109 protein-coding genes and 1 tRNA gene (1 of these 110 cut by a window edge) are annotated in these 113914 nt (G+C 72.8%); 84 read left to right on the forward strand and 26 right to left on the reverse strand.

Features of this window, described 5'->3' with window-relative positions:
- Positions 1-11: 11 nt before the first annotated feature.
- The 5 genes from ACH35V_RS27190 to ACH35V_RS27210 all read left to right on the forward strand — a co-directional run bounded on the left by ACH35V_RS27190 (position 12) and on the right by ACH35V_RS27210 (position 4879).
- Positions 12-617: a response regulator gene (locus ACH35V_RS27190; RefSeq protein WP_395977032.1), complete on the forward strand. Its 606-nt coding sequence runs from the start codon at positions 12-14 to the stop codon at positions 615-617.
- Positions 618-776: 159 nt separating this feature from the next.
- Positions 777-1916, forward strand: coding sequence for a pyridoxal phosphate-dependent aminotransferase (locus ACH35V_RS27195; protein ID WP_395977034.1), 1140 nt, complete (start codon positions 777-779; stop codon positions 1914-1916).
- 84 nt (positions 1917-2000) lie between these two features.
- Positions 2001-2963, forward strand: coding sequence for a carbamate kinase (locus tag ACH35V_RS27200; protein WP_395976313.1), 963 nt, complete (start codon positions 2001-2003; stop codon positions 2961-2963).
- 42 nt (positions 2964-3005) lie between these two features.
- Positions 3006-4112: a ring-opening amidohydrolase gene (locus ACH35V_RS27205; RefSeq protein ID WP_395976315.1), complete on the forward strand. Its 1107-nt coding sequence runs from the start codon at positions 3006-3008 to the stop codon at positions 4110-4112.
- A gap of 68 nt (positions 4113-4180) precedes the next feature.
- A complete protein-coding gene (locus ACH35V_RS27210) occupies positions 4181-4879 on the forward strand; it encodes an SseB family protein (RefSeq protein ID WP_395976317.1) in 699 nt (232 codons plus the stop codon).
- Here ACH35V_RS27210 and ACH35V_RS27215 read toward each other — a convergent pair.
- Positions 4863-5195, reverse strand: a complete 333-nt coding sequence (locus tag ACH35V_RS27215) for a hypothetical protein (RefSeq protein WP_395976319.1) — start codon at positions 5193-5195, stop codon at positions 4863-4865. The genes ACH35V_RS27210 and ACH35V_RS27215 overlap by 17 nt on opposite strands.
- Here ACH35V_RS27215 and ACH35V_RS27220 point away from each other — a divergent pair.
- From ACH35V_RS27220 to aroQ, 6 genes are all read left to right on the forward strand, one after another.
- Positions 5185-5391, forward strand: coding sequence for a hypothetical protein (locus tag ACH35V_RS27220; protein WP_395976321.1), 207 nt, complete (start codon positions 5185-5187; stop codon positions 5389-5391). The two genes, ACH35V_RS27215 and ACH35V_RS27220, sit on opposite strands and share 11 nt — an antisense overlap.
- 49 nt (positions 5392-5440) lie before the next feature.
- Positions 5441-8416 (forward strand): glycine--tRNA ligase, encoded by a 2976-nt coding sequence (locus ACH35V_RS27225; protein ID WP_395977036.1) that lies wholly within the window; start codon positions 5441-5443, stop codon positions 8414-8416.
- 62 nt (positions 8417-8478) lie between these two features.
- Positions 8479-9657, forward strand: a complete 1179-nt coding sequence (gene aroC / locus ACH35V_RS27230) for a chorismate synthase (protein WP_395976323.1) — start codon at positions 8479-8481, stop codon at positions 9655-9657.
- Between the two features lie 15 nt (positions 9658-9672).
- Positions 9673-10185, forward strand: coding sequence for a shikimate kinase (locus tag ACH35V_RS27235; protein ID WP_395976325.1), 513 nt, complete (start codon positions 9673-9675; stop codon positions 10183-10185).
- On the forward strand, positions 10182-11255 hold the full coding sequence (gene aroB, locus ACH35V_RS27240; protein ID WP_395976327.1) for a 3-dehydroquinate synthase: 1074 nt from the start codon (positions 10182-10184) through the stop codon (positions 11253-11255). Before ACH35V_RS27235 ends, aroB begins: the two co-directional genes overlap by 4 nt.
- Complete coding sequence (gene aroQ, locus ACH35V_RS27245; RefSeq protein ID WP_395976328.1) at positions 11252-11731, forward strand: type II 3-dehydroquinate dehydratase; 480 nt, start codon at positions 11252-11254, stop codon at positions 11729-11731. Before aroB ends, aroQ begins: the two co-directional genes overlap by 4 nt.
- On the opposite strand, the gene ACH35V_RS27250 is transcribed toward aroQ, so the two are convergent.
- The gene (locus tag ACH35V_RS27250) at positions 11728-12303 is read right to left on the reverse strand and encodes a TetR/AcrR family transcriptional regulator (protein ID WP_395976330.1); all 576 of its coding nucleotides are present in this window, start codon (positions 12301-12303) and stop codon (positions 11728-11730) included. The genes aroQ and ACH35V_RS27250 overlap by 4 nt on opposite strands.
- Positions 12304-12409: 106 nt before the next feature.
- Here ACH35V_RS27250 and ACH35V_RS27255 point away from each other — a divergent pair, with 106 nt between their 5' ends.
- The 9 genes from ACH35V_RS27255 (at position 12410) to ACH35V_RS27295 (ending at position 19758) form a co-directional block, all read left to right on the forward strand.
- Complete coding sequence (locus ACH35V_RS27255) at positions 12410-12856, forward strand: PaaI family thioesterase (RefSeq protein WP_395976332.1); 447 nt, start codon at positions 12410-12412, stop codon at positions 12854-12856.
- A 32-nt stretch (positions 12857-12888) separates the two neighbouring features.
- On the forward strand, positions 12889-13554 hold the full coding sequence (locus ACH35V_RS27260) for an enoyl-CoA hydratase-related protein (protein ID WP_395976334.1): 666 nt from the start codon (positions 12889-12891) through the stop codon (positions 13552-13554).
- 116 nt (positions 13555-13670) lie between these two features.
- Positions 13671-14720, forward strand: coding sequence for an LLM class F420-dependent oxidoreductase (locus ACH35V_RS27265; RefSeq protein WP_395977038.1), 1050 nt, complete (start codon positions 13671-13673; stop codon positions 14718-14720).
- 179 nt (positions 14721-14899) lie between these two features.
- Positions 14900-15976, forward strand: coding sequence for a M24 family metallopeptidase (locus ACH35V_RS27270; protein ID WP_395976336.1), 1077 nt, complete (start codon positions 14900-14902; stop codon positions 15974-15976).
- 30 nt (positions 15977-16006) lie between these two features.
- Positions 16007-16564: an elongation factor P gene (gene efp / locus ACH35V_RS27275; protein ID WP_395976338.1), complete on the forward strand. Its 558-nt coding sequence runs from the start codon at positions 16007-16009 to the stop codon at positions 16562-16564.
- A 62-nt stretch (positions 16565-16626) separates the two neighbouring features.
- Complete coding sequence (gene nusB, locus ACH35V_RS27280; RefSeq protein ID WP_395976340.1) at positions 16627-17043, forward strand: transcription antitermination factor NusB; 417 nt, start codon at positions 16627-16629, stop codon at positions 17041-17043.
- 89 nt (positions 17044-17132) lie between these two features.
- The gene (locus ACH35V_RS27285; RefSeq protein ID WP_395976342.1) at positions 17133-17918 is read left to right on the forward strand and encodes a methyltransferase domain-containing protein; all 786 of its coding nucleotides are present in this window, start codon (positions 17133-17135) and stop codon (positions 17916-17918) included.
- 10 nt (positions 17919-17928) lie between these two features.
- The gene (locus tag ACH35V_RS27290; RefSeq protein WP_395976344.1) at positions 17929-19191 is read left to right on the forward strand and encodes a DNA polymerase IV; all 1263 of its coding nucleotides are present in this window, start codon (positions 17929-17931) and stop codon (positions 19189-19191) included.
- Positions 19192-19338: 147 nt separating this feature from the next.
- Entirely contained in the window at positions 19339-19758 is a 420-nt protein-coding gene (locus tag ACH35V_RS27295) for a DUF3040 domain-containing protein (protein ID WP_395976346.1), read from the forward strand.
- An 86-nt stretch (positions 19759-19844) separates the two neighbouring features.
- On the opposite strand, the gene ACH35V_RS27300 is transcribed toward ACH35V_RS27295, so the two are convergent.
- From ACH35V_RS27300 to ACH35V_RS27310, 3 genes are read right to left on the reverse strand one after another with little or no spacing between them, the layout of a single operon-like run.
- Positions 19845-22337 carry a DUF3488 and transglutaminase-like domain-containing protein gene (locus tag ACH35V_RS27300; protein WP_395976348.1) on the reverse strand — a complete coding sequence of 831 codons (2493 nt, stop codon included), beginning with the start codon at positions 22335-22337 and terminating at the stop codon, positions 19845-19847.
- On the reverse strand, positions 22334-23638 hold the full coding sequence (locus tag ACH35V_RS27305) for a DUF58 domain-containing protein (RefSeq protein ID WP_395976350.1): 1305 nt from the start codon (positions 23636-23638) through the stop codon (positions 22334-22336). Before ACH35V_RS27305 ends, ACH35V_RS27300 begins: the two co-directional genes overlap by 4 nt.
- Before the next feature lie 3 nt (positions 23639-23641).
- Positions 23642-24652 (reverse strand): AAA family ATPase, encoded by a 1011-nt coding sequence (locus tag ACH35V_RS27310; protein ID WP_395977040.1) that lies wholly within the window; start codon positions 24650-24652, stop codon positions 23642-23644.
- Positions 24653-25130: 478 nt separating this feature from the next.
- Between ACH35V_RS27310 and mraZ the strand changes: the two genes are divergently transcribed.
- From mraZ to ACH35V_RS27405, 19 genes are all read left to right on the forward strand, one after another.
- Positions 25131-25562 (forward strand): division/cell wall cluster transcriptional repressor MraZ, encoded by a 432-nt coding sequence (gene mraZ, locus ACH35V_RS27315; protein WP_131963293.1) that lies wholly within the window; start codon positions 25131-25133, stop codon positions 25560-25562.
- A gap of 244 nt (positions 25563-25806) precedes the next feature.
- Positions 25807-26790 (forward strand): 16S rRNA (cytosine(1402)-N(4))-methyltransferase RsmH, encoded by a 984-nt coding sequence (rsmH, locus tag ACH35V_RS27320; protein WP_395976352.1) that lies wholly within the window; start codon positions 25807-25809, stop codon positions 26788-26790.
- The gene (locus ACH35V_RS27325) at positions 26787-27443 is read left to right on the forward strand and encodes a hypothetical protein (protein WP_395976354.1); all 657 of its coding nucleotides are present in this window, start codon (positions 26787-26789) and stop codon (positions 27441-27443) included. Before rsmH ends, ACH35V_RS27325 begins: the two co-directional genes overlap by 4 nt.
- The gene (locus ACH35V_RS27330; protein ID WP_395976356.1) at positions 27440-29650 is read left to right on the forward strand and encodes a peptidoglycan D,D-transpeptidase FtsI family protein; all 2211 of its coding nucleotides are present in this window, start codon (positions 27440-27442) and stop codon (positions 29648-29650) included. The genes ACH35V_RS27325 and ACH35V_RS27330 overlap by 4 nt, the downstream gene beginning before the upstream one ends.
- Positions 29651-29734: 84 nt before the next feature.
- Positions 29735-31270, forward strand: a complete 1536-nt coding sequence (locus ACH35V_RS27335; protein ID WP_395977042.1) for a UDP-N-acetylmuramoyl-L-alanyl-D-glutamate--2,6-diaminopimelate ligase — start codon at positions 29735-29737, stop codon at positions 31268-31270.
- Complete coding sequence (murF, locus tag ACH35V_RS27340) at positions 31267-32649, forward strand: UDP-N-acetylmuramoyl-tripeptide--D-alanyl-D-alanine ligase (protein WP_395976358.1); 1383 nt, start codon at positions 31267-31269, stop codon at positions 32647-32649. The genes ACH35V_RS27335 and murF overlap by 4 nt, the downstream gene beginning before the upstream one ends.
- A 73-nt stretch (positions 32650-32722) precedes the next feature.
- Positions 32723-33784: a phospho-N-acetylmuramoyl-pentapeptide-transferase gene (gene mraY, locus ACH35V_RS27345; protein ID WP_395976360.1), complete on the forward strand. Its 1062-nt coding sequence runs from the start codon at positions 32723-32725 to the stop codon at positions 33782-33784.
- A gap of 50 nt (positions 33785-33834) precedes the next feature.
- Complete coding sequence (gene murD, locus ACH35V_RS27350) at positions 33835-35292, forward strand: UDP-N-acetylmuramoyl-L-alanine--D-glutamate ligase (RefSeq protein ID WP_395976362.1); 1458 nt, start codon at positions 33835-33837, stop codon at positions 35290-35292.
- A gap of 2 nt (positions 35293-35294) precedes the next feature.
- Positions 35295-36548: a putative lipid II flippase FtsW gene (gene ftsW / locus ACH35V_RS27355; protein WP_395976364.1), complete on the forward strand. Its 1254-nt coding sequence runs from the start codon at positions 35295-35297 to the stop codon at positions 36546-36548.
- 39 nt (positions 36549-36587) lie between these two features.
- Complete coding sequence (gene murG, locus ACH35V_RS27360; protein WP_395976366.1) at positions 36588-37682, forward strand: undecaprenyldiphospho-muramoylpentapeptide beta-N-acetylglucosaminyltransferase; 1095 nt, start codon at positions 36588-36590, stop codon at positions 37680-37682.
- On the forward strand, positions 37679-39088 hold the full coding sequence (gene murC, locus ACH35V_RS27365) for a UDP-N-acetylmuramate--L-alanine ligase (RefSeq protein ID WP_395976368.1): 1410 nt from the start codon (positions 37679-37681) through the stop codon (positions 39086-39088). Before murG ends, murC begins: the two co-directional genes overlap by 4 nt.
- 76 nt (positions 39089-39164) lie before the next feature.
- Positions 39165-39911: a cell division protein FtsQ/DivIB gene (locus ACH35V_RS27370; RefSeq protein WP_395976370.1), complete on the forward strand. Its 747-nt coding sequence runs from the start codon at positions 39165-39167 to the stop codon at positions 39909-39911.
- 472 nt (positions 39912-40383) lie between these two features.
- Positions 40384-41892, forward strand: coding sequence for a cell division protein FtsZ (ftsZ, locus tag ACH35V_RS27375; RefSeq protein WP_395976371.1), 1509 nt, complete (start codon positions 40384-40386; stop codon positions 41890-41892).
- Positions 41889-42617 (forward strand): peptidoglycan editing factor PgeF, encoded by a 729-nt coding sequence (gene pgeF, locus ACH35V_RS27380; protein ID WP_395976373.1) that lies wholly within the window; start codon positions 41889-41891, stop codon positions 42615-42617. Before ftsZ ends, pgeF begins: the two co-directional genes overlap by 4 nt.
- Positions 42614-43360 carry a YggS family pyridoxal phosphate-dependent enzyme gene (locus ACH35V_RS27385; RefSeq protein ID WP_395976375.1) on the forward strand — a complete coding sequence of 249 codons (747 nt, stop codon included), beginning with the start codon at positions 42614-42616 and terminating at the stop codon, positions 43358-43360. The genes pgeF and ACH35V_RS27385 overlap by 4 nt, the downstream gene beginning before the upstream one ends.
- Before the next feature lie 102 nt (positions 43361-43462).
- Positions 43463-43999, forward strand: coding sequence for a cell division protein SepF (locus tag ACH35V_RS27390; protein ID WP_395976377.1), 537 nt, complete (start codon positions 43463-43465; stop codon positions 43997-43999).
- A gap of 36 nt (positions 44000-44035) precedes the next feature.
- Entirely contained in the window at positions 44036-44320 is a 285-nt protein-coding gene (locus tag ACH35V_RS27395) for a YggT family protein (protein ID WP_131963305.1), read from the forward strand.
- A gap of 49 nt (positions 44321-44369) precedes the next feature.
- Positions 44370-45287, forward strand: a complete 918-nt coding sequence (locus tag ACH35V_RS27400) for a DivIVA domain-containing protein (protein ID WP_395976379.1) — start codon at positions 44370-44372, stop codon at positions 45285-45287.
- Positions 45288-45422: 135 nt separating this feature from the next.
- Positions 45423-46688: a hypothetical protein gene (locus ACH35V_RS27405; protein WP_395976381.1), complete on the forward strand. Its 1266-nt coding sequence runs from the start codon at positions 45423-45425 to the stop codon at positions 46686-46688.
- Between the two features lie 54 nt (positions 46689-46742).
- Here ACH35V_RS27405 and ACH35V_RS27410 read toward each other — a convergent pair whose 3' ends face one another.
- Both ACH35V_RS27410 and ileS read right to left on the reverse strand, forming a co-directional pair.
- Positions 46743-47504 (reverse strand): DUF1707 domain-containing protein, encoded by a 762-nt coding sequence (locus ACH35V_RS27410; RefSeq protein WP_395976383.1) that lies wholly within the window; start codon positions 47502-47504, stop codon positions 46743-46745.
- A gap of 49 nt (positions 47505-47553) precedes the next feature.
- Positions 47554-50715: an isoleucine--tRNA ligase gene (gene ileS / locus ACH35V_RS27415; RefSeq protein WP_395977044.1), complete on the reverse strand. Its 3162-nt coding sequence runs from the start codon at positions 50713-50715 to the stop codon at positions 47554-47556.
- Positions 50716-51523: 808 nt separating this feature from the next.
- Between ileS and ACH35V_RS27420 the strand changes: the two genes are divergently transcribed.
- The 3 genes from ACH35V_RS27420 to ACH35V_RS27430 all read left to right on the forward strand — a co-directional run bounded on the left by ACH35V_RS27420 (position 51524) and on the right by ACH35V_RS27430 (position 53516).
- Positions 51524-51904: a TraR/DksA family transcriptional regulator gene (locus ACH35V_RS27420; RefSeq protein WP_230421292.1), complete on the forward strand. Its 381-nt coding sequence runs from the start codon at positions 51524-51526 to the stop codon at positions 51902-51904.
- Between the two features lie 68 nt (positions 51905-51972).
- Positions 51973-52584: a signal peptidase II gene (gene lspA, locus ACH35V_RS27425; protein ID WP_395976385.1), complete on the forward strand. Its 612-nt coding sequence runs from the start codon at positions 51973-51975 to the stop codon at positions 52582-52584.
- The gene (locus ACH35V_RS27430) at positions 52584-53516 is read left to right on the forward strand and encodes an RluA family pseudouridine synthase (RefSeq protein WP_395976387.1); all 933 of its coding nucleotides are present in this window, start codon (positions 52584-52586) and stop codon (positions 53514-53516) included. The genes lspA and ACH35V_RS27430 overlap by 1 nt, the downstream gene beginning before the upstream one ends.
- A 26-nt stretch (positions 53517-53542) precedes the next feature.
- On the opposite strand, the gene ACH35V_RS27435 is transcribed toward ACH35V_RS27430, so the two are convergent.
- From ACH35V_RS27435 to ACH35V_RS27445, 3 genes are all read right to left on the reverse strand, one after another.
- Entirely contained in the window at positions 53543-53854 is a 312-nt protein-coding gene (locus tag ACH35V_RS27435; protein WP_395976389.1) for an AzlD domain-containing protein, read from the reverse strand.
- Positions 53851-54624, reverse strand: coding sequence for an AzlC family ABC transporter permease (locus tag ACH35V_RS27440; protein WP_395976391.1), 774 nt, complete (start codon positions 54622-54624; stop codon positions 53851-53853). The genes ACH35V_RS27435 and ACH35V_RS27440 overlap by 4 nt, the downstream gene beginning before the upstream one ends.
- A gap of 74 nt (positions 54625-54698) precedes the next feature.
- On the reverse strand, positions 54699-55067 hold the full coding sequence (locus ACH35V_RS27445; RefSeq protein ID WP_395976393.1) for a chorismate mutase: 369 nt from the start codon (positions 55065-55067) through the stop codon (positions 54699-54701).
- Between the two features lie 268 nt (positions 55068-55335).
- On the opposite strand from ACH35V_RS27445, the gene ACH35V_RS27450 reads away from it, so the two are divergent.
- The gene (locus ACH35V_RS27450; protein WP_395976395.1) at positions 55336-56208 is read left to right on the forward strand and encodes an AraC family transcriptional regulator; all 873 of its coding nucleotides are present in this window, start codon (positions 55336-55338) and stop codon (positions 56206-56208) included.
- Positions 56209-56334: 126 nt separating this feature from the next.
- Complete coding sequence (gene dnaE, locus ACH35V_RS27455) at positions 56335-59865, forward strand: DNA polymerase III subunit alpha (protein WP_395976397.1); 3531 nt, start codon at positions 56335-56337, stop codon at positions 59863-59865.
- 7 nt (positions 59866-59872) lie between these two features.
- On the opposite strand, the gene ACH35V_RS27460 is transcribed toward dnaE, so the two are convergent.
- Both ACH35V_RS27460 and ACH35V_RS27465 read right to left on the reverse strand, forming a co-directional pair.
- Entirely contained in the window at positions 59873-60763 is an 891-nt protein-coding gene (locus ACH35V_RS27460) for an LLM class flavin-dependent oxidoreductase (RefSeq protein WP_395976399.1), read from the reverse strand.
- Positions 60764-60970: 207 nt separating this feature from the next.
- Positions 60971-61681 (reverse strand): DUF6882 domain-containing protein, encoded by a 711-nt coding sequence (locus ACH35V_RS27465; RefSeq protein ID WP_395976401.1) that lies wholly within the window; start codon positions 61679-61681, stop codon positions 60971-60973.
- A gap of 98 nt (positions 61682-61779) precedes the next feature.
- On the opposite strand from ACH35V_RS27465, the gene ACH35V_RS27470 reads away from it, so the two are divergent.
- Positions 61780-62397, forward strand: a complete 618-nt coding sequence (locus ACH35V_RS27470) for a hypothetical protein (RefSeq protein ID WP_395976403.1) — start codon at positions 61780-61782, stop codon at positions 62395-62397.
- Here ACH35V_RS27470 and ybaK read toward each other — a convergent pair.
- Together ybaK and ACH35V_RS27480 are read right to left on the reverse strand one after the other, a co-directional pair.
- Complete coding sequence (ybaK, locus tag ACH35V_RS27475) at positions 62281-62772, reverse strand: Cys-tRNA(Pro) deacylase (protein WP_395976405.1); 492 nt, start codon at positions 62770-62772, stop codon at positions 62281-62283. The genes ACH35V_RS27470 and ybaK overlap by 117 nt on opposite strands.
- Before the next feature lie 43 nt (positions 62773-62815).
- Entirely contained in the window at positions 62816-63478 is a 663-nt protein-coding gene (locus tag ACH35V_RS27480) for an LON peptidase substrate-binding domain-containing protein (protein WP_395976407.1), read from the reverse strand.
- Positions 63479-63608: 130 nt separating this feature from the next.
- On the opposite strand from ACH35V_RS27480, the gene ACH35V_RS27485 reads away from it, so the two are divergent.
- The 8 genes from ACH35V_RS27485 (at position 63609) to hisF (ending at position 69844) form a co-directional block, all read left to right on the forward strand.
- Positions 63609-64424 carry a PhzF family phenazine biosynthesis protein gene (locus tag ACH35V_RS27485; protein WP_395976409.1) on the forward strand — a complete coding sequence of 272 codons (816 nt, stop codon included), beginning with the start codon at positions 63609-63611 and terminating at the stop codon, positions 64422-64424.
- A gap of 66 nt (positions 64425-64490) precedes the next feature.
- Positions 64491-65798, forward strand: a complete 1308-nt coding sequence (gene hisD, locus ACH35V_RS27490; RefSeq protein ID WP_395976412.1) for a histidinol dehydrogenase — start codon at positions 64491-64493, stop codon at positions 65796-65798.
- Positions 65795-66895 (forward strand): histidinol-phosphate transaminase, encoded by a 1101-nt coding sequence (locus tag ACH35V_RS27495; RefSeq protein WP_395976415.1) that lies wholly within the window; start codon positions 65795-65797, stop codon positions 66893-66895. Before hisD ends, ACH35V_RS27495 begins: the two co-directional genes overlap by 4 nt.
- On the forward strand, positions 66892-67485 hold the full coding sequence (gene hisB, locus ACH35V_RS27500) for an imidazoleglycerol-phosphate dehydratase HisB (protein WP_395976417.1): 594 nt from the start codon (positions 66892-66894) through the stop codon (positions 67483-67485). Before ACH35V_RS27495 ends, hisB begins: the two co-directional genes overlap by 4 nt.
- Positions 67486-67487: 2 nt before the next feature.
- Positions 67488-67658 (forward strand): hypothetical protein, encoded by a 171-nt coding sequence (locus tag ACH35V_RS27505; RefSeq protein ID WP_165968861.1) that lies wholly within the window; start codon positions 67488-67490, stop codon positions 67656-67658.
- Positions 67655-68290 (forward strand): imidazole glycerol phosphate synthase subunit HisH, encoded by a 636-nt coding sequence (gene hisH / locus ACH35V_RS27510; protein WP_395976419.1) that lies wholly within the window; start codon positions 67655-67657, stop codon positions 68288-68290. Before ACH35V_RS27505 ends, hisH begins: the two co-directional genes overlap by 4 nt.
- A 35-nt stretch (positions 68291-68325) precedes the next feature.
- Positions 68326-69045, forward strand: coding sequence for a bifunctional 1-(5-phosphoribosyl)-5-((5-phosphoribosylamino)methylideneamino)imidazole-4-carboxamide isomerase/phosphoribosylanthranilate isomerase PriA (gene priA / locus ACH35V_RS27515; RefSeq protein WP_395976421.1), 720 nt, complete (start codon positions 68326-68328; stop codon positions 69043-69045).
- 37 nt (positions 69046-69082) lie between these two features.
- Positions 69083-69844, forward strand: a complete 762-nt coding sequence (hisF, locus tag ACH35V_RS27520) for an imidazole glycerol phosphate synthase subunit HisF (RefSeq protein WP_395976423.1) — start codon at positions 69083-69085, stop codon at positions 69842-69844.
- A 176-nt stretch (positions 69845-70020) separates the two neighbouring features.
- On the opposite strand, the gene ACH35V_RS27525 is transcribed toward hisF, so the two are convergent.
- Positions 70021-71721, reverse strand: coding sequence for a CocE/NonD family hydrolase (locus ACH35V_RS27525; protein WP_395976425.1), 1701 nt, complete (start codon positions 71719-71721; stop codon positions 70021-70023).
- Positions 71722-71876: 155 nt separating this feature from the next.
- On the opposite strand from ACH35V_RS27525, the gene ACH35V_RS27530 reads away from it, so the two are divergent.
- Positions 71877-72524, forward strand: a complete 648-nt coding sequence (locus ACH35V_RS27530; RefSeq protein ID WP_395976427.1) for a hypothetical protein — start codon at positions 71877-71879, stop codon at positions 72522-72524.
- Between the two features lie 33 nt (positions 72525-72557).
- Here ACH35V_RS27530 and ACH35V_RS27535 read toward each other — a convergent pair whose 3' ends face one another.
- Together ACH35V_RS27535 and ACH35V_RS27540 are read right to left on the reverse strand one after the other, a co-directional pair.
- Complete coding sequence (locus tag ACH35V_RS27535) at positions 72558-73733, reverse strand: winged helix DNA-binding domain-containing protein (RefSeq protein ID WP_395976429.1); 1176 nt, start codon at positions 73731-73733, stop codon at positions 72558-72560.
- 34 nt (positions 73734-73767) lie between these two features.
- On the reverse strand, positions 73768-74115 hold the full coding sequence (locus ACH35V_RS27540; protein ID WP_131963330.1) for a hypothetical protein: 348 nt from the start codon (positions 74113-74115) through the stop codon (positions 73768-73770).
- Between the two features lie 126 nt (positions 74116-74241).
- On the opposite strand from ACH35V_RS27540, the gene ACH35V_RS27545 reads away from it, so the two are divergent.
- Complete coding sequence (locus tag ACH35V_RS27545) at positions 74242-74883, forward strand: hypothetical protein (RefSeq protein ID WP_395976431.1); 642 nt, start codon at positions 74242-74244, stop codon at positions 74881-74883.
- Between the two features lie 14 nt (positions 74884-74897).
- On the opposite strand, the gene ACH35V_RS27550 is transcribed toward ACH35V_RS27545, so the two are convergent.
- The 4 genes from ACH35V_RS27550 to ACH35V_RS27565 form a co-directional block, all read right to left on the reverse strand.
- Entirely contained in the window at positions 74898-75368 is a 471-nt protein-coding gene (locus ACH35V_RS27550) for a hypothetical protein (protein ID WP_395976433.1), read from the reverse strand.
- Between the two features lie 95 nt (positions 75369-75463).
- Positions 75464-76720, reverse strand: a complete 1257-nt coding sequence (locus ACH35V_RS27555) for a hypothetical protein (protein WP_395976435.1) — start codon at positions 76718-76720, stop codon at positions 75464-75466.
- Between the two features lie 98 nt (positions 76721-76818).
- A complete protein-coding gene (locus ACH35V_RS27560; RefSeq protein ID WP_395976437.1) occupies positions 76819-78618 on the reverse strand; it encodes an ABC transporter ATP-binding protein in 1800 nt (599 codons plus the stop codon).
- A complete protein-coding gene (locus tag ACH35V_RS27565; protein WP_395977047.1) occupies positions 78615-80462 on the reverse strand; it encodes an ABC transporter ATP-binding protein in 1848 nt (615 codons plus the stop codon). Before ACH35V_RS27565 ends, ACH35V_RS27560 begins: the two co-directional genes overlap by 4 nt.
- Before the next feature lie 210 nt (positions 80463-80672).
- Here ACH35V_RS27565 and ACH35V_RS27570 point away from each other — a divergent pair, with 210 nt between their 5' ends.
- The 18 genes from ACH35V_RS27570 (at position 80673) to ACH35V_RS27655 (ending at position 100212) form a co-directional block, all read left to right on the forward strand.
- Positions 80673-81323 (forward strand): TIGR03085 family metal-binding protein, encoded by a 651-nt coding sequence (locus ACH35V_RS27570; RefSeq protein WP_395976439.1) that lies wholly within the window; start codon positions 80673-80675, stop codon positions 81321-81323.
- Between the two features lie 247 nt (positions 81324-81570).
- Complete coding sequence (locus tag ACH35V_RS27575) at positions 81571-81777, forward strand: cold-shock protein (protein ID WP_018657218.1); 207 nt, start codon at positions 81571-81573, stop codon at positions 81775-81777.
- 273 nt (positions 81778-82050) lie between these two features.
- Positions 82051-82434: a phosphoribosyl-AMP cyclohydrolase gene (gene hisI, locus ACH35V_RS27580; protein ID WP_395976441.1), complete on the forward strand. Its 384-nt coding sequence runs from the start codon at positions 82051-82053 to the stop codon at positions 82432-82434.
- Positions 82435-82447: 13 nt separating this feature from the next.
- A complete protein-coding gene (locus ACH35V_RS27585; protein ID WP_395976443.1) occupies positions 82448-83032 on the forward strand; it encodes a Trp biosynthesis-associated membrane protein in 585 nt (194 codons plus the stop codon).
- Entirely contained in the window at positions 83029-83691 is a 663-nt protein-coding gene (locus ACH35V_RS27590) for a response regulator transcription factor (RefSeq protein WP_395976445.1), read from the forward strand. Before ACH35V_RS27585 ends, ACH35V_RS27590 begins: the two co-directional genes overlap by 4 nt.
- Before the next feature lie 32 nt (positions 83692-83723).
- Entirely contained in the window at positions 83724-84143 is a 420-nt protein-coding gene (locus tag ACH35V_RS27595) for a DUF2752 domain-containing protein (protein ID WP_395976447.1), read from the forward strand.
- A 100-nt stretch (positions 84144-84243) separates the two neighbouring features.
- Positions 84244-85050: an indole-3-glycerol phosphate synthase TrpC gene (gene trpC / locus ACH35V_RS27600; protein WP_395976449.1), complete on the forward strand. Its 807-nt coding sequence runs from the start codon at positions 84244-84246 to the stop codon at positions 85048-85050.
- Between the two features lie 109 nt (positions 85051-85159).
- On the forward strand, positions 85160-86383 hold the full coding sequence (gene trpB / locus ACH35V_RS27605) for a tryptophan synthase subunit beta (RefSeq protein WP_395976451.1): 1224 nt from the start codon (positions 85160-85162) through the stop codon (positions 86381-86383).
- Positions 86380-87204 carry a tryptophan synthase subunit alpha gene (gene trpA / locus ACH35V_RS27610; protein ID WP_395976453.1) on the forward strand — a complete coding sequence of 275 codons (825 nt, stop codon included), beginning with the start codon at positions 86380-86382 and terminating at the stop codon, positions 87202-87204. The genes trpB and trpA overlap by 4 nt, the downstream gene beginning before the upstream one ends.
- A 160-nt stretch (positions 87205-87364) precedes the next feature.
- Positions 87365-87856: a vitamin K epoxide reductase family protein gene (locus ACH35V_RS27615; protein WP_395976455.1), complete on the forward strand. Its 492-nt coding sequence runs from the start codon at positions 87365-87367 to the stop codon at positions 87854-87856.
- 59 nt (positions 87857-87915) lie between these two features.
- A complete protein-coding gene (locus ACH35V_RS27620) occupies positions 87916-88692 on the forward strand; it encodes a DsbA family protein (protein ID WP_395976457.1) in 777 nt (258 codons plus the stop codon).
- Positions 88693-88820: 128 nt separating this feature from the next.
- Positions 88821-89666, forward strand: a complete 846-nt coding sequence (locus ACH35V_RS27625) for a DsbA family protein (RefSeq protein ID WP_395976459.1) — start codon at positions 88821-88823, stop codon at positions 89664-89666.
- Between the two features lie 114 nt (positions 89667-89780).
- On the forward strand, positions 89781-90980 hold the full coding sequence (gene lgt / locus ACH35V_RS27630) for a prolipoprotein diacylglyceryl transferase (RefSeq protein ID WP_395976461.1): 1200 nt from the start codon (positions 89781-89783) through the stop codon (positions 90978-90980).
- 27 nt (positions 90981-91007) lie between these two features.
- Entirely contained in the window at positions 91008-91721 is a 714-nt protein-coding gene (locus ACH35V_RS27635) for a VIT1/CCC1 transporter family protein (RefSeq protein WP_395976463.1), read from the forward strand.
- 63 nt (positions 91722-91784) lie between these two features.
- Positions 91785-92585 carry a hypothetical protein gene (locus ACH35V_RS27640; RefSeq protein ID WP_395976465.1) on the forward strand — a complete coding sequence of 267 codons (801 nt, stop codon included), beginning with the start codon at positions 91785-91787 and terminating at the stop codon, positions 92583-92585.
- A 243-nt stretch (positions 92586-92828) separates the two neighbouring features.
- Complete coding sequence (locus ACH35V_RS27645; RefSeq protein ID WP_395976467.1) at positions 92829-93893, forward strand: hypothetical protein; 1065 nt, start codon at positions 92829-92831, stop codon at positions 93891-93893.
- A 243-nt stretch (positions 93894-94136) separates the two neighbouring features.
- Positions 94137-98729, forward strand: coding sequence for a glutamate synthase large subunit (gene gltB, locus ACH35V_RS27650; RefSeq protein ID WP_395976469.1), 4593 nt, complete (start codon positions 94137-94139; stop codon positions 98727-98729).
- A 19-nt stretch (positions 98730-98748) separates the two neighbouring features.
- A complete protein-coding gene (locus tag ACH35V_RS27655; RefSeq protein ID WP_395976471.1) occupies positions 98749-100212 on the forward strand; it encodes a glutamate synthase subunit beta in 1464 nt (487 codons plus the stop codon).
- 79 nt (positions 100213-100291) lie between these two features.
- On the opposite strand, the gene ACH35V_RS27660 is transcribed toward ACH35V_RS27655, so the two are convergent.
- Positions 100292-100747, reverse strand: a complete 456-nt coding sequence (locus ACH35V_RS27660) for a DUF6069 family protein (RefSeq protein ID WP_395976473.1) — start codon at positions 100745-100747, stop codon at positions 100292-100294.
- A gap of 108 nt (positions 100748-100855) precedes the next feature.
- Between ACH35V_RS27660 and ACH35V_RS27665 the strand changes: the two genes are divergently transcribed.
- Together ACH35V_RS27665 and ACH35V_RS27670 are read left to right on the forward strand one after the other, a co-directional pair.
- A complete protein-coding gene (locus ACH35V_RS27665; protein ID WP_395976475.1) occupies positions 100856-101293 on the forward strand; it encodes a helix-turn-helix transcriptional regulator in 438 nt (145 codons plus the stop codon).
- A gap of 91 nt (positions 101294-101384) precedes the next feature.
- A complete protein-coding gene (locus ACH35V_RS27670) occupies positions 101385-101837 on the forward strand; it encodes a VOC family protein (RefSeq protein WP_395976477.1) in 453 nt (150 codons plus the stop codon).
- Between the two features lie 77 nt (positions 101838-101914).
- Here the strand turns inward: ACH35V_RS27670 and ACH35V_RS27675 are convergent, their stop codons facing one another.
- Entirely contained in the window at positions 101915-103366 is a 1452-nt protein-coding gene (locus tag ACH35V_RS27675; RefSeq protein ID WP_395976479.1) for a pyridoxal phosphate-dependent decarboxylase family protein, read from the reverse strand.
- A gap of 324 nt (positions 103367-103690) precedes the next feature.
- Between ACH35V_RS27675 and ACH35V_RS27680 the strand changes: the two genes are divergently transcribed.
- Positions 103691-104569: a hypothetical protein gene (locus ACH35V_RS27680; protein WP_395976481.1), complete on the forward strand. Its 879-nt coding sequence runs from the start codon at positions 103691-103693 to the stop codon at positions 104567-104569.
- A 12-nt stretch (positions 104570-104581) separates the two neighbouring features.
- Here ACH35V_RS27680 and ACH35V_RS27685 read toward each other — a convergent pair whose 3' ends face one another.
- Positions 104582-105265 (reverse strand): helix-turn-helix domain-containing protein, encoded by a 684-nt coding sequence (locus ACH35V_RS27685; RefSeq protein ID WP_395976483.1) that lies wholly within the window; start codon positions 105263-105265, stop codon positions 104582-104584.
- Between the two features lie 68 nt (positions 105266-105333).
- Between ACH35V_RS27685 and ACH35V_RS27690 the strand changes: the two genes are divergently transcribed.
- Positions 105334-105891 (forward strand): type 1 glutamine amidotransferase domain-containing protein, encoded by a 558-nt coding sequence (locus tag ACH35V_RS27690; protein WP_395976485.1) that lies wholly within the window; start codon positions 105334-105336, stop codon positions 105889-105891.
- Between the two features lie 106 nt (positions 105892-105997).
- Positions 105998-107428 carry a pyruvate kinase gene (gene pyk, locus ACH35V_RS27695; protein WP_395976487.1) on the forward strand — a complete coding sequence of 477 codons (1431 nt, stop codon included), beginning with the start codon at positions 105998-106000 and terminating at the stop codon, positions 107426-107428.
- A gap of 101 nt (positions 107429-107529) precedes the next feature.
- Here pyk and ACH35V_RS27700 read toward each other — a convergent pair whose 3' ends face one another.
- Entirely contained in the window at positions 107530-108108 is a 579-nt protein-coding gene (locus tag ACH35V_RS27700; protein ID WP_395976489.1) for a helix-turn-helix domain-containing protein, read from the reverse strand.
- Positions 108109-108451: 343 nt separating this feature from the next.
- Positions 108452-108526, reverse strand: a tRNA-Leu gene (locus ACH35V_RS27705).
- 120 nt (positions 108527-108646) lie between these two features.
- Here ACH35V_RS27705 and ACH35V_RS27710 point away from each other — a divergent pair.
- The 6 genes from ACH35V_RS27710 to ACH35V_RS27735 form a co-directional block, all read left to right on the forward strand.
- Positions 108647-109243, forward strand: coding sequence for an ANTAR domain-containing response regulator (locus ACH35V_RS27710; RefSeq protein ID WP_395977049.1), 597 nt, complete (start codon positions 108647-108649; stop codon positions 109241-109243).
- A gap of 296 nt (positions 109244-109539) precedes the next feature.
- Positions 109540-110718 (forward strand): branched-chain amino acid ABC transporter substrate-binding protein, encoded by a 1179-nt coding sequence (locus ACH35V_RS27715; RefSeq protein WP_395976491.1) that lies wholly within the window; start codon positions 109540-109542, stop codon positions 110716-110718.
- A 109-nt stretch (positions 110719-110827) separates the two neighbouring features.
- Positions 110828-111793: a branched-chain amino acid ABC transporter permease gene (locus ACH35V_RS27720; RefSeq protein WP_395976493.1), complete on the forward strand. Its 966-nt coding sequence runs from the start codon at positions 110828-110830 to the stop codon at positions 111791-111793.
- Positions 111790-112965: a branched-chain amino acid ABC transporter permease gene (locus ACH35V_RS27725; protein WP_395976495.1), complete on the forward strand. Its 1176-nt coding sequence runs from the start codon at positions 111790-111792 to the stop codon at positions 112963-112965. Before ACH35V_RS27720 ends, ACH35V_RS27725 begins: the two co-directional genes overlap by 4 nt.
- A gap of 47 nt (positions 112966-113012) precedes the next feature.
- Positions 113013-113753, forward strand: a complete 741-nt coding sequence (locus tag ACH35V_RS27730) for an ABC transporter ATP-binding protein (RefSeq protein ID WP_395977051.1) — start codon at positions 113013-113015, stop codon at positions 113751-113753.
- Positions 113743-113914, forward strand: the start of a protein-coding gene (locus ACH35V_RS27735) for an ABC transporter ATP-binding protein (RefSeq protein ID WP_395976497.1). 629 nt of this gene lie beyond the right edge of the window; the window shows 172 of its 801 coding nt (coding positions 1-172); it begins with the start codon at positions 113743-113745; its stop codon lies off the right edge, out of view. Before ACH35V_RS27730 ends, ACH35V_RS27735 begins: the two co-directional genes overlap by 11 nt.

Raw genomic sequence — 113914 nt, forward strand, 5'->3', positions numbered from 1 at the left:
GGGAGGACCGCGTGATCCGCGTCCTGCTGGCCGACGACGAGCACCTCATCCGCGGCGCCGTCGCCGCGCTGCTCGGCCTGGAACCCGACCTGGACGTCGTCGCCGAGGTCGGCCGCGGGGACGAGGTCGCCGCCGCGGTCGCCGAGCACGCCCCGGACGTCGCCGTCCTCGACATCGAGATGCCCGGCGCGGACGGCCTCACCGTCGCCGAGCGGCTCACCGCGTCCGGCGCCCGCTGCTCGATCTGCATCCTGACGAGCTTCGGCCGCCCCGGCTACCTGCGCCGCGCGATGGCCGCCGGCGTCCGCGGCTTCGTCGCCAAGGACGCCCCCACGCAGGAGCTCGCCGCCGCCATCCGCAAGATCCACGACGGCGGCCGCTACCTGGACGCCGAGCTCGCCGCCAGCGCGATGGCCGCCGGCGACAACCCCCTGACCGACCGCGAACGCGAGGTCCTCCGCCTGACCGGCACGGGCGCCGAGACCGCCCGCATCGCGTCCCAGCTGCACCTCTCCGAGGGCACCGTCCGCAACTACCTCTCCACCGCCATGACCAAGCTGGGCGAATCCAACCGCCTCGCCGCCGTCCGCGCCGCACGCGACATGGGCTGGATTTGACGACTCTCTGCGACCATTAAACTTCGTTCCGCGATGCTCCCTGCGCACGCGGGGATGGTCCACTGGGACAGGGTTTGCCCGACGACGACGGGCCGTGCTCCCCGCGCACGCGGGGAGCACGATTAGGCTTACGGCGTGACTGAGCCACTGGTGCACCGTATGCAGGAATTCGGCGAAACGATCTTTGCTGAGATGTCCGCGCTCGCCGTCCGCACCAAGTCGATCAATCTCGGCCAGGGCTTTCCCGACAGCGGTCCTTCGGAGGCCGTCTTGGACGCTGCGATTGAGGCGATCCGTTCGGAAGACAATCAATATCCTCCGGGGGCAGGACTGCCAGTGCTCCGGGAGGCGGTGTCGGCGCAGCGCCATGCGCGGTACGGGTTGTCGTACGACCCGGCGACCGAGGTGTTCGTCACCGTGGGAGCCACCGAGGGCATCGCCGCATCGGTGCTGGCACTGGCCGGGCCCGGCGACGAGGTCATCGTCTTCGAGCCCTACTACGACTCCTACGCCGCCGTGATCGCGCTCGCCGGGGCGGTGCGCAGGCCCGTCACGCTCCGTCCGGTCGAGGGGCGCTTCACGTTCGACCCCGACGAGCTTCGCGCCGCGGTCGGCCCCCGCACCAAGGCGATCCTGGTGAACTCGCCGCACAACCCCGCCGGGACCGTGTTCACGCGCGCCGAGCTGGAGGCCATCGCCGCCGTCTGCCGCGAGCACGACCTCGTCGCGATCACCGACGAGGTGTACGAGTACCTGACCTTCGACGACGCAGAGCACATCCCCATCGCCACGCTGGACGGCATGCGCGAGCGGACGGTGTCGGTGTCGTCCGCGGGCAAGTCGTTCTCCGTCACCGGCTGGAAGACCGGCTGGGTGACGGCCCCCGCGCCGTACGTCCGGGCCGTCCAGACGGTGAAGCAGTTCCTCACCTACGCGGTCAGCGCCCCCTACCAGCGGGCCGCCGCGTACGCGCTGGCCAACGAGATCCCCTGGGTCGAGGAGCTGCGCAAGTTGCTGCAGGCCAAGCGCGACCGGCTCATCACCGGCCTGGAGGCCGCCGGGTTCAGCACGTACCGGCCGCAGGGCACCTACTTCGTCCAGGCCGACATCCGGCCGCTGGGCTTCACCGACGGCATGGCGCTGGCGCGGGCGCTGCCGGTGAAGGCGGGCGTCGTCGCGATCCCGACGCAGGTGTTCTACGACGACGCCGCGGCGGGCGCGCACTTCGTCCGCTTCGCGTTCTGCAAGAAGGACGAGGTCATCGACGAGGCCGTGGAACGCCTCGCCCGCCTCCGCTGATCGGCGCGGATTGCCGAAGAAGCGGCGGCCGTTGGGCGGAATTCGCCCATGAGCGGGACGCCGGGCCGGGCTAGCGTTCGGCCTGTGAGCTGGAACGGCGGGGGCGCGCTCGACGGTGAGCGGGTCCTGATCGCGCTCGGCGGCAATGCCATGACCGCACCGGACGGCAGCGCCGCGCCGGACGCCCAGGCGGCGGCGATCGAGGCGGCGATGGGCCCGGTGGCGGACCTGGTCGCGGCGGGCGCGCGGGTCGCGCTCACGCACGGGAACGGCCCGCAGGTCGGCAACCTGCTGATCAAGAACCAGCTCGCGGCGGGCGTGGTGCCGCCCGTCCCGCTGGACTGGTGCGGCGCGCAGACCCAGGCCACCGTCGGCGTGATGATCATGAACGCGCTGGAGCGGGCGCTGGCCGGGCGGGGCGCGGCGCGTCCGGTGTCCACGGTCGTGACGCGGACGCTGGTGGACGCGTCCGACCCCGGCTTCGCCGCCCCCGCCAAGCCGATCGGCCGCTACTTCCCGGAGGCGGACGCGCGGCGGGCGATGGCGCGCGGTGAGGTGTGGCGGCCGTTCGGCGAGCGGGGCTGGCGGCGGGTCGTCGCGTCGCCGGAGCCGCTGGAGATCCTGGACGCCGACGCGGCGGCGCTGCTGCTGGACGCCGGGCACGTCGTCGTCGCGGCGGGCGGCGGGGGAGTGCCCGTCGCCCGCGTGGACGGCACGCTCCGCGGCGTCGAGGCCGTCGTCGACAAGGACCTCGCGGCGCAGTTGCTGGCGCGGCGGCTCGGCGCGTCCACCCTGGTGATCGCGACCGACGTGGAGTACGCGATGGCCGGGTTCGGGACGCCGGACGCGCGCCCGCTGCGCCGCACGACCCCCGGCGAGCTGGCGGAGCTGGCCGCCGCCGGGCATTTCGCCGGCGGCAGCATGGGCCCGAAGGTGGAGGCGGTGCGGCGGTTCGTCGCGGCGGGCGGGCGGCGCGCGGCGATCGCGTCGCTGGCCCGGCTCGGCGAGGCGACGCGCGGCGAGGCCGGGACGATCATCGAGGCGTGACCCGGGGTAGAGAGTCGAACAGAGCAGCTGAGGAGCGATGACGTGCCCGATCCGATCGAAGTCCGCAAGATCCCCATCGAGAGCGTGACCGACGCGTCCGGGCTGGCCCGGCTGATCGACGACGGCGTCCTGGACGCCGACCGCGTCCTCGCCGTCGTCGGCAAGACCGAGGGCAACGGCGGCGTGAACGACTACACCCGCCTGCTGGCCGACCGGGCGTTCCGCGAGGTGCTGATCGCCAAGGGCACGCGCCCGGCGGACGAGGTCGGACGCGTCCCGCTGGTGTGGTCGGGCGGCACCGACGGCGTCCTCAGCCCGCACGCCACCGTGTTCGCCACCGTCGACCCCGCGACCGCGCCCAGGACGGACGAGCCCCGCCTGTCCGTCGGCGTCGCGATGAGCGACGTCATCCGGCCCGAGGACATCGGCCGTCCCGCGATGGTCGAGACCGTCGCCGCCGGGGTCCGCGAGGCGATGAAGACCGCCGGGATCGACGACCCGGCCGACGTGCACTACGTCCAGACGAAGACGCCGCTGCTGACGCTCGACACCATCAACGACGCCAAGTCGCGCGGCCGCGACGTCGTCACCGAGGACACCCTCAAGTCGATGGACATCTCCAACTCCACCACCGCGCTCGGCATCGCCGTCGCGCTCGGCGAGGTCGAGCCGCCGTCCGCCGCGCAGATCCACAAGGACCTGTCGCTGTACTCGTCGGTGGCGTCCTGCTCGTCGGGCGTGGAGCTCGACCGGGCGCAGATCGTCGTGGTCGGCAACGTCCGCGGCATCGGCGGCCGGTACCGCGCCGGGCACGGCGTGATGAAGGACGCCCTCGACGCCGACGGCATCTGGGACGCCGTCCGCTCGACCGGCCTCGGCCTGCCCGACCGCCCCCGCACGTCCGACCTGGGCGACCGGCTCGTCAACGTGTTCATCAAGTGCGAGGCCGACCCGTCCGGCTCGGTCCGGGGCCGCCGCAACATCATGCTGGACGACTCCGACGTGCACTGGCACCGGCAGATCAAGGCGTGCGTCGGCGGAGTCGCGGCGTCCGTCACGGGCGATCCGGCGGTGTTCGTGTCCGTCGCGGCCGTGCATCAGGGGCCGTCGGGCGGCGGCACCGTCGCGGCCATCGCCGACCTCGGCTGACGAAAGCGAAACGGAGAGTATCCGAATCGGCACCCACGGCAGTCGCCGGAAGATATAGCCTTCCTGCCGTGTCCGGACTGACCATTCCCGAACCGCAGTTCCCGGAGGACGACGGCGGCGCCGACCCGCGGCTCTGCGAGGCCCTCGCCGGGTACGCCGTCGGCCGCGTCGGCGCGCACGTCGTGCTGCGGCGGCTCCAGGGCGTGCGGCTGCTGGTGCCGATCGTCGCCGTCCTCACCGAAGAGGAGGACGCCGAGCCCGGCGAGCTCCGCCGGGAGAAGTCGAGCGACATGGCGCTGCCGACCCTGATCGGCGACGACGGGCGGCGCGGCGTGCTCGGCTTCACCTGCACCGAGACGATGCAGGCGTGGCGCCAGGACGCCCGCCCCGTGCCGATCCGCGCGGGCGACGCGTGCCGCGCCGCCCTGGACGAGGGCGCCGACGCCCTGGTCGTGGACGTGGCGGGCCCCGTCCCGTTCGCCGTGGACGGCCTGCGCCTGCACCTGCTCGCCGAGGGCCGACCCGTCCCGCCCCCGCACGAGGACCCGGACGTCCTCGCCGCCGTCGAGGCCGCGTTCGGCTCGGACCAGTCCGTCAGCGGCGTCCGCGTCACCGAGGGCGAGTCGACGGAACTGGCCGTCCGGTTCGCCGTCGTCGAAGGCCACGACGAGCGCCGCACCGTCCAGCGCGTCTCCGACCGCCTCGCCGAACTCCTCCGCGGCCACATCGTCGGCGGCGTCGAACTCAGCGTCACCCGCCGCGCCTGATATTCGCTGGCGTCGCCCCCGGCCCGCCTGCCAGGTTGGGGCGATGCCATCCATCGACACCGGCGCCTTCGTCGAGGACGGCTTCGTCCGCGTCGACGAGGCGTTCTCGCCACGGCTCGCGGCGCGCTGCCGCGACATCCTCTGGCGCGACACCGGCTGCGACCCGGACGATCCGGCGACCTGGACGAGACCGGTCGTCCGGCTCGGCGACCACGCCCAGGAGCCGTTCCGGGAGGCCGTGAACGCGCCCCGCCTGCACGCCGCGTTCGACGCCGTCGTCGGGAAGGGCGCGTGGGAGCCGCGCGGTGCCCGCCACCGAGCGGCGTCCCGTCAGGCTCGCGACCGGGCGGGCGGGCGACGTCTACCTGTGCCACCCGTTCCTGGTGCACGCCGCGCAGCCGCACCGCGGCACGCGGCCCCGGTTCATGGCGCAGCCGCCGCTCGTCCCGTCCGGGCCGCTCCCCGAGACGTCGCCGGTGCGGATCGCGATCGAGCGAGGTCGCGGACGCTGAGCTTTCTAAGCTTGTCGTCCCGCCGACCTTGGAGATCCCCGTGCTGACCATGCAGGACGCCCTGATCCGCCTCACCGCCTACTGGGCGGGGCGCGGCTGCCTCGTCGCGCAGCCGATGAACACCGAGGTCGGCGCGGGGACGCTCAACCCGTCCACCGCGCTCCGCGTCCTCGGCCCCGAGCCGTGGCGGGTCGCCTACGCGGAGCCGAGCGTCCGCCCGGACGACTCCCGCTACGGCGACAACCCGAACCGGCTGCAGACCCACACCCAGTTCCAGGTGATCCTCAAGCCGGAGCCGGGCGACGCGCAGGACCTCTACCTCGGCAGCCTCGCCGCGCTCGGCGTCGACCTGCGCGCCCACGACGTCCGGTTCGTCGAGGACGACTGGGCCTCGCCCGCGCTGGGCGCGTGGGGGCTCGGCTGGGAGGTCTGGCTGGACGGCCTGGAGATCACCCAGTTCACGTACTTCCAGCAGTCGGGCGGCCTGACCCTCGACCCGGTGTCGGTCGAGATCACGTACGGGATGGAGCGCATCCTGATGGCGCTCCAGGGCGTCTCCCACTTCAAGGACATCGAGTACGCGCCCGGCATCTCCTACGGGGAGGCGTTCGGGCAGGCCGAGTACGAGATGAGTCGCTACTACCTCGACGACGCCGACATCGCGGCGAACCGGGAGCTGTTCGAGGCGTACGCGGCGGAGGCGCGGCGGATGCTGGACGCGCGGCTGCCCGTCCCCGCCCATTCCTGCGTGCTGAAGTGCTCGCACACGTTCAACGTCCTGGACGCGCGCGGCGCGATCGGCACGACCGAGCGGGCCCGCGCGTTCGCGCGGATGCGGGGCCTCGCGCACGAGGTCGCCGCGCTGTGGATGGAGCGGCGCGCCGAACTGGGGCATCCGCTGGGCGACGCCGCGACGCGTCCGGCCGCCGTCGCCGCCCCGGCCGCGCTGCCGGACATCGCGGCACCCGGCACGTTCGCGCTGGAGATCGGCGTCGAGGAGCTGCCGCCGCACGAGGTCGCCCGGACGGCCGACGACGTCGCGGAACGCCTCCTGGCCGGGCTGGAGCGGACGGGCCTGGCCACGGACGCGTCCTCGCTCGACGCCTGCGCGACGCCGCGCCGGATCATCGTGCTCGTCCGCGACCTGGAGCCCCGAGAGCCCGACACCGAGCAGGTCGTGAAGGGGCCGCGCCTCGCCGCCGCCTTCGACGGGTCGGGGGAGCCGACGCGGGCGCTGCTGGGGTTCGCGCGGGGTCAGGGCATCGACGTGTCGGACGTCCGGACGGTCACCGTGTCGGGCCGAGAGCACGCCGGGCATGTCAGGACGGTGGCGGGACGTCCCGCCGCCGAGGTCCTGGCCGAGCTGCTCCCGGAGATCGTGACCGGGCTGCGCGCGGGGAAGAACATGCGGTGGGACGCGCCGGGCCTGTCGTTCGCCCGCCCGATCCGCTGGCTGCTCGCGCTCCTGGACGGCCACGAGATCCCGTTCACGGTCTCCGGCCTGACGGCGGGCCGGGCCACGCACGTCCACCGGACGGCCGCCGAGCCGCGCGTCGCGGTGCCGGACGCGTCGTCCCTGGTCACGACGCTGCGGGAGCACGGCATCGAGCCCGCCCCGTCCCGCCGCCGGTCGCGCGTCATCGAGGACTCCGCCGCCCTCGCCCGCCGCCGGGGAGGCGCCGTCGACCTCGACGCGGAACACGATCTCGTCGAAGAGATCGTCAACCTCGTGGAGGAGCCCGTCGCGATCCTGGGCTCGTTCGACGAGAAGTATCTGGAGCTGCCCGAGGAGATCCTCACCACGGTGATGCGGAAGCACCAGCGGTACCTGCCGGTGCGCACGTCCGTGAACCGTCTCCTCCCGCATTTCATCACGGTCGCCAATGGCGAATGCGACCACGACGCCGTCCGGGCCGGGAACGAGGCCGTTCTCCGCGCGCGCTACGAGGACGCCTCGTTCTTCTACCACCAGGATCTGCGGAGCACCCCCGAGGAGATCAAGGAGGGCCTCGGCAGGCTCACGTTCACCGAGCGCCTCGGCTCGATGGGCGACCGGTCGTCCCGCATCGCCGCGATCGCCGCCGAGCTGACCGGACGGCTCGACCTCACCGCCGCTGAGCGGGCCGCGGCCGGGCGCGCCGCCGGGCTGGCGAAGTTCGACCTGGCGTCCGCCATGGTCATCGAGCTGCCGAGCCTCGCCGGGACGATGGCCCGCGAGTACGCGCGCCGCGCCGGAGAGGACGAGCCCGTCGCGCAGGCCCTCTACGAGATGGAACTGCCCCGCTCGGCGGGGGACGCGCTCCCCGCGACCATCGCCGGGTCGCTCCTCGCCGTGTCCGACCGGTTCGACCTGCTCGCGGGCCTGTTCGCCGTCGGGTCCGCGCCGACCGGGAGTTCCGACCCGTTCGGCCTGCGCCGCGCGGCGCTCGCGCTGACCGCGATCCTGCGGGCCGTCCCGCGGCTCGCGCCGATCACCGTCGAGGACGGCCTGGCCGTCGCCGCCCGTCACCAGCCCGTCGACGCGGCGCCAGGCGCGCTCGCGGAGGCGGCGCGGTTCGTCGCACGCCGCCTGGAGCAGAACCTCCTGGACGAGGGCCATCCCGTGCACGTGGTCCGGGCCGTCCTGCCGCACGCGGGCACGCCCGTACGCGCCGCGCAGGCGGCCGCCGACCTGGTGAGACTTCTCCGCTCGTCCCGGTTCGAGCAGCTCACGACCGCGCTGCAGCGCGTCCTGCGCATCGTCCCGGACGAGACCGCCGCCGGCCACGATCCCGCGCTCTTCGCCGAACCCGCCGAGCGCGCCCTGGCCGCCGCGTTCACCGCCGTCCAGGCCGAGCTTCCCGACGACCCGTCATTGCCGGAGTTCTACGCGGCGGCGACCGCCCTCATCGCCCCGATCGACGCCTACTTCGAAGACGTCATGGTCATGGCCGAGGACCCTGCCCTGCGCGCCAACCGGCTCGGCTTCCTCGCCGCCGTCCGGGACCGCGTCGCGCCCGTACTCGACTGGCGCGAGATCGCCTAGTGAGCATCCCGATGACGAAGCCGCCGTCACGGGGGACGCCGCGGACTCAATAGGATCAGGGCATGCTGCGCTGGTTGACCGCGGGGGAGTCCCATGGCCAGGCCCTGACCGCGATCGTGGAGGGGCTGCCGGCCGGTGTGCGCGTGACCTCGGCGGACATCGCCGAGGAACTGCGCCGCCGGCGGCTCGGCCACGGGCGGGGCGCCCGGATGAAGTTCGAGCAGGACCAGGTGACGATCGTCGGCGGCGTCCGGCACGGGACGACGCAGGGCGGCCCGGTCGCGATCGAGGTCGGCAACACCGAGTGGCCCAAGTGGGAGACGGTCATGTCGGCCGACCCTGTGGACGCCGCCGTCCTGGGGGCGCAGGCGCGCAATGCTCCGCTGTCGCAGCCGCGGCCCGGCCACGCCGACCTCGTCGGCATGCAGAAGTACGGCTTCGACGACGCGCGGCCCGTCCTGGAGCGGGCGAGCGCGCGGGAGACGGCGGCGCGGGTCGCGCTCGGCACGGTCGCCAAGGCGTTCCTCAAGCAGGCCCTCGGCGTGGACGTCCTCAGCCACGTGATCGCGCTCGGCGAGGTCGAGGCGCCCGACGGCGTCCTGCCCGAGCCCGGCGACCTCGCCCGCGTGGACGAGAGCCCGGTGCGCTGCTTCGACGCGGACACGTCCGCCGCGATGGTCGCGCACATCGACGAGATGAAGCGGGCCGGGGACACGCTCGGCGGCGTCGTGGAGGTCATCGCCTACGGGCTGCCGCCGGGCCTCGGCAGCCACGTCCACTGGGACCGGCGGCTCGACGCGCGGCTCGCCGGGGCGCTGATGGGCATCCAGGCGATCAAGGGCGTGGAGCTCGGCGACGGGTTCACCACCGCGCGCCGCCCCGGGTCCCGGGCGCACGACGAGATCGACGGCACGCCCGAGGGCGTCCGCCGCCGGACGAACCGGGCCGGCGGCGTCGAGGGCGGCATGACGACCGGCGAGGCGCTGCGCGTCCGGGCCGCGATGAAGCCGATCTCGACCGTGCCGCGGCGGCTCGACACCATCGACGTGAAGACCGGCGAGCCCGCCAAGGCGATCAACCAGCGCAGCGACGTCACCGCCGTGCCCGCCGCCGGCGTCGTCGCGGAGGCGATGGTCGCGCTCGTCCTGGCGGACGCGGCCCTGGAGAAGTTCGGCGGCGACTCCGCCGAGGAGACCGCCCGGAACCTGCGGGGATACCTGTCCTCGCTGACGATCAAGTGAACTGGATCCGCTGAAATGCGACCGAAGGCAGTCATCATCGGCCCGCCGGGGTCGGGCAAGACCACGATCGGCGCCGCGCTCGCGGACCGGCTCGGCGTCCCGCTGCGCGACACCGACGCCGACGTCGAGTCCGCGGCGGGCAAGCCGATCGGCGAGATCTTCATCGACGACGGCGAGGAGCGCTTCCGCGAGCTGGAGCGCGCGGCCGTCGCGGCGGCGCTGGCCGGGCACGAGGGCGTCGTCGCGCTCGGCGGCGGCGCCGTCCTGGCGGAGGAGACGCAGGAGCTTCTCGGCGCCGGGCACGCCGTCGTCTACCTGCGGGTCGGGCTGTCCGAGGCGATCAAGCGGGTGGGGCTGGCGTCGGCGCGGCCGCTGCTCGTGCTGAATCCGCGCAGCCAGATGCGCAAGCTGCTGGAGGAGCGCCTGCCGATCTACGAGCGGCTCGGCACGATCCAGGTCGACACCGACGGCCGCGAACCCGGCGAGATCGTCGAGGAGATCGCGAAGGCGCTGGAAGGCGCGGCGTGACGCAGTCGCGAGTGCACGTGGGCGGGCCCGACCCGTACGACGTCGTCATCGGGACGGGCGTCCTCGGCGAGCTGCCCCGCATGGTCGGCGAGCGCGCGCGGACGGTCGCCGTCGTCCACGCCGAGGGCCTGCCGGAGATCGCCCGCCCGGTGTGCTGGGCGCTGGAGCAGGCCGGATACACCGTGCACGCGCTGCCCGTCCCGGACGGGGAGGCCGCCAAGGAGACCGGCGTCCTCGCCGGGCTGTGGTCGTCGTTCGCCCGGCACGGCATGACCCGGACGGACGCCGTCGTCGGCGTCGGCGGCGGCGCCACCACCGACCTCGCCGGGTTCGCGGCGGCGTCGTGGCTGCGCGGCGTCCCGGCCGTGCTCGTCCCGACGACGCTGCTCGGCATGGTGGACGCGGCCGTCGGCGGCAAGACCGGCATCAACATCCCCGAGGGCAAGAACCTCGTCGGCGCGTTCCACCCGCCCGCGGGCGTGCTGTGCGAGCTGACGACGCTGGTCACGATGCCGCGCGAGGACTACGTCAGCGGGCTCGCCGAGATCATCAAGGCCGGTTTCATCGCCGACCCGAAGATCCTGGAGCTGGTCGAGGACGACCCGGCGGGCGCCGCGTCCCCGGACGGCCCGCACACCCGCGAGCTGGTCGAACGCGCCGTCCAGGTCAAGGCGGACGTGGTGTCCGCCGACCTGAGGGAGAGCGGGCTCCGGGAGATCCTGAACTACGGGCACACGCTCGCGCACGCCATCGAGAAGGCCGAGGACTACCGCTTCCGGCACGGCCACGCCGTCGCCATCGGCATGGTGTACGCGGCGGAACTGGCCCGCCTCGCCGGACGGCTGTCCGCCGGGGTCGTCCAGCGGCACCGGGACATCCTCACGTCCGTCGGCCTGCCGGTGTCCTACGCCGCCGACTGGGCGGGGCTGCGCGCCACGATGACCATCGACAAGAAGTCGCGCGGCTCGACGCTGCGGTTCGTCGTCCTGGACGGCGTCGCCGAGCCCGGCCGCCTCGAAGGCCCGGACGAGGCGCTGCTCGCCGCGGCCTACCGGGAGGTCTCCCGATGACGACCCGCGTGCTCGTCCTGAACGGCCCGAACCTGCGGCGGCTCGGCGTCCGCGAACCCGACGTGTACGGGACGACGACCCTCGACGACATCGCCGCCCTGTGCCGCGACACCGGCCGCCGCCTGGACCTGGACGTCGAGGTCCGGCAGACCGACGACGAGGCCGAGATGCTGCGCTGGGTGCACGAGGCCGCCGACGGGCGCGTCCCGCTGGTGGTGAACCCGGCCGCGTTCACGCACTACTCGTACTCGTTGCGCGACGCCCTCGCCCAGCGCACCGCGCCCCTCGTCGAGGTCCACATCAGCAACCCGGCCGCGCGCGAGGAGTTCCGCCACACGTCCGTCGTCGCGGGCGTCGCCACCGGCACGATCGCCGGATTCGGCGCGAACTCGTACGTCCTCGCCCTCCAGGCCATCGCCGACCTGATCAACGAGGAGTCCGGAGAGGGCTCCGGGGAGGGCTCCGGGGAGGGCTAGGTCTCCCGGACGGCCTGGCGGGTCAGGTCCTTGAGCTCGGTGACGACGTCGTCCAGGGGGGCGACGTCGCGGTGGGCGCGGCACAGGATCGTGGCGCCCTCGACTGCGGCGAGGATCAGGCGGGCCAGGCGGGCGGCGCGGTCGTCGGGGACGCCGGCGTTGCCGAGCCCGGTGGCGAGGGTGTCGCGCCAGCGGTCGAACGCCGCCGCCGCGGCCGCGGCGAGCTGCGGGGCGTCGTCGTGGCTCTCCACGGTGACGGCGACGATGGGGCAGCCGGCGCGGAACTCGCTCTTGATCAGGACCTGCCGCCACCAGCCGGTGAACGCGTCCACGGCGGACGCGGCGTCGCCGCCCTCGGTGGCGGCGAGGATCCCGGCGTTGAGGTAGTCGCCGGCGTAGCGGACGGCCTCCTCGGCGAGCTGCGCCTTGCCCTCGGGGAAGTGGTGGTAGATCGACCCGCGCGGCGCGCCGCTGTGCGCGATGACGTCGCGGAACCCGGTGCCGCTGTATCCGCGCTCGCGGAAGAGGTAGGCGGCGCTGCGCACCATGCGTTCCCGGCTGTCGGTCCCCATGCCCCGATTATGACATTCATCATAGGCACCCCGCATTGACCATGACGTCTGTCATAGGAATGGTTGGCTATGACGGACGTCATACCGACCGGAGGGGGTGCGGGGCATGGAGACCACGGCCGGCCTTGAGCAGCTGAGGGAACTGCTCGACAAGGGCATGGAGCAGGGGTACGGCATCGGCGCCCTGCTCGGCATGACGGCCGAGTCCCTGGAGCCCGGACGGGTGGTGTTCGCCCTCACGCCGCGTTCCGACTTCAGCAACCCGCTGGGCATCGTCCACGGCGGCATCATGTCCACGCTGCTCGACTCGGCGATGGGCTGCGCCGTGCACACCGCGCTGCCGGACGGCGCCGGTTACACGACGCTGGAGCTGAGCGTGAACTTCGTCCGTCCGGTGCCGCTGGAGGGCGGCCGGCTGGTATGCGAGGGCACGACCGTTCATGTCGGACGCAAGCTCGCCACGGCCGAGGGACGCGTCCACAACGAGAACGGCAAGCTCGTCGCGCACGGCACCACCACCTGCATGGTCTTCCCGCCCCCTACTCGCGAGTAAGGTCGTCTCGGGCACGGACGAAGGAGACCCTCGTGATCGACCTCCAGCGCGACGGAGACGTGTACGTCCTGCGGTTCGACGACGGCGAGAACCGCTTCGGACCCGGCTTCCTCGACGCCGCCGAGGACGCGCTCGGCGCCGTGGAGAAGAACGAGGGGCCGGGCGCCCTCGTCACCGTGGGCGCCGGCAAGTTCTACTCCAACGGCCTCGACCTCGACTGGCTCGGCGCCAACCCGGACCGGTTCGAGGACTACCTGCGCCGCGTCCACGGCCTCTACGCGCGGATCCTGTCGCTGCCGATGCCCACCGTCGCGGCGCTCAACGGGCACGCGTTCGCGGGCGGCGCGATGCTCGCGCTCGCGCACGACTTCGCCGTCATGCGGACCGGCCGCGGCTACTTCTGCCTGCCCGAGGTCGACCTCGGGATGAGCTTCACGCCGGGCATGGACGCGCTGATCCGGTCGCGCCTGCCGAAGGCCGTCGCGCACGAGGCGATGATCACCGGACGCCGGTACACGGCGGAGGAGGCGCTGTCGGCCGGGATCGTCCGGCGGACGGCCGCCGCGGACGAGGTCCTGCCCGCCGCCGTCGCGCTGGCCGCGTCCCTGGCGGGCAAGGACGGCCGGATCGTGGCGAAGATCCGCACCGACATGTACCGGACGGCGCTGGACGCCCTGAACGGCCCGGCCCTGGGCTGACCTCCGCGCCCGTCCCGCGGCGCCTGCCGCGGCCCGCGGCGGCCCCGGCGCGTCCGCTCGGCCGCGCGTAGGTTACCGTCGACTGGAATCAGATTCGGTTCATGGAGGGAACGCCGATGCGCATCGGGATGTCGCTCAGCTATTCCGACGCCGGTTTCCGGCGGACGGTCGAGGAACTGGCCGACTTCGAGAAGGCCGGCCTCGACGTCGTGTTCGTCGCGGAGGCGTACAGCTTCGACGCGGTGAGCCAGCTCGGCTACATCGCCGCCAAGACCGAACGGCTGGAGATCGCGTCCGGGATCATGCAGATCTACACCCGGACGCCGACGCTGACGGCGATGACCGCCGCCGGCCTCGACTTCGTCTCGGAGGGCCGGTTCACGCTCGGCATCGGCGCGTCCGGGCCGCAGGTCATCGAGGGCTTCCACGGCGTCCCCTACACCGCGCCGCTCGGCCGCACCCGCGAGATCATCGAGATCTGCCGGAAGGTGTGGCGGCGCGAGCGGCTGGAGCACGACGGCCGGCACTACACGGTGCCGCTGCCCGCCGACCGGGGCACCGGGCTGGGCAAGCCGCTGAAGCTCATCAACCGTCCCGTGCGCGCCGACATCCCGATCTTCGTCGCCGCGATCGGCCCGAAGAACGTCGAGCTGACCGCCGAGCTCGCCAACGGCTGGGAGCCGATCTTCTACATGCCGGAGAAGGCCAAGGACGTCTGGGGCGAGCCGCTCGCCGCCGGCAGGGCCCGCCGCGACCCGGCCCTCGGGGAGCTGGACGTCGTCGGGCAGGCCGCGCTCGCCATCGGCGACGACGTCCAGGGCTTCCTGGAGTTCGGACGCCCGATGGCCGCGCTCTACATCGGCGGCATGGGCGCCAAGGGCAGGAACTTCTACAACGACCTGGCCCGCCGGTACGGCTACGAGCGGGAGGCCGACGAGATCCAGGACCTCTACCTCGCCGGCAAGAAGGACGAGGCCGCCGCCAAGGTCCCGCACGAGCTGCTGGAGAAGATGTCGCTGATCGGGTCCGAGGGCCACGTCCGGGAGCGCCTCGCCGCGATGCGCGAGTCCGGGGTCACGACGCTGAACGTGTCGCCGATCGCGGGCGACCACAAGAGCCGGCTCGCGCTGATCGAGAAGGTCAAGGAGATGGCCGCCGACCTGTGAAGGCGCGGCCGGTGGCCGGGCGGCGTGCCGCAGGCGCCCCGGCACGCCGCCCACCGGGTGGCTCACACCGCCGATCACGCTAGACCGCCCCGCGGCAAAAGTCGAGGGTTGTTCATGTTCTGTGATCCCGCGCGGACGGCCTCCCCACCCGCCCGGACCGTGATCTAGAGTCGGACCACATGGGGGAGACGCACACCGCGCGCCGCCGCCGGCTGGCCGCGCTCGTCGCCGGACACGACGCCGACGCCCTGCTGGTGACCAGGCTCGTCAACATCCGCTACCTGACCGGCCTCGACAGCTCGCGGGCCGCGCTGCTCGTCCCGGCCGAGGGCCCGGCCGTGCTCGCCACCGACGGCAGGTACGCCGGGACGGCCGAACGGGTCTGCCCGGAACTGCCCATCGTCGTCAACAGGCTCGTGACGGAGGCGCTGGCCGCCCGCGCCGCCGCGGACGGTCACCGCCGCCTCGGCTTCGAGGCCCACGACGTCACCGTCGAGCACCACGCCGCCCTCGCCGAGAAGGCCGAGGTCGAGCTGACCCCGCTCGGGCACCTGGTCGAGGAGCTCCGCCTGGTCAAGGACGAGGACGAGATCGCGCTGCTGCGGGAGGCGTGCGCCATCACCGACCGCGCGTTCGCGGCCGTCCTCCCCGAGATCCGCGCCGGCGTCACCGAGCGGGCCGTTGCGATCGCGCTCGAACGTGCGATGGTGGACCTCGGGGCCGAGCGCCCCGCCTTCGAGTCGATCGTCGCGTCCGGGCCGAACGGCGCCGTCCCGCACCACCGCCCCGGCGGCCGCGAGCTCCAGCCCGGCGACCTCGTCACCATGGACTTCGGCGCCCTGTACGGCGGCTACCACGCCGACATGACCCGCACCGTCGCGATCGGCGAGCCCGCCGGCTGGCAGCGCGACGTCTACGACCTCGTCCACCGGGCGCAGCTGGCCGGGATCGACGCGGCCGCCCCCGGCGCCGAGACGAAGGACGTGGACGCCGCCGCCCGCGACGTCATCAAGGCCGCCGGGCAGGGCGACGCGTTCGCCCACGGGCTCGGCCACGGCGTCGGCCTGGAGATCCACGAGGCTCCGCTCATGGGGTACGACAAGACCGGTAAGCTGATGGACCGGGTTCCGATCACGGCGGAGCCGGGGGTCTACCTCACCGGCCGCGGCGGGGTCCGCATCGAGGACACGCTCGTGGTCCGCCCCGGCGGCCCGGAGCTCCTCACGACAACCACCAAGGACCTGCTCGTCCTCTAGGCGCGCGGGCCGCGACGGGAGAACTACGCAGTGGCGACGACGAACGACCTGAAGAACGGCATGACGCTGAAACTCGACGGCCAGCTGTGGACCGTCCTGGAGTTCCAGCACGTCAAGCCCGGCAAGGGCGGCGCGTTCGTCCGCACCAAACTCAAGAACGTGCTGTCGGGCAAGGTGGTCGACAAGACGTTCAACGCCGGCACCAAGGTGGACGTCGCCAGCGTGGACAAGCGGGAGATGCAGTACCTCTACCGCGAGGGCGAGGACTTCGTCTTCATGGACACCGAGACCTACGACCAGCCGCACATCCCGGAGACCGTCGTCGGCACCGCCGCGAACTACCTGCTCCCCGAGCAGATGGCCGTGATCGCCTTCAACGACGGGAACCCGCTCTACATCGAGCTGCCCGCCGCCGTCGTGCTGGAGATCACCGAGACCGAGCCCGGCCTGCAGGGCGACCGCTCCACCGGCGGCAGCAAGCCCGCCACCCTGGAGACCGGCGCGCAGATCCAGGTGCCGCTGTTCATCACCACCGGCGAGAAGGTCAAGGTCGACACCCGCTCCGGCGACTACCTCGGCCGCGGCTGAGGCGAGGGAATGAGCGAAGCGAACCGGGGGGTGTGGGGGGTCGCCCTCCACAGGAAGCCCGCATGAGCGCACGCACCAAGGCACGCAAACTCGCACTCGACATACTCTTCGCGGCCGAGCTGCGGGACGAGGAGCCGACGGCCGTCCTCGCCGCACGGGGCCGCCCCAACCAGGACGAGCTCGCCGAGTTCCCGCACGCCGTCCGGCTGATCGAGGGCGTCCAGGAGCACCGGGAACGCGTCGACGAGCTGATCGCCACCTACGCGACCGGCTGGACCCTGGAGCGGATGCCGGTCGTCGACCGCAACATCCTGCGGATGGGCACCTACGAGCTGCTCTGGGTCGACGACGTCCCCGACGGCGTCGCCGTCAGCGAGGCCGTCGCCCTGGCGACCGAACTGTCCACCGACGAGTCCCCCCGCTTCGTCAACGGCCTCCTCTCCCGCCTCCAGCAACTCAAGCCCTCCCTCTCCCTGTGACGTCAGCGCGCTCCCGCAGGTAGCCGTCGTGTAACGGCGTTGTCGGCCAGTGTCCGTCCGAGGGCCTCGGGCGGCTAGGGTGGGCCCCGATGAGCGACGTCAGGGGAGTGGCGGTGACCGGCCGGCAGCAGAAACGGGTGCGAGGCGGCAGTCGTGTGCGCAGTGCGGTCTTGTGGGACGCGTTGCGGGCCGTGCTCGATCGCATCGCGCCCGAGGCCGGGCGGAGCGAGGTCGTGGACGTCGGCGGCGGCACCGGCGGGTTCGCCGTGCCGCTGGCCGAGCTCGGGCACCGGGTCACCGTCGTCGACGCCAACCCCGACGCGCTCGCCGCGCTGGAGCGCCGCGCCGCCGAGTCCGGGGTGACGGTCCGCGCGGTGCAGGGCGACGCCGTCGACCTGCCCGACCTGCTCGGCCCGGACGCCGCCGACCTGGTCCTCTGCCACAGCGTCCTGGAGTACGTGGACGACCCCGGCGCGGCGATGGCCGCGATGGCCGGGACGGTCCGTCCCGGCGGCTCGGTCAGCGTCCTCGTCGCCGGGCAGATCGCCGCCGCGCTGCACCGCGCGCTGGCCGGGCACTTCGACGACGCCCGCCGGGTGCTGACCGGGACGTCCGGGCGGTGGGGCGAGGGCGACCGGATGCCCCGCCGGTTCACCCGGGAGACGCTGTCGGCGCTGGTGCGCGGCTCCGGCCTGCGGGTCGCGGAGCTGCACGGCGTCCGGATCTTCGCCGACCTGGTGCCGTCCGGCATGCTGGACGGCGACGCGGGCTCCGCCGACGCCATGATCGCGCTGGAGTCGGTCGCGGCCGTCCATCCCGTCCTGCGGGATCTCGCCACCCAGTTGCATCTGGTGGCCGACAAGCCGGCCGAGTAGGAACGAACCCGTGAGCCGCAAACAGCAGCTGCATCGGCCGGGGCCGCAGCCCGGTCCGCCCGCCGACGACACCGGCTGCCACATCCTGCACGTCGACATGGACGCGTTCTTCGTCAGCGTCGAGCTGCTGGAGCGGCCCGAGCTGCGGGGACGTCCCGTCGTCGTCGGCGGGGCCGGGCCGCGCGGCGTCGTGTCCGCGGCGTCCTACGAGGCCCGCTCGTTCGGCGTGCACTCGGCGATGCCGATGACGCGGGCGCGGCGGCTGTGCCCGCGGGCCGTCGTCCTTCCGGCGAGCCACGGCAAGTACTCGCGCGTGTCCGCGGCTGTGTTCGAGATCTTCCGTTCCGTCACGCCGCTGGTGGAGGGCCTGTCGCTGGACGAGGCGTTCCTGGACGTGGCGGGCGCGGGGCGGCGGCTCGGCAGGCCCGCCGCGATCGCGCAGCGCGTCCGGGAGCAGGTCCGCGACCAGCAGGGCATCACCTGCTCGGTGGGCGTCGCGAGCACCAAGTTCATCGCGAAGCTGGCCTCGACGCGCTGCAAGCCCGACGGGATGCTCGTCGTGCCCGCGGACGGCGTCGTCGATTTCCTGCACCCGCTGCCCGTCGCGTCCCTCTGGGGCGTCGGAGAGCGGACGGAGCAGACCCTGACCCGGCTGGGCCTGCGGACGGTCGGGCAGCTCGCCCAGGTGCCGCTGAGCGCGCTGCAGCGGGAGCTGGGCAACGCGGTGGGCGCCCACTTGCACGAGTTGGCCTGGGGACGTGATCCGCGCGAGGTCGTCCCGCACACGCCCGACAAGAGCATCGGCGCCGAGGAGACGTTCGACACCGACGTCGACGACCCGGAGATCATCCGCCGCGAGCTGCTGCGGCTGGCCGAGCGGGTCGGCGCCAGGCTTCGGGCCAGCGGGAACGCGGGGCGGACGGTGAGCGTCAAACTACGGATGGCGAACTTCAAGACGATCACGCGGGCGCGCACCCTCGCCGAGCCCACCGATCTCGCTCGTGTGATCTATGTCACAGCCCGTGATCTCTATGAGGGGGCCGGGCTGGAACGGGTACGACTCCGGTTGGTCGGGGTCCGGGTGGAGAACCTGGGCCCCGCCGGCGCGGCCCCCCGCCAGCTCGCCTTCGACGAGCCGGAACGCGGTTGGCGTGAGGCCGAGCGAGCCATGGACCAGGTCGCGCACCGGTTCGGCCGCGGTGCGGTCCGCCCCGCCGCGCTGGTCCGGCGCGAGGACGGCGACGGACGTGACGGCAGGGACGGAACACCATGAGAGAAGGCTGTGAGGTGACCGCCGCCGGGCCCTTGAGGGGCCGTCTGCTTTCGTGTGCGGCACAGTGCTCGTATTCTGGGCATATCACCGTTGAGGTTCGCGTCCTGCATCGGACTCCCCGCCGCGGGGCTGTCGTTGGGAGGTGCCGTGCCGCTCTCTGAGCACGAGCAGCGCATGCTCGAACAGATCGAATCGGCGTTGTACGCCGAGGATCCGAAGTTCGCTCACGCGGTTCGCTCGACCAGCCCACAGGTCCACTACAAGCGCCGGATCGTCAAGGCGGCCTTCGGGTTCGTCGTCGGCGTCGGCGCCCTGATGGCCGGCCTCGTGATCAACGCGGGCACGGCCACCATCGCGGTGAGCGTCACCGGCTTCCTGCTGATGGTGGTCTGCTGCGTCTGGGCGCTGACGAGCTGGAAGCGCATGACCGGCATCGGGAACGAGGCCGCGGCCGCCGCCGGTGGTGGTGGCAGGCAGCCCGGGCAGCCGAGGCAGTCGAAGCCGGCCAAGGCGGGCTTCATGGAACGCATGGAAGAGCGCTGGCGCCGCAGGACCGAAGGCGACTGACCCCTTCCTGAACGTCCCGGCCGTACGCGGGCAGTTTCCGCGCGGGCCGGGACGAACGCGTCTCCAGGGGTTTTCGGTCCCGGGTCCTACTTGCGGCGGAGGCGGGCGGGCAGGTCGTTGAGGCGGGCGGTCGCGTCCAGCGCGCGGTTCCCGGCCGACTGGAGCGTGTTCCGGGTCTGCGCCATCGTCGACGGCGGCAGCAGCCGGGCGCGCCAGCGCGTCCCGCGGCCCACGGACGCGGCGAACGCGTCCCGGACCGTCCGGACGTCCGCGCGGAGCCGCTCCGGCGGCTCGGGGGAGCGGGACAGGGAGTAGCGCGCCAGCTCCTCGGCGCGGGCGATGCGGGTGAGCGCCTGCGCGACCTCGTCGTCCAGCTCCAGCAGTTCGCCGAGGCGGCGCGCGGTGGCGCGCGGGGAGTCGCTCGCCCGCCATTCGAGGCCGTGGTCGAGCGCGTCCGCCCGCATCTCCCGCCACGCGGCGTGCGCGGCGCCCGCGGGATCGGGCGCCGGCGCCCGGGCGGCCGCGCCGGGCGGCGCCCCCGGCCCCGGCCCGGTCCGGGTCCGCGACGGCGACAGCGACGGCGAGATCAGGGCCGCCCAGCGGCGCCGCCGGGTGAACGTCCGCAGCGCCATCGGGACGGCCAGCAGCAGCAGGATCAGCACCGCGCCCGCCAGCCACGGCGCCGCGGAGAACCCGCCGTCCTCGTCGTCCTGCGCGGCGGCGCCGCCGGTCTCGCCCGTGTCGTTGCGGCCCCGGGCGGACGGCTGCGGCGCCGGTGCCTGGTTGTCGGTCGGCGACGACGTCTCCGGCGCTGGCGCGCTTTCGCTCCCCTCGCTGCCGCCGCCGGAGGTCGCGGGGAGGCTGTACTCGGGGGTGGCGGCGGTGCCCTGCCCGCCCGCGCCGGACGGCGTCGGCTCGAAGCGCACCCACCCGGTCCCCTCGAAGTACAGCTCGGGCCAGGCGTGCGCGTCCCGCGACCGGACGACCCACTGCCCGGGACGGACCTCGCTGCCCGACGTGTAGCCCATCGCCACCCGGGACGGGATGCCGAGGATCCGCGCCATCAGCGCCATCGAGGCGGCGAACTGCTCGCAGTAGCCGCGCTTGCTGTGCAGCAGGAAGTCGACCAGGTCGCTGCCGTGCTTCGGTGCCGGCGCGGACAGGTCGTAGGTGAACCCGCCCGACAGGGTGAACCAGCGCTGCAGCCGCACCGCCTGCGACAGCGCCGTCGCCGACCCGGCCGTGACCTGATCCGCGAGCTGCCTGACCTCCCGCGGGACGTTCTTCGGCACCGCCGTGTAGCGCGACACGATCTCGGCCGGGTGGTTGCCCGCGGCGGCGAGCTGCCCGATCGTCGGCTCCGCGCGGCGGCTCGTGACGGTGTAGGCGCGCCCGTCCGCCGAGTCGCGCAGCGAGTAGATCATCAGGGAGCGCTCGTCCACCCGCCAGTCGCCGCTGATCGACACGTCGGACGGGGCGTACGGCACCGGCAGGAACGACATGTCCCTGACCTCGGGCCGCACCTGGACCCTGGTCGTCACCTCGCGGGACGACGCGACCGACAGCCCCGGCGGCGACGGCAGGTCGCGCTCGTCGAGGCGGTCGCTGGGATGGCTGTCGAGCTGGGTGTAGGTCCACCGGTCGCCCTCGAACTTGTCGAGGGCGTAGAGGCGCAGGTAGTCGGGAGCCTCCGGGTCGTTCGTCCGGTAGGTGAGGACGATCGAGTCGTCCAGCCGGGTCAGCTCCCGTTTCAGGCTGACCAGCGGGTCGGGCGTCGTCACCGTCTGCGTGCCGCCGCTGCCGTCGCCGCCGAGGCCGAACATGCCGCGCGGCTGCAGCCCCGGCACGGCCACCGGGACCAGCACCGCGATCGCCACCGCCCCGGCCGCGATGCGGCGGCCGGACGCCGCCAGCGCCGCCGCGTCGGGCAGCCCGGCCCCCTCGTCCGGACGGGGGTCGGCGCCCGCCAGCGGCACCTCCCGCTGCCGGAACGAGGTGACCGTCCGGCCCCAGCCGCCGACCTGCTCGCGGGCGTCGGCCATCAGCAGCGCGAGGAAGCCGAGCGCGCCGACGCCGAACGCCAGCCAGCTGACGCCGTCCTCGCGGACCGCGGCGGGCACGCTGTACATGGCGAGCAGCGGCAGCCCGGCCGGGGCGGCGCGGCGCAGCCGCACGGCCAGCAGGTCGACCAGGACGGCGACCAGCCCGATCCCGGCGGCGGTCATCAGCTCGATCCCCGGCAGCACCGGGACGGGCGCCGCGTACCGGTTGGCCGCCCGCCAGCCGCTGTCGGCCAGGCCGCCGAGATGGCCCACCGACTCCGGCGACGGGATGACCCCCAGCCACGCCTGGCCGGACGCGTACACCAGGTTCAGGTACAGCAGCAGGCCGGCCAGCCCGAACAGCAGGTTCACCGCCGCCGGCAGCCGCAGCCGCCGCGCCAGCACGCCCCCGCCGGCGACCGCGAGCACCGCGCCCACCCCGGCCCAGAACCAGCCGCCCGACTCGAACAGCGGGTAGAGGCCGATCGAGCCGGCGAGCGTCGCCAGCCCCGCCATGAGGGTCATCCGGAGTCTCATGAGCCGTCCCTGACGAAGTCGTCGCCGGTCCGCCCGGCCTGCGCCCACGCCCCGGCCAGCTCCGCCGCCGACCGGACGATCACCACCCGCCAGCCGCCCGCCCGCAGCAGCGCGGCGGGCCCGGCGGCCGTGCCGGCCGTGCCGGCCGTGTCCGTGCCGGCCGCGGCGGCGCCGTTCGCCGTCGCGCGTGCGCGTCCCAGGACGAGCACCGCGACGCAGGTCCCGGTGCCGCGCCTGACGGCCGCGAGCGAGCGCGCCTCGTCCTCGGACAGGACGCCGAACACCCCGATGACCAGCCCGTCGCCCTCCCGCGTCGCGCCCGCCCGGCCGCGCAGCGCGGCCATGCCCGCCGACAGCGAACGCTTCTTGGACCGGCGGGCCACCGCCAGCGCGTCCAGCAGCAGGCCCTCGAACGTCCCGTCGGCCCGCGCGGCCGGCAGCGCCTCGCCCCCGTCGGTGACGTACCGCAGGTTCATCCCCGTCCGGACCAGGTGCACCCCGATGGACGCGGTCGCCGACACGGCCTGCTCGAACGTCCCGCCGGGGCCGTCGCCCCAGTGCGCGGCGCGGCGGGTGTCGAGGAACAGCGTCCCGCTGCTCTGGAAGTGCTGCTCCTCGCGCCGCACCATCAGCTCGCCGTGCCGGGCCGTGGACCGCCAGTGGACGCGGCGCAGGTCGTCGCCGTGCCGGTACTCGCGCGGCGTCACGTCGTCCTCGCCCGCGGCGGACACCGCCCGGGCGACGCTGTCACCGCCGCCCGTCCACGCCCCGGACAGCCGCCCCGACGGCAGCGGGTGGATCGCCGGCGTCACCGTCAGCGTGTCCGACAGGCTGAACGAGCGGACCAGCTCCACCATCCCGAACGGGTCGGCGAGCCGGACGGTCAGCGGCCCCACCCGGAAGCGCCCCCGCACGTCGGACCGGATCCGGTAGCCGAGCTGGCGCTTGCCGTGCGACTCGATCCGGTCGAGGACGAACCTGGCCCGCCCGCCGAGCGCGTACGGCACCCGGTCCTCCACCATCAGCAGCCCGCTCGGCATCCGCGACACGTTCTCCAGCCGCAGGTCGACGCGGGCCTCCTGGCCGACCGGCAGCCGCGGCGGGTCGAGCCGCCGCGCGCACGCCAGCCGGTAGCGGGTCCGCGACACCGCGAGCGTGCACAGCAGAGGCAGCGCCAGCACCAGCACCCCGGCGCGCAGCAGGTCGCGCTCGCCGAGGACGAACGCGCACACGATCGCGGTCGCGCCGGCGGCCACGAAGGACCGCCCGCGCGTGGTGAGGCCGGCAAGCGCGCGTCTCAACGGTCACTTCCCGTGGGACGGCACCGGCAGTCGTTTCACCAGGTCCGCCATGACCTGCTCCGGACGGCGCCGGTCGACCTGCGCCTCCGCGGTCGGCAGCAGCCGGTGCGCGAGGACGGGCACCGCGAGGTCCTGCAGGTCGTCGGGGACGACGTAGTCGCGGTCGTCCAGCGCCGCGTACGCCCGCGCCGCCCGCACCAGGTGCAGCGTCGCCCGCGGCGACGCGCCGAGCCGCAGCTCGGGATGGCCGCGGGTCGCGGCGACCAGCTCGATCGCGTACTGCCGCACCGCCGCCGACACGTGCTGGCGGCGCACCACCTCGATGAGGTCGCGGACGTCGGCCGCGTGCGCGACGGGGGTGAGCCGGTCGAGCGGGGACGTCTCCCCGTGCGTCTCCAGCATCTCCAGCTCCGCCGCCGGGTCGGGGTAGCCCATCGAGATGCGGGCGGTGAACCGGTCGCGCTGCGCCTCCGGCAGCGGGTAGGTGCCCTCCATCTCGACCGGGTTCTGCGTGGAGATCACCATGAACGGCGGTTCCAGCGTGTAGGTGGTGCCGTCCACCGTGACCTGGCGCTCCTCCATGCACTCCAGCAGCGCGGACTGCGTCTTCGGGGACGCGCGGTTGATCTCGTCGCCGACGACGATGTTGGCGAACACCGGGCCGGGCTTGAACTCGAACTCGCGCAGCTCCTGGTTGTAGGCGCTGACCCCGGTGATGTCGCTGGGCAGCAGGTCGGGCGTGAACTGGACGCGGCGCACCGAGCAGTCGACCGAGCGCGCGAGCGCCTTGGCGAGCATCGTCTTGCCGACGCCGGGGACGTCCTCGATCAGCAGGTGACCCTCGGCCAGCAGCACGGTCAGGGCGAGCCGCACCACCGCGGGCTTGCCCTCGATCACCGACTCCACGGCGTCCCGGATCTTGTTCGCGACCTGCGCGAGGCCCTCGAGTCCTGGGCCCGGCGCGTCACCGGCGCCGGGCCGGGCCGGGTGGGATGCCGGGGGGTCGGTCTCCATGAACGACTCGCCGTGCGTTCCTACTGCCACCAAACCCTCCTCAGCCGTCCCGCCGCGCGGTGTGTTCGACCCCTCATCGGAGCCCGGTCCTTTCACGCGCCGGTGCGGCGCTCTGTGCGTCCGCCCAAACGACAGTACGTCGTCGGGCGGCGCGCCGCGATGTTCATGGTGAACGCGAGCCCATTGTGCTCCACGGGATCCGCGTCCTGACCCGCGGCGGCGCACCACTTCTCCCCACCCGGTCCCCGGCGTCTCCGCGACGTTCAACGAGCGAACGGCCGGAACGACATTTCCGGCGCCGCGGCACGCGGAGGGCGCGCCGCGCGCCCCCACCTCGCCCCACCCCCTCTGAACTGCGGATTCGTCGGCCGAATCGGCCTCTGGAACGTGTTTTTATTGTTGACGGTGGGGAAGAGTGGAGTAGAGTGGGGCGCCGTGGGGAGCAGGTGCGCCCCATGCGGCGCGGGAGGTGGGGCCGTTGTTCCTCGGCACCCATTCGCCGCGCCTCGACGACAAGGGACGGCTGTTCCTGCCGGCGAAATATCGCGAGGAGCTGTCGGGGGGATTGGTGATCACGAAGGGCCAGGAACGCTGCCTGTACGTCTTCCCCATGGCGGAGTTCCAGCGGATAACCGAGGCTCTGCGTGCCGCACCGGTCACCGAGAAGGCCGTGCGCGGCTACAGCCGGGTCTTCTTCGCCAGCGCATCCGACGAGGTCCCCGACAAGCAGGGCCGCGTCACCATACCGCCGCCGCTCCGCAAGTACGCGGGCCTCACCCGCGACTGCACGGTCATCGGCGCCAACACGCGACTCGAGATCTGGGACGCGCAGGCGTGGGAGACCTACCTGGAGCAGGAGGAGGAGACGTTCTCCGACGTCTCGGAGGAGGTGTTGCCAGGGATCCTCTGAGATACGACTCGTCGGTCCGATGACCGGCTATGGCCCACGTTCGGCCAGGTCTCCAGCCGCTCTCCGAGCCAGCTGGCGCAGCTTCCCCGGCGCCAGACGGCGACCCCCCGCGAATCCACGCGGAGTTCTTCCTCAAGGGCAGCGGATGGGGACCTGGCCGGGCGAGGCCGCCGGAGGGGGTGGAGGACGGCCCGACGACGCCACGCAGTCCGCGAGCGAAGTGGCAACCACAGGGGGTGGAAGCATGGACGTGGGAGACCACGCGGCCAAGTCCGGTCACGTACCGGTCATGCTCGGTCGCGTCCTGGAAGTCCTCACCCCCGCCGTGGACGCCACCGCGATCGGCCGCGACCCCGTCTACCTCGACGCCACGCTCGGCATGGGCGGCCACGCCGAGGCGATGCTGCGGGCCGTCCCGCGGCTGCGCCTCATCGGCCTCGACCGCGACGCCACCGCGCTGGAGCGGTCGGCGCGCAGGCTCGCCCCGTTCGGCGACCGGGTCACGCTGGAGCACGCCGTGTACGACGAGATCCCGGCGGTCCTGCGCCGGCTCGGCGTCCCCGCAGCAGACGCCGTCCTGTTCGACCTCGGCGTCTCCTCCCCGCAGCTCGACGAGGCCGGACGCGGCTTCGCCTACTCCTACGACGCTCCCCTCGACATGCGGATGGACCGCACCCAGCGCCTCACCGCCGCCGAGGTCGTCAACGGCTACCCGCCCGCCGAGCTCGCCCGCATCCTGCGCGAGTACGGCGAGGAGCGGTTCGCCCAGCGCATCGCCGCCGCGATCGTCCGCGAGCGCGAGCGCGCCCCGCTCGACTCCACCAGGCGGCTCGCCGACCTGGTGCGCACGTCGATCCCGGCCGCGACCCGCCGCACCGGCGGGAACCCGGCCAAGCGCACCTTCCAGGCGCTGCGCATCGAGGTGAACGGAGAGCTCGACAGCTGGCGCCGGGCCCTGCCCGCCGCACTCGGCGCGCTCCCGGTCGGCGGCCGGGTCGCCGTCCTCAGCTACCACTCCCTGGAGGACCGCATCACCAAGCAGGTCCTCGCCGCCCAGGCGGCCGACACCACCCCGCCGGACCTGCCCGTCCCGCTGCCCGAGCACGAGCCGAGATTCCGGCTGCTCACCCGCGGGGCGGAGCTGCCGTCCGACGAGGAGACCACGACCAACCCACGGGCCGGATCGGTGCGGATGCGCGCCGCCGAGCGGGTCCGGGAGGCGACATGACCACCACCACCAGGCGGCCGCCCGCCAAGGCGCCCAAGAAGCCGCCCGCGCAGCGCACGCCGTCCAGGCACACGCCCGCGCAGCACACGCCCGCGACCAAGACCGCTGCCAAGACCGCTGCCAAGACCGCTGCCAAGACCGCGACCAAGACCGCTCCTAAGACCGCGCCCAAGGTGACGCCCAAGGCGGCGCCCGCGACCCCGGCGACCAGCGCCAAGGCGACCGCGAAGCGGACGGCGGCGCAGTCGCCGCCGCGCGCTCCGTTCGTGCTGCTCATCGTCGGGCTGCTCGGCGGCGCCCTGGTGAGCCTGCTGCTGCTCAACACCGTCCTGGCGGAGGACGCGTTCACCCTGACGCGGCTGCAGCAGGACAACAAGCGGCTCGACCAGCAGCGGCAGGCGCTCGAAGAGGACATCGCCCGCGGCGGCTCCCCGGCGCAGCTGTCGAAGAAGGCGGAGGCGCTCAACATGAGGCAGCCCAAGGACCCGGCCTTCTTCGACCCCGCCACCGGGCGGGCGAGCGGCGGGACGATCCGTCCCGTGCCGCCCGAGGCCGCCTCCGCGGCGGGCGCCGCGGGCGTGATCGGCGTCCCCGGCACCGTGGTCCCGGGGGACGGCGTCCCGCCGGTGGCCGCCGGGCAGGGCGCGCGGTGACGAAACGGCCGGGACGCGGGTCCGCCGGGCCTCCGCCCGGCCGGGGACGCGGCTCGGACGGCGCGGGACGCCCGGGCACGAAGGGCAGCGCGGCCCGGCGTCCCGCGCGCGGCATGGGCCCCTCCCAGCGCAAGGAGGCCCAGCGCAAGGAGACCCCTCGTAAGAAGCCGCCGCGCTGGGAGACGGCGCGCGACGACGCGGGGTCCGCCGGCGCGCCCGCCAAGAAGCCCGGCCCGAAGAAGCCCGCGCAGAAAGCGTCGCAGAAGGCGCCCCCGAAGCCTGCGCAGAAGAAGGCGCCGGCCAAGGCCGCGCCCGGGAAGGGCCGCGCGGGCAGGACGGCGCAGCACGCCCACACCGCCACCGGGCCGCCCCGGACCGGTACCGGCTCCGGCGGCGGCCCGCGCGGTCCGCGTCCCGGCGGGGGCTCCGGACGCCGCCCGCCGCCCCGCACCCCCCGGACCCGCGTCCCGTTCCACCGGCGCGACCCGCTCAAGCGGCTGAACGTCGGGCTGCTCGTCGTCGCGTTCGTGCTGTCGCTGTTCGCCGGACGGCTCGTCCAGCTCCAGACGATCGAGTCCGGCAAGTACTCCGAGCAGGCGATGCGGCAGCGGCTGCAGAAGATCGAGCTGCCCGCCATCCGCGGCAACATCACCGACGCGCAGGGCCATCCGCTCGCCATGACGGTGGAGGCGCGGGCGATCTACGCCGACCCGTCCCTGATCAAGGCGGACAAGCGGCAGACCATCGTGAACGCGCTGGCCCCCACGCTCGGCCTGAACCCCTCGACGCTGATGAGGCAGCTCAGCAAGCCCGACACCCGGTTCGTGTACCTGGCGCACGGCGTCCGGCCCGACCAGGCCCGGCTGATCACCTCGTGGAACTTCCTGGGAATCGGGACGCTGCCGGAATACCGCCGCGAATACCCCAACGATTCGCTGGCCGCGGGCGTCATAGGGTTCGTGAACGACGCGGGGAAGGGCGCCGCCGGGCTGGAGAGCTCGATGAACGACGTGCTCGCCGGACGCGCCGGCTGGCAGCGGGTGGAGATCAGCCCCGAGGGCCAGCACATCCCCATGGGCCAGGACCAGCGGCGCCCGTCCGAGCCCGGCCGCGGCGTGCGGCTCACGCTCCAGCGCGACCTGCAGTTCAAGGCGCAGCAGGCGATCGAGAAGCAGGTCAAGGCGACGAAGGCGAAGAGCGGCAGCGTCATCGTCATGGACCCGCGCACCGGCAGGCTGCTCGCGATGGCCTCGGCGCCCGGGTTCGACCCGAACGACTACGCCGACTCCGACGGGGACCTGTGGGGCAGCCCGCTGGTGCAGGAGGCGTACGAGCCGGGCAGCACCGGCAAGGTCGTCACGGCCGCCGCCGTCATGGAGCACGGCGGCGTCACCCCGCACACCCCTTACACCGTCCCCGACCGGATCAGGAAGTACGACGTCCAGTTCAGGGACTCGCACCGCCACGCGACCGAGCGGCTCACCTTCGCGGGCGTCCTCGCCACGTCCAGCAACGTCGGCACCATCATGGCCAGCGAGAGCATCGGCTCGCAGCGGCTCTACCAGACGCTGCGCGACTTCGGGTTCGGCCGCAAGACCGGCCTGCCGCTGCCCGGCGAGACGCCCGGCCTGCTGAAGCCGCCCGCGCAGTGGTCGGGCACCGACCGGTACCCGATCGCGTTCGGGCAGACGGTCTCGGTGAACGCGGTGCAGATGGCGAGCGTCTACGCGACGATCGCCAACGGCGGCGTCCGCGTCGAGCCCACCCTCGTCGACGGCACCGTCGGCGGGGACGACAGGTTCACGGCCGCGCCCGAGCCGAAGCGCACGCAGGTGATCAGCGCGCGGACGGCCCGGCAGATCAGCGACATGCTGGAGGGCGTGACGACCGAGGAGGGCACCGCCCCCAAGGCGCAGATCGCGGGGTACCGCGTCGCGGGCAAGACCGGCACCGCCGAGAACGTCAACCCGCGCACCGGAGGCTACGACGGCGGCGGCTACACCGCGTCGTTCGCGGGGTTCGCCCCGGCGGACGATCCGCAGCTGGTCGTGCAGGTCGTCCTGCAGGATCCCAAGCGGGGCAGCCACTATGGTGGCGATGCGGCCGCGCCGGTGTTCAAGGACGTGATGAGCTTCGCCCTGCAGTCCCAGAAGGTCCCGCCCACGGGGAGCCGGCCGCCGACCGTTCAGATTCACGCCCGAGACTGACCGCAGCGAGTACTCTCCTCGCCTGTGAGTCCACCACGACCCGTGCACCAGCAGTCCCGTCCCGTCCGCACCGAAAGAAACGTCATGCGTCCCACCACCAATCCGGCCCGGCCGCTGAGCGGGCTCGCGGAGCTTCTCGGGATCGAGCGCGGCGGCTGGGACGAGGTCGCGGCGGCGGGCATCACGCACGATTCGCGGGCGGTGCTGCCCGGCGACGTCTACGCGGCGCTGCCGGGCGCGCGGGCGCACGGCGCGCAGTTCGCCGCGCAGGCGGCGGAGGCGGGCGCGGCGGCGATCCTCACCGACCCCGACGGGTACGACCGGGCGGCGGCGACGGGCCTGCCGGTGCTGGCGGTGGCGGACGTCCGCGCCCGGCTCGGCGACGCCGCGGCCTGGGTGTACGGGGAGCCGGGACGCGACATCACGACGATCGGCGTCACCGGGACCAGCGGCAAGACCACCACCGTGTTCCTGCTGGACGCGGGCCTGCGCGCCGCCGGGCTCCAGACCGGCCTGGTCGGCGGCGTCGAGATCCGGGCGGGCGGCGACCGGGTGCCGAGCGCGCTGACCACCCCGGAGGCGACCGACCTGCACGCGCTGCTGGCGATGATGCGCGAGCGCGGCGTCGGCGCGGCGGCGATGGAGGTGTCCAGCCACGCGCTGAAGCAGGGCCGGGTCGGCGGCATGACCTACGAGGTCGCGGTGTTCACGAACCTGTCCCAGGACCACCTGGACTACCACCCGACCATGCAGGACTACTTCCTCACCAAGGCCCGGCTGTTCACGCCCGAGTTCTCCCGCGTCGGCGTCGTCAACCTCGACGACCACCACGGCCGCGAGCTGCTGGAGATCGCCACGGTGCCGGTGACGACGTTCTCGGCGTCCGGCGACCCGGCGGCCGACTGGTGGGCCGAGGACGTCCGCGTCGGCGCGGACGGCAGCGTGTTCCGCGTCGTCGGGCCCCTCGGCATCGAGGCCGACGCCGAGGTCCGGCTGGCGGGGCCGTTCAACGTCGCGAACGCGCTCGCCGCGATCGTGGCGCTGGTCGAGGCGGGCATCCCGCTGCAGGCGGCGGTGCGCGGGGTGGCGTCCCTGCCCGGCGTCCCCGGGCGGCTGGAGCGGGTGGACGAGGGCCAGGGGTTCGTCACCCTCGTCGACTACTCGCACAAGCCGGGCGCGGTCGAGGCCGTCCTGACCGCGCTGCGTCCCGTCACCGAGGGCGACCTGACGGTGGTGATCGGCTGCGGCGGCGACCGCGACCGCGGCAAGCGCCCGCTGATGGGGGAGGCCGCCGCCCGGCTGGCCGACCGGGCGTACTTCACCGACGACAACCCGAGGTCGGAAGATCCGCTCGCGATCCTCGCCGCTATGGTCGAGGGCGGGCTCAAGGTGCCGCAGCCCGAGCGGGCGCACATCGTGGTGGAACCCGACCGCGCCGCCGCGATCGGGCTGGCCGTGGAACGGGCCCGCCGCGGCGACGTCCTGGTCATCGCGGGCAAGGGCCACGAGCAGGGGCAGAACGTGGCGGGAACGGTGCACCCGTTCGACGACCGCGAGGTCGTCCGGGAGGCGCTCCGGCGCCAGGTGAAGGTGACAAGAGGGGACGGGACGCAGGCGTGATCCCACTTCCGCTGTCGACGATCGCGGAGATCACGGGAGGCACCCTCCACGGGCCCCCGGACGTCATGGTGAGCGGTCCCGTGGTGATCGACTCCCGTGCCGTGGAGCCGGGGGCGCTGTTCGCGGCGCTGAAGGGCGAGCGCGCGGACGGGCACGACTTCGCGGCCGGGGCGCTCGCCGCCGGGGCCGCGGCGGTGCTGGCGCAGCGTCCGGTGGACAGGCCGTGCGTCGTCGCCGCCGACGTCCAGGACGCGCTCGGACGGCTCGCCAGGGGAGTGCTGGAACGGCTCCCCGGCGCGACCGTCATCGCGGTGACCGGGTCGGCGGGCAAGACGTCCACCAAGGACCTCATCGGGCAGGTCGCGGGCCGCGCCGGCCCGACCGTGTTCCCGCCGGGTTCGTTCAACAACGAGCTGGGGCTGCCGCTCACCGTGCTGCGCGCCGACGAGTCGACGCGGCACCTCGTCCTTGAGATGGGCGCTCGTGGGATCGGCCACATCTCCTACCTGACCGGGATCGCCCGTCCGGACGTGGGGGTGGTGCTGAACGTCGGGACCGCGCACGTCGGGGAGTTCGGCAGCCGGGAGAACATCGCCCTGGCGAAGGGCGAGATCGTGGAGGCGGTGCCGCCGGGCGGGACCGCCGTCCTCAACGCCGACGATCCGCTGGTCGCCGCGATGGCGTCCCGCACGCGGGGCGAGGTCGTGACGTTCGGCCGGTCGCCCGGCGCGGCCGTCCGCGCCGAGGACGAGACGCTCGACGCGCAGGGCCGGGCACGGTTCACGCTCGTCACACCCGAGGGGTCCGCGCCGGTCGCGCTGCGGCTCGTCGGCTCGCACGCCGTCCCGAACGCGCTGGCCGCCGCGGCGGCGGTGCGGGCGGCCGGGCTGGCGCCCGCCGACATCGCCGCGGGCCTGTCGGAGGCCGGGCCGGTCAGCCGGTGGCGGATGGAGGTCACCGAGCGGGCCGACGGCGTGACGGTGGTGAACGACGCCTACAACGCCAATCCCGACTCGACGCGCGCCGCGCTCGACGTCCTCGCGCACATGGCCCAGGGCCGCCGCGCGTTCGCGGTGCTGGGTGAAATGGCCGAACTCGGCGCATCGTCCGCCGCGGAACATGCCAAGATCGGGGAGCATGCCGCGCGGCGCGGGGTCGCCGGCCTCGTCGTCGTCGGCGCGAACGCGGCGGCGATCGCGGACGGGGCACGTCAGGTGGGGTCATGGACGGGAGAGTGCGTGCAGGTGGATGACGTCGGCGCGGCGGTGGCCGCGCTCACGGGGCGGCTGGAGCCGCGGGACGTCGTGCTGGTGAAGGGCTCCCGCGTCGCCGGACTCGAACGGGTCGCCGCGGCGGTCCTGGCGGAGGACGGCCGATGACCGCAGCGAAGCGAGGATCATCGGGCGTCCTGCCCGGGGGTCTGGGGGTCGCCCCCCAGAAAGGCGGGGCCCGATGACCAACATCATCATCGCGGCCGGGGTCGCGCTGATCTTCGTGATGGTCGGCACGCCGGTGTGGATCCGGATCATGAACCGGCTCGGCTACGGCCAGATGATCCGGGACGACGGCCCGGAGGCGCACGCCGCCAAGCGCGGCACCCCCCAGATGGGCGGGACGGTCTTCATCGTCGGCTCGCTCGTCGGCTACGCCGCCGCGCACCTGGTCACCGGCACCGAGCCGACGATCTCCGGCATCCTCGTGCTGTTCCTGATGACCGGCCTCGGCGCCGTCGGTTTCGTGGACGACTACATCAAGGTGTTCAAGCAGCGCAGCCTCGGCCTGCGCAGCGGCGCCAAGATGATCGGGATCGTGCTGACCGGCGTCGTGTTCGCCGTCGCGTCCCTCAACTTCCCGAACGGCTACGACATCACCCCCGCCGCCCCCCACCTGTCCTTCCTGCGCGACTTCGGCCCGTCGATCGGCCCGTACCTGTTCGTGGTGTGGGCGCTGCTGCTCATCGCGGCCATGTCCAACGGCGTCAACCTGACCGACGGCCTCGACGGCCTCGCGGCGGGCCCCGCCGGGATGGTGCTGGCCGCCTACGTCATCATCGGGAACTGGCAGCTCCGCAACAGCTGCACCGACTTCGCCCTCGCCCCCAACTGCTACAGCGTCCGCGACCCCCTCGACCTCGCGGTCGTCGCCGCGGCCGTGCTCGGCGGCGTGTTCGGCTTCCTGTGGTGGAACGCGCCGCCCGCGAAGATCTTCATGGGCGACACCGGTTCGCTGGCCCTCGGCGGCGTCCTGGTCGGCCTCGCGATCCTCACCCGCACCCAGTTCCTGCTCGCCATCCTGTGCGGGCTGATCGTGATGATCACGCTGTCGGTGATCATCCAGGTGGGCGGGTTCAAGATGACGAAGAAGCGCGTGTTCAAGATGGCGCCGCTGCAGCACCACTTCGAGCTGTCCGGCTGGGCGGAGACGACGATCGTCGTGCGCTTCTGGCTGATGTCCGCGCTGTTCGTGGCAATCGGCATCGGGTTGTTCTACCTGGAATGGATGCCCAAGGAATGAGCGGAGCGAACCGGGGGGTGCGGGGGGTCGTCCCCCCGCAGGAAGCGGGAATGAGTGACGTGTCCTGGGTGGGGCGGAGCGTTTGCGTCGCGGGGCTGGGCGTGTCGGGGCGTGCCGCGGCCCGCGTGCTCGCGTCCCACGGGGCCCGCGTCACCGTCGTGGACGCCCGCGACGGCGAGGAGCAGCGCGCGCACGCCGCCGAGCTGGAGGCGCGCGGGGCCGCGGTCCGGCTCGGCGACGGCGAGGGCCTGCCCGCCGGCACCGACCTCGTGGTGACCTCGCCGGGCTGGCGTCCGGACGTGCCGCTGCTCGCCGCGGCCGCCGCGGCCGGCATCGAGATCATCGGCGAGGTCGAGCTGGCGTGGCGGCTCCGCCCGGAGAACGCGGCGCCGTGGCTGGCGATCACCGGGACGGACGGCAAGACCACCGTCGTCCGGATGCTGGCGTGCATGCTCACCGCCGCCGGACACAAGGCGCTCGCCGTCGGAAACGTGGGGACGCCGATCGTGGAGGCGGTGAGCGAGCCGTACGACGTGCTGGCGGTGGAGCTGTCGAGCTACCAGCTGCACTGGTCGAACTCGCTCGCGCCCTACGCGGCCGCCGTGCTGAACGTCGCGCCCGACCATCTCGACTGGCACGGCTCCATGGACGCCTACATCGCCGCCAAGTCCAAGATCTTCACGCCGGGGTGCGTCGCCGTCCACAACGCCGACGACGCGACGTCCACGGCCCTCGCCGAACGCGCCGAGGGCGTCGAGCGGCGGGTCGGGTTCACGCTCCGGGTGCCGCGTCCCGGCGAGCTCGGCGTCGTCGAGGAACTGCTGGTCGACCGCGCCTTCACGGAGCACGCGGGCCAGGCGGCGGAGCTGGCCGCGATCGGGGACGTCCGTCCGTTCGCGCCGCACAACGTCGCCAACGCGCTGGCCGCCGCCGGCCTCGCCCGCGCGTTCGGGGCGCCTCCCGAGGCCGTCCGGGACGGGCTGCGCGCGTTCGTGCCCGAGCCGCACCGCATCCAGCACGTCGCGGACGTCGCCGGCGTCGCCTACGTCAACGACTCCAAGGCGACCCAGCCGCACGCCGCCGCCGCGTCCCTCACCGCGTTCGAGCCCGTCGTGTGGATCGCGGGCGGCCTCCTCAAGGGCCTCGACGTCGACGACCTGGTCCGGTCGTGCGCCGGACGGCTGCGCGCCGCGGTGCTGATCGGGCGCGACCGGCACCGGATCGCCGAGGCACTCGCGCGACACGCCCCGGATGTCCCGGTCGTGGACGTCGCCGACACCGACACTGGGGCCATGGACCGCGTCGTCACCGAAGCCACCGCGCTCGCCCGCCCCGGGGACACCGTGCTGCTCGCCCCCGTCGGGGCGTCCTTCGACATGTTCGCCAACTACCCGGCCCGCGGCGACGCCTTCATCGCCGCCGTCGAACGCCTCGCCGCCGGGAACCCCGGGAACGCCCCGAACCCCGGGAGACCCAGAGCCGCCGGCGCCGCCGGGGACGCCGGGTAGCCGTGACCGCCGCGGCCGAGGAGGAGGGCGGCCGGCGTTCGGGGCCGCGGGAGCAGGTGGTCGCCGCCGTCGGGCTGCTCGACCGTCCCCTGACGTCCTATTACCTGGTGCTGGGCTGCTCGGTGATGCTGCTCGCGCTCGGGCTGACGATGGTGCTGTCGGCGTCCAGCGTCAAGCAGCTCCAGGCGACCGGGTCCGCCTACACGCTGTTCCAGAAGCAGGCCATATGGATGGCGATCGGCCTGCCGGGCATGTGGCTGGCGTCCCGCCTGCCGGTGAAGACGTTCCGGGCGCTCGCCTACCCGCTGCTGCTGCTGTCGATCGTCGCGCTGGCGATGGTGCTGGTCCCCGGGCTCGGACGCAGCGCGGGCGGCGCCACCCGCTGGGTCGCCCTCGGACCGGTGCAGATCCAGCCGTCCGAGCTCGCCAAGCTCGCGCTGGTCCTGTGGGGCGCCGACCTGCTCGCCCGAAAGGACCGGCTCGGCCAGCTCACCGAATGGCGGCCGCTGCTCGTCCCGCTGATGCCGGGCGCGGGCCTGCTCGTCCTGCTGGTCATGCTGGGCAGCGACCTCGGCACCACGCTGGTGCTCCTCACCATCTTCCTGGCGCTGCTCTGGGTCGTCGGCGCGCCCGGACGGCTCTTCGTCGGCATCGCCGGGCTCGTGTGCCTGCTGGTGTCGATCCTCATCGTCGTCGAGCCGTACCGGATGGGGAGGGTCACCGGGTTCCTCGACCCGTCCGGAAACAAGCTCACCACCAACTACCAGGGCACGCAGGGGCTGTTCGCGCTCGGATCCGGCGGCCTGTTCGGCACGGGCCTCGGCGAGGGACGCGCCAAGTGGGACTACCTGCCCCACGCCGAGACCGACTTCATCTTCGCGATCGTGGGGGAGGAGTTCGGGCTCGTCGGCACCCTCGTCGTCCTGGGGCTGTTCGGACTGCTCGCCTACGCCGGCCTGCGGATCGCCCGCCGCGTGAACGACCCGTTCACCCGGCTGGCCGCCGCCACCACCACGGCATGGCTGGTCGTGCAGGCCATCGTGAACATCGGCGCCGTCATCGGCGTCCTGCCCATCACCGGGATCCCGCTGCCGCTCGTCTCCTACGGCGGTTCGGCGCTCATCCCGAGCCTGTTCGCGCTTGGGATGCTGCTCGCGTTCGCGAAACGCGAGCCCGGCGCGCGGCAGGCACTCTCCGCGCGCGGCCCCGGACCGGTCGTGAGGGCTCTAAGCTGGCTGGGTCTGGCACGGCGTTGAATTCCCCCTTCCGAACATGCTGAGGAGTTGTCAACGAGCATGAGGGTTGTCCTGGCCGGCGGCGGCACCGCCGGACACATCGAGCCCGCCCTGGCTCTCGCGGACGCGCTGCGCCGGGGCGACCCGAACGTCGGGATCGTCTGCCTCGGCACGGAGCGGGGCCTGGAGACCCGGCTCGTCCCGCAGCGGGGCTACGAGCTCGCCCTGATCCCCCCGGTGCCGCTGCCGCGCACGCTGACCCCGCAGCTGCTGTCGGTCCCCGGCCGGCTGCGCGGCGCGATCAACGCGGCGGCGAACGTCCTCGACCAGGCGAAGGCCGACATCCTGGTCGGGTTCGGCGGCTACGTCGCGACCCCCGGCTACCTGGCCGCGCGCAAGCGGAAGGTCCCGATCATCGTCCACGAGGCCAACCCCAAGCCCGGCCTCGCCAACAAGCTCGGCGCCCGCTTCACCGAGCACGTCGCCGTCTCGCACGCCGACTCGCCGCTGCCGAACTCCACCTTCGTCGGCATCCCGCTGCGCCGCGAGATCGCCACCCTCGACCGGCTCGCCACGGGCGACAAGGCCCGCTCGTACTTCGGCCTCCTCCCCGACCTGCCCACCCTGCTGATCTTCGGCGGGTCGCAGGGCGCCCGGTCCCTCAACCAGGCCGCCGTCGCCGCCGCGCCGTACTTCCGGCAGGCGGGCATCCAGGTGCTGCACATCGTCGGGCCGAAGAACACCGAGGAGCCCGAGCCGGCGTCCGGCGGCCCGCAGTACGTCACGATCCCGTACTGCGACCGGATGGACCTCGCCTACGCCGCCGCCGACATGGCCATGTGCCGCGCCGGCGCGATGACGTGCGCCGAGCTCGCCGCGGTCGCGCTGCCCGCGGTGTACGTGCCGCTCCCGATCGGCAACGGCGAGCAGCGGCTGAACGCCGAGCCGATCGTCGCGGCCGGCGGCGGGCTGCTCGTCGACAACGCCGAGCTGTCGCCCGACTGGATCGCGCGGAACCTGCTGCCGGTGCTGGCCGACCCGGCCCGCGTCGCGCACATGTCGGAGGCCGCCGGGACGATAGGGCGCCGCGACGCCGACGTCGCGCTCGCGAAGATGGTCTACGACGTCGTCCACTCGGCGGGCGCCGGCAGATGAGCCTGACCGATCCCCGCGACGTCGTGCCCGCCGGCGACCTCGGCCGGGTCCACTTCATCGCGATCGGGGGCGCGGGGATGTCCGGCGTCGCCCGCGTCATGCTGCGGCGCGGCCTCGCCGTGTCCGGCAGCGACGCGCGCGACTCCGACCTGCTCACCCAGCTCGGCGACCTCGGCGCGAAGGTCTTCGTCGGGCACGACGCCGCGCACGTCGGCGACGCCGACACGGTCGTCGTCTCCACCGCCATCCGCGAGACGAACCCGGAGCTGGTCGCCGCCCGCGAGCGGGGCCTGCGCGTCCTGCACCGCTCTGAGGCGCTGGCCGCGCTGATGGTCGGACGACGCGCGGTCGCGGTGGCGGGCACCCACGGCAAGACGACGACCACGTCGATGCTCACCGTCGCCCTGCAGCACGCGGGCGCCGACCCGTCCTACTGCATCGGCGGGCAGCTCGTCACCACGGGGCTCGGCGCCGACGAGGGCACCGGCGACGTCTTCGTCGCGGAGGCCGACGAGAGCGACGGCTCCTTCCTGCGCTACACCCCGCACATCGCGGTCGTCACCAACGTGGAGGCCGACCACCTCGACAACTACGGCGAGTTCGAGAAGGTCAAGGAGAACTTCGCGGCGTTCGCCGGACGCATCGTGCCTGGCGGGGCGCTGGTCGCCGGGTCCGACGACCCCGTCGCCCGCGAACTGGCCGAGGCCGCCCGCGAGCGCGGCCTGACCGTCGTCACCTACGGCGAGGCGGACGACGCCGACCTGCGCGTCACCGGCTTCACCCCCCGCGGCCTGGGCTCCACCTTCGAGATCGAGGGCCTGGGCGAGGTGCGCCTCGAAGTCCCTGGACGGCACTACGCGCACAACGCCACCGCCGCCGTCGCGGTCGCGCGGCTCCTCGGCCACGACTTCGACGTGGTGCGCGAGGGGCTCGCGGCGTTCACCGGGTCGATGCGGCGGCTCGAGCGCAAGGGCGAGGCGGGCGGCGTCGAGGTGTTCGACAGCTACGCCCACCACCCGACCGAGCTGTCCGCCGACCTGGAGGCCACCCGCGACTACCTCGGCCAGAAGGGCGAGGGCGGGCGGATCGTCGCGGTGTTCCAGCCGCACCTGTACAGCCGCACCCGGTTCTTCGCCGCCGAGTTCGGCGCGGCGCTCGGCCTCGCCGACGTCGCCGTCGTCCTCGACGTCTACGGCGCGCGGGAAGACCCGGAGCCCGGGGTCACGGGCGCGCTGGTCGCCGACGCCGTCCCGGCGGCGACCCGGACGGTGTACGCGCCCGTCCGGGACGAGGTGCCCGGCGTCGCGGCGTCCCTCGCCCGTCCCGGCGACGTCGTCATCACCCTGGGCGCCGGGGACGTGACGCAACTCGGCCCGCTCGTCCTGGAACGCCTCGCCCGCTCCTGAGCGAACGACCGGCGGATGACACGCCGCAGCGCGCGGGATCGGCGGCCCGCGCGGAGATCACTGCCAAGCTGAGGTCATGACCGAGACGCGGACGAGCCGGCCCGCGACGGCGGACGCGGACCCGGCGGCAGCGCAGCGCGCCCGGCCGAACCGGTGGAAGGTGGCCTTCGTCACCCTGCTGGTGCTCGGCGCGCTCGGCGCGGTGACCTGGGTGCTGCTCGGCTCGCGGCTGCTGGTCGTGCGGCACGTCGAGGTGACGGGCGCCGCGCTGGCGCCCCACGACCGGATCGTCGCCGCCGCCGGGATCGACCTCGGCACGCCGATGGCGCGGCTCGGCACCGGCGCGGTCGGGGACCGGGTCGAGCGGCTCAGGGAGGTCGAGTCGGCGTGGGTCGAGCGGCACTGGCCGGGGACGGTCCGCATCGTCGTCCGCGAGCGGGCGCCGATGGCCGTCTTCGAGCGCGGCGGGCGCTTCCACCGGATCGACCGGCACGGCGTCGTCGTGGCGGACGGAGTGTCCCGGCCGTCCGGGCTTCCGACGCTGACGGCCGCCTCGCCCGGGCCGTCCGACAAGGCGACGCTCGCGGCCCTCGCCGTCCTGTCCGACCTGCCGGATCGCATCCGCGGGAAGCTGAGCGAGGTCGCGGCGACCGGGCCGGACGCGGTGACGCTGCACATGACCGGCGGGCAGACGGTGGAGTGGGGCCCGGCTGAGCGGGCAGAGGAGAAGATCCGGCTCTTGGACGCGCTGTGGCGCACGGCGGCGGGACGCTCCGTCCGCACCGTCGACGTCGGTTCTCCCGAGATCCTCAAGACGAAGTGACCCCTCAAGGCGAAGTGACCCGGGATCCGGGCGATGTGAGCGGCCGTTCGGGTCCGGTGCGTGTGTCGCGGCGATTCCCGCCGTCCGATGGGGCACGCTGGAACGGTCGTCCCGGATGGGCCGGGTCGGCGCGCACCGGCCGATGGGACGCCGGGTGGTCTGGAGATGGGACGTCAGGTGGTCTTGAACAGAGGCAGATGTCCTTCGACAACCTGGACAAACGCGTGCCCAGTGCGACACGCCGGGAGGTTAGTTGACCCTGGCGGTAAGGCCGCCCTACTGTCCGTATCAGTCCTCAGGTTGACATAAGTGTAAGCCTCAAGTTGAGGGTGAGGGTTCGGGGTGGACCGGTCGTCGCGACCGGGTTCGGCCCGGCGCCCGGCCCAGAAAAGCACACAGGTCAGGAAATACCGCGGCGGCACGGTCGGCAGACCGGTCAGGGCGGTCGGAGAGAGCGGAAAGGCCCCTCGTCGTGGCAGCACCGCAGAATTACCTCGCGGTCATCAAGGTCGTCGGCATCGGCGGCGGCGGCGTCAACGCCGTCAACCGGATGATCGAAGAGGGACTCAAGGGCGTCGAGTTCATCGCGATCAACACGGACGCCCAGGCGCTGCTGATGAGTGACGCCGACGTGAAACTCGACGTCGGGCGCGAGCTCACCCGGGGCCTCGGCGCCGGCGCCAACCCCGACGTCGGCCGAAAGGCCGCCGAAGACCACCGCGAGGAGATCGAAGAGGTCCTCAAGGGCGCCGACATGGTGTTCGTCACCGCCGGAGAGGGCGGCGGCACCGGCACCGGCGGCGCGCCCGTCGTCGCCAACATCGCGCGCTCGCTCGGCGCCCTGACGATCGGCGTGGTCACCCGTCCGTTCAGCTTCGAGGGCAAGCGCCGCGCCATGCAGGCCGAGGCCGGCATCGAGACGCTGCGCGACGAGGTCGACACCCTCATCGTCATCCCCAACGACCGGCTGCTGTCGATCTCCGACCGGCAGGTCAGCGTGCTGGACGCCTTCAAGGCCGCCGACCAGGTGCTCCTCTCCGGTGTCCAGGGCATCACCGACCTGATCACCACGCCGGGCCTGATCAACCTCGACTTCGCCGACGTCAAGTCCGTGATGTCCGGCGCCGGGTCGGCGCTGATGGGCATCGGCTCCGCGCGCGGCGACGACCGCTCGGTCGCCGCGGCCGAGATGGCGATCTCCAGCCCGCTGCTGGAGGCCAGCATCGACGGCGCGCATGGCGTGCTGCTGTCCATCTCCGGCGGCTCCGACCTCGGCCTGTTCGAGATCAACGAGGCGGCGCAGCTGGTGTCCAACGCCGCGGCGCCCGACGCCAACATCATCTTCGGCGCGGTCATCGACGACGCCCTCGGCGACGAGGTCCGCGTCACGGTGATCGCCGCCGGGTTCGACGAGGGGCGGCCCGCCAAGCCGACCCCGGAGCCGGAGGCCAAGCGGCTGCCCCCGCCGCCGCGGCCCGCGCCGACGCCCGTGTCCACCCCGGCCACGCCGACCGCGCCGCAGGCCAACCCGATCCCGAGCCGCGTCGGCCGGTCGGACGCCGCGCACCAGCCCGCGCCGCGCCCGCAGCAGTCGGTGGCGCAGGCCGCCGCGGCGCCGCAGCCGTCCGCGCAGGCGCAGCGGCCGGAGCACGACCGTGCGCAGCCGTCCGCGCAGTCGCAGCAGTCGTCGGCGCCGACCCAGCACGGCCAGGACGACCGCTCCGGCGGACGCGACGAGCCCGCGCGGCAGGAGAACACGCCGTCCACGCAGACCGGGCCGCCCGCCGACCGCGACTCCGGCGGTTCCGGCACCGACTCCGGCGGCTCGCGTCCGGCCGCGCCGCGCGCGCCGGCCGAGCAGACCCCGTCCCGCGTGCACGCGGGTGAGAACGACGGCGGTCCCGCCTCGTCCGGGCAGCGCCGCCGTCCCGTGGTGTTCGACGAGGACGACGACCTCGACGTCCCCGACTTCCTGAAGTGATCACCGCCGTCGCCCTGGGCGACGGCGTCGGCGCCGCCTTCACCGGCCGCGCCGGCGGCGTGAGCACCGCCCCCCTCGACTCCCTCAACCTGGGCGGCGCGGTCGGCGACGACCCCGCCGCCGTCCTGGAGAACCGCCGCCGCGCCGCCGCCGCGCTCGGCGCCGACCCCGCCCGAACCGTCTGGATGCGGCAGGTGCACGGCGCCGACGTCGCGTTCGTGACGTCCCCCGACCTCCCCGGCCCCGTCGACGCGATCGTCACGACCGTCCCCGGCCTCGCGCTCGGCGTCCTCGTCGCCGACTGCGCGCCCGTCCTGCTCGCCGACCCCGCCGCCGGGATCGTCGGCGCCGCCCACTCCGGCCGCCCCGGCACGGCCGCCGGGGTCGTCCCCGCCCTGCTGAAGTCGATGTGCGAGCGCGGCGCCGACCCGGCCAGGACGACCGCCGCGATCGGACCCGCCGCGTGCGGCCGCTGCTACGAGGTCCCCGCCGAGATGCGGGACGAGGTCGCCGCCGCCGTCCCCGCCGCGTACGCGACGACGTCCAAGGGAACCCCCGGCCTCGACATCCGCGCCGGGATCGCCGAGCAGCTCGCCGAGGGCGGCGTCACCGGCGTGCACGTCGACCCGCGTTGCACCATCGAGGACCCAGACCTCTTCTCCTACCGCCGCGACGGACGCACCGGCCGCTTCGCCGGCTACGTCTGGCTCAAGGAAGACGCGTGACGAACCAGGAGCCCCCGGCGGCCGAGGCCGCCGAGCGACGCCGCGCCGAGATCGCCGAGGGCATCGCCGCCGTCCGGGCCCGCATCGCCGCGGCCTGCGCCGCCGCCGGACGGGACGAGGACGAGCTGACGCTGATCGCCGTCACCAAGACGTTCCCCGCGTCCGACGTGCGGCTGCTCGCCGGGCTCGGCCTCACCGACGTCGGCGAGAACCGCGACCAGGAGGCCCGCCCGAAGGCCGCCGAATGCGCCGACCTTCCGCTGACCTGGCATTTCGTCGGGAGCCTGCAGACCAACAAGGCCCGCGCCGTCGCCGGTTACGCCGACGTCGTCCACTCGGTGGATCGATCCAGGCTGGTGTCGGCGCTGTCGGACGCCGCCGTCCGCGCGGAGCGCACCCTGCGCTGCCTCGTCCAGGTGTCTCTGGATGAGGCGGCGTCGTCCCAGGAGCGGGGACGGGGCGGCGCGTCCCCGGACGACGTTCCGCGCATCGCCGACGAGATCGCCGCGGCCGACGCCCTGGAGCTCGGCGGCGTGATGGCCGTCGCGCCGCTCGGCGCCGACCCGGCGCCCGCTTTCGCCCGCCTTGCTGGGATCGCGGCGGATTTGCGAGGGAACCATTCGGACGCCCGGATCGTCTCTGCGGGTATGAGCGGCGATCTGGAACAGGCGATCGCGTGCGGCGCGACACACCTGCGGGTCGGTACGGCGTTGCTCGGCGGCCGACGGGCAATCGTCAGGTAATGTCCCCCCAGTGGTACCTGCCGCGACGCGGGCCGCCACGGAAGATCAGTCCGACGGCGCCGGACGCGCCCGGAGCCGCTGCCACAGGACACGGAGGGGCGTATGGCCAGCGCGATGCGCAAGATGGCGGTCTACCTCGGCCTTGTGGAGGACGATCGCTACGACGACAAGTACGGCGACTACGACGAGTACGACGCCTACGACGAGGACACCGACACCGGGCAGGCCCGTCGTCGCGAGGACGAATCCGGCGGACAGCATACCCGAGCCGAGGACGCCGCGGACCGCGAACGCGACGCTCACGCCACGTCCACCATCGAGCGACGCTCCGTGGCGCTCTACGAGTCCGGTACCACCGACCTTGCGCGCATCACTACGCTGCACCCAAGGACCTACAACGAGGCGAGGACCATCGGGGAGCACTTCCGGGAGGGCACACCGGTGATCATGAATCTGACCGAGATGGTCGACAGCGACGCGAAACGTCTGGTCGACTTCGCGGCAGGTCTCGTGTTCGGCCTCCATGGGAGCATCGAGCGTGTTACGAACAAGGTGTTCCTGCTGTCGCCCGCCAACGTGGAGGTGACGGCCGAGGACAAGGCCCGGATGGCAGAACGAGGGTTCTTCAACCAGAGCTGAGAGTCACATGCGTGAGAGCCGGATGCGAGAGTACCCGTGAGCGTCGTTGGAACCGTGCTGCAGGTCGTCCTGTACTTCTTCCTCCTGTTCCTGATCGGGAGGTTGATCCTGGAGGTCCTGCAGTCGTTCGCGCGGCAGTGGAAGCCCACCGGGGTGGTTCTGGTGATCGCGGAGGCGACGTACACCGTCACTGATCCGCCACTGAAATTCCTGAGGCGCTTCATCCCGCCCATACGACTGGGTAACGTGGCGCTGGACCTCAGCTTCACCGTGCTCATCCTTGTGGTCTGGGTCTTGATCATCTTCGTGCAGAGGCTCTGATCGGATACCGTCCTTTTGGACAGACTCCAAGCGCGCCAAGGAGACGAACATGCCGCTGACACCCGCCGACGTGCGGAACAAGCAGTTCAGTACCACCAGGCTGAGGCCGGGGTACGACGAGGAGGAGGTGGACGCCTTCCTCGACGAGGTCGAGGCCGAGCTGGACCGCCTCATCCAGGAGAACGAGGAACTGCGGGCCAAGCTCGCCGAGTGCCTGCGCGGCAAGGTTCCCGCCATGGCCGCGCCGATCGTGGAGCCCAAGCCCGACGTTCAGAAGATCCCCGAGCCTCCCCGTCCCGAGCCGCAGCCGCAGCCCGAGCCGGAGCCCGCCCTCGGCGGCCTCGGCATGTCCGCCGCCCCCACGGGCGAGGACAACATGGACACCGCCGCGCGCGTGCTCGCGCTCGCGCAGCAGACCGCCGACCAGGCGATCGCCGACGCCCGCCGCGAGGCCGACGAGACGCTCGGCCGCGCCCGCCGCGAGGCCGAGGAGATCCTCGGCAAGGCCCGCCGGCAGGCCGACCAGATCGTCAGCGAGGCCCGCTCGCGCGCCGAGGCCCTCGACCGCGACGCCCAGGAGCGGCACCGCCAGGTCATGGGCTCGCTCGTGCAGCAGCGCGAGGAGCTCGAGCGCGAGGTCGACAACCTGCGCGCCTTCGAGCGCGAGTACCGCAGCCGCCTGAAGGTCTACCTGGAGGGCCAGCTGCGCGACCTCGAGGCGGGCAGCACCGAGACGGGCGCGTTCGCCGCCGTCCCGGGCGCCGCCCCCGCGCAGTCGCAGCAGAACAACCCCCAGGCCGGGCCGCAGAACGCCCTCCCGCACGGCGAGAACCGCAACGGCGCCCCCGGCGGCTCCGCCCCGGCGGGCCCGTTCCCGACGCCCGCCGAGCACGCCCAGCAGGTGCAGCACTCCGCGACCGGCGCGTTCCACTCGGGCGGCGACAACCCGCCGCACGACAGGCGCTGACGCGGGCGCCGGGCGATAGTGTCTTCCCGATCGCCGCGCCGAGGACGGCAGCGTCGCCGTCCCGGCGGCGCGGGAGTCCGGCCGGGGTTGAGGCCGGCGGGAAGACGAGCGGTCTGAACGAGTGGGAGAGACCCTGTGATCATCCTGAGTGGCGTTCTGGTGGTGGCGGCGATCGCCCTGCTGGTAGCGGGGATCGTCGCCGGCAACGGGGACAGCGCCGAGGTCTTCAACCTGGAGGCCCTGACGGTGATCTACATCTCGATCGCCGTCAGCATCGTCTCCGCGCTGTGCCTGGCCATCGGGGTTTTCCTGCGCCGTAAGGAGCTCTTCGGACCGGGAGCCGCGACGGCGCCCGCCCGCCAGAGCCGCAAGGCGAAGCAGGGCAAGCAGGACAAGCGCGCGAAGGCGGCGCCACCCACGCCGTCCGCGCCGGTTCCCGCGGCGAAGGGCCCGGCGGCGAGCCCGGCCGACGACGAGGTGGCGATTCCCGCCCCGCCGGCCGACGTCCCCGGCGACGCGCTGGTCTTCGTCGTCCGCGGACGCAAGCGCTACCACCTCGACACCTGCCGCCAGCTCGCCGGACGCGAGACGGAAGAGCTCACCTACGCCGAGGCCAAGGAGGAGGGGTTCAGCCCCTGTACCGCCTGCATGCCCGACACCGCACTGGCGGCGCGCGCCGCGGCGTCGGGACCCGCGTCTCCTGACGCGAGCAAGGCGGCAGGGGCGGCGCCCGCTCCTCCGAAGCCCGGCGCGGAGCGCTCCGACAGCGGCCTGGCCGGTCTCGCCAAGTCGTCCCCGGCCAAGCCCGCTCCCGCACCGCAGTCCGCGCCGACGTCGTTCGACACGACCGCCGAGATCCCGCGGACGGACCCGTCCGCCGCTCGCGACCCGGAGCCCCCGGCCCCCGGCCCGGCAGGCGCGACTCTCACCGACCTGCCCGTCACGGGCGCCTTCGCGTCCGAGCGCGGCGCCAGGTCCGCGGAGAAGGCCGGGCGCCGTGAGCCGCAGGCGGAGGACGCCTCCGTCGCCGGCAGGCGCGCTGAGAACGAATCCGCGCCATCGGACACCGCCGTCGCCCCCGCGCCGCTCGCGGAACCGCGCGGCGCCGACGCCGAGGACCCGCTCGCGCCCCGCGCCGAAGAACCCCGGCCCGAAGCCCGGTCCGAACCCCGGTCCGCCGAGGCGTCCGCCGCCGCGTCGGGGGACGAGTCGGCCGACGAAGGCCCGCAGGTCCGCATCCTGAGCGGCACCAAGCGCTACCACCGCATGGACTGCGCCCTCATCGAGGACATCGGCGACGAGGCCGACGACCTGGAGTCGCTGCCCCGCGCCGAGGCGAAGGCCCGGGGCTGCACGCCCTGCCTCGTCTGCCAGCCCGACCGCGAGCACGCCCGCGACTGAGAACAGGCCCGCCCGGCTCACTCGTCCTCAGCGGCCCCGCTCGCTCGCTCCTGCTCAGCGGTCGCGGCGGCGTTCGTCGCGCAGCTCGCGCAGGCGTTCCCGGCGTTCGTCCCGGTGTTCCCGCCGCTCGATCTTCTCCCGGTGACGCTCGTGGACCTCGCCGTGCCGGACGCGGTGCCCGCCCTTCTCGCCGACCGCCTTCCGCTTGACCGAGACGCCGCCGAACAGCAGCGTCCCCGTCAGGCGGATCACCGGCGCGTCCGGGTCCGTCGTGTCGTCCTCGGGCAGGTCGTTCCCGCCGAAGATGGCCGTGGTGGACCCGACGACCCGCACCCCCGGCGGCACCACGATCGTCACGCCGCCGAACACGCAGGTGACGTTGACGGTCACCTCGCCGCGGCTGAGGACCGCCTGCCGGAAGTCCAGGTCCGCGCCGCCGAACACGCACGTGATGTTCGTGGTCGGCTCGGCCAGCCAGCGGCCCTTCCGCTCCACCCCGCTGAAGATCGCCACGAGGTTGGGCGACTGCGCCGGAGGAGGCGGCAGCACCGGCTCGTCCTTGCGCAGCTCGACCCGCGGCCGCGGCGCCCGCTCCGGCGGCAGGTCGCTCAGCACGGGCTCCAACTCGGCGTACGTCTTGGCGTTGTAGACCACGTCGATGCGTTCGGCGTGCTCCTCCGGCGTGATGCGTCCCTCCGCCAGGGCCTCGCGCAGACGGTCGGCGACCTCGTCGCGGTCGGCGTCCGACGCCCGCATGCGCGCGGCCTGCGACTCCGCGGGAACTCCAGACTCGGAAGGCTGCTCGGGAAGGTTCACACCCCTATGGTGGCAGTGTCCGCCGAGGGCGGCGACCCCTGGAACCCCGTCACGAACCGTCCGAGCCCGGCCGGGCCTTGCGGAGGTAGTAGGTGAGGCCCAGGTCCTCGTCACGGGTGGCCTTGAGGTCCTGGGGGCGGCCTTCGGTGACCGTGGTGGCCAGGACCTCCGTCGCGACCTCGCCGGTGTGGGCGCGCAGGGCCTCGGCGAGGTCGGTGCCGGTGGCCTCCCACCACAGGTCGATGCGGTCGGTGACCTCGAGCCCGGCGGCCTTGCGCCCGTCCTGGACGAGGCGGACGGCCTCGCGGACCAGGCCCGCGCGGCGCAGCTCGGGCGTGACGGTGAGGTCCAGGGCGACGGTCTCCCCGGCGGCGCTCTCCACCGCCCAGCCGCTGCGCGGACGCTCGGTGACGATCACGTCGTCCGGGGAGAGGGGCACCGTGCCCAGGTCGGCCGCCTCGACCTCGGCGGCGCCGCCGCGGAGCGCGTGGACGAGGGACGCCGCGTCCGCGGACGTGACCGCCTTGGCGACCTTCGGGGTGTCCTTGGCGTAGCGCTTGCCCAGCTCGCGGAAGTTGGGCTTGACCTCGTACTCGACCAGGTCGCCGCCGATGGACGACAGCTCCTCGAACCCGAGCACGTTCAGCTCCTCGGAGATCTGCGCGCGGAGCTGCTCGGGCAGCGCCCCCCACCCGGCGGCGCCGACGAGGGCGCGGCCGAGGGGCTGGCGGGTCCGGACGCCGCTGGCGGCGCGGGCGGAGCGGCCCAGCTCGACCAGCCGCCGGACGAGGGCCATCTGCGCGGTCAGGTCGTCGTCCAGCAGATCCTCGTCGGCGGACGGCCAGTCGGCGAGGTGCACCGACTCGGGGCCGTCGGCGGGGCGGATGACGTCCCACACGTGGTCGGTGACGAACGGGACCATCGGCGCCATCAGCCGGGTGAGGGTCTCCAGGCACTCGTAGAGGGTGGCGAACGCGGACGAGCCGTCCGGGGTCTCCGGGCCCTCCCAGAAGCGGCGGCGGGACCGGCGCACGTACCAGTTGGACAGGTCGTCGACGAACTGCGCGAGAGTGCGTCCGGCGCGGGCGGTGTCGTACTCCTCCAGCGCGGCGTCGACCTCGCGGACGGTGCGGTGCAGCTCGGCGAGTGCCCAGCGGTCCAGGAGGGGACGGTCGGCAGGGGCGGGCGCCTCGGTGCGGCGGTCGGGCGTCCAGGCGCGGCCCTGCTCCTTGGCCGCGTTCGAGTACAGGACGAAGAACGACGCGGTGTGCCAGTAGGTGAGCAGCACCTTCCGGACGATCTCCTCCAGGGCCCCGTGCCCGACGCGGCGGGACGCCCAGGGCAGCCCGTTCGCGGCCATGAACCAGCGCAGCGCGTCGGCGCCGTGCTCGTCCATCAGCGGGATGGGCCGCAGGACGTTGCCGAGGTGCTTGCTCATCTTGCGGCCGTCCTCGGCGAGGATCAGCCCGAGGCACACGACGTTCTCGTAGGACGACTTGTCGAACACGAGCGTCCCGACGGCCATGAGGGAGTAGAACCAGCCGCGGGTCTGGTCCTGGGCCTCGCAGATGTACTGCGCGGGGTAGGAGTTCTCGAAGACCTCGTTGTTGCGGTGGGGGGCGCCCCACTGCGCGAAAGGCATCGAGCCGGAGTCGTACCAGGCGTCGATGACGTCGGGGACGCGGCGCGCCTCCGCCCCGCACCTGTCCGATCCCGCGTCTCCGACACGGGCAGGGCAAGGGAACGTGACGTCGTCGACGTAGGGACGGTGTGGGTCGAGCGCCGACATGTCCTTGCCGGCGAGGTCGCCCAGTTCCTTGAGGGAGCCAACGCAGGTGACGTGCTCCTCGTTCTCGTCGCAGACCCACAGGGGGAGGGGCGTGCCCCAGTAGCGGCTCCGGGACAGCGACCAGTCGACGTTGTTGCGCAGCCACTCCCCGTACCGGCCGTGCTTGACCGTCTCGGGGTACCAGTTGGTGTTCTCGTTCTCCTCCAGCAGCCGGTCTTTGATCTGCGTGGTGCGGATGTACCAGGCGGGGAGCGCGTAGTAGAGCAGCGGCGTGTGGCAGCGCCAGCAGTGCGGGTAGCTGTGGTCGAAGTGCCCGCCGCGGAACAGCAGCCCGCGCGCGCGCAGGTCGTCGGTGAGCGGCTCGTCGGCGTCCTTGAAGAACTTGTTGCCGACCAGCGGGACCTCGCGCAGGAAGCGCCCGTCCGGGCCGATGGGGTTGACGATGGGCATGCCGTAGCGCTTGCAGACGGCCATGTCGTCGCCGCCGAACGCGGGGGCCTGGTGGACGAGCCCGGTGCCGTCCTCGACGGTGACGTAGTCGCCCAGGACGACGTAGTGCGCGTCCGGGATGTCGACCAGGTCGAACGGCCGCCGGTAGGCGGTGCGTTCGAGTTCGGCGCCCTGGTATGTGGCGAGCCGTTCGGCGCCCTCTCCGAGGACCTGGTCCACGAGGGGCTCGGCCACGACGAGCACCTCGTCGGAGCCCGCGGGACGGGCCGCGACGTAGGTGACGTCGGGGTGGACGGCAACGGCGGTGTTGGACACGAGCGTCCACGGCGTCGTCGTCCAGATCAGCAGCGCCGCGCCCAGCTCGGCCAGCGGGCCGGACGTGACCGGCATCCGCACGTACACCGACGGGCTGGTGACCTCCTCGTACCCGCCGGGCTGGCCCAGCTCGTGGTCGGACAGGCCCGTCCCGCAGCGCGGGCAGTACGGCGTGATGCGGAAGTCGCGGAACAGCAGGCCCTTGTCGAACACCTGCTTCAGGGACCACCAGACCGCCTCGACGTATTCGGGGTCCATCGTCCGGTACGCCTGGTCGGTGTTGACCCAGTAGCCCATGCGCTCGGTCATTTCCTCGAACGCGTCCACATGGCGCAGGACGGATTCGCGGCAGCGGTCGTTGAACTCCGCGACGCCGTACTCCTCGATGTCCTTCTTGCCGGTGAGCCCGAGCTCCTTCTCCACGGCGACCTCGACGGGCAGCCCGTGGCAGTCCCAGCCTGCCTTGCGCGGGACGTGGTAGCCCTTCATGGTCTTGAAGCGCGGGAAGACGTCCTTGAACACGCGCGCCTCGACGTGATGGACGCCCGGCATGCCGTTCGCCGTCGGCGGGCCCTCGTAGAACACCCACCTGGGGCCGGACGCGGTGCGCTCCAGCGACCGCTCGAAAACCTTGCTCTCCTGCCAGCGGCGCAGCATGTCCCGCTCGAGGGCGGGCAGATCGACCTGCGCGGGCAGCGGACGGAAACCCGGCCGAGGAACGGGGCTCACGATGCGGACCTCCGGAACGACGTGTACGACGTTGACCGGAGGGACGAGGCGGCTGCCCCGCGGTACCACCCTCCTTGACCGCGCCCGGAGGCACGGTCCGCTTCGTTCGAGTCTCGGCCACCGGGTCTACTTGGCCCGCGGACGGACGTCCCGGACGGTTCTTCCGGCGGCTCCGGGGTGATCAGACCGCCGGGCTCGCCCCCGGGCTCGCACCGTCCCCGGGTCGCTCATGGCTGCGTGCGGCGGCAGGTGTCCCCTTCAGTGCCTGCCGATACGACTTCTCGTCCCGACTGTAACGCACGCGGGCCACGACCTCTTCCCGTTTTCGTCCCGTCCAGACCCTCCGGGGGACCGTGGCGTTCCTTTGCGATCTCCTGCGCGGGGCTGGGGTTTCCAGGCGATCGGCGACCGGGCATAAGCCGTCGGTAACGCAGCCCAGGCTGTTTGCCGCGCCCGAGAAAGGGGACTTATGCTGCCCGCACTGCCCGTCGAGGCGATCAGCGCGAGGGGGGCCGACATGGCCGGCGCGAAGAGGGGCGCACAGCCCGTCCAGGAGCCGCCCGCTGGAAAGACGACACGGGGGCCGAGGCCGTCCGCGGCCAAGAAGCCCGCCGCGAAGAGCCCGGCCGCCAAGCCCGCCAAGCCCGCGAGGCGCGGTCCCGCGAAGGCGGCCAAGGCGGGGAAGGCAGCCAAGGCGAAGCCGGCCGGGCGGAGAGCTCCGGCGACGGCGGCCGCGCTGCCGGTCCGCGAGGGGGAGCACCAGTGGACGGCCGCGGAGCTGGCCGAGGTCAGGGCCGGGCTGCAGGAGCAGATCGAGGCGCTGCGGACCGAGATCGCGGCGTCCGCGAGCCAGATCGCGGAGGGCGACTCCAGCGACGGCGCGGGTGACGACCAGGCCGACGCGGGCGCCAAGACCTACGAGCGCGAGCACGAGCTGGCGCTGTCCTACAATTCACAGGACCTGCTCGCCCAGATCGAGCGGGCCGTCCAGCGGATGGACACCGGCACGTACGGGATCTGCGAGTCGTGCACCAGGCCGATCGGCAAGGCGCGCCTCCAGGTCTTCCCGCGTGCGACCCTGTGTGTGACATGCAAACAACGCGAGGAACGTCGCTGAGCGACTCAACGAACCCAGAGGGCGGGGCCGAGGAATCCACGGGATCTCCTCGGCCGCGCCGCGTCGGCGTGCTGGTCGCCGTGGCGCTGGCCGCGCTCACCGCCGACATCGTGTCCAAGATCGTCGTCGTGGCGACGCTGCAGGACGAGGAGCCGATCCGGCTGCTCGGCGGCCTGCTGACGCTGCGCGAGACCCGAAACAGCGGCGCCGCGTTCTCGATCGGCACCGGCTACACGATCGTCTTCACCCTGATCGCCTGCGGCGTGGTGGTGGCGATCCTGCGCACCGCCCGCAACCTGCGGAGCGTGCCCTGGGCGATCTGCCTGGGGCTGCTGCTCGGCGGGGCGGTCGGCAACCTCATCGACCGGATGCTGCGGGAGCCCGCGCCGCTGAAGGGCCATGTCGTCGACTGGATCCAGGTGCCGAACTTCCCGGTGTTCAACCTGGCCGACTCGGCGATCGTCTGCGGGGGCGTCCTGGCCGTCCTGCTGGCGGCGCGCGGCCTCCAGGTCGACGGGACGCGCATCACCGGCAAGGACGACGCCGCCGCGGAGCCCGAGCCGGAGCGAGAGCCGGAGCCGAGGCCGAAGGCGGAATCCGCACCCGAGCCCGAGCCCGAGCCCGAGCCCGAGCCCGAGATCGAGGCGGGCGACGCGCCGGCCTCGGAGGAGAAGTCGTGATGGGGGACGTGCGGAGCCTCCACGTCCCGGACGGTCTCGAAGGCGAGCGGGTCGACAGCGCGCTGTCGCGGCTGTTCGGCCTGTCGCGGGGCAGCGCCGCCGACATCATCGCCGCCGGCGACGTCCTGCTGGACGGCGCCGCCGTGGCGACCAAGTCCGAGCGGCTGCACGCCGGCGCCTGGCTGGAGGTGACGCTGCCGCCGCCGCCCGCACCGCCCGCGCCCGTCGCGGAGCCGGTCCCCGGTATGGCCGTCCTGTACGAGGACGACGACATCGTCGTGGTGAACAAGCCGATCGGCGTCGCGGCCCACCCCACGACCGGCTGGACGGGCCCGACCGTCCTCGGCGGGCTGCTCGGGGCCGGGCACACGATCGCGACCAGCGGCGCGTCCGAGCGGCAGGGCATCGTGCACCGGCTGGACGCCAACACCACCGGCGCGATGGTCGTGGCCAAGAGCGAGGCCGCGTACTCGCGGCTCAAGCGGGCGTTCAAGGAACGCCGCGTCGACAAGCGGTACCAGGCGCTCGTGCAGGGCCACCCCGACCCGTTCCGCGGGACGGTCGACGCGCCCATCGACCGGCATCCGTCCGGCGGCGGCCGGTTCGCGGTCGTGGCGGGCGGCAGGCCGTCGGTGACGCACTACGACACCGTCGAGGCGTTCCGCGCGGCGACGCTGCTCGACATCGACCTGGAGACGGGCCGCACCCACCAGATCCGGGTGCACATGGCGGCGATCCGGCATCCGTGCGTCGGCGACCTGCTGTACGGGGCCGATCCGACGCTGTCGGCGCGTCTCGGGCTGCGGCGGCAGTGGCTGCACGCGGCCCGGCTCGGTTTCGAGCACCCGGGGAGCGGCGAGTACGTGGAGTTCGAGAGCCCGTACCCGGACGACCTGGCCGAGGCCCTGGAGATCGTCCAGGCCGAGTCGTAACCGGGGCGGGACCAGGGCGGACGCGGTCAGAGGCCGAGCAGGCGCAGCCCGGCGGCGACGCCCGCGGCGACGACCAGCACCACGAGGAACGGCGCGCGCAGCAGGAGCGCGACGACGGCCGCGCCCAGGCCCGCCATTCGGGCGGCGTCGAACTCCAGCGTCCTGCCGTCGGCTAGTGCCTGGACGGCGATCAGCGCGGTCAGCAGCGCCACCGGGACGAGTTCGGTGAACCTGCGCACCCGCGGGTCGTCCAGGACCCGCTGCGGAGTGACGAGCCCGCCGAGCTTCAGCGCGTAGCAGCCGAGCCCGGTGGCGATCACCGCGACCCACGCGCTCACGGCGCCCTCCCGTCCGCGGTGTCCCCGTCCTTCCTGATCAGGGCGGGCAGCGCGGCGACGGCGGCCAGCATGACCGGCACGCCGGGCGGCAGCAGCGGCGTCGCCGCGATCGCGATCACCGCCGCGATCAAAGCGACCCGCACCTCGCTCCGCACTCTGCTCCCTGTGGGGGGACGACCCCCCACGCCACTCGTCCGAACGGGGTGCAGCCGCGGCCAGAGCAGCGCGAGGAACGCGGCCGGGCCGAGGACGTCGAGCCCGATGGCCTCCGGGTCGCCGAGCCGCGCCGCGCCCGCGGCGCCCAGCAGCGTGGAGCCGTTCCAGGTCACGTAGAGGCTGATCGCCGTGGTGTAGAAACCGGCGCGGGCCGCCGCCCGCCCGTCCTGCGCGGTGGCGACGGCGGTGGTCTCGTCGATGACGGCCTGCGCCGCGAGGAGGCGCCGCCAGCCCCGCACGCGCAGCGTGTCCGCGAGCCGCATCCCGTACAGGGCGTTGCGCCCGCCGAGCAGCACCGCGCCCAGCGACCCGGCGACCAGCCCGCCGCCCCCGCCGATCACCCCGGCCAGCGCGAACTGGGACGCGCCCGTGAACGCCAGCAGGCTCAGCACGCACGCCTGCGCGACGCCCAGCCCGGACGTGACGGCCGCCGCCCCGAACGCGAGCCCGGACATGCCGACCGCGATCCCGACGCCCAGCCCGTCCCGCACGGCGGCGGACGTCCGCGCGCCCTCGTCCGGCGCGCCCACCTCCTCGGCCTCGGTGACGCTCATGGCGTCCACGCTACGGACGGGCGCGCCCCGCAATCTTGAACGTTCTTGCACCGCCTCGCAGCGGGGCTCAGCGGTCACCGCTTCTCGGCGGCGTCGAGCCCGGCCTCGATGACCGCCGTCATGATGCGGGCGAGGCGGTCGGGGCCGAGGGACGGGGCGTGCGCCGCCATCGCCTCGACGATCTGCCGCTCGCGCGCCGGGTCGCGCCCGGCGAAGCCGCCGACCGGCTTGAGCCGCTGGACGGCGGCGGCGACCGCGGCGCGGTGCTCCAGCAGGGTGGCCAGGGCGGCGTCGAGCCCGTCGATCGCGGCCCTGGCCTCGCCGAGCGTGCCGATGTCCCCGGCGGACGGCAGCGGGACGCGCAGCTCGCCGCCCGCCCCTGCCCGGCCGCAGGCCGGGCAGGCCGCGGCGCCCTCCACGGGGTCGATGACCTGGTCGTGCATGTCGGGTTCCCTCTCGTGCGGCGGCCGCGTCGCGCAGGGGGATCCGTGCCCGGGCCGCTCTGGTCAACAGAAAAGGCAGAGCCCGCTGCGGGGCTCTGCCTTGCCGGCTCCGGGGTCGTCGCTCAGGTCGCGGCGGCGGCCGGCTCGCCCGGAGCCGGCTGCGTAAACCTGAAGCGACGACGTTCCACGGACCCGATCGTATGCGGTGACCGCCGGGGCCCGTCAAACGGCGGAAAGATCATCTCGCCTGTTGGGACGCGCGGATAACATGTCCGATATGGGGGAAGAGGTCGCGCACTATTACCGCCATCCGGCGCTCCCCGAGGTCGATCTGCTGCGCGCCCGCTTCGTGACGCACCGGTTCAACCGGCACGCTCACGACGGCTACGTGTTCGGCGTCATCGACGCGGGCGTGGAGGAGTTCGAGCATCCGGGCGGCGTCCAGCGCGCCGGGCCCGGCTCGATCGTCGTGGTCAACCCGGGCGTCGTGCACGGCGGGCACGCGGGCGCGCCGGAGGGCTGGGCGTACCGGGTGATCTACCCGCCGGTCGACGTCGTCGCCGGCGTGGCCGCCGAGCTGGGCGCGCGGCCCGGCACGCCCGTGTTCCCGGACCCCGTCGTGGACGACCCCGCCGCCGCCGATCTGCTGCGAGCCGTCCACCGGGCGGGGGAGAAGGGCGACGCGCTGGCGGCGTCCACCATGCTCAGGACGGCGCTGACGGGCCTGCTCACCCGGCACGCCCACGACATCCGGCGGGGCGACGCGTCCGGCGGGGCGTGGGGGATGCCGCGCGCCGTCCGCGAGGCCCGCGAGATCCTGCACGCGAGCCTCCTCGGCCCGCCGTCCCTGGACGAGCTGGCCGAGGCCGTCGGCACCCGCCCGTTCCCGCTGCTGCGGGCCTTCCGCGACACCGTCGGCCTGCCGCCGCACGCCTACCTCAACCAGGTGCGGGTGCGGGAGGCGCGCGTCCTGCTGGACGAGGGCCTGCGCCCGGCGGACGTCGCGGCCCGCACCGGCTTCGCCGACCAGGCCCACCTGACCCGCCATTTCAAGCGCACGCTGGGTGTCCCTCCGGGCGCCTACCGTAGTGCCCGGACGATTGGGCGCGTCGGGGCGCGCCCGGCCGCGCGGGAGAGTTAGGCTCTCAGGACCGCGTCGCCCCGGCGCCCCCGCCGGGTCGACGATCTTCCCCCGGGACCGATACGCCGACACGTATCCGCCAGGTACGTGCGCGTTCGCATGCGACGAGCAGGAGGCGCAGCAGGCATGGCCGACTCTTTCGTTCACCTGCACGTTCATACCGAGTACTCCATGCTGGACGGGGCCGCTCGGCTGAAGCAGATGTTCGACGAGGTCGGCCGGCAGAAGATGCCGGCGATCGCCATGACCGACCACGGCAACATGCACGGCGCCTACGACTTCCACAAGCAGGCGACCGCGGCCGGGGTCACGCCGATCATCGGGATCGAGGCGTACATGGCGCCCGAGTCCCGGTACCACAAGAAGAAGGTCCAGTGGGGCGAGCCGAGCCAGAAGCGCGACGACGTCTCCGGCGGCGGCCTGATCAACCACATGACGCTGTGGGCGCGGAACAGGGCGGGCCTGCACAACCTGTTCAAGCTGTCCAGCCGCGCCTACACCGAGGGCTTCGTCTTCAAGTACGCCCGGATGGACGAGGAGCTCCTCGCCGAGCACTCCGACGGCATCATGGCCACGACCGGGTGCCCGTCCGGCAAGGTCCAGACGCGGCTGCGGCTCGGCCAGTTCGACGAGGCGCTCAAGGCCGCCGCCAACTTCCAGGAGATCCTCGGCAAGGAGAACTACTTCCTTGAGCTGATGGACCACGGCCTGGAGATCGAGCGCCGCGTCCGCGAGGGGCTCATCGAGATCGGGAAGAAGCTCGACATCCCGCCGGTCGTCACCAACGACTCGCACTACACGCACGAGTCGGAGGCGACCGCGCACGACGCGCTCCTGTGCGTCCAGGTCGGCAAGCAGCTCGCCGACCCCGACCGGTTCCGGTTCGACGGCAGCGGCTACTACCTGAAGACCGCCGACGAGATGCGCGCGATCGACTCGTCCGACATCTGGGCCGAGGGCTGCCGGAACACGCTGCTCATCGCCGAGCGGGTCGAGTCGGACGGCATGTTCGAGTACAAGGACCTCAGCCCCCGCTTCCCCGTCCCCGAGGGCGAGACGGAGGAGAGCTGGTTCCGCAAGGAGGTCTGGAAGGGCCTGGAGCGCCGCTTCCCGGACGGCCTGCCCGACGGGTACAAGGAGCAGGCCGAGTACGAGATGGGCGTCATCCTCGGCAAGGGGTACCCGTCGTACTTCCTCGTCGTCGCCGACTTCATCATGTGGGCCAAGGAGAACGGCATCCTAGTCGGCCCCGGCCGGGGGTCCGCGGCGGGCTCGCTGGTCGCGTACGCGATGGGCATCACCGACCTCGACCCGATCCCGCACGGGCTGATCTTCGAGCGGTTCCTGAACCCCGAACGCGCGTCCATGCCCGACATCGACATCGACTTCCCTGAAGACCGGCGCGCCGAGGTCATCAAGTACACGACCGAGAAGTGGGGCGCCGACAAGGTCTCGTTCATCGCCACCTTCGGCACCATCAAGGCGAAGGCCGCGATCAAGGACGCGGGCCGCGTCCTCGGCTTCCCGTACGCGCTCGGCGACCGGATCTCCAAGGCGTTCCCGCCCACCGTGATGGGCAAGGACATCCCGCTGTCGGGCATCTTCGACGACAAGCACCCCCGCCACGGCGAGGCGGGCGAGCTGCGCAGGCTGTACGAGGAAGAGCCCGACGTCAAGCAGACCGTCGACCTGGCGCAGGGCCTGGAGGGCCTGATCCGCCAGACCGGCGTGCACGCCGCCGGCGTCATCATGTCCGGTGAGACGATCACCGACCACGTCCCGATCATGCGCCGGGACGCCGACGGCGCGATCATCACGCAGTTCGACTACCCGACCTGCGAGACGCTCGGCCTGCTGAAGATGGACTTCCTGGGCCTGCGCAACCTGACGATCATCGACGACGCGCTCCGCGGCATCGAGAAGAACAAGGGCGTGGCCGTCGACCTGCTCGCCCTCCCGCTGGACGACCAGCCGACCTACGACCTCCTCGCCCGCGGCGACACCCTCGGCGTGTTCCAGTTCGACGGCGGCCCGATGCGGTCGCTGCTGCGGCTGATGAAGCCCGACAACTTCGAGGACATCTCCGCCGTCGGCGCCCTGTACCGGCCGGGCCCGATGGGCGCGAACTCCCACACCAACTACGCGCTCCGCAAGAACGGCCAGCAGCAGATCACCCCGATCCACCCGGAGCTGGAGGAGCCGCTCAGGGAGATCCTCGACACCACCTACGGCCTGATCGTCTATCAGGAGCAGGTGATGGCGATCGCGCAGAAGGTGGCGGGCTACACGCTCGGCAAAGCGGATCTGCTCCGCCGCGTCATGGGCAAGAAGAAGAAGGCGGAGCTGGACGCCCAGTTCGTCGGCTTCGAGCAGGGCATGGTCGACAACGGCTTCTCCAAGGAGGCCGTCAAGACGCTGTGGGACATCCTCGTCCCGTTCTCCGACTACGCCTTCAACAAGGCGCACTCCGCCGCGTACGGCCTGGTCTCCTACTGGACGGCCTACCTCAAGGCGAACTACCCGGCCGAGTACATGGCGGGGCTGCTGACGTCCGTCGGCGACGACAAGGACAAGAGCGCCCTCTACCTGTCCGAATGCCGCCGGATGGGGCTGAAGGTCCTGCCGCCGGACGTCAACACGTCCGAGGCCGACTTCACCCCGCTGGGCGACACCGAGATCAGGTTCGGGCTGTCGGCCGTCCGCAACGTCGGCACCAACGTGGTGGACGGCATCGTCGCCGCCCGCAAGGAGAAGGGCGCCTACACCGACTTCAACGACTTCCTCAACAAGGTCCCGCCGATCGTCTGCAACAAGCGGGTCGTGGAGTCGCTGATCAAGGCGGGCGCGTTCGACGAGCTCGGCCACCAGCGCAAGGCGCTGCTGATGGTGCACGAGCAGGCCATCGACTCCGTCATCGACATCAAGCGCAAGGAGGCCGTCGGCCAGGACTCCCTCTTCGGCGCCCTGGAGGACGACAGCGGCGACGACGCGTTCGCCGTCGCCATCCCCGAAGGCGAGGAGTGGGACAAGACGACCCTGCTGGCCTTCGAGCGCGAGATGCTCGGCCTGTACGTCTCCGACCACCCGCTCCTTGGCGTCGAGCACATCCTGGAACGCGAGGCCGACTGCACGATCGCCGTCCTGAACGAGGGCGAGCGCCCCGACGGCCAGATCGTGGTCATCGCCGGGCTCCTGTCGGGCCTGCAGCGCAAGGTCACCAAGCAGGGCAACTCGTGGGCGATGTTCCAGCTGGAGGACCTCGGGGGCTCCATCGAGGTGCTGTGCTTCCCGTCGTCCTACCAGCTGTGCTCCACGCTCCTCGCCGAGGACGCGATCCTGATCGTCAAGGGCAAGCTGGACCGCCGCGAGGACGTCGCGAAGATCATCGCGATGGAGGTCACCCAGCCCGACCTGACGATCACCGACGCGACCGGCCCGTTCTCGGTCACGATGCCGCTCGGCCGCTGCACGCCCCCGACGGTCTCCCGCCTGAAGGAAGTCCTGATCACCCATCCCGGCCGGTCCGAGGTGCACCTGCACGTCCAGAACGGCCCGCGCACCACGGTCGTCCGCCTGGACGACAAGCTCCGCGTCGCCCCGTCCCCCGCGCTGATGGGCGACCTGAAGCAACTCCTGGGCCCGTCCTGCCTGGGCTGACCAGGGGTCAGGCGTCGAGAAGGGCGCGCGTCGCGGGGACGACCTCCTGCGTCCAACGACGAAGTTGCGTCTCGTCGCCGCTTTCCGGCCAGTACACGAACGTGTCGAAACCGGTCTCGGTGGCGAGCCCGGCCAGTACGCGGGCCCATCCCACGGCGTCCGTGCGGACGGGCTCCTCGCCCTGGAGCCGGACGCCGGCCGGGCCATCGGTGACGTGGCCGACGAGCTGGGCGATCCGGGTGATGGCGGACGGGTCGCGCCCGGCGTCCTCGGCGGCGCGGGTGATGACGTCCTGCGCCCCGCGCCACGCCTCGTACGGCAGGTAGTGCGGGATCGGCGCTGCCCACCCGTCCCCGACGCGTCCCGTGAGCGCGAGCGCCTTCGGCCCGACGCTGCCGAGCCAGATCCCGACCGGATGCGCGGGGGCGGGCCCCGCGTGGACGCCCTTGACCGTGTAGTGCGTCCCGCTGACCTTGACCGTCTCGCCCGGCCGCCACATCGCCCGGATGATCTCGATGGCCTCCTCCAGCGCCCGGAGCGCCTCCCCGGCCGTCCGGTGCGGGCCGCCCATCGCGGAGATCGCGGGCCAGAACGCCCCGGCGCCGAGCGCGAGCTCGAACCGGCCCCCGCTGAGCAGGTCGAGCGTCGCGGCCTGCTTGGCCAGGACGGCTGGTCCCCGCAGCGGCAGGCTCGCCACGTCCGGGAACACCCGAAGCCGCTCGGTGTCGGCGAGCAGCGTCGCGATGAGCGCGAACGTGTCGGCCTGGTCGGCCGCGTACGGATGATCCTGGACGCCGAGCAGATCGAGCCCGTCCCGATCGGCAAGACGGGCGAGCGCGCGGACCTCGCCCAGCCCCGCGGCGGACGGACTGAGCTGCACACCGAATCGGTAGATCATGCGATTCAAGCTATCGAGCCCGCGACCAAGGCCGAATCAGTAGCGCTACGGACATCAGCCACCGCCGCAACCACGCAGCAACCCAAACCGTCGCGATCGCGTCCGAAGGCAGGTTTCGAGCCTGCGAGAAACCTGATCGCGCAGCGAGCCGCCAGGCGAGTCGAAGCGATGCAGCGATCGCGCGCGGTGTCCGACGATGGAGGGCCCCTAGGGCCCGAAGGAGGAGGACACCGCAATAAGCTCAGAATGCCAGTCGACGAAGCGGCCCAGGCCGTCGAAGCGGGCGCGGGCTGTGGCGCCGCCGGGGAGGAGGGCCTCGGTTTGCAGGTCGGTCTGGCGGTACGGGACGCGGTGCCGGGACAGGAAGCCGGCGAGCGTCAGGCGCGGCTCGTGCGGGAACAGGCTCGTCGCGCTGGTCAGGATGCGGGGGAGCGGGATCGGGTCCCACCGGGCGGGCGGGGCCTGCGGGTCGTCGACGTGCAGGTAGGCGGAGCCGCCGTCGTAGCCGGCGCCGATGTAGCCGGCGCCGCCGAGGACGCCGCCCGCGGCCATCGCCATCAGCTCGCCGCCGTGCCCGGCGGGCCCCTCGTACCAGGACAGGTCGACCTCGGGCGTGGTGAACTCGGTGATGCCGAGCCGCTCGCCGACCGTCCGGATGACGAGGGTCGGGGTGACGGCGGGGTGCGCGTCGCCGAACTGCGGGTTCGCCCAGCCCCACAGCCAGGTGCGTTCCCGCGCGGCGTAGCTGCCGAGCAGGGACACCCGGACGGTGACGCCGCCGCTGGAATAGGTCCGTGCGGTCAGGTCGGCGCTCCAGTCCTCGCGCGGAAGGAACTCGGCGAGCGTCTCCTGCTGCTGCAGGACGACGGCCGCCAGGGCGGCGCCGAGGCGTTCGAACGCGGGGCTGAATCCGGACATGTCGGGCACATTATCCCAGTGGTCGGGCCGATCGCGGGCCTTATCGGACAGGCTAGGCTTTTCGCTGTCAGAGGACTCTTCAACGAGGAGCGTACGAGGTGCGGGGACCCACCGGGCGGCTCTCGGCGATGAGGTTCTTGGTGACCTGGGCGGTGACCGCCGCCATCGTGACGCTGCCGGGCCCGCTCGCGGGGGTGCTGTGGGCCAAGACCATCCCCGAGGTGACATACGTAATAGTCCAGGGTGAGCCGTTGCTGGCCGAACCGGAAGGTCAAGGCCCGATCGGGATCGACGCCCGGTTCGCCCTGATCGCCCTCGTCGCGGGTCTGCTGTGCGGCGTCGCCGGATATCTGGCGCGCGGACGGGGCGACGACATCGCGCTGCTGCTCGGGCTGGCCGTCGGCGGCGGCGCCGCGGCCTTCCTCGCCTGGAAGACCGGCCACATGATCGGGCTCGATGACTTCCAGGACGCCGTCAAGACCGCGCGCGACGGCACCACCGTGACCGGCGTCGCCGATCTGCGAGCCAAGGGCGTCCTCGTGTTCTGGGCCCTGCCCGCGGTCGCCGCCTACGGGCTGCTGGAGCTGATCCTCCGGCGGCTACCCGCGGGCGACGGCGGCGAGGCTGGCGCCGGTGAGGCGGACGAGATCGGCGGGGACGAGCTCGATCTGCAGTCCGCGCCGGCCGGCCGAGACGTAGACGGTCGCGAGCGCTGACACCGACTCGTCGATCACCGTCGGCAGCCGCCTGCGCTGCCCCAGCGGGCTGATCCCGCCGACGACGTAGCCGGTGGCGCGCTCGGCGTCGCGCGGCTCGGCCATCCGCGCCTTCTTGCCCCCGGCCGCCGCCGCGAGCGCCTTCAGGTCGAGGCTGGACGACACCGGGACGACGCCGACGACGAGCCGCCCGTCGACCTCCGCGAGCAGCGTCTTGAAGATCTGGCCGTGCGGGATCCCGAGGGCGTCGGCCGCCGCCTCCCCGTAGGACTCGGCGTTCGGGTCCGGCTCGTAGGTGTGCAGCGTGAACTCGATCTTCGCGTCGGCGGCGGCGACCGTCGCCGGGGTGCCCGTGCTGCCTTTCGCCTTGCTCATGGGGGCAGTCTGCCGTGCGGGGGTCAGGTCGCGCTGCCAGGGGTCAGTTCGCGTTGAACGACCCGTCCAGGAACTGGCCGGCGGGGATCATCGGGAGGACGTCCAGGATGCGGTTCTCCCTGACCAGCAGGTCGCGCTCGGCCTCCAGGCGCAGCGTCGCGTCGTCGCACTCCAGCAGCCGCTGCTTCTCGTGCCCGTCCAGGATGAGCGACGCCGCGATCACGTACGACAGGGCGACCGGGTCCTCGGGCGGCTCGCCCTTCTCGAACGAGCCGGCGCCGGCGGCGGTCAGCCGGTGCCGGTACAGCCGGAACAACCGCCGGACGCGCAGCGCGACGGGCCCGGGATCGGTGCCCGGGTCCTCGGTGAGGAACTCCACCTCGCCCTGCAGATAGGGGCGCGAGCGGTCCAGCTCCTTGAGCCGGAAGCGGCGGGCGCCGACCGTGACGATGTCGTACCGGCCGTCCGGGTGCGGCCGCGCGTCCCGCAGCTCGGCGACGCAGCCGATCTCGGCGAGGCGGTGCGCGGCGCCCTCGCCGACCTCGTGGCCGAGCTCGATGCCGACGACGCCGAAGCCGCGCGGCTCGGGACGTTCCAGGAGATCGCCGATCAGGCTGAGGTAGCGGTCCTCGAACAGGTGCAGGGGAAGCACCAGGCCGGGGAACAGCACGGTGCCCAGGGGGAACAGGGCGAGCCGCTCGGTCACTCTCTCTCCACGGTCCTGGGCGCCGCCGGGAAAGCGCCTTCCGCGCCAGCCTACGTCCTGGTCGATGATCTTGGTAAGGGGTGATTTTTCATAGTGTGAAGCGGATGTCATCGCCGGTAGCGTCGGCGCCATGAGGATGCTCGTCGTGGACGCCTTCACCGACCGCCCGTTCGCCGGGAACCCCGCCGGCGTGTGCCTGCTGCCCGACGCCGCCGATCCGGGGTGGATGCAGCGGGTCGCCGCCGAGATGAACCACTCCGAGACCGCGTTCGTCCGGCCGGTCGAAGAGCCGGAAGCGGACTACGAGCTTCGCTGGTTCACGCCGGTCATGGAGGTCGCGCTGTGCGGCCACGCCACGATGGCCTCCGCCCACGCGCTCTACGAGACCGGGGCGGTCGCGTCCGGCGGCCCCATCAGGTTCCGGACGATGAGGAGCGGCGTCCTCACCGTCACCCGGGACGAGACCGGACGGCTGTCCATGGACTTCCCGGCCTGCCCGCCCGAGCCCGTCGACGTCGTGCCGGACGGCCTGGCCGAGGCGCTCGGCGTCCCGGTGGCCGCGGTCGGGCGGAACGTCCAGGACGACCTGATCGTCGACGTCGAGGACGAGTCCGCCGTCCGCGAGATCGCCCCCGATATCCGGGCGCTGGCGGAGATCGACGCCCGCGGCGTGATCGTCACGGCCGCGGCGGGCGAGGGGCGGGAGCACGACTTCGTGTCCCGGTTCTTCGCGCCGCGCGTCCTGCCCGGCGACGCGGAGGACCCGGTCACCGGCTCGGCCCACTGCGCCCTGGGCCCGCACTGGGCGCGGCGCCTCGGCCGCGACACGCTGACCGGGCACCAGGCGTCGGCGCGCGGCGGGGACGTACACGTCGCGGTGCGCGGCGACCGGGTCGTCCTGTCCGGGGCTGCCGTCACCGTCCTGGACGGCGAGCTGCGCGTCTGAGACACGGGGCATCTCGGCACGTGAGACGGTGCGCGAGGGGCGCAGGGCACTCCGTAGACTGGACGGGTGATTTCCCGTATCGACCTGCGCGGCTCGCTGCCCGGCGATCCGCGCTCCGTGCTGCCCCGCGCCGAGCTCGACGTCGAGGCCGCCCTGGACAAGGTGCGGCCCATCTGCGACGGCGTGCGCCATCGCGGCTCGGCCGCGGTACGGGAGTACACGAAGGCGTTCGACGGGGTCGAGCTGGACGGCACCCGCGTTCCGGTCGAGACCGTCCACCGGGCGCTCGCCGAGCTCGACCCGGCCGTCCGGGACGCGCTGGAGGAGAGCATCCGGCGCGCGCGCCTCGTCCACCGCGATCAGCGGCGCACCGACGTCACCACGCAGGTCGTGCCTGGAGGGACCGTCACCGAGCGCTGGATCCCGGTCGGGCGCGTCGGGCTGTACGTGCCGGGCGGGCGGGCCGTGTACCCGTCCAGCGTCGTCATGAACGTCGTGCCCGCGCAGGAGGCGGGCGTCGAGTCCCTCGCCGTGACCTCGCCGCCGCAGCGCGAGTTCGGCGGCCTGCCGCACCCGGCGATCCTGGCCGCGTGCGCGCTGCTCGGCGTGGACGAGGTGCACGCCGCGGGCGGCGCGCAGGCGATCGCGATGTTCGCCTACGGCACCGACGAGTGCCGCCGCGCCGACCTGGTCACCGGGCCCGGCAACGTGTACGTCGCCGCCGCGAAGCGGCTGCTCAAGGGCGTGATCGGCATCGACGCCGAGGCCGGCCCGACCGAGATCGCGATCCTCGCCGACGCGACCGCGGACCCGGTGGACGTCGCCGCCGACCTGATCAGCCAGGCCGAGCACGACACGCTCGCCGCGGCCGTCCTGGTCACCGACTCGGTGCGGCTGGCCGACGAGGTCGAGACCGAGCTGAAGGCGCAGGTCGCCCGCACCCGGCACACCGAGCGGATCACCGAGGCGCTCGCCGGGCGGCAGTCCGGGATCGTCCTGGTCGACTCCGTCGAGGACGGCCTGAAGGTCGTGGACGCCTACGCCGCCGAGCACCTGGAGATCCACACCGCCGACGCGCCCGCCGTCGCGGCCCGCGTCCGCAACGCCGGGGCGATCTTCGTGGGACGGCACGCGCCGGTGTCGCTCGGCGACTACCTGGCCGGGTCCAACCACGTCCTGCCGACCGGGGGGTGCGCGTGCCACTCCTCCGGGCTGTCGGTCCAGACGTTCCTGCGCGGCGTCCACGTCGTCGAGTACGACCGCGACGCGCTCGCCGAGGCCACCGCCCGCGTCGTCGCGCTCGCCGAGGCCGAAGACCTGCCCGCCCACGGCTCCGCCCTGAAGGCCCGCTTCGACTGGGAGGTCCCGTCGTGACCTCGCTCGGCGATCTGCCCCTGCGCGACGACCTGCGCGGCCGTGAGCCCTACGGCGCGCCGCAGCTGGACGTCCCGTACGCGCTGAACACCAACGAGAACCCGTACCCGCCGTCCGAGCGGCTCGTGAAGGCGATCGGCGAGGCGGCCATGGACGTCGCCGGCACCCTGAACCGCTACCCCGACCGGGACGCCGTCGCGCTCCGCGAGGACCTCGCCGCGTTCCTGAACGCCGACACGCCAGGAGCCGGCCTCACCACGCGCCGCGTATGGGCGGCGAACGGATCCAACGAGATCATCCAGCAGATCCTGCAGGCGTTCGGCGGGACGGGCCGCACCGCGCTCGGCTTCGAGCCGTCCTACTCGATGCACCCGATCATCACCGGGGTGTCCGGGACGCGCTGGGTGAACGCCTTCCGCGACGAGGACTTCGGCATCGACCCCGCCCGCGCGATCGCGGCCGTCGAGGAGCACCGTCCCGACATCGTGTTCCTGACCTCGCCGAACAACCCGACCGGCACCGCGCTGCCGCTGGCGGCGATCGAGGCGGTGCTGGACGTCGCGCCCGGCATGGTCGTCGTGGACGAGGCGTACGCGGAGTTCCGCCGCAAGGAGACGCCGTCCGCGCTGACGCTGCTGGACGGCCGCCCGCGCCTGATCGTCACCCGGACGATGTCCAAGGCGTTCGCGATGGCCGGGGCACGGCTCGGCTACCTCGCCGCCGACCCCGCCGTGGTCGAGGCGCTGCTGCTCGTCCGGCTCCCGTACCACCTGTCGGCCGTCACCCAGGCCGTCGCGCGCACCGCCCTCGCCCACGGCGAGGAGCTGCTCGGCGGCGTCGACGCGTTGCGCCGCGGCCGCGACGATCTCGTAGCCTGGCTGCGCGGCGAGGGGTTCCGGGTGGCCGATTCCGACGCCAACTTCGTCCTGTTCGGGACGTTCCCCGACCGCCGGAAGGTCTGGGAGGCCCTGCTGGGACGCGGCGTGCTGATCCGGGAGGTGGGGCCGCCCGAGTGGCTGCGGGTCAGCGTCGGAACCCCGGAGGAGATGGCCGCCTTCCGCACCGCACTAAAGGAAGCACTGAAGGAGAGTCTGTGACGCGCAAGGGACGAGTCGAACGCGGGACCGGCGAGACGCAGGTCCTCGTCGAGATCGACCTGGACGGCACCGGGCAGGTCGACGTGGCGACCGGCGTGGGGTTCTTCGACCACATGCTGTCCCAGCTCGGCAAGCACGGGTCGTTCGACCTGACCGTCAAGACCACCGGCGACCTGCACATCGACAGCCACCACACGATCGAGGACACCGCGATCGCGCTCGGCCAGGCGTTCCGGGAGGCGCTCGGCGACAAGTCCGGGATCCACCGGTTCGCGGACGCGTCCGTCCCGCTGGACGAGGCGCTCGCGCAGGTCACCGTGGACGTCTCCGGCCGCCCCTACCTCGTCCACGTCGAGCCGGACGGCATGGCCCCGATGATCGGCCCCGAGTACGACACCACGATGACCCGGCACATCTTCGAGTCGTTCGTGTCGAACGCGCGGATCGCGCTGCACGTCCACGTCCCGTACGGGCGGAACGCGCACCACATCGTCGAGGCGCAGTTCAAGGCCCTCGCCCGCGCGCTGCGCGACGCCGTGGCCCTCGACCCGAAGGTGCACGGCATCCCGTCCACGAAGGGGGCGCTGTAGCCGTGGACATCGGTGACCTGCACTTCACCTACGGCAACGTCGCGGTCTTCGCGGTGGCGCTGTTCCTGCTGGCGGGCGTGTACAGCTTCGTCAAGCAGGGCCTGAAGATCGCCGCGCTGATCGTGCTCGTCCTCGCCGCGCTCGCCTTCACCGGAGGCGTGATGTGGCTGTGAGCAGGATCGTCATCCTGGACTACGGGTCCGGGAACCTGCGCTCCGCCGAACGCGCCGTCGCCCGCGCGGGCGCGGACGTGATCGTCACCGCCGACTGGGACGCCGCGCTCGCCGCCGACGGCCTCGTCGTCCCCGGCGTGGGCGCGTTCGCGGCGTGCATGGCGGGCCTCCGCTCGGTGCGCGGCGACCAGATCATCGGCCGCCGCCTGGCCGGTGGACGGCCCGTCCTCGGCATTTGCGTCGGCATGCAGATCCTGTTCACCAAGGGCATCGAGCACGGCGTCACCGCCGAGGGCTGCGACGAGTGGCCGGGCACGGTCGACCGGCTCGACGCGCCGGTCGTCCCGCACATGGGCTGGAACACCGTCGACGTCCCCGAGGGCTCGGTGCTCTTCCGAGGGCTGGAGGACGCGCGGTTCTACTTCGTCCACTCCTACGCGGCCCGCAGCTGGGACCTGGAGCCCGACCCGACCGGCGTCATCGCGCCGCCGCTGGTCACGTGGGCCGAGCACGGCGACCGGTTCGTCGCCGCCGTCGAGAACGGCCCGCTGTGCGCCGCGCAGTTCCATCCGGAGAAGTCCGGAGACGCGGGGGCCGAACTCCTCCGCAACTGGCTGGCCACGCTCAGCTGAGCCTTCCCTTCCATCTGCCTCGATAGGGTTTCCGCATGTCCTTGACGCTCCTTCCCGCCGTCGACGTCGCAGGCGGCCAGGCCGTCCGCCTGGTCCAGGGCGAGGCCGGCACCGAGACCTCCTACGGATCGCCGCTGGAGGCGGCGCTCGCCTGGCAGCGCGCGGGCGCGGAGTGGATCCATCTGGTCGACCTGGACGCCGCGTTCGGGCGCGGCTCCAACCGGGAGCTCCTCGCCGAGGTCACCGGGCGGCTGGACGTGAAGGTGGAGCTGTCCGGCGGCATCCGCGACGACGCGTCCCTGGACGCGGCCCTCGCCACCGGCTGCGCCCGCGTCAACATCGGCACCGCCGCGCTGGAGGACCCCGCCTGGTGCCGGAAGATCATCGCCTCGCACGGCGAGCGGATCGCGGTCGGCCTCGACGTGCGCGGCACCACGCTCGCCGCCCGCGGCTGGACGCGGGAGGGCGGCGACCTGTGGGAGGTCCTCGCCCGCCTGGAGGACGACGGCTGCCCCCGCTACGTGGTCACCGACGTCACCAAGGACGGCACGCTCCGCGGCCCCAACACCGGCCTGCTCCGCGAGGTCTGCTCCCGGACGGACAAGCCGGTGATCGCGTCCGGCGGCGTCTCGTCCCTGGACGATCTGCGCGCCCTCGCCGGGCTCGTCTCCGACGGCGTCGAGGGCGCGATCGTCGGAAAGGCCCTCTACGCGCAGGCGTTCACACTCGAAGAGGCCCTGGAGACCGTGAAATGAGCGGGGGAGGCCGTGAAATGAGCGGGGAGGCCGTGAGATGACGGTCGCAGTGCGGGTGATCCCGTGCCTGGACGTCGACGCCGGGCGCGTGGTCAAGGGCGTCAACTTCCAGAACCTGCGGGACGCCGGCGACCCCGTCGAGCTGGCCCGCCGGTACGACGCCGAGGGCGCCGACGAGCTGACGTTCCTGGACATCACCGCGTCCAGCGCCGACCGCTCCACGACCTACGACGTCGTCCGGCGCACCGCCGAGCAGGTGTTCATCCCGCTCACGGTCGGCGGCGGCGTCCGCACCGTCGACGACATCGACCGGCTGCTGCGCGCGGGCGCCGACAAGGTCTCCGTCAACACCGCCGCGATCGCGCGCCCCGAGTTCCTGCGGGAGGCCGCGCACCGGTTCGGGTCGCAGTGCGTCGTCCTGTCGGTGGACGCCCGCCGCGGGGACGGGACGCCGTCCGGCTTCGAGGTCACCACGCACGGCGGCCGCAAGGGCACCGGCATCGACGCGGTCGAGTGGGCGCGGCGCGGCCAGGAGCTGGGCGTCGGCGAGATCCTGCTGAACTCCATGGACGCCGACGGCACCAAGGAGGGCTTCGACCTGGAGATGCTGCGCCGCGTCCGGGGGGCGGTGACCGTGCCGGTGATCGCCAGCGGCGGCGCCGGTGCGGTGGAGCACTTCGCGCCCGCCGTGGCCGCGGGCGCGGACGCCGTCCTCGCCGCCAGCGTCTTCCACTTCGGCGAACTGAAGATCTCCGACGTCAAGTCCGCCCTCCGGGACGCGGGCGCCCCCGTCCGCTGAGACCGTTCCCGGACGCGCTTACCCCGGCCACCACCGCAACCACGCACCGACCTCGATCGTCGCGATCGCGTCCGAAGGCAGGTTTCGAGCTTGCGAGAAACCTGATCGCGCAGCGAGCCGCCAGGCGAGACGGAGCGATGCAGCGATCGCACGCGGCGCCCGACGATGGAGGGCCCCTAGGGCCCGAAGGAGGAGGGCGCCGCAGGCAAGCAGGGCAGGATGATCGCGGACGGGCGGTCGGGGTCGTGGAAGACCTCCTGGTGGGCCGTGACCATGCGGGTCGCGGTGGCGAGGGGCTCGCCGGTGCCGGGGTTCGCGGCGACCTTCGGGTGGGCGCCGCTGGTGACGTGGACGCGGACGCGGTGCCCGCGCGCGAACCGGTGCCCGGTCGGCCACAGGTCGACGCCGATGCGGCGGACGCCGTCAGTCCCGACGGGCTTCTCCGCGGCGGCGGGCAGGCGCAGGCCGCCTTCGCAGACGTTGCGGGACGTCCCGTCCGGCGCGACGTCGCAGAGCCGGACGACGAAGTCGGTGTGCTCCCGGTCGGACCGGACGAACAGGTCCGCGCCGACCGGGCCGATCACGTCCAGGTCGGCGTCGAGGGCGGGGGAGGTGAAGACGAGCACGTCGTCGCGCCGCTCCAGCGGCCGGTTGTCGACCGGCCGGGAGCTGCCGAGCACGGTCGGGCCGCCGAGCGCGGGCGTCGGGCGGGCCGGGTCGAAGCGGTAGGTGCTCGCGGGGGCGTCCTGCGGGCCGTCCTCGCCGAGGCCGCCGCCCGCGTGCAGGTGCCACGAGACCTGGCGCGTCCCGGGCGGCGGCCAGTCGCGGTAGTGCCGCCATTCGCGGGCGCCGGTGACGTAGACGCGGACGGGGTCGCGGCGCAGCCCGGACGTGTCGCCGAGCAGGTGCGCGCGGAACCAGGCGAGGGACTCGCGGACCGTCACCAGGCCGTGCCGGGGGTCGGTGTGCCACCAGGGCCCGATGGTCAGGTACGGGGTCTGCCCGGCGGCGCGCAGCGCGAGGTAGTCCTTGATCTGCCAGGGCAGGAACACGTCGTACCAGCCGCCGAGGAGGGTGACGGGCGCGGTGACGTCCCCGACCGTGCCGCTGAAGTCGCGGTCGTCCCAGTACCCGTTCTCGCCCGTGTGGCCGGCGAGGAGGTCCTGGTAGAAGCGCATCGGCCGGCCGCCGGCGAGGACGTCCAGCTCGGACAGGGGTTGGCCGGACCGCGCGGCGCGGACGGCGCGGCGCCGGGACGTCAGCGGCGCGGTGAGCATGCCGAGCGGCCTGCGCTGCCGGTGCGTGAGGTCCGTCCAGGTGAGCGCGGACTCCAGCGCGAACGATCCGCCCACGTAGGCGGCGTCCCGGAACGACGACGCGGTGATCTGCAGCGACATCGCCTTCAGCTCGGGACCGGCCGCCGCCGCGATCGCCCACGCCGAGTAGCCCAGGTAGCTGGGCCCGAAGGTGCCGAACGTGCCGTGGAACCAGGGCTGGCGCTTCAGCCATTCGACGGTCGCCAGCCCGTCGTCGCGTTCGCGGCCGAGGGGGTCGAACTCGCCGCCGGACCCGGACGTCCCGCGCGCGCTCTGCACCACGAGCTGGAACCCGAACGGGACGAACAGCAGCCCGTTGGCCAGGGCCGCCGGGCCCCGCCGCCCGTAGGGGGTCCGCACGAGGATCGTGGGCGGGCGCTCGACCCCGGACGGGACGTACCGGTCGGCGAGCAGCGTCACGCCGTCCGGCATGGTCACCAGCAGGTCGCGCTGGACGGTGTACCGGGCCAGCCCGTGGGGGAGGCCGAGGGGGAGGGGGAGCTTGATCGGCGGTGCGGGCAGCCGGTCCCAGGAAGCGGTCAGTCGGTCCCAGGGCGCCATGCCGCCTCCGTCTCCGCCGTGTTCGCTACTCCCTAGTAAGGTAACCGCTCCCGCGGCCTGCAATCGCCGGGGCGCCCGCCGGGGCGTCGCTGGCGGATTGTTGGGTTTGTCTGGAATGGTGGCGTTCTGTACAACCGGCTGCGCAGGGGGGACACATGTGGCCCGGGTCCAACCCGCCGATGGGCCCGCCGCCCACGGGGCCGGGCCAGCCGGGCGGGCCGGGGCCGTCGTGGGGTCCCGCGCCGCCGATCAGGCCGTCCGCCGGCTGGTACGCCCTGCCGATCATCCTGGTCCTGGTGGCCGCCATCGGGTTCTTCACGATGGTCGCGTTCCTCTGGGACGACTCAGAGGCCGCGAACGGGCCGTCGGCGTCCGGTGACCCTGTCGCGGGGGTGACGATCGAGCTGTCGCGCGGGTACGGATACTTCCTGTACGTCCGCACCGGCGGCGCGTCGCCGTTCGCGTGCTCGGTCAATGTGGGCGACCGGTCCGGGCCGATCCAGCTGACGCGGAAGAACTCCTGGAGCGCGTCCGAGCACCCGTCGTACCGCTACACGGCCTCGTTCGAGGCGCCCGTCTCCGGGACGGCGCTGCTCACCTGCCGCGGCACCGACGGGCCCGTCCGGGTGACGCCGGACGACACCGTCCACGGGTATCTCGGCCTCGCCCTCCTGGCCGCGCTGGGGTTCGGGGCGGTCGCGGTGATCGCGTTCACGGTCACCCTCGTCCGGCGCGGCGGCGCCAAACGCCGGGCCGCCGCCGCTGCAGCCTTCCCAGCCGGCAAGCCCCCGTACGGCTACTGACCGAACCCGGCGATCATCCGGGCGGGCCGCGCGTCAGGACGTGAGTTCGCGTTCCAGCGGCGTCCGGAACCGGGGTATCGCGCGGACGTCGCCGTACCAGGCGGACATGCGCGCCGCCTCCCGCTCGATCGCGGCGTGCGCGTCGGCGCCGACGTCCTCCAGGACGCGGACGGCGATCTCGCCGTCCTTGCGCTGGGCCCAGCCGCCGACGATCCGGCCGTCCCACCAGACGGACGGGCCGATGTTGCCGTTCCGGTCGAACAGCCGCGGGCCGTGGTCGCCGAGGAACCAGCCGCGCTCCTGCCAGCCCATCGGCGTCGGGTCGAGGGCGGGCAGCAGCGCCGCCCACGGCTCGGGCACGGGCTCCGGCTCCAGGTCGTCGGACAGGACGAGCCCGGTGCCGCCGCCGAGGTCGACCTCGGTGACGTCGAGCAGCGCGAGGGCCTTCTTGACGTCGCCGGCGTTCCAGCCCGTCCACCACTTCAGGTCGGAGACCGGGGCGGGGCCGAACGCGCGCAGCCAGCGGCGGACGAGCTCGGCGCGGGCCTCCCCGGCCGGGATCTCCTCGATGCCGCCGGGCAGCCACGCCTCGACCGGCGACCACTTGTACTGGCTGCTGATCCATGACCCGTTCGGGCGCCCGCGGACGACGAGGCCCTCGCAGCCGAGCGTGACCAGGATCCACGTGGTGATGTTCGTGGGCCTGGAGTAGGACTTGCCGGGCGCCGGGTCGATCTGCGTCCGCAGCCGGGGCTCGTCGGCGCTGAGCTGCGCGCCCGTCGCCTCGCCGCGCGCCAGCAGCGCCGCGTGCGCGGCCTTCTCGACCTCCGCGAACCAGGCGGGCACGTCGGGGATGTCGGTGCCGCGCTCGATCATGCGGGAGTAGGCGGCGCGCTGCTTGGCGGCCAGCGAGTTCGCCGTGGACGCCTGCAGCACCGGGACGAGCTCGACGGGCGCGACGAACATCGTCCGGCGCATCGCGAGCATCCGCAGCAGCGTGCGGTCGTCGTACAGGGCCCGCTCCAGCGCGGCCGGGACGGCGGCGACGCTGCGGGCCGCGACGGACAGGAACACGGTCGCCGGGTCGGTGGCGTGCAGCACCACCAGCGACCGCGCGATGTCGGGGACGTCGTCCGTCCTTGCCGCGGGGGACAGCCGGTGCCGGACACCGAGCCGGGCGCGGCGCTCCGCCACGGTCATCGAACGCATGAGCGAAGCCTAGCGCGTCCGTCCCGGCCGGCCGTCAGCCGCCCCCGCCGCCGGAGATCTTGACGACGACCTTGTCCTTGGTGACGGACTGGACCGAGACGTCGAACCCCTCGGCCTGCTCGCCCTCCCCGGCGGGCACCGTCACCGTCTGCCCGGCGATCTTGAGCGTGACCAGCTGGCCCTCGACCTTCACCAGCTCGGCCTTGATGCCGAGGATGGAGGCGCTCGCGTCGACGCCGCGGTCGAACGTCACCGTGCAGGAGTTCACGCCGCAGTCGGTCGTGGCGTTGGTGCCCTCGCCGCTGCACGCGGCCAGGGCCCCGAGGGGGAGCAGGATGAACGGCAGGACGGCCAGCTTCCGCCGAACGGGAAAGGAGGTCATGCCGGGGAGTCTAGGGGCACGCTCCCATCTGCGGCGCCCTCCCCGAGGCGGATCCGCGGGCGGCGGATGTAGTACCGCGCGGTGACGGAACTGGATCTTCCGCTGCCGCCGTGTTTCGCTGGACCGGTGACCAGTGACGAGGCCGAGGAGTCGCGGCCGATGGTGGGGCCGGTGGTGTGCGCGGCGCTGGGCCTGGAGGCCCGCGCGGTCCGGCGCGGCCTCGTCCGGACGCCCGTCGTGGTCGTCGGCTACCGCGCCCGCCATGCCGACCGGCTGCCGGACGCCTGCGCGGCGCTCGTCGTCGTCGGCTTCGGCGGCGCGCTCGACGAACGGCTGCGGCCCGGGGACGTCCTGGTGGCCGACGAGATCCGCGGCTCCGGGCCAGGCGCTGGGCCGGTGCCTTGTAGCGCGCCGCGGCTGCTCGCCGAGGAGCTCATCCGGGACGGCCTGAGCGTGCAGGTCGGGCCGCTGGTGACCACCGACCACGTCGTCCGCGGGAAGGAGCGGGCGATCTGGGCGGCGCAGGGCGCGCGGGCGGCGGACATGGAGTCCGCCGTGGTCGCGGCTCGGGCCGGGAACCGCCCGGTCGCGGCCGTCCGGGTCGTCGTCGACGGGCCCGGCCATCCGCTGCTCCATCCGGGCATGATCGGCCGCGGGCTGGCCGCGCGCCGGATCCTGGCGCGCACCGGCCCCGCGCTCGAACGCTGGGGCGTCCTCCTGGTGCGCGGCCAGGACGAGCAGGAGTCCGAGGCCCGGACCGGCGGCTAGGGATCAGGGCCGTGTCAGCCGTGGCCCGTCCCGTGGCTCGCCCCGCCGCCGCTCCCGCCGCCGCCGTGGTTGTCGCCGTGGACGATCTTGCCGCCCAGGTCCTTGCGGAGCGTCTGCAGGGTCGGCTCCTGGCTCACCACCACCCAGCGCGCCCCCACCAGGTACACGCCGCCCCACGGCTTGGCCTCGTGCAGCCAGGTGTTCATGCCCTGGTCGGTGGTGAAGCTGAGCAGGACGTAGCGTCCCTGAGCGTTCTTGCAGTTCCCCTGCTCCAGGTCCTTCACCTTCCGCTGGCCGGTCAGCGAGCAGCTGGTCTGCTGGGCGAGCTGCGTCAGGCTGGCCGGCTTCGCGACCTTGCCCTCATCGCTCTTGCCGCCGGACGTCGCGTCCGAGATCGCGGAGCAGCCGGCCGGCAGCGGCAGCGCCACCGCCGCGGCGCACAGCAATGCGGGTCTGGTCAGGCGCAGGTGGTGTCGGGAAACCATCGCTCTTCCTCCGGGGGTGAGATGCGCGATTCGGGTGGTGAATACGCATCCCGCCCCGGCGGGGTTCATCCGAGCGTTCAGGTGACCGTCCAGGTTCAGGTCACGAGGCGGGCGGCGGCGGCAGCGCGGACGCCAGGTTCCTCGGACGTGTCGTGATGCAGCCGTTGCAGGCGGATCTCCGTCTCGCGGGTGAGCGGCGCGAACTGCGCCGCCTCCAGCCGGACGCCTTCCTCGCAGTCCCACAGCCCTTCGACGGTGTAGGACTCGGCCGTGTGCGGGGCCGTTCTCGTCAGCGCGGCCAGGATTCTGGGTCTCAAGAACGCGTACGTCGATTCGGTCCAAGCGGATTTCAGCAAGGGGACGGCCTCGCCCGCGCGGAGCCGTCCGAGCCCCTCGATCGGGCTGGCGGCGGCACGCCACTCGCGCCGGTCCAGGGCCACGTTCAGCTCGTCCATCAGCAGCGGGACGTCCTGGCGGGTGCCGTAGCGGGCGAGGATGCTCAGCCCCATGTCCTCGCAGCCGCCGCGCTGCGTCGCCCACGCCCGCGCCCGCGGCAGCGTCTCCGGGCCGTATTCGCGCAGTGCCCGGCACACCGCCCCGCCGTACCGGCTCGGCCGCTGCGGCAGCAGCTCCTCCGCCAGGTCGAGCAGCGCGAGCGTCCGGCGGCGGCCCAGCTCGAAGATCGCCCCGATGGCGCCCTCGCCGCGGCGCCTGGCCACGTCCAGCAGCTCCGCCTCGCTCTGCGCGTCCCGTCCGGGGGCGGCGACCATCGCCCGGCGCGCTGCCCGCCCGGCCTCCCGCTGGCGCGCCAGGGCCTCGGCTATCCGCGGCTGCCGCGTGGCCCACGACTCGATCACCGGATTGTGGTGCGCCGGGATCAGCAGCGCCAGATCCGACTCGTCGCAGCGTGCGGCGACCAGCTCGTCCAAACCTACGGTCAGTGCGGGGTCCTCAAGATCGATCAGCTCCTCGACGGCGTCGAACCACTGCGCGCCCTCCTCGGCGTACCGCCGCAGCGACGCCGCCGCCTCCCGCCGGCTCAGCCGCACCAGGTCCGCCAGGACGCCCAGCGCCAGATCGACCCGCCACTCGTCGGCGTCGGCCTGGTCGGACGGGTCGAACAGATGCGCCGCCACCGGCCCCGACGGCATTTCGAGATCGACCATCAACCGGGCGTAGTACAGCCGCCGTGACTCGCACTGGCGGTCCCACCGTGGATCACGCCGGATGCAGTCGTAGACGTACTCGCCCGCACCGGGCCTGTCCGCCGCGCGCCGCGCGGCCCTCCCGAGCCCTCGCTGCAGCTGACCGTGCAGCGTGCCCGCCGATTCCAACACGACCTCGTTGCTCACCCCGCCAGAATGCGCACGAGACCAGATAACGGGCAAGTGCTTTAGCTGGAGTCTTCGCAGCGGAACGGCTTCTTTCCGCCTCGCGGACCCCCTTTGGGTCACAGGGTCCGTTGTGTGATCCAGGACGTGTGGAGGTCGGCGTAGACGCCGGGTTCGGCGACCAGTTCGGCGTGCGGGCCGCGCTGGACGATCCGTCCCGCGTCGAAGACGACGACCTCGTCCGCGGCCTCGGCGGTGGACAGCCGGTGCGCGATGGAGATCGCGGTGCGGCCCCGGGTGACGCCCTCCAGGGCGCGCTGGATGCGCACCTCCGTGGCCGGGTCGACGGCGGACGTGGCCTCGTCCAGGACGAGGAGGTCCGGGTCGGCGATGTAGGCGCGGGCCAGCGCGACGAGCTGCCGCTCGCCCGCCGACATCGACTCGCCGCGCTGCCCGACGGGCGTGTCCAGGCGGTCGGGGAGCCCGTCGAGCCAGTCGGCGAGGCCGAGTTCGGTCAGGGCGAGGACGAGATCGGCGTCGGACGCGTCCGGACGCCCATACCGGATGTTGTCGGCCAGGGACGCGTCGAACAGGAACCCGTCCTGCGGCACCATGACGATCCGCTCGCGGAGCGAGGAGAACCGGATCCGGTCCAGCGGCACGCCGTCCACGAGGATCCGTCCGGACACCGGGTCCATGAGGCGGGTGAGGAGCTTGGCGAACGTCGTCTTGCCCGAGCCCGTCTCGCCGACGACCGCGACGCGGCTGCGCGGCGCGATGTCGACGGTCACGTCGTGCAGGACGGGCGGCCCGCCCGGGTAGGCGAACCCGACGGACTCGAACCGCACCTCGATCGGCCCGCGCGGCAGCGTCTCGCCGTCGTCGCCGGGGTCGGCGACGTCCGGGACGGTGTCCAGCACGCCGAGCACCCGCCGCCATCCGGCGATCGCGTTCTGCGCCTGGTTGAACACCTCGGTCGCGGTCTGCATCGGGCTGACGAACAGCGTGACCAGGAACAGGAACGCGACCAGCTCGCCGGCCGACAGGTGGCCGGCGATGCCGAGCAGCGTCCCGGCGATGACCACGGCGGCGGTCGCGACGGCGGCGACCAGCTCGCTGACCGGGAAGGTCAGCGCCACCATCGCCTGCGCGCGGGTCTGCGCGTCGCGGTGGGCGTCGACGGTCTCGTTCACGCGCCGGCCCGTCCGGTCCTCGGACGCGTACGCGCGGATCACGGGGGCGCCGACGACGGACTCGCTGACCGCCGCCAGCAGGTCGCCCATCTTCTCCCGCACCCCCATGTAGGCGGCGGACAGGATCCGCTGGAAGTGCCGCAGCGCCCACGCGAGCGGCAGGAACGACAGCCACACGAGCAGCGCCAGCTGCCACGAGTAGACGACCATGAGCATGCTCGCCACGACGAGCTGCCCGATCGACACGATGAACATCAGCCCGCCCGACTGCATGAACTGGCTGATCTGGTCGACGTCGCCGGTCACCCGCGACACCAGCGCGCCGCGCTTCTCGCCGCTCTGGGTCAGCATCGACAGGTCGTGCACGTGCCGGAACGCCTTGATCCGCAGCCCCGCCAGCCCGCCCTCGGACGTCTTGTACAGCCGGACGTTCATCAGGTACGAGCACACGGCCGTCACCAGCACCGCCACCGCGCACAGCGCGACCGCCGTCCGGATGAACCCGATGTCGGGGCCGCCGCCGTCGCCGCCGAGGCCCTTGTCGATCGTCTGCTGGACGGCGATGGGCACCACCACGCGCCCGGCCGTCGACAGCAGCGCGAGCAGCAGCGTCCCGGCCAGCCCTGCGCTGAACTCCGGGCTCAGCAGGATGCCGCGCTTGAGCGTGCTCAGGGCGCCTTCCGACGTCGACGTGTTGCTGATCCCCGTTCCAGTGGCGACCGTCATGTGAGGGCCTCCTCTCCGCCTTCGACGGCCGTCTGCTCCGCTTCCACCCGTTCCTGCTCCGCTTCCACCCGTTCGGCCTCGGCTCTCTCGTAGGCGGTCACGAGGTTGCGGTAACCCTCGGAGCGCTCCAGCAGATCCGCGTGAGCGCCGCGGGCGGTGACGCGGCCGTGGTCCAGGTAGACGACCTCGTCCGCCAGCGCGATCGTCGCCTTGCGGTAGGCGACGACCACGACGGTCGCGCCGCCCGCCTCCGCGGACTGCGCTTCCCGGAGGCTCTGCAGGATGCGCGCCTCCACCTGCGGGTCGACGCTGGACGTCGCGTCGTCCAGGACGAGCAGCCGGGGCCGCCGGACCAGCGCCCGCGCCAGCGCGAGCCGCTGCCGCTGCCCGCCCGACAGCGTCGCCCCGCGCTCCCCGACCCGGGTGTCGAGCCCGCCGGGCAGCGCCGCGACGAACCCCTCGGCCTGCGCGAGGCGGAGCGCCTCCCACACCCGCTCGTCGGGGACGTCGAGGCCGAGCGTCACGTTGCCCCGGACGGTGTCGTCGAACAGGAACGTCTGCTGCGGGACGAGCGCGGCCGTCTCGGCGACGCCGCCGCGCCCGACGTCGCGGAGGTCGACGCCGTCCAGGAGGACGGTCCCGTCCGCCGGGTCGACGAGCCGGACGAGCAGCGAGGTGAGCGTCGACTTGCCGGAGCCCGTCGGGCCGACCACCGCGATCGTCCGGCCGGGGGAGGCGGCGAACGACACGTCGTGCAGGACGTGCCGTCCCGCCGCCGCGTCGCCGTTGCCGTCCGCCTTCGACTCGTAGGCGAACCGGACGTCCCGGACCTCTAGCGCCGTCGCCTTCCCGCCCCCGTTCAGGGAGCCGTCCCCGTACGGGAGGGAGCCGCGCGCGTCCAGGACGCCCCGGACCCGCTCCCAGCCGACGACGCTGCGCGGCACCTCGCCCAGCACCCAGCCCAGCGCCCGGATCGGCCACGACAGCAGCGTGAACAGGTACGCGACGTTCACCAGGTCGCCCGGCGACATCGCCCCGGACTCCAGCCGCAGCGACCCGATCAGCAGGACGGCCAGGACGCCGAGGTTCGGCAGCGCCTCCAGCACCGGGTCGAACAGCCCGCGGATCCGCCCGACCGCGACGTTCGCGTCCCGCAGCGCCTCCGCCCGCTCGGTGAACCGCTCCGTCTCGGACTCCTCGCGCCCCAGGGTCTTGACGACCAGGCCGCCCTCGAAGCTCTCGTGTGCGACCTCGCTGACCTCCGCGCGCAGCTGCTGCGCGCGGGTCGCCACCGGCGACAGCCGCCGCTGGTACACGACGTTGATCAGCGCGACGGCGGGGAAGACCAGGAACCCGACCCCGGCCACGACCATGTCGGTGACCATGATCGACACCGCCGAGATCAGCAGCATGAACACCACGCCGACCGCCATCGGCAGCGGCGCGATCGGCGCCCACACCGCCTCGACGTCCGCGTTGGCGTTCGACAGCAGCTGCCCCGTCGGGTGCCTGTGGTGCCACGCGAGCGGCAGCCGCAGGTACTGCCGGGTGACCGCGCGCCGGTACTCGGCCTGCAGCCGGTACTGCATGAGGCCCGCGTAGAACCGGCGCCCCGCGACGCCGACCGCCTTCAGCAGCGCCACCCCGATGATCAGCACGGCGGCCAGGCCCAGCGACCCGGCCGTGGTGTCCCCCGACTCGAACGCGGGCAGCACGACCTCCTCGGTCGCCCACCCGAGCACCGTCGCGGTCGCCACGGTCATCGCCGCGTACAGCGCGCTGGCGAGGACCGACAGCGTGAAGACCCGGGGCTCGGCCTTCACCGCGACCCACAGCACGCCCATCCCCTCCCGGAGGACATGCGGGCTGACGCGTCTGGACGCAGGTGGCACGGCTACTCCTCGATCACGGCTGGCGCCCGGGACAATGGCCCCCCGCGACCGGGTTGTGGGGGTTTGCGGGCCTGGATATGCCTACCATCCGGCCCGCGCGCTTATTCCCGCCGCGCCCGCCGCGCCCTGTCCGCCCCGCCCGCCCCGGCCTACGATCAGGCGATGAGCACCCAGGAGGACGACGGGCCCGTCCGGCGCGAACGCCGAGCGCTGGCCGACGCCCTCGCGGAGGCGGGACCGGACGCGGCCACCGAATGCGCCGGCTGGGACGCCCGCGATCTGGCCGCACATCTGGTCGTCCGCGAGAGGCGTCCCGACGCCGCCCCGGGAATACTTCTGCCGCCGTTGTCCTTCTACACCGAGCGCGTGCGGCGCCGCACGGCGCGGACCGTTCCGTTCGACCGTCTGGTTGAACGGATTCGGCTCGGACCGCCGAAGTTCTCGCCGTACGCGCTTCCCGGCGTGGACAAAATCGCGAACGGCGTTGAGTTCTTTGTTCACCATGAGGACATCCGCCGCGCACGTCCCGACTGGGAGCCGCGGGAGATCTCCCCGGAGTTCGAGGAACTGCTCTGGCGACGGATAAGAATTGCCCGCTTTGTCCTAAGAAAAGTTCATGTTCGGGTAACGCTGGTCCAGCCGGACGGCCGCAGCCTGCGCGTGTCCGGCCGGGGTCGCGGGGCCGTCCGCGTCCACGGCCCGGTCGGCGAACTCGTCCTGTGGGCACTGGGCCGCCGCGACGTCGCGAACGTCCGTCTCACCGGGGCGACGGACGCTGTCAAGACCCTGACCGAGACCGGTTGGAGTCTTTAACGGCCAGGTAACGGCGTGGTTCGCGGAGAGGAGAATCGCAAGCCTTGCGGCTCCTCCGCTTTACGCGGAACCGGTGATACGGTGGTCCGGTCGGTTGCAGTCGTGGTTCTCGATCGTGCAGACGCCCGCGGACTGATGGCAGCGGGCGTTTTGGCTTTTCCGGGACCGTACCGGGGGCGAGAGCGTTCCGCAGCGACCGCACGGGCCCGCGAGGTGTGGGCCCAGGTTTTGCCGCAAGGAGAAAGACATGCCCCAGCAGGGCACCGTGAAGTGGTTCAACGCCGAGAAGGGCTTCGGTTTCATCGCTGTGGACGGCGGCGGACCGGACGTGTTCGTGCACTACTCGGCCATCCAGAGCTCCGGGTACCGCACGCTGGACGAGAACCAGCGCGTCCAGTTCGAGGTGACGCAGGGTAACCGGGGTCCGCAGGCCGACCAGGTCGTCCCCCTGTAAAGCCCGTAGTCGTACGTCAGGGCCCGTCCCCCTTCGCCAGGGAGACGGGTCCTTTCGCGTGTTCATTGCGTTTCTCTCCTCCTTCGGGCCCTGGGGGCCCTCCATCGTCGAGAAACGCGGCGCGATCGCTGCATCGCTTCGGCTCGCCTTGCGGCTCGCTGCGCGATCAGGTTTCTCGCTAGCTCGAAACCTGCCTTCGGTCGCGATCGCAAGCGTTTGGGTTGTCGCGGGGTTGCTTCGGTGGCTGAGCTGGGCTGCCATAGGATCTAGGCCATGTCCGTTCCTTCGTCCGGCCTGGACCCCAAGATCGCTGACCGGCTCAAGCGCGACGCCGGCGGCCTCGTGCCCGCCATCGCCCAGCAGTACGACACCGGCGAGGTGCTCATGCTCGGCTGGATGGACGACGAGGCGCTGCATCGCACCCTCACCACAGGGCGCTGCACCTACTGGTCCCGCAGCCGCCAGGAGTACTGGGTGAAGGGCGAGAGCTCGGGCCACCAGCAGTGGGTCAAGTCGGTCGCGCTCGACTGCGACGCCGACGCGATCCTGGTGAAGGTCGACCAGGTCGGCGCCGCCTGCCACACCGGCGACCGCACCTGCTGGGACGCCGACGTCCTGGACGCCGTCGTCGGCGAACGCCCCGACCCGGCGTCGTGACCGGGCCGGGCCGATGACCCCGGGGCGCGAGCGCGGCGTGACGGCGCTGCTGTGCGCCGCCGGGGCCGGTCTCGTCCTGCTCGCCGCCGGCCGCACCTGGGCCGTCGTCGAGGCCGAGGACGCCATCACCCCGTTCAGCCAGAAACTGACCGGCGGCGACCTCGGCGGCGCGGCCGGCGCGCTCGGCTGGGCCGCGCTCGCGGGCCTCGCCGCGCTCTTCGCCACCCGCGGCCGTGTCCGCGCGGGCGTCGGCGTCCTCATCGCGCTGTTCGGCGCAGGCATCGCCTACGCCTCGACCGCCGCCGTCCAGCGCGCCAACGTGCTGTCCGCCGCCGGCGACGAGAGCGCTCTCATCAAGCTCGGCGCCGACCCCGCCTTGCAGGTCAACCTCTGGTGGATCGTCTCCGTCGCCGGCGGCGTGCTCCTCGTCGTCGCCGGGGGCGTCACGGCTGTGCGCGGAGCGCGCTGGCCCGGCATGTCCGCACGCTACGAGCGCGCGGCCCCGCGGACGCCCGCCGCCGACGACGACCCGTCCGCCCTGTGGAAGTCCCTCGACCGCGGCGAGGACCCCACCGCCCAGAAGAACGGGCGGCCGTGAACACCGAGGGCGGCGGGCTCGTCCTCGTCGTCGAGCACGACCCGGCCGTCGCCGAGCTGCAGCGCCGCTACCTCGCCCGCGAGGGCTTCGACGTCGAGATCGAGGCCGATCCCGGCCGGGCCCCCGCCGCCGCCGAACGCGGGCGCCCGGACGTCGTCGTCCTCGACCTGTCCGTCTCCGCGCTGCCCGCCGACCTGTACCGGCGCGTGGCGGAGGCCGCGCGACCCGCGCCCGTCATCGCCGTGACCGGCCCGCTGGACCCCGCCCTCGCCCGCGCCCTCGGCGAGCACCACGTCGACCGGCCCTTCAGCCCCCGCGTCCTGGTCGGCGCGGTCGCCGACGCGCTCCGCGGCGACCCCGCCGAGGCGCCAGGCCCGCTCCGCGCGGGCGCCGTCGCCCTCGACCCCGAGGGCCGCGTCGCCGTCATCGGCGACCGCCGCGTCACCCTCACCGTCACCGAGTTCGACCTCCTCGAATTCCTGATGGCCAATCCCGGCCGCGTCTTCACCCGCGAGCAGCTCCTCGACGCGGCCTGGGGCCCCGGCGCGGGCGCCGGAAGCCGCACGGTCGACGTCCACGTCGCCCAGCTCCGCGCCAAACTCGGCGAAGGCAACCCGATCAGGACCGTCCGGGGCGTCGGCTACGTCCTCGACAGGTGAGGTCTCGCGTGGAGGCTCCTAGGGTGGACGATGTGACCCGCGCGGCTTCGGACTCGGCTCGGCGGACGTTGCTGCCGCAGGGGCTTGTGCTGGGCGGGGTCGTCGCGGGGGCGCTGCTGGTGGCGTTCCGGGACCCGAACGAGGCGGGGCACTACCCGAGCTGCCCTTTCCTGGCGATGACCGGGTACTACTGCCCCGGGTGCGGGATGATGCGGCTCGTCCACGCGCTCACGCACGGGGACGTGGGGACGGCGTTCGGATTCAATCCGCTGGTCTTCGTCCTGCTGCCGGTGTTCGGATACATGTTCGTCCGGTGGACGGTGCTGGGCGCGCGGGGGATGCCGATGCGGTCCGCTCTGTTCAGGCCGGTCGTGGTGTACTCGTTCGTCGGCGCGCTCGCCGTGTACTGGGTCGTCCGCAACCTGCCGTTCGCCGCGGCGCTGGCGCCCTGAGCGGCGGCGGCCGCGGGAGGGGTCCCCGGATGCCGAGAGCGTTCCAGGGGGCGGCTACGATCGGTGCACGGAACGACCTGAAATAGGGGGGCCTGCGACCTTGAGCGTTTTGGACGAGATCGTTGAGGGCGTCCGGGCCGATCTCGCCGAAAGGCAGCGTGAGGTTCCGCTCGACGCCCTGAAGGAGCGGGCGGCGGCCGCCCCCGCCCCACGGGACGCGCTCGCCGCGCTGCGCGGCCCCGGCGTCTCGGTGATCGCCGAGGTCAAGCGCAGCAGCCCGTCCAAGGGCGCGCTCGCCGCGATCGCCGACCCCGCCGCCCTCGCCCGCGACTACGAGTCCGGCGGCGCGAAGGTGATCAGCGTGCTGACCGAGCGGCGCCGGTTCGGCGGCAGCCTGGACGACCTCGCCGCGGTCCGCGCCAACGTCGGCGTCAGCGTCCTGCGCAAGGACTTCATCGTCACGTCCTACCAGCTGTGGGAGGCGCGGGCGCACGGCGCCGACATGGCCCTGCTCATCGTCGCCGCGCTGGAGCAGGACGCGCTGGTGTCGCTGGTCGAGCGGGCCGAGTCGATCGGGCTGCTCCCGCTGGTGGAGGCGCACACCGAGGAGGAGGCCGAGCGCGCCGTCGCCGCGGGCGCCAAGGTCATCGGCGTGAACGCGCGCGACCTGAAGACGCTGCAGGTCGACCGCGGCGTGTTCGCGCGGGTCGCGCCGCTCATCCCCAAGGAGATCGTGAAGATCGCCGAGTCGGGGGTGCGGGGCCCGCACGACCTGCTCGCCTACGCCTCCAGCGGCGCCGACGCGGTGCTGGTCGGGGAGAGCCTGGTGATCGGCAAGGACCCGCGCACCGCGGTCGCCGACCTCGTCGCCGCCGGCGCCCACCCCGCCCTGCGGCAAAGCGGCTGACGGACTGGATAGGCTACGAACATGCAGGTCGAACCGCTCCGGGAGCGATGGCGGGGCTTCTGTCCGACTCGGTGACAAGCCCCTTCTCGTACGACAGGACGCGTTTCCCATGACCATCGACACCGCGCGCGGTGCCGTGCCCGACGCCACGGGCCACTTCGGATCGTTCGGCGGCCGGTTCGCCCCCGAGGCGCTGATGGCGGCGCTGGACGAGCTGACCCGCGAGTTCGAGACCGCCAGGCACGACCCCGCCTTCACCGCCGAGCTGGACGACCTGCTCGCGAACTACGCGGGCCGTCCGAGCCTGCTGACCGAGGCGAAGCGCTTCTCCGCGCACGCGGGCGCCCGCGTGCTGCTCAAGCGCGAGGACCTCAACCACACCGGCTCCCACAAGATCAACAACGTGCTCGGCCAGGCGCTGCTGACCCGCCGGATGGGCAAGACCCGCGTGATCGCCGAGACGGGCGCCGGGCAGCACGGCGTCGCGACCGCCACGGCGGCGGCGCTGCTAGGCCTGGACTGCACCGTCTACATGGGCGAGGTCGACACCGAGCGGCAGGCCCTCAACGTCGCGCGGATGCGGATGCTCGGCGCCGAGGTCGTCCCGGTGACGACCGGCAGCCGCACCCTCAAGGACGCCTGCAACGAGGCGTTCCGCGACTGGGTCGCCAGCGTCGAGAACACCCACTACTGCATCGGCTCCGTCATGGGCCCGCACCCGTTCCCGATGATGGTCCGCGACTTCCAGCGGATCATCGGGGTCGAGGCGCGGCGGCAGTGCCTGGAGCTGACCGGCTCGCTGCCGGACGCCGTCGTCGCCTGCGTGGGCGGCGGGTCCAACGCGATCGGGACGTTCCACGCCTTCGTCCCGGACGAGTCCGTCCGGCTGTTCGGCTTCGAGGCGGGCGGCGACGGCGTCGCCACCGGCAGGCACGCCGCGACGCTCGTCGGCGGGTCCCTCGGCGTCATCCACGGCATGCGCACCTACCTGCTGCAGGACGAGGACGGCCAGACCCAGGAGACCCACTCGATCTCCGCCGGCCTCGACTACCCCGGCGTCGGCCCCGAGCACGCGTGGCTGCACGACTCCGGCCGCGCCGAGTACCGGGAGATCACCGACGCGGAGGCGATGGACGCGTTCTCGCTGCTCTGCCGCACCGAGGGCATCATCCCGGCCATCGAGTCCGCGCACGCGCTCGCGGGCGCGCTCAAGGTCGGCGCCGAACTGGGGCAGGACGCCACGATCGTCGTGTGCCTGTCCGGACGCGGCGACAAGGACATGCACACGGCCGCCGGGTTCTTCGGCCTGATCTCCGAGGGGGAGGGCCAGTGAGCGTCCAGACCGCCTACGACAAGGCCAAGGCCGAGGGACGCGCCGCGCTCGTCGGCTACCTGCCCGCCGGGTTCCCCACCTACGAGGGCTCCATCGACGCCTTGAAGACGATGGTCGACGCGGGCTGCGACGTCATCGAGATCGGGCTGCCCTACACCGACCCGATGATGGACGGCCCCACCATCCAGGACGCCGTCCACCAGGCGCTCGTCGGCGGCGTCCGCGTCGCCGACGTGTTCCGGACGGTCGAGGCCGTCGCCGCCACCGGCGTCCCCACCCTCGTCATGACGTACTGGAACCCCGTCGACCACTACGGCGTCGACCGGTTCGCCCGCGACCTCGCGTCGGCCGGCGGCTCCGGCCTGATCACGCCCGACCTCACGCCGGAGGAGGGCGGCGCGTGGCTGGAGGCGTCCGACGCGCACGGCGAGGGGCCGGGCCTCGACCGGGTGTTCCTCGTCGCGCTCAGCTCCACCGACGAGCGCATCGAGAAGATCACCGGGCTGTGCCGCGGGTTCGTGTACGCGGCGTCGCTGATGGGCGTCACCGGCGCCCGCACCGCGGTCGACACCGGCGCCCCGCGCCTGGTGGAGCGGACCCGCGCCATGATCGACAAGGGCGGGACGGCCCTGCCGGTCGGCCTCGGCCTCGGCGTCGGCGACGGCGCGCAGGCCGCCGAGGTCGCCCGGTTCGCGGACGGGGTGATCGTCGGATCGGCGTTCGTCCGCCGCCTCCTGGACGCCCCCGACCTCGCCTCCGGCCTCACCGGCCTCCGCACCCTCACCGAGGAACTGGCCGAGGGCGTCCGCACACCCCGCTGACGATCATCGGCGGGGTGTTGTGCGGGTCTGACGATCATTCGGCGGGCGGGGCGGGCGCGGGGGCGGGATCTCGCGGACGGCGCCTCCGTGTTGGGCTTGTGATGCCGCCGCTCTCCCGTAAGGTGTGTTCGCCGGGTGAGACGGTCCTGGAAGGATCACGATGACGCAAGAGATGACGGCGAAGGAACGGGCCGGTACGGCCGCGCCGCCGTTGCCGCCCGCATGGTTCCTGGTCACGGCCTGGATCCTGACGATCGCCGGGCTCGGAATCTCCGTCTACCTGACGATCACGCACTACGACGAAGGGGCGCTGGTGTGCTCGGCGTCCAAGACCGTCGACTGCCACGCGGTCACGACCAGCGACTACTCCACGCTGGCCGGGATCCCGATGCCGCTGCTCGGCCTGGCCTTCTTCGTCGCGTTCGCCGCGCTGATCACCCCGTGGGCGCTGCGGTCGGCCTGGCCGCCGTTGCGCTGGGGACGGGTGGCGAGCGTGTCGGTCGGCGTGCTCTTCGTCGTTTACCTCGTCACCGTGGAATTGGCAATCTTGCACAAAATCTGCCTGTGGTGCACCGGTGTACACGTCGTGACCGTCCTGCTCTTCCTTCTCGTTCTCATCGACGAATTCCGGCGAATCGGTCAAGTCGACTAGTCTCGCCGTGACCGCGCCGCACGGTGCCGGCGCGGCCCACACGCAATAGGAGAAACCCCATGAGCAAGGCCGCACGGGAGCGGTCCGCGCGGGAGCGCCTGGCCGCCGAGCGAAAGCGGCAGGAGTCGCGTTCCAAGCAGCGGCGGCTGCTCGCGATCGTCCTCGGCTCGGTGGTCGCGGTGGCGGTCATCGTGGTCGGGACCGTCCTGATCGTCGACCAGCAGCGCAAGAACGGGCGGGCCGAGGCGCACAAGGGCGCGCTCGCCCCGCTCAGCCGCCAGGCGGACGGCTCCATCGTCATGGCCAAGGCCGGGGTGACCAAGCCGGAACTGGAGATCTTCGAGGACTTCCAGTGCCCGATCTGCAAGCAGTTCGAGGAGGCCACCGGCAAGACCGTCCAGCAGCTCGCGCTGGAGGGCAAGGTCAAGGTCGTCTACCGGCCGTTCCACCTCTTCGGCCAGCAGAAGGACCCGATCAAGATCAACTCGCTGCGCTCGGCGGCGGCGGCGCTCTGCGTCCCGGCCGACAAGTGGGTCTCCTACCAGGAGGCGCTCTACAAGTTCCAGCCCGCCGAGGGCGACGAGGGCTTCGCGCCCGACGACCTCGTCAAATGGGGCAAGGACGTCGGCGTCACCGACGCGAACTTCGAGAAGTGCGTGCGGGACGAGCAGAAGAAGCCGCAGGTCGACGCGATGACCAAGTACGCCCTGCAGACCCGCGGCGTCGACGGCACGCCGACGGTGTTCCTCAACGGCCAGAAACTCGACACGAACCAGGTCATGAACCCCGGCGGCCTGCGGGCGGTCATCGACTCGGCCCGCGCGGCCGGCAAGTGACGCCCCGCCCCTGACCATCGCGCGCCGCGCCGACCCCTCCCACCCGGCGGGGACGGCGCGGCGCGGCGTTTTCACCGTCCGGAGACGGCCCGTCCCGCTACGCTCGTGCGAGCGCACAATCACGCACAGTGGCGATCGGGGGATCGATGAGCGAGCAGGGGAGCGGGCCTTCGGCGCAGGGACGGCTCGGGGACGAACAGGCGCGGGCCGCGGCCCGGGGGCAGCGGCAGCGGCTGCTGGTGGTCGTCCTCGGCGGGGTCGTCGCGGCGGCGGTCGTGGTCGCGGTGGTGGTCGTGGCCGTCTCCCGCAACAGCGGGGGCGAGACGTTCGAGGACTCCTACAAGGGTCCGCTGGCGCCGACGACCCGCGAGCAGTACGGCGCCGTCGCGATGGCGCAGCCGGGCGTCACCGCACCCGTCCTGGACCTGTACGAGGACTTCCAGTGCCCCGCGTGCAAGCTGCTGGAGCAGCGGCTCGGCGGGACGATCAAGCAGCTCGCCGCCGAGGGCAAGGTGAAGGTCGTCTACCGCCCGTTCCAGCTCTTCCAGCAGGACCCGCTGATGTCGAACTCGCGGCGTGCCGCGAACGCCGCCGCCTGCGTCCCGGCCGAACGGTGGGTCCGGTACCACGACAGGCTGTTCGCCGAGCAGCCGGTGGAGGGCGACAGGGGCTTCAGCAACGCGGACCTGATCGACTGGGGCGCCGAGCAGGGCGTCGCCGACCCCGCGTTCGCCGCCTGCGTCAACGGCTCCCAGAAGATCGACCTGGTGGAGAAGGCGAGCGCGCAGGCCGGGCGGGCCGGCGTCGACGCCACCCCGTACCTGGCGCTGAACGGACGGAAGATCGGCGCCGGCGCCCTCGGCTCCCCGGACGACCTGAAGAAGGCCGTCGCCGCGGCGGCCGGAGCCCCGGCCCCCGCGCCCGGCGCCACCCGCTCGGACGGGACGGAGATCGGCGCCGACCCGGCGCCGTAGCGGAGGGCGGCCGGGAGCCGTAGGCGGGGGCGACCGCGCGGTGTGGCGGGGGCGACCCGGCGGCGTGGCGGAGACCGCGCGATCCGCGCCCCGGAGGCGGTAACGTCTGCGGGCATGGAGCCGCTGGCCTACATTCCGAGTCCCTCGCAGGGCGTCTGGCACCTCGGGCCCGTCCCGATCCGCGCCTACGCCGTCATGATCATTCTTGGCATCGTCGTCGCCGTCTGGCTGGGCGAACGGCGCTGGGCAGCCAAGGGCGGCACGCCCGGCGTGGTCGTCGACATGGCCGTGTGGGCGGTGCCGTTCGGCCTGGTCGGCGGGCGGCTCTACCACGTCCTCACCGACTACCAGCGCTACTTCGGCGCGGACGGCGACCCGCTCCGCGCGCTGGAGATCTGGAAGGGCGGCCTCGGCATCTGGGGCGCGGTCGCGCTGGGCGCGGTCGGCGCGATCATCGGCTGCCGGCGGCGCGGGATCTCCGCGCTCGCGCTCGCCGACGCGGTCGCGCCGGGCATCGTCCTCGCGCAGGCCATCGGCCGGTGGGGCAACTACTGGAACCAGGAGCTGTACGGACGGCCGCTCGACGCCTTCTGGGCCATCGAGATCGACGAGAACCACCGTCCGGTGCTGGACGGCGGGCCCGCGCTCGACCCCGAGTACGCCGACATCGCCACCTACCACCCGACGTTCCTGTACGAGTTCCTGTGGTGCGTCGGCGTCGCGGCCCTGATCATCTGGGCCGACCGCCGCTACAACCTCACGCACGGGCGCGCGTTCGCGCTCTACGTCGCCGCCTACACCCTGGGCCGCGCCTGGATCGAGGCGCTGCGCATCGACGAGGCCCACGAGGTCCTCGGGCTGCGGCTGAACGACTGGACGTCGATCATCCTGTTCGCCGGCGCGGTCGCCTACATGTACCGGGCGCGCAACCTCACCGGGCCGGAGAACATGGGCCGTCCCGCCGAGGAGACCGCGTCCGGCGCGACGGTCACGGACGCCGGGACCGAGGCGGAGCCCGGCGAGGACCCCGAGCCGAAGGACGAGGCGGACGCCGGCGAGGACGCGCCCACGGTGGTCGAGTCCGAGGGCGAAGAGGCCACCGAGATACTGGAGCAGCCCGAACCGGCCGCCGAGGACGCCGAATCCGCCGAATCCGCCGAGAAGACGAAGACCGACGCCGAGCCGGAAGACGATGCCGCCGAGCCCGCCGCCGAGACCGTCGTCGAGGACGCGAAGGACGACGGTGTCGCCGACCCCGAGCGGGTAGAGGAAGAGGAATCCGAAGGGGAGCCCGTCAAAGACGGGAAGCAGTAGTCGGCTCAGGCGACCGGTGCGGGGGAGATGACCAGCGGGAAGCCCGGCGTGCGCCCGGAGCGCCACCACCAGCACCGCGACGTCACCGGCGGCTGGCTGCGGCCCGCGGTGTTCGGCGCGATGGACGGCCTGGTCTCCAACTTCGCGCTGATCGCGGGCATCGCGGGCGGCCAGGCGAGCCAGCGGGTCGTCCTGCTCGCGGGCCTCGCCGGGCTGGCGGCGGGCGCGTTCTCGATGGCGGCGGGGGAGTACATCTCGGTCGCGTCCCAGTCGGAGCTGGCCGAGGCGGAGATCGAGGTGGAGCGGCGCGAGCTCGCCCGGCATCCGGGGGCCGAGGAGCGGGAACTGGCCGGGGTCTTCGAGGCGCGCGGCGTCGACCCGGACACCGCGGCGGAGGTCGCGCGGCAGCTGTCCCGCGACCCGGACGACGCCCTTGAGGTGCACACCAAGGAGGAGCTCGGGGTGACGCCCGGCGAACTGCCGTCCCCGGTGCTGGCGGCGGGCTCGTCGTTCCTGTCGTTCGCGGTCGGGGCGATGCTGCCGGTGCTGCCGTACCTGCTGGGCGCGTCCACGCTGTGGCCTGCGGCGGGCGTCGCCGCGCTCGGCCTGTTCGCCGCGGGCGCGCTGGTGTCGCGGGTGACGGCCCGCGCCTGGTGGTTCGGCGGGACGCGGCAGCTGGCGTTCGGCGCCGCCGCCGCGGCGATCACCTACGGGGTCGGCGCGCTGATCGGCACGGGCTGAGGAATCTGGATGAAACGCCCTTTTGGCCACGCGGAGGGCGCCGGGGCCGCTAAGCTCCCGGACGTGATCGAGGCTCGTGACACAGGCTCCCGCGAGACCCCGGGCAGGGGCGGCGGGCAGGACTTCTGGCCGGACGACGACAAGCCCGGCCGCCGGCTCCCCAGTCCGAAGCTGCTGTACGGCGCGGCCGCCGCGCTGGTCGCCGTGGTCGTCGCGGTAGTCGCCGTGCTGATGCTGACCGGCGGCGGGACGGAGGAGAAGGCCGCCCCCCGTGAGGTCCTCCCGACCGCGTACACGCCGGACTACAACGGCGAGGGCTTCCGCCAGATCGCCGAGCGGTCCGCCGACGGACGCGCGATCACCGAGGGCGAGGCGTTCTCCGCGAAGAGCCTGAAGTCCACGGGCTACTCGTTCTCGCTCGCCGCGTCCGACCTGAGCTCCGACTGCAAGGCCGCGACCTGGGGCGCCCGCCTGCAGGGCGACCTCGCCAAGTTCGGCTGCACCCAGATCGCCCGCTCCGCGTACGTGAGCGCCGACAAGAAGCACGTCGGCCACTTCGTCGTGATCAACCTGTCCGGGGTGGAGGGCGTCAAGCAGATCCTGCGCGACCTGGACCCGCGGACGAAGGCGGGCTGGCCGACCCTGCTGAAGGCGCCCGGCGTGCCCGCGACCGGCGCCGGGTTCAGCGCCGCCTACGCCAAGACCTACGGCCACTACGCGGTGCTGACGCTGGTGGAGCGGGCCGGCGGGGCGCAGCCCGCCTCGCTCAACGAGATGATCGATGTGAGCCTGGTCGTCGAGAACGCCGCCGACTTCCTGTACGGGCGGCTCGACCTGGCCGCCACCGGGAAGCCCGGGCAGTGATCCGGCCGCGTGCGGGCGTGTCGCCGGCCGGCGAGCAGTAGTCTGCGCGGTCGTGGAGCCCGATGAACCGTGGAACCTGATGAGCACCGCCGCGGCGGCCCCCGGCGGGCGCCGGTGAACCGCCAGGGCCGAGGGCAGCCCGCACCGCGCAGGTCGGCTCCGGGCCGCACCGGAGCGCCCCGCCCGCGCACCCCGGCTCGCCGTCCGCAGCGTCCGGACCGTTCTGCCCCGCCTCCGCCGCGCATGCCTTACGAGGACGACGGGCCCGGCTACCGGAACGCGTCCGGCCCGGTCCCGCCCTCGCGCCCCGGCGAGCCCCGCGCGATGCCGGACCACCGCGGCGGCGGGCCTGACGCCCGCGACGGCAGGGTCGATCCGCGTGCCGGGAAGGCGAAGCGGCGCGGCCGGAAGCAGAAGGGCCGCGACCGGACGCCGAAGCAGCGCGGCGGCGGGCCGGATCGGCGCGACGGCGGGGCCGACCAGCGCGTCGGCATGGCCGAGCTGCCGATCGGGCCGTCCCGGGACGCGCGCGGGCCGCGCAAGACGGGCCGGAAGCGCCAGGCACGTCCGGCCGGGTACGGGCCGAAGCTGTACTTCGGCGCGGCCGCCGTCCTCGGCCTGGTCGTGCTGCTCGCGATCGGCGCGGTGGTGGGCCTGAGCGGCGAGGACGGCGCCCCCGCGGGCGGCGACGTGGGCAACGTGCGTATCGGGAAGCCGGCGCGGAACGGCCTGTCGCCAGTCTCGTACTCGAACTCGCCGTCGACGTCCGCGTACGCGGGCATCGCCGCACGTGGCTCGGACGCCAAACCGCTGACGATCGGGGAGTCGTTCCCGTCGTCGGCCGCGACGCTGACCGTCCCGGACGGCGACGTCGAGGTGAAGCTGCGCGCCAAGCGCCTGGACGCCGACTGCGCCGCCGCCGTGTGGGGCGCGACGGTCGGCGAGGTGCTGGGCAAGGGCGGCTGCACGCAGGCGGTCCGCGGGATCTACTCAGATACCAAGAAGGGGTACGGGCTGGCCGTCGCCGTGTTCAACCTGGCCGGTTCGGCGGACGCGGACCGGTTCGTCGCGACGCTGGAGAAGACGCTCGGCGCGGGGTTCGTCCGGCCGCTGGAGGCGCCCGCGCCGCTGGACCGGTTCGGGCACGGCTTCGGGATGGCGCGCGGCCTGGCGATGGGCCACTTCGCCGTGGTCACGTGGGCGCAGCGGCTGGACGGCAAGGGCGACGAGAAGGACGAGACGCTGCTGTCCCTGCTGATCGAGGGCGGCAAGGCCCCGGCGGTGCTCGGCCGCGCCGCCCGCACGTAAACCTTGTGCGCCGGTGACGATGCTCACCGAGGTCAGCGCCTTTCGCGCCGAGGGCGTACCGGTAAACTGGTCTAAACCACTGTGAGATGACGCACGGTCGATCCGCGTCCGGAAGTTTCGTGATCTGGTGCCTTCGGGCATGATCCCGGCAGTGATGTAATGTCATCTCACCGCAGCAGGGCCAACGTCGTCCCGAGCCTGCACTGACACCGAAGCAGTGACAAGACGACGACGGAGGGTTTCATGGCTGCTGCTGCCCTCACACCCGCCGGCCGTGCGCCCGGCACCGGACCCGCCGCGACGGGACGGCCCCCCGCCCAGGGACTGTACGACCCGGCGAACGAGCATGACGCCTGCGGCGTCGGGATGGTCGCCGACCTGCACGGCCGCACGAGCCACGACATCGTGCAGAAGGCCCTGACCGTCCTGAAGAACCTCGACCACCGCGGGGCGGTCGGCGCGGAGCCGGACGACGGCGACGGCGTCGGCATCCTCGTCCAGATCCCGGACGCGTTCTTCCGCGAGGTCTGCGACTTCCCGCTCCCCGAGCCCGGCGCGTACGCGGCCGGGATCGCGTTCCTGCCGCAGGACGGCGACGAGCGCGCCGCCGTGACCGCCCACGTCGAGACGCTCTGCGCCGAGGAGGGCCTGACGGTCCTCGGGTGGCGCGAGCTCCCGCACGACCCCGACTTCACCGGCCCGGCCGCCCGCCGCGTCATGCCGCAGTTCGCCCAGATGTTCCTGGCTCCCGCCGCCGGCGGCCCGCACGAGGGCAATACCGGCCTGGAGCTGGACCGCGTCGTGTTCTGCATGCGCGAGCGCGCCGAGCAGGACGTGAACGTCTACTTCCCGAGCCTGTCCAGCCGGACGATCGTCTACAAGGGGATGCTGACGACGCCGCAGCTGGAGCCGTTCTTCCCCGACCTGTCCGACCGGCGCTTCACCAGCGCGATCGCGCTCGTCCACTCCCGGTTCTCGACGAACACGTTCCCGGCCTGGGAGCTGGCCCACCCGTACCGGTTCATCGCGCACAACGGCGAGATCAACACGGTGAAGGGCAACCGGAACTGGATGCGGGCCCGCGAGGCGCTGCTGAAGTCCGACCTGCTGCCCGGCGACCTGTCCCGGATCTACCCGGTGATCGACATCGAGGCCAGCGACACCGCGTCGTTCGACGAGTGCCTGGAGCTGCTGCACCTCGGCGGCCGGTCGCTGCCGCACGCCGTGCTGATGATGATCCCGGAGGCGTGGGAGAACCACACGGAGATGGACGCGGAGCGCCGCGCGTTCTACGAGTTCCACTCCACGCTGATGGAGGCGTGGGACGGTCCCGCCAGCGTCAGCTTCACCGACGGCACCGTCGTCGGAGCGGTCCTGGACCGCAACGGGCTGCGCCCCGGCCGGTACTGGGTGACGCGCGACGGCCTGGTCGTGCTGGCCAGCGAGGCGGGCGTGCTCGACATCCCGGCGGCGGACGTCGTCCGGAAGGGACGGCTGCAGCCCGGCAAGATCTTCCTGGTGGACACGGCCGCCGGCCGGATCGTGGAGGACGACGAGGTCAAGGCCGAGCTGGCCGCCGAGCACCCGTACGGGCAGTGGCTGCACGAGGGCCTCGTCCGGTTCGAGGAGCTGCCGCAGCGCGAGCGGGAGATCCCGACGCACGACACGCTGGTCAAGCGGCAGCAGACGTTCGGGTACACGCTGGAAGAGCAGCGGATCATCCTGACGCCGATGGCGCGGACGGGCGCGGAGCCGATCGGCTCGATGGGCACCGACACCCCGATCGCCGTGCTGTCGGAGCGCCCGCGGCTGCTGTTCGACTACTTCAAGCAGCTGTTCGCGCAGGTCACGAACCCGCCGCTGGACGCGATCCGCGAGGAGCTGGTCACCTCGCTGCAGTCCACGCTCGGCCCGGAGGGCAACCTCCTGGAGCCGGGCCCGGACTCGTGCCGGCGGCTCGTCCTGCCCACTCCGATCCTGGACAACGACGAGCTGTCCAAGATCATCCACATCGACGACGAGGGGTCGCTGCCGCATCTGCAGGCCCACGTCGTGCAGGGCCTGTACGACGTCGCCGGCGGGGGAGCGGCCCTGGAGGCCCGCCTGGAGGAGATCAACTCCGAGGTGAGCCGGGCCATCGACGCCGGCGCCCGCATCATCGTGCTGTCGGACCGGGGCGCCGACTCCGGCCGCGCCGCGATCCCGTCGCTGCTGCTGACCGGGGCCGTCCACCACCATCTGATCAGGGAGAAGACCCGCACCCGGGTCGGCCTGGTGATCGAGACGGGCGAGGCCCGCGAGTGCCACCACATGGCGCTGCTGATCGGGTACGGCGCGTCCGCGATCAACCCGTACCTGGCGATCGAGACCGTCGAGGACCTCGTCCGCGGCGGCGGCATCGAGGACCTGGACGAGGCGAAGGCCGTCCGGAACCTGGTGAAGGCGTACGGCAAGGGCGTCCTGAAGGTCATGTCGAAGATGGGCGTGTCGACGGTCGCGTCCTACACCGGCGCGCAGATCTTCGAGGCGATCGGCCTCGGCGAGGACGTCGTGTCGCGCTGCTTCACCGGCACCACGTCCCGGCTCGGCGGCGTCGGCTTCGACGTGCTGGCCCGCGAGTCCGCCGAGCGGCACGCCCGCGCCTACCCGCCGGGCGGCAACGACCTCGCGCACCGGACGCTCGACGTCGGCGGCGAGTACCAGTGGCGCCGCGAGGGCGAGCCGCACCTGTTCAACCCGGACACGGTGTTCAAGCTGCAGCACGCCACCCGCACCCGCCGCTACGAGATCTTCAAGGAGTACACCTCCAAGGTCGACTCGCAGGCGGAGAAGCTGATGACGCTCCGCGGCCTGTTCCGGCTGAAGGAGGGTGAGCGGGAGCCCGTCCCGCTGGACGAGGTCGAGCCCGTATCGGAGATCGTGAAGCGGTTCTCCACCGGCGCGATGTCGTACGGGTCGATCTCCGCGGAGGCGCACGAGACCCTCGCGATCGCGATGAACCGGCTCGGCGGCAAGTCCAACACCGGTGAGGGCGGCGAGGACCCGGTGCGCTTCACCCCGGACGAGAACGGCGACCTGCGCCGCAGCGCGATCAAGCAGGTCGCGTCGGGCCGGTTCGGGGTCACGTCCGAGTACCTGACGAATTCCGACGACATCCAGATCAAGATGGCGCAGGGCGCCAAGCCCGGCGAGGGCGGCCAGCTGCCCGGCCACAAGGTGTACCCGTGGATCGCCAAGACCCGGCACTCCACGCCCGGCGTCGGCCTCATCTCGCCGCCGCCGCACCACGACATCTACTCCATCGAGGACCTGGCGCAGCTCATCCACGACCTGAAGAACGCCAACCCGGCGGCGCGCGTGCACGTCAAGCTCGTCGCGGAGGTCGGGGTCGGGACGGTCGCGGCCGGGGTGTCCAAGGCGCACGCCGACGTCGTGCTGATCTCCGGGCACGACGGCGGCACCGGCGCGTCCCCGCTGACGTCGCTGAAGCACGCGGGCGCGCCGTGGGAGCTGGGCCTCGCCGAGACGCAGCAGACGCTGCTGCTGAACGGGCTGCGCGACCGCATCGTCGTGCAGACCGACGGGCAGATGAAGACCGGCCGGGACGTCGTCGTCGCCGCGCTCCTCGGCGCCGAGGAGTACGGTTTCGCGACCGCGCCGCTGGTGGTGTCGGGCTGCATCATGATGCGGGTCTGCCACCTGGACACCTGCCCGGTCGGCGTCGCGACGCAGAACCCCGTCCTGCGGCGGCGGTTCGCGGGCAAGCCGGAGTTCGTCGTCAACTTCTTCGAGTTCATCGCCGAGGAGGTCCGCGAGTACCTGGCGGCGCTCGGGTTCCGGTCGCTGGACGAGGCGATCGGGCACGTCGAGATGATCGACACCCGCGAGGCCGTCGAGCACTGGAAGGCGTCCGGCCTGGACCTCGCGCCGATCCTGCACATGCCCGAGGTACCGGACGGCGCCGCGCTGCACCGCACCACCGTCCAGGACCACGGCCTGGAGAAGGCGCTGGACAACACGCTGATCCAGCTCTCCGAGGGCGCGATCGCGTTCGGCGACGCGGTGACGCTTGAGCTGCCGATCCGCAATGTCAACCGGACGGTCGGCACCATGCTCGGCCACGAGATCACCCGGAAGTGGGGCGGCGAGGGCCTCCGCGACGACACGATCGACGTCTCGTTCACCGGCTCGGCGGGCAACTCGTTCGGCGCGTTCGTGCCGCGCGGCATCACGCTGCGGCTGGTCGGCGACGCCAACGACTACGTCGGCAAGGGACTGTCGGGCGGGCGGCTGACGCTGCGTCCGCCAGCGGACGCCGGGTTCGCGGCCGAGGAGCAGATCATCGGCGGCAACGTCATCCTGTACGGCGCGACGTCCGGCGAGCTGTTCGCGCGCGGGATCGTCGGCGAGCGGTTCTGCGTCCGCAACTCCGGCGCCACCGCCGTCGTGGAGGGCGTCGGCGACCACGCCTGCGAGTACATGACCGGCGGCCGCGCCGTGATCCTCGGCCGGACGGGACGCAACCTCGCGGCCGGCATGTCCGGCGGCATCGCCTACGTCCTGGACCTGGTGCCCGAGCGCGTCAACGGCGAGATGGTCGCCCTGGAGCCGCTCGACGCCGCCGACGAGGACTCCGTCCGGACGCTGGTCGAACGGCATCTCGACGAGACCGGCTCGGCCGTCGCCCGCCGCCTCCTGGACGACTGGGACGACGCCGCCGCCCGCTTCACCAAGATCATGCCGCGTGACTACCGGCGCGTCCTGGACGCCATGGCGCAGGCCGAGGCCGAGGGACGCGACGTGGACGAGGCCGTCATGGCCGCCGCGCAGAGCTGAGAGAGGGGGACTTCCTTCAATGGCCGACCCGAAGGGTTTTCTGACCGTCCGGCGGGAGCTCCCGAAGCGCCGCCCGGTCGACGTGCGGATCCGCAGCTGGTCCGAGGTCTACGAGGACTTCGGCCGCGACCGCCTGGAGAAGCAGGCGAGCCGCTGCATGGACTGCGGCGTCCCGTTCTGCCACCAGGGCTGCCCGCTCGGCAACCTCATCCCCGAGTGGAACGACCTCGTCCACCGCAAGGACTGGCACGAGGCGATCGAGCGGCTGCACGCCACCAACAACTTCCCCGAGTTCACCGGGCGGCTGTGCCCCGCCCCGTGCGAGAGCGCCTGCGTCCTCGGCATCAACCAGGACCCGGTGACGATCAAGCGGGTCGAGGTCGAGATCATCGACCGGGCGTTCGCCGAGGGCTGGGTGCGCCCGCAGCCGCCCGCCGTGAAGACCGGTAAGACCGTCGCGGTCGTCGGCTCGGGGCCCGCGGGCCTCGCCGCCGCGCAGCAGCTCTCCCGCGCCGGGCACGACGTCACCGTCTACGAGCGCGCCGACCGGATCGGCGGCCTGCTGCGCTACGGCATCCCCGAGTTCAAGATGGAGAAGCGGCATCTGGACCGGCGCCTCGACCAGATGCGCGCCGAGGGGACCGTGTTCAAGACGTCCGTGCACGTGGGCGTCGACGTCACCGCCGACGACCTGCGCGCCCGGCACGACGCCGTCGTCCTCGCGGGCGGCGCCACCGCCTGGCGCGACCTGCCCGTCCCCGGACGCGAGCTGAACGGCGTCTACCAGGCGATGGAGTACCTGCCGCCGTCCAACCGGGTGCGGGAGGGGGACTACGACGAGTCGCCGATCTCCGCGGAGGGCAAGCACGTCGTGGTCATCGGCGGCGGCGACACCGGCGCCGACTGCGTCGGCACCGCGATCCGGCAGGGCGCCGCGTCCGTCACCCAGCTGGAGATCATGCCGCGGCCGCCGGAGTCCCGCCCGGACGCGCAGCCGTGGCCGACGTACCCGATGCTGTTCAAGATGGAGAGCGCCCACGAGGAGCTCGCCGACCTGGGCGGCGACCGCGTCTACGCCGTGTCCACCACCGAGTTCGCGGGCGACGGCGACGGCAACGTCCGGGCGCTGCGGCTGGTGGAGGTCGGCGGGCCTGACACCGGGTTCAAGCCGATCGAGGGCACCGAGCGGGAGATCCCGGCGGAGCTGGTCACGCTGGCGATGGGCTTCCTCGGGCCGGAGCGCGAGGGGCTGCTCGACCAGCTCGGCGTCGAGCTCGACCAGCGCGGCAACGTGGTCCGCGACGGCGACTACACGACGTCCGTGGACGGCGTGTTCGCCGCCGGGGACATGGGCCGCGGTCAGTCCCTGATCGTGTGGGCCATCGCCGAGGGCCGCGCCGCCGCGCGCGGCGTCGACGCCTTCCTCACCGGCCGCACGTCCCTGCCGTACCCGATCCCGCCCACGGCCCGTCCGATCGCCTGACCCATCACTTAATCCGCCGAGACGCGACGAAGGCCCTGAAGGAGTTCCCTTCAGGGCCTTCGTCGTGCCTGGGGTGCGCTCATCGGGTGGCGCGGCGGCGCAGGAGGGGAAGGAGCGCCACGGCCACGGCGATGTGGAGGACCACCAGCACGGCGCGGGTGGACGCCGTCGCCTGCTCCAGGAAGATCGGCACGAACGACAGCGCCAGGACGGCGCCGGCGAGGACGCCCCAGATCGTCCGGGCGTGGCGGGTGAACCGCTCCAGCACCGCCATCGTGCCCCAGCCCAGCAGCGCGGACACCGTGCTGAACAGGGCGACGTCGAAGGCCTTCAGGTGGTACGCCTCGTCCTTGCCGGGGTCGGTCAGCAGGAAGTCGACGCCCGCGGCGGAGGCGGCGAGGTAGAGGACCGTGCTGGCCGCGACGGCGGCGGCGACGGCCGCGGCGCGCACCCGCCGGACGCCCTGGCGGCGGGCCGGGGCGGTCGCGGGAGCGGTGGTCGCGGGGGCGGTGGTCCGGATCGTCGTGGTGGTCATCGTGTGCTCCTTCAGTGCTTTCGGGCTGGTGTCGCCAGCTTCGCATCCGACAAACAGATTTGTCAAGACAAAATTTCTTGTCGGTACGGATGTGCCAGCATCGAGGGCATGGGAACCACGACGTCCGCCCTGGACACGGACTTGCTGCGCCGCATCAGGCTGGCCAGGGACGCCATGGACCGCGACTGGGCCGAACCCCTGGACGTCGCCGCCGTCGCCGCCCGCGCCGGCTACTCGCGGTACCACTTCGTCCGGCTGTTCAACGACGTCTACGGCGAGACGCCGGGCCGCTACCTGGCCCGGCGCCGCATCGAGCGCGCCCAGGACCTGCTGCGCACCGCCAACCTGACCGTCACCGAGATCTGCATGCTGGTCGGCTTCACCAGCCTCGGCTCGTTCTGCACCCGCTTCAAGCAGGAGGCCGGGATGACGCCGACCGAGTTCCGCCGGCGCGCCCGCGCCACCGACTCGGCCGCGATCCCCGGCTGCTTCGTGCTGTTCTGGGCGGGCGGCTTCCGCAAGGACCAGGGGCGCCCCGCCGGGTGACCTGGGGAGGCAGCAACTTTCGAGAAGGCGGCCTCGCCGCCAGGCTCCTAGCGTGGACGCGCAGGTTCCGCATCGCGAAGGAGACACCGAAATGATCACCAAGCTGGGGCTGGCCACCGTCTGGGTGCTCGACCAGGACGCGGCCAAGGCGTTCTTCACCGAGAAGCTCGGGCTGGAGGTCCGCGACGACATGACGCTCGGCGAGGGCGGGATGCGCTGGGTCACCCTCGGCGCGAAGCAGCAGCCCGACCTGAGCCTCGCGCTCATGGTCCCGGGCCCGCCCACGATGGACCCCGGCTCCGCCGAGCAGATGAAGGCGCTCATCGCCAAGGGCGTCCTCGGCGCCGGGGCGTTCACCACCGACGACTGCCAGGGCGACTACGAGCGGCTGTCCGCCCAGGGCGTCGAGTTCGTCCACGCGCCGGAGAAGCGCCCCTACGGCATCGAGGCCGTCTTCCGCGACGACTCCGGCTGCTGGTACAGCCTCACCCAGCCCTTCGCCAAGCTCGACGAGTCCGCGTCCTGGGGCGACTGCGTCTCGTGAGACCGCTCGGCCACGGGGCCGGGGCGGGCGGGGCCGGGGCCGGGGGCGGGGCGCTCAGGCCGCCCCGGCCCGGCGGATCACGGGGTCAGGCGTGCGCCGAGTTCTCGCAGGACGTCCACCAGCAGCTCCACGTCCGCCCTGGTCGTCCGCCAGTTCAGGGGCGCTGGCCGGAACACCGTCATGCCCCGGTACGTGCTCGTCCCCGCGTAGACACGGCCGTCCGCGAGCAGCTCTTCGCCCAGGCGTGCGTTCAGCTCGTCCAGGCGCCTCTCCGGGACGCCGTCCGGACGGTACCGGAAGCACACGACGCACAGCTGCACCGGCGCGAGCAGCTCCAGGTCCGGCGCCGCCTCGACGAGGCCGCCCAGGTGCTGCGAGACGTCCAGATGCCGCTCCACCATCGCCCGGTAGCCGTCCCGGCCGTACGCGCGCAGCGTCGCCCAGATCGGCAGCGCCCGCGCCCGCCGCGACGACTCCGGGCCCAGCATGTTGTAGTTGATCCGCTCGCCGTCCCCGTCGCCGGCGCCGTCCGGACCCGCGTCCGGCAGGTACGACGCGCCCCACGCGCCGAACGCGCGGGTCATCATCGCCTGGTCGCGGACGAACGAGAACCCGCTCTCGTACGGCACGTTCAGCCACTTGTGGCCGTCCGCCGTCACCGAATCGGCACGTTCCACACCCCGCGCGAGATGCGCCGTCCGGGGCGAGAGGGCGGCGAACATGCCGAACGCGCCGTCCACGTGCAGCCAGGCCCCGTGCCGCTCCGCGAGGTCGGCGAGGTCTGCGATCGGGTCGGAGTCGCCCGTGTTGACGTCGCCGAGGTTCGCCACGATCACCGCGCGGCCGCCCGCCCGCGCCAGCTCCGCGTTCATGGCCGCCAGGTCGACGCGGCCCGCGTCGTCCCGCGCGAACGTGCGGAGCGTGTCCCGGCCGCAGCCGAGGATCTGCAGCGCCTTGCGGGTGCTGACGTGCACCAGCCCGCTGCTGAACACCGGCATCGCCGGCAGGCCCGCCAGGCCGCGCGACGTCACGTCCACGCCGTACCGGTCCGCCCACCAGGACCGGGCGCACGCCAGGCCCGTGACGTGCGCGAACGTCGCGCTCGGCGTCAGCACGCCGCCGAACGACGCGGGCAGCCCGAACAGCTCCTTCAGCCACCGCAGCACCACCGCCTCCGCCCGCGTGGCCAGCGGCGACAGCACCCACATGCCCGCGCCCTGGTCCAGCAGCGACGTCGTCCAGTCGCCCGCCATCGCCGCCGGCGTCGACCCGCCCACCACGAAATGGAAGAACCGCGGCCCGGACGAATGCGTCGCCGCCTCCGTCCCCACCCGCACCAGCCGCTCCACGGCCGCGACCGACCCGTCGCCCCGCTCCGGCAGCGGGCCGTCAAGCTCGTCCAGCAGCGCGTCCCGCGACCGATCGTGGACGGGACGCCCCGCCAGCCCGTCCAGATAAGGCCCCGCCGCGCCCGCCACCACGGCGAGCGGCTCACCTGCCACGTCACGTTCGTCCAGCGGATCACTCATGTCGGACAGCAGACCACAAACGACCCCCGTCCGGAAGCGGCCTCGCGCCGCCCGCACGACTGCCCTGCGGCTTTGTCACGCCCGGCTCCCGTGCGCCCACTTGTAGTCTCCGAGCAGGTCGGCTACGGTCCCGCCAAGGTTCACGACTCGGCGGCCTGAAGGCACGGAGCCCTCCCGCGCCGCCGTGGACCGCTCGCTCCCGCACCCCGCACGCGGGACATCAGGGGCCCGGCCACCCACCGCTGGGGTGGCCGGGCCCACCCAATCTCCCGGGCGTCCGTTTCCTACAAGACCGGCCGGATCCGGCCGGTCTACGGTCGAGGCATGAAGGTCCTGCACGACACCGGCCTCGACCGCGCCGCCGAGTTCATGCGCGTCAACGGCCGCCTCATCGACCGGCACCGGTTCGCCCTCCACTTCCGCGGCGGGCCCGCCGGACCCGTCCTCGCGGCCCTGCGCGCCTACGAGAACCCGGACGGCGGCTACGGCCACGCCCTCGAACCCGACCTGCGCGGCGAGGGGAGCCAGCCCGTCCCCGCCCAGCACGCCCTCGACGTCCTCCACGAGGCGGGCGCCGACGACGACCCGGCCGTCACGCGCATCGGCGACTACCTGACGTCGATCACCGCGCCCGGCGGGGGAGTGCCGTTCGTGCTGCCGGCCGTCCGCGGCACCCCGCACGCGCCCTGGTGGCAGACACCCGACGACCCGCCCGGCAACATCAACCCCACCGGGACGCTCGCCGGAATGCTGTACCGCGCCGGATCCGCCCACCCCTGGCTCGGCCCCGCCACGGAGTTCTGCTGGCGCCACCTGGAGCACGCGGACGCCGAACCCGGCCCGTACGACGCCCTCTCCATCCTCACGTTCCTCGACCACGTCCCCGACCGCGACCGCGCCGAGGCCGTGTTCACCCGCCTCCGGGACGCCCTCGCCGCACCCGTCGCCCTCGACCCGCACGCCGGGGGAGACCAGCACCTGCCGCTCGACTTCGCCCCGCACCCGGACGGCCACGGACGCCGGCTCTTCACCGCCGACGTCATCGACGCCCACCTCGACGCGCTGATCGACGCCCAGGACGACGACGGCGGCTGGGACGTCGCCTTCCCGATCTGGACGCCCATCACCCGTCCCGAATGGCGCGGCTTCATCACCGTCGAGCGCCTCAGAACGCTCCGCGCCTACGGCCGCCTCAAGCCCTGATCGGCGGCGGCCTCACAGCAGGTTCCGGACGGGCTCGCCCGCCAGGTCTCGCACCTCGTGCGCGAGGTGCGCCTGGTCGGCGTAGCCCGCCGCGAACGCCGCCGCCGCGAGCGGCTCGCCCGCCCGCGCCAGGCGCAGTGCCCGCTGGAACCGCAGCACGCGCTGCAGCGTCTTCGGCCCGTACCCGAACGCCGCCAGCGAACGCCGCCTGAGCTGCCGCTCGCTGATGCCGAGACCGTCCGCCACGTCCCGCACCGAACCGGCGGCGAGCCCGGACACCACCGCCGGGACGAGCGGATCCGCGGGCCGCAGCCGCTCCCGCACCGCCGCGACCAGCGCCGCGTGGGGGTCGCGCGCCGATGCCACGGACTCCGCCAGCCGGTCCGCCTCAGCGCCCCACAGGTCGCGCAGCGGCAGGCGGCCGTCCCGGATCGCGTCCGCCGGGACGCCCAGGACGGGCGGCGCCGTCCCCGGCGCGAACCGCACCGCCGCCACCGCGTCGCCCGGCCGCATCAGCGCGGGCATCGGCCCCGTGTCGGGCCCGGCCACGGTGATCCCCGACGCCGACCACATCAGGTCCACGCAGCCGTCGGGCACGACGCGCTGCAGGAACGGCTCCGCGTCCCGCGGCAGCGCCGACGTCCACGAGCACGCCAGCCCCGGCGCGGGGTACTCGCGATAGCCCGTCGGATTCACACCTCCTGCATACCACCCGCGCTGACGGGCAGGGCCACGGGAAACCCCATCCGAACAGGAGCACGGCCATGCCGAACAACGACCTTCAGGGCAAGACCATCGCCTTCCTCTGCGCCCCGGAGGGCACCGAGCAGGTCGAGCTGACCGAACCCTGGGCGGCCGTCGAGCGGGCCGGGGGCGCGCCCCGCCTGATCTCCACGGCGTCCGGACGCCTGCGGGCGTTCAACCACCTCGACAAGGGCGACACCTTCCCGGTCGACGCCACCGTCGACGCCGCCGAGCACGGCGCGTTCGACGGGCTCGTCCTGCCCGGCGGCGTCGCCAACCCCGACTTCCTGCGGACCCAGCCCAAGGCCGTCACGTTCACCAGGTCGTTCTTCGACGCGGGCAAGCCCGTCGCGGTCATCTGCCACGGCCCGTGGACGCTCATCGAGGCCGACGTCGTCCGCGGCCGCACCCTGACCTCGTGGCCGAGCCTCCAGACCGATCTGCGCAATGCGGGGGCGACCTGGGTGGACGAGGAGGTAAAGATCTGTGAAGCCGGACCGAACGTCCTCGTCAGCAGCCGCAAGCCCGACGACCTCAAGGCGTTCTGCCAGGCCGCCGTCGAGGCGTTCAAACGGTGAGGTCCGGCGTGGTCTAGACCTCTGACCTAGACCACTCGGTGAACCCCGGGCGACCATGTCCTGCACGAATATCCGTACCGGCAGGTAACTAAGTACGGTTGTGCGCGTGACCCGTCGAGCGAAGATCGTCAGCACCATCGGCCCCGCCTGCTCGAGCACCGAGCAGATCAACGCCCTCGTCGAGGCCGGCATCGACGTCGCGCGCCTCAACATGAGCCACGGCGACCACGCCGTCCACGAGGAGGTCTACCACCGCATCAGGGCCGCCGCCGACGCCACCGGACGCGGCGTCGGCATCCTCGCCGACCTGCAGGGCCCCAAGATCCGCATCGGACGCTTCCCCGACGGTCCCGTCCGCCTCACCCTCGGCGACGAATTCACCATTACCACCGACGACGTCCCCGGCACCCGCCGCGAGGTCTCCACCACCTACGCCGGCCTGCCCGGCGACGTCGGCGCCGGCGACAGCGTCCTCATCGACGACGGCCGCGTCGCGCTCAAGGTCACGTCCGTCGAGGGCGCCCGGGTGCACACCACCGTCACCGTCGGCGGCATGGTCTCCGACAACAAGGGCCTCAACCTGCCCGGCGTCCCGGTCAGCGTCCCCGCCCTCACCGAGAAGGACGAGCGCGACCTGCGCTGGGCCCTGCGGCTCGGCGTCGACCTCGTCGCGCTCTCCTTCGTCCGCACCCCCGCCGACGCCGACATCTGCTACCAGATCATGGAGGAGGAGGGCGTCCGCGTCCCCCTCATCGGCAAGATCGAGAAGCCGCAGGCCGTGGAGCGCCTCCCCGAGATCGTCGCCGCCTTCGACGGGATCATGGTCGCCCGCGGCGACCTCGGCGTCGAGCTGCCCCTCGAACAGGTGCCGATCGTCCAGAAGCGCGCCATCGAGCTGTGCCGCGAGAAGGCCCGCCCGGTCATCGTCGCCACCCAGATGCTCGAATCGATGATCTCCGCGCCGCGGCCCACCCGCGCCGAGACCTCCGACGTCGCCAACGCCGTCTTCGAGGGCGCTGACGCCGTCATGCTCTCCGGCGAGACCAGCGTCGGCCAGTACCCGATCGAGTCCGTCCTGACGATGAGCCGCATCGTGCAGACCGCCGAGCAGGCATCCCTGCACGCCACCCACACCCTGGAGCGCATGCCCGAGACCGTCGGCGGCGCGATCGCCCGCGCCGCCGCCGAGGTCGGCGCCATCGTCGGCGCTGAGGCGCTCGCCGCCTTCACCATGTCCGGCGAGACGGCCCGCCGCCTGTCCCGCTACCGCTCGCCGATCCCGCTGCTCGCGTTCACCTCGGTGCCCGCCGTCCGCGGCCGCCTCGCCCACGTCTGGGGCGTCGAGACCTTCGTCGTCCCCCACGTCGACCACACCGACGCCATGTTCGGCCAGGTCGAGCAGGCCCTCCTCGAACTCCGGCGCTGCCAGAAGGGCGACAAGGTCGTCGTCGTCGCCGGCTCGCCCCCCGGCACGCCCGGCTCCACGAACGCGCTCCGCGTCCACAGCATCGGCGACGCCATAGGAATCCAGCACTGACCACCCACCCCGCAACCGCGATACTCCACCCCAGCGGATCACCAACCGATCTCATTTCCACGTCGCTCTGGAAACGCGCACCCCGCTCCCGCCGAAGACGCTCAGTACTTCGCCCCCACGAATTCGTCCAGCCGCGCCACCGCCTCCCGCCGAGCGACCGAGATGTTCTTCGCATTCATCTGCGTCCAGGCGACCCCGAGCCGATCAAGCGCATCGGTGAACAGCCTCTGGATGTCCACCGACACATTCGTGAAGTTGTACCGCGGATACTCGTACCAGCGATCCCCGCTCTTGAACCGCCGCCGTATCCGATTGATGGTGCGGCAGCCGTCCGAGTGGATCAGCCCCCGGACGAACTCCTCCGTGCACTCGTCCACGATCTCCCGCTGCCACCCCGCCAGCGCGATCTTCCGCTCGTGCTTCCGCCCCGGCCCATGCTGCGGAAACCAACATGGCCAGTGCTTGGAGTAGGCGCCTACGAGGGTGCATCCGGGCCTCTGGCGGCGTCCGATGCGCGCACCGGACATGACGGCGCTCACAGCGTCGGCGGCGGCGTCGATCAAGCCAGGCCACGCGTCGGCACAGGCGATCTCCAAGCGGTAGACGCCGTTGGGCTGGCGGGCGATATGGCCATCGCCGAGGTAGATGCCAAGGAGATATGAGTAGGCTTCCCTGTCCACCTCGGCGGCGCGGCATATCGGGCAGCCTGCTGGAGCGAGCAGGTCAGGCTTCGGTTTCCGAGAGACTCCGTGTCGATCTCCGACTTCGACCTGGCCTTGCGCTGATCCCGCAGACGAGGTGGCACCGAGGTCTGCTCCTCCGGTGCCCGGAGGCCGATCAACTGACTCTTGGTGTCCCTTTGTATCCATAGCGTCATGATGACGCCTGGGTACGACAAATCCCGGCTGGGCCAGTGGCACCTTGGACCTCTGGGTGCGGACGGGCCAGGATGATGAGATGGCCGCTATGTGGGGAAATGCGACGAAGTCGCGGCCCATATGGAGCCAGCGACTTCGGTTTGTGTGCCCCGGGTGGGACTCGAACCCACACTGTACGGTGTTTGAGACCGCTCCCTCATGCCTATTGGGGTACCGGGGCATCTATTCGATCAAATCGGACATCAGGCCCGCGATATTCGATTATGGAGGTCTGAGCGACCTGGCTCAGGACAGGGTAGCGGGTTTCGGTAGGGTCGTGTGCGTGGAGAGCGCGCGGCGAGTGGTGATCGCGGAAGACGAGGCCCTGATCCGGCTGGACCTGAAGGAGATGCTTCAGGAGGACGGCTACGAGGTCGTCGGCGAGGCCGGGGACGGGGAGACGGCCGTCCGGCTGGCCGGGGAGCTGAAGCCCGACCTGGTGATCCTCGACGTCAAGATGCCGGTGCTGGACGGGATCTCGGCGGCGGAGCGGATCTCGGCGGACCGGATCGCCCCGGTGGTGATCCTGACCGCCTTCTCGCAGCGCGAGCTCGTCCAGCGGGCGACGGACGCGGGGGCGATGGCCTACCTCGTCAAGCCGTTCTCCAAGACCGACCTCGTGCCGGCGATCGAGATGGCGGTCAGCCGGTACACCGAGCTGCGGGCGCTGGAGGCGGAGGTCGCGGGCCTGCAGGAGCGGCTGGAGACCCGGAAGGTGGTCGACCGCGCCAAGGGGCTGCTGCAGGAGGCGCACGGGTGGTCCGAGGCGGAGGCGTTCCGGTGGATCCAGAAGACCTCCATGGACCGGCGGCTCACGATGCGGGCCGTCGCGGAGGCGGTCGTGGCGGGCGCGACGGACGGCGGATCGCAGGGCGGAGGCGAGTCGGCCGCGGGTTGACGCGGGTTGACTCCTTATCGCTGTCATCCCTCGCGTTGTCAAGGCCCATTGCCGGTGTTCCGGACCGGGCCCGAGTCGTCACTCAGTGTAATCGTGCCTGGCAATGCCGGGTATCGGATGAGCACGGGGGCGTAACGAACGAGTAACCCTTCTATCCGGGGGTCCTGTTCTGGGGTGGCTCCACGGTGTACGACATACCTGGTCCCCGAGTGACCGATTTCTCCATCCGAGTGTCGGCGCCGGGGTACGACTCGTACCCGATCCTCTCCCGGATCCGGATGGAAAGGTTGGGCACCTTGCGGCGCAACAAGATGAGGCTCACCGGCGCGGTGGTGGTGAGCGCGGCGCTCGCGCTCAGCGCCGTGGCCTGCGGTGGCGACGATGACGGCGGCGGCAGCGGCGGCGGCGACGAGATCACGATCGGGTTCATGGGCGACAAGACCGGGGAGAACTCGGGCCTGGTGATCCCGCCGATGCAGGGCGCGCAGCTGGCCATCGACCAGTACAACGCGACCAACCCCAAGACCAAGATCAAGTTGAAGGTCTATGACAGCCAGGGCAAGGCCGAGCAGGCCACGCCGCTGGCGCAGGGCGCGGTCAAGAGCGACAAGATCGTGGGCCTGATCGGACCGGCGTTCTCCGGCGAGTCCGAGAGCGTGGGCCCGATCCTGGAAGAGGCGAAGATCCCGAGCATCTCGCCGTCCGCGACGAGCGTCACCCTGGCCGAGAAGGGCTGGAAGTTCTGGCACCGCGTGGTCGCCGACGACGCCGTGCAGAGCGAGGGCGCCGCGAACTTCCTGGTGAACTCGGTGAAGGCGAAGAAGATCTTCACGGTGTCCGACAAGCAGGCCTACGGCGAGGGCCTCGCCGGCGCGATCGCGAAGGCGGCGGCCGCCAAGGGCGTGCAGACCCAGTCGGACGGCGTGGACGACAAGGCGACGGACTACTCCTCCACCGTCAACAAGATCAACCAGTTCAAGCCCGACGCGGTCTACTTCGGCGGCTACTACGCCGTCGCCGGGCGGCTGTTCAAGCAGCTGCGCGAGGCCGGCTACCAGGGCAAGATGATGTCGGGCGACGGCTCGCTCGCCACCGGGCTGATCGAGGGCGCGGGCGAGAAGAACGCGCAGAAGGCGCTGCTGAGCTGCGGCTGCATGATCGACGCCGAGGGCAAGACCAACGAGAAGGCCAAGAAGTTCGCCACCGACTACAAGGCGAAGTTCGGCGCCGAGGTCGCGATCTACTCGACGGAGGGCTTCGACGCGGCGACGGCGTTCATCGAGGCCGTCAAGGCCGGCAAGACCACGCCGGAGGACATCAACACCTACCTGAAGACCGTGGACATCCAGGGCGTCGGAAAGCAGATCAAGTTCGACGACAAGGGCGAGCTCGCGGCGCAGGACATCTTCATCTACGAGGTGCAGGGCAACAAGCTGCCGCTGCTCGGCAACAGCAACGAAGCAAAGGTCTCGTAGGCGTCACCACGTCTGGACAGACCTGACCGTCCCCCGTTCCGGGGGCCTCTGATGGCGCGGGAGCGGGAGCGCTACAGCGCTCCCGCTCCTTTGACGAAGGCGACCGAAGGTGCTCGACGACTTCATCAATCAATTCTGGCCGTCGACCGTCGACGGGCTGGCGCTGGGCGCGATCTACGCGCTCCTGGCGCTCGGCTACACGATGGTCTACGGCGTGCTCAGGCTGATCAATTTCGCGCATGCCGACATCTTCATGGTGGGCACGTTCGCCGCGCTGTGGACAGCACGCGGGATCGGCGCCTCCGACGTGGGCGGGATCGCGCTCATCGGCGTGGTGGTGCTGATGGCCGTCGTGGCCGGCGCGGTGGCGGGCGGCGGCGCGATGCTGCTGGAGGTGACCGCGTACCGGCCGCTGCGCAAGAAGGGCGCGTCCCGGCTGGCGGCGCTGATCTCCGCGATCGGCGCGTCGATCTTCATCCAGCAGCTGATGGGCACGGTGGTGATCCATCGGGTCTTCGGCACCTCGAAGGAGGGCGGCAAGCTCGACGTCAACGAGCACTTCAAAGAGCTGTCGAACGTGGTGGACGTCGGCCCGCTGCTGATCCGCAACGATCAGCTGATCGTCTTCATCGGCGCGGTGGGGATGATGATCGCGCTGGACCAGTTCGTGAACCGGACGAAGCTCGGCCGCGGCATCCGCTCGACGGCGCAGGACCCGGAGACCGCGGTCCTGATGGGCGTCAACATCGACCGGGTGGTGTCGGTGACGTTCCTCGTCGGCGGCATCATGGCGGGCGTCGCCGCGGCGCTGTACTTCCTGCGGTTCGAGACCACGAACTACTTCGTCGGGTTCCTGCTCGGCATCAAGGCGTTCACCGCCGCGGTGCTCGGCGGCATCGGCAACATCCGCGGCGCCCTCGCCGGCGGCTTCACCCTGGGGCTGCTGGAGATGTACGGCTCGAGCATCTTCGGGTCGGAATGGCGGGACGTCGTCGCGTTCACATTGCTGATCCTGGTCCTGATGTTCCGTCCCACCGGCATTCTCGGTGAGTCTCTCCAGCGGGCGCGCGCATGAACCTCACAAAGAACGGAAACGGAAACGGCGACCGCGCCGGGGTCCGCGACATGCTCTCCTTCGATCCGCTCCGCAACGCCTGGGCGGGTGCCCCGCCGGTGGTGCGCTGGATCGTCTACGGCCTCCTGATCATCGGCGGCGTGCTCCTGCCGAGCGAGTCGATCGGCGGGTTCATGGCGCCGAGCGGCTCCGACTGGGCGTCGATGCTGAGCACCCAGATCGCGATCTACGTGCTGCTGGCGATCGGCCTGAACGTGGTGGTCGGCATGGCCGGCCTGCTCGACCTCGGGTACGTGGCGTTCTACGCGGTCGGCGCCTACACGATGGCGATCTTCGCGACCAAGTACGACTGGAGCTTCTGGGAGTCGCTCGTCCTGGCGATCGCGTTCTCGGCGCTGGCCGGCGTGATCCTGGGCGCGCCGACGCTCCGGCTCCGCGGCGACTATCTCGCGATCGTGACGCTCGGCTTCGGTGAGATCGTCAAGCGCACGGCGAACAACAGCGACTACGTGAACGGCCCGCGCGGCGTGCAGGGCATCCCGCATCCGCCGTCGCTGTCGGAGTTCGAGATCATGGGCGTGCAGCCGCTGAAGTACGGGCTGCTGGACTCCCGGCCGTACTACTACCTGCTGCTCGTGTTCATCATCGTCGCGATCATCTTCGTGAAGCGGCTGGAGAACTCGCGGGTCGGCCGCGCGTGGGTGTCGATCCGCGAGGACGAGGACGCGGCCGAGCTGATGGGCGTGCCGACGTTCAAGTTCAAGCTGGCGGCGTTCGCGATCGGCGCCGCGATCGGCGGCAGCGGCGGCGTGGTGTTCGCGTCCCAGCAGACGTCGATCACCCCGCTGAACTTCGAGTTCCTGGTGTCGGCGCTGATCCTGGCCGGCGTGGTGCTGGGCGGCTCGGGCAACCTCCCGGGCGTCATGCTGGGCGCCGCGGTGCTGGCCTGGCTGCCCGAGCGGTTCCGGTTCCTGTCCGACTACCGGATGCTGATCTTCGGCGCCGCGCTGGTGCTGATGATGATCTTCCGTCCGGAGGGCCTGTGGCCGTCCCGGCAGCGCAAGGCCGAACTGGCCGAGGGCACCGGCGGCATGGGCAGTATGGGAGCCGAGGTGGCCGGACCGGACAAGCCCGACTCCGGCCCGATCGAGACGCTGGAGGAGGGCAAGTGAGCGGGACGAAGGACGCCGCGCCCGTCCTTGAGCTGCGGGACGTCGTGATGCGCTTCGGCGGCGTGGTCGCGCTCAACAAGGTGAACCTCTCCATCGCGGAAGGCGAGATCTTCGCGCTGATCGGCCCGAACGGGGCCGGGAAGACGACGGTGTTCAACGTGACCACCGGCGTGTACCGGCCGACCGAGGGGCGGGTGGTGTTCCGCGGGAAGCGCATCGACGGGAAGAAGCGGTACGTCGTCACGAAGCTGGGCGTGGCGCGGACGTTCCAGAACGTCCGCCTGTTCCAGAACATGACGGCGGTCGAGAACGTCCTCGTCGGCACGGACGCGCATCACCGGACCGGGTTCGTCGCCGCGGGCCTCGGCCTGCCCTGGCACCGCAAGGAGGAGCGCTCCGGCAGGGCGCGGGCCCGCGAGCTGCTGGAGCTGGTCGGCATCCCGCACCGCGGCGAGGAGGCCGCGAAGAACCTCCCGTACGGCGACCAGCGGCGGCTGGAGATCGCGCGGGCGCTCGCGACCGAGCCGAAGCTGCTGCTGCTGGACGAGCCCGCCGCGGGCATGAACCCGGCGGAGAAGGTCGCGCTCCAGGACCTCATCCGCAGGATCCGCGACACCGGCGTGACGGTGCTGCTCATCGAGCACGACATGAGCCTGGTGATGGGGATCAGCGACCGGATCGCGGTGCTGGACTTCGGCCAGAAGATCGCCGACGGCCTGCCGGCCGAGGTGCAGAACGACCCGCGGGTCATCGAGGCGTATCTGGGGGCACCGGCCGATGCTTCTTGAGATCGACGACATCCACGTCCACTACGGAAAGATCGCGGCGCTGAAGGGCATCTCGGTGTCCGTCGACCAGGGCGAGATCGTCACGCTGATCGGCGCGAACGGCGCCGGGAAGACGACGACGCTCAAGACGGTCTCGGGCCTGCGGGGCCTGTCGTCGGGCG

Origin of the sequence: Actinomadura sp. 1N219 (genome assembly GCF_044326405.1) — a bacterium.
Lineage (GTDB): Bacteria > Actinomycetota > Actinomycetes > Streptosporangiales > Streptosporangiaceae > Spirillospora.

Excerpts from the sequence above, each read along its gene's own strand:
- ACH35V_RS27195 (WP_395977034.1), top strand. The coding sequence starts at position 777 with ATGCAGGAATTCGGCGAAACGATCTTTGCTGAGATGTCCGCGCTCGCC.
- ACH35V_RS27225 (WP_395977036.1), top strand. The coding sequence starts at position 5,441 with ATGCAGGACGCCCTGATCCGCCTCACCGCCTACTGGGCGGGGCGCGGC.
- aroC (WP_395976323.1), top strand. The coding sequence starts at position 8,479 with ATGCTGCGCTGGTTGACCGCGGGGGAGTCCCATGGCCAGGCCCTGACC.
- ACH35V_RS27235 (WP_395976325.1), top strand. The coding sequence starts at position 9,673 with ATGCGACCGAAGGCAGTCATCATCGGCCCGCCGGGGTCGGGCAAGACC.
- aroQ (WP_395976328.1), top strand. The coding sequence starts at position 11,252 with ATGACGACCCGCGTGCTCGTCCTGAACGGCCCGAACCTGCGGCGGCTC.
- ACH35V_RS27250 (WP_395976330.1), bottom strand. The coding sequence starts at position 12,303 with ATGGGGACCGACAGCCGGGAACGCATGGTGCGCAGCGCCGCCTACCTC.
- ACH35V_RS27255 (WP_395976332.1), top strand. The coding sequence starts at position 12,410 with ATGGAGACCACGGCCGGCCTTGAGCAGCTGAGGGAACTGCTCGACAAG.
- ACH35V_RS27265 (WP_395977038.1), top strand. The coding sequence starts at position 13,671 with ATGCGCATCGGGATGTCGCTCAGCTATTCCGACGCCGGTTTCCGGCGG.
- ACH35V_RS27270 (WP_395976336.1), top strand. The coding sequence starts at position 14,900 with ATGGGGGAGACGCACACCGCGCGCCGCCGCCGGCTGGCCGCGCTCGTC.
- nusB (WP_395976340.1), top strand. The coding sequence starts at position 16,627 with ATGAGCGCACGCACCAAGGCACGCAAACTCGCACTCGACATACTCTTC.
- ACH35V_RS27285 (WP_395976342.1), top strand. The coding sequence starts at position 17,133 with ATGAGCGACGTCAGGGGAGTGGCGGTGACCGGCCGGCAGCAGAAACGG.
- ACH35V_RS27300 (WP_395976348.1), bottom strand. The coding sequence starts at position 22,337 with ATGAGACTCCGGATGACCCTCATGGCGGGGCTGGCGACGCTCGCCGGC.
- ACH35V_RS27310 (WP_395977040.1), bottom strand. The coding sequence starts at position 24,652 with ATGGAGACCGACCCCCCGGCATCCCACCCGGCCCGGCCCGGCGCCGGT.
- rsmH (WP_395976352.1), top strand. The coding sequence starts at position 25,807 with ATGGACGTGGGAGACCACGCGGCCAAGTCCGGTCACGTACCGGTCATG.
- ACH35V_RS27325 (WP_395976354.1), top strand. The coding sequence starts at position 26,787 with ATGACCACCACCACCAGGCGGCCGCCCGCCAAGGCGCCCAAGAAGCCG.
- ACH35V_RS27335 (WP_395977042.1), top strand. The coding sequence starts at position 29,735 with ATGCGTCCCACCACCAATCCGGCCCGGCCGCTGAGCGGGCTCGCGGAG.
- mraY (WP_395976360.1), top strand. The coding sequence starts at position 32,723 with ATGACCAACATCATCATCGCGGCCGGGGTCGCGCTGATCTTCGTGATG.
- murD (WP_395976362.1), top strand. The coding sequence starts at position 33,835 with ATGAGTGACGTGTCCTGGGTGGGGCGGAGCGTTTGCGTCGCGGGGCTG.
- murG (WP_395976366.1), top strand. The coding sequence starts at position 36,588 with ATGAGGGTTGTCCTGGCCGGCGGCGGCACCGCCGGACACATCGAGCCC.
- murC (WP_395976368.1), top strand. The coding sequence starts at position 37,679 with ATGAGCCTGACCGATCCCCGCGACGTCGTGCCCGCCGGCGACCTCGGC.
- ACH35V_RS27370 (WP_395976370.1), top strand. The coding sequence starts at position 39,165 with ATGACCGAGACGCGGACGAGCCGGCCCGCGACGGCGGACGCGGACCCG.
- ACH35V_RS27390 (WP_395976377.1), top strand. The coding sequence starts at position 43,463 with ATGGCCAGCGCGATGCGCAAGATGGCGGTCTACCTCGGCCTTGTGGAG.
- ACH35V_RS27400 (WP_395976379.1), top strand. The coding sequence starts at position 44,370 with ATGCCGCTGACACCCGCCGACGTGCGGAACAAGCAGTTCAGTACCACC.
- ileS (WP_395977044.1), bottom strand. The coding sequence starts at position 50,715 with ATGCTGCGCCGCTGGCAGGAGAGCAAGGTTTTCGAGCGGTCGCTGGAG.
- ACH35V_RS27430 (WP_395976387.1), top strand. The coding sequence starts at position 52,584 with ATGGGGGACGTGCGGAGCCTCCACGTCCCGGACGGTCTCGAAGGCGAG.
- ACH35V_RS27440 (WP_395976391.1), bottom strand. The coding sequence starts at position 54,624 with ATGAGCGTCACCGAGGCCGAGGAGGTGGGCGCGCCGGACGAGGGCGCG.
- ACH35V_RS27445 (WP_395976393.1), bottom strand. The coding sequence starts at position 55,067 with ATGCACGACCAGGTCATCGACCCCGTGGAGGGCGCCGCGGCCTGCCCG.
- ACH35V_RS27450 (WP_395976395.1), top strand. The coding sequence starts at position 55,336 with ATGTCCGATATGGGGGAAGAGGTCGCGCACTATTACCGCCATCCGGCG.
- dnaE (WP_395976397.1), top strand. The coding sequence starts at position 56,335 with ATGGCCGACTCTTTCGTTCACCTGCACGTTCATACCGAGTACTCCATG.
- ACH35V_RS27460 (WP_395976399.1), bottom strand. The coding sequence starts at position 60,763 with ATGATCTACCGATTCGGTGTGCAGCTCAGTCCGTCCGCCGCGGGGCTG.
- ACH35V_RS27465 (WP_395976401.1), bottom strand. The coding sequence starts at position 61,681 with ATGTCCGGATTCAGCCCCGCGTTCGAACGCCTCGGCGCCGCCCTGGCG.
- ybaK (WP_395976405.1), bottom strand. The coding sequence starts at position 62,772 with ATGAGCAAGGCGAAAGGCAGCACGGGCACCCCGGCGACGGTCGCCGCC.
- ACH35V_RS27485 (WP_395976409.1), top strand. The coding sequence starts at position 63,609 with ATGAGGATGCTCGTCGTGGACGCCTTCACCGACCGCCCGTTCGCCGGG.
- priA (WP_395976421.1), top strand. The coding sequence starts at position 68,326 with ATGTCCTTGACGCTCCTTCCCGCCGTCGACGTCGCAGGCGGCCAGGCC.
- hisF (WP_395976423.1), top strand. The coding sequence starts at position 69,083 with ATGACGGTCGCAGTGCGGGTGATCCCGTGCCTGGACGTCGACGCCGGG.
- ACH35V_RS27525 (WP_395976425.1), bottom strand. The coding sequence starts at position 71,721 with ATGGCGCCCTGGGACCGACTGACCGCTTCCTGGGACCGGCTGCCCGCA.
- ACH35V_RS27530 (WP_395976427.1), top strand. The coding sequence starts at position 71,877 with ATGTGGCCCGGGTCCAACCCGCCGATGGGCCCGCCGCCCACGGGGCCG.
- ACH35V_RS27535 (WP_395976429.1), bottom strand. The coding sequence starts at position 73,733 with ATGCGTTCGATGACCGTGGCGGAGCGCCGCGCCCGGCTCGGTGTCCGG.
- ACH35V_RS27540 (WP_131963330.1), bottom strand. The coding sequence starts at position 74,115 with ATGACCTCCTTTCCCGTTCGGCGGAAGCTGGCCGTCCTGCCGTTCATC.
- ACH35V_RS27550 (WP_395976433.1), bottom strand. The coding sequence starts at position 75,368 with ATGGTTTCCCGACACCACCTGCGCCTGACCAGACCCGCATTGCTGTGC.
- ACH35V_RS27560 (WP_395976437.1), bottom strand. The coding sequence starts at position 78,618 with ATGACGGTCGCCACTGGAACGGGGATCAGCAACACGTCGACGTCGGAA.
- ACH35V_RS27565 (WP_395977047.1), bottom strand. The coding sequence starts at position 80,462 with ATGGGCGTGCTGTGGGTCGCGGTGAAGGCCGAGCCCCGGGTCTTCACG.
- ACH35V_RS27570 (WP_395976439.1), top strand. The coding sequence starts at position 80,673 with ATGAGCACCCAGGAGGACGACGGGCCCGTCCGGCGCGAACGCCGAGCG.
- ACH35V_RS27575 (WP_018657218.1), top strand. The coding sequence starts at position 81,571 with ATGCCCCAGCAGGGCACCGTGAAGTGGTTCAACGCCGAGAAGGGCTTC.
- hisI (WP_395976441.1), top strand. The coding sequence starts at position 82,051 with ATGTCCGTTCCTTCGTCCGGCCTGGACCCCAAGATCGCTGACCGGCTC.
- ACH35V_RS27585 (WP_395976443.1), top strand. The coding sequence starts at position 82,448 with ATGACCCCGGGGCGCGAGCGCGGCGTGACGGCGCTGCTGTGCGCCGCC.
- trpB (WP_395976451.1), top strand. The coding sequence starts at position 85,160 with ATGACCATCGACACCGCGCGCGGTGCCGTGCCCGACGCCACGGGCCAC.
- ACH35V_RS27615 (WP_395976455.1), top strand. The coding sequence starts at position 87,365 with ATGACGCAAGAGATGACGGCGAAGGAACGGGCCGGTACGGCCGCGCCG.
- ACH35V_RS27620 (WP_395976457.1), top strand. The coding sequence starts at position 87,916 with ATGAGCAAGGCCGCACGGGAGCGGTCCGCGCGGGAGCGCCTGGCCGCC.
- lgt (WP_395976461.1), top strand. The coding sequence starts at position 89,781 with ATGGAGCCGCTGGCCTACATTCCGAGTCCCTCGCAGGGCGTCTGGCAC.
- ACH35V_RS27635 (WP_395976463.1), top strand. The coding sequence starts at position 91,008 with ATGACCAGCGGGAAGCCCGGCGTGCGCCCGGAGCGCCACCACCAGCAC.
- ACH35V_RS27645 (WP_395976467.1), top strand. The coding sequence starts at position 92,829 with ATGCCTTACGAGGACGACGGGCCCGGCTACCGGAACGCGTCCGGCCCG.
- gltB (WP_395976469.1), top strand. The coding sequence starts at position 94,137 with ATGGCTGCTGCTGCCCTCACACCCGCCGGCCGTGCGCCCGGCACCGGA.
- ACH35V_RS27655 (WP_395976471.1), top strand. The coding sequence starts at position 98,749 with ATGGCCGACCCGAAGGGTTTTCTGACCGTCCGGCGGGAGCTCCCGAAG.
- ACH35V_RS27660 (WP_395976473.1), bottom strand. The coding sequence starts at position 100,747 with ATGACCACCACGACGATCCGGACCACCGCCCCCGCGACCACCGCTCCC.
- ACH35V_RS27665 (WP_395976475.1), top strand. The coding sequence starts at position 100,856 with ATGGGAACCACGACGTCCGCCCTGGACACGGACTTGCTGCGCCGCATC.
- ACH35V_RS27670 (WP_395976477.1), top strand. The coding sequence starts at position 101,385 with ATGATCACCAAGCTGGGGCTGGCCACCGTCTGGGTGCTCGACCAGGAC.
- ACH35V_RS27675 (WP_395976479.1), bottom strand. The coding sequence starts at position 103,366 with ATGAGTGATCCGCTGGACGAACGTGACGTGGCAGGTGAGCCGCTCGCC.
- ACH35V_RS27680 (WP_395976481.1), top strand. The coding sequence starts at position 103,691 with ATGAAGGTCCTGCACGACACCGGCCTCGACCGCGCCGCCGAGTTCATG.
- ACH35V_RS27690 (WP_395976485.1), top strand. The coding sequence starts at position 105,334 with ATGCCGAACAACGACCTTCAGGGCAAGACCATCGCCTTCCTCTGCGCC.
- ACH35V_RS27725 (WP_395976495.1), top strand. The coding sequence starts at position 111,790 with ATGAACCTCACAAAGAACGGAAACGGAAACGGCGACCGCGCCGGGGTC.
- ACH35V_RS27730 (WP_395977051.1), top strand. The coding sequence starts at position 113,013 with ATGCGCTTCGGCGGCGTGGTCGCGCTCAACAAGGTGAACCTCTCCATC.